The following is a 113,936-nucleotide window of genomic DNA, read 5'->3' as shown; positions in this document are numbered from 1 at the left end:
CGGTGTTCCTCGCGGCGTTGTTCGTCGGCGACGGCCACGAGAGCCCTTGGCGTCTGGTAGCGACTGCCATCTTTGCCGCAGCCGCCATCACCGACCGGATAGACGGCCAGTTGGCGCGCAAGTACGGTCTGGTCACCGATTTCGGGAAGATGGCCGACCCCATCGCAGACAAGGCACTGATCGGCGCGGCGCTCGTCGGATTGTCGATGCTGGGGGACCTGCCGTGGTGGGTGACGGTGATCATCGCAGTTCGGGAAATCGGCATCACGGCGGTGCGGTTCGCAGTCATCCGCCACGGCGTGATCCCGGCCGGCCGCGGCGGGAAGATCAAGACTCTGGTGCAGACGCTCGCGATCGGGGTGTATTTGTGGCCGCTGCCGAGCGCGTTCGATCCGGTCGCGATCACGTTGATGGCTCTGGCGGTGTTGCTGACCGTATACACCGGTCTCGACTACGTGGTGCAGGCCGTTCGCCTGCGCCGAGGCGTGTCCTCCACGTGAGAACTCCGGCGGGATACAGTCTTGTCAGCCGTGTCGTAGCTGCTTCGGCGCGTGTTGGAGTGAACGGGCATATAGGGTCGGGAACCAATCGGACCGACTGGGACGTTGCACATAGTGACGGCTCCGGACGAACGAGATATGAACGTTGTCGTCTCGACGGTTCACCCGTCGGCACGAACACCAACGAAGAGGAGCGAGATGGCGCTGCTATTGCGTGAAGCACTCGGCGACAGTCTGCGGCGTACTCGCGTCGCACAGAGCCGAACCCTGCGTGAAGTCTCGAACACCGCGCGCGTGAGCCTGGGATATCTGTCCGAGGTGGAACGTGGTCGCAAGGAGGCGTCGAGCGAGCTCCTGGCGGCTATCTGCGACGCGCTCGCCGTCCCGCTCGCGGACGTCATGAGTGATGTCAGCGTGACTCTGTCCGACGCATCCATCGCCGCCGCCCGACCGGAGGACTCGGCTGTCACGACTCGTATCGACGGCGATACTCGCGTCGTGATTCCCGCACCTGCTGCCAGAGCCCTCGCTGCCGCCTAAGATCGGAAAAGTACTCAGTTTCGACTCCTGACCCACACCAAGCACTCGACTTTCTCAGCACGGACAGGTTCATTTCGGTCACTGCGAGAGCAGCCGACCCGCACGCGGCCACCGCGGCGCAACAGATGGAGGCAGGACCACCCCATGGCTAATCCTTTCGTCAAGGCCTGGAAATACATGATGGCGCTCTTCAATTCCAAGATCGACGAGAAGGCCGACCCCAAGGTTCAGATTCAACAGGCGATCGAAGATGCCCAGCGGCAGCACCAGGCACTGTCTCAGCAGGCCGCGTCCGTCATCGGCAATCAGCGCCAGCTGGAGATGAAGCTCAGCCGGCAGCTGGACGAGGTCGAGAAGCTCAACGCCAACGCTCGGCAAGCTGTGACGCTGGCCGATCAGGCCGCCACCGCAGGCGATGTCGAGAAAGCCACGCAGTACACCAATGCCGCAGAGGCGTTCGCGGCGCAGTTGGTGACCGCCGAGCAGGGCGTCGAGGACCTCAAAGTCCTGCACGATCAGTCACTGCAGGCTGCCACCCAGGCCAAGAAAGCCGTCGAGCAGAACGCCATGGCTCTGCAGTCCAAGGTCGCCGAACGTACCAAGCTGCTCAGCCAGCTCGAGCAGGCGAAAATGCAGGAGAAGGTCAGCGAGTCTCTGCGTTCGATGGACAGCACCCTGTCCGCGCCGGGTAACACCCCGAGCCTGGACGCTGTCCGCGACAAGATCGAACGACGTTACGCGGACGCTCTGGGATCGGCCGAGCTGGCCCAGAACACGGTGTCGGGCCGGATGATGGAAGTTCAGCAGGCATCGGTCCAGATGGCGGGGCACAGCCGCCTCGAGCAGATTCGTGCATCCATGTCCGGTGATTCGCTGCCGTCGGGCAATGCCGCTGCCAAGCCCTCGATCGCCAAGACCCCAGAAGCAACGCCCGAGCCGCCGGCTCAGGCATAAACGGCCGAGCGCACAGTTCCGTTCACCTGACGTCGGCACCGACATGGGTACCCGAGAACACGAATCCGGCCGGTCGCGCAAGCGACCGGCCGTTTCGCTGGATCGAGAGTCCGTGACCGCAGCAGTCGCGGAATCAGGTTCGGTAGTCCGGTCGCTCGCGGAGTCCGCCCGCGGTGTAGGAATGTCCTTGCTCGACGCGGCCGGCCGTAGAAAAGACCCTCGCGTCAAGCATCTGAAGAAGATCCGTCGGGCCAGACGCCGCGGAGTCAGGTTCGGAGCCGCCTCCACCACGACGGCGGTGGGAACAGCCGGGATGGCCGTGCTGTCTGCCCCTGAGTGGGCACTGTACGTCGGCGGCGGAGGCGCGGCATTCATGGCCGTTCCGGCGGTCTTCGCGCTCAGCCGTTTGCGGCACCTGCGATCCCAGCCGGTACCCGTGGGCCTGCCGACCAAACGCGTGACGCCGCAGCGTGGATCCGCCGCACACGAGTCGATGACACGGTTGGCCGGGGCCGAACAGGGATTCTTCGAGCTGTTGGGGATACTGGCGAGGTCCGAGACGATCGGGTCCGAGGAGGTCGAGGAGATGATCGGCGTGGCCTCCGACGCGGCCCGCGGTCTCGAAGGTGTCGCCGTCGACATCGCCGCGCTCGAACGCGCGGGCGCGGCGAGCGTAGTCACGCGTGACCATGTGCGCAGCGGAATCACGTCGGCTGCAGCGGATTTGGCCGCCGGGGTCGAGCAGTACGAACAGCTCGTCGCCGCTGCTGCTCGGATGACCGGACCGGCTGGATTCGCATCGACGACGGTCGCGGAATCGCATCGCCGTGAGCTGGCGTCGGCCACCGATCGATTGCAGGGGTGGGCCGAGGCGCTGGCCGAAATCGACGAGATCCGGGCTCGACACCGCTGACACAATTCAGGGTTCACCCCGATGTATTCACTCGGCTCCGGTGCCAGGATGGATGCAAGCGCACGACACGGTGCGCTTTCGACATGGCAGGAGCTCGAGATGTTCTGGAAGATACTCGGATTCATCGTTCTGATCTGGATTGCGCTCGCGCTACTGGGCACCATCATCAAGGGTGTGTTCTGGCTGGTGGTGGCCGGGGCCATCGTGTTGGGGCTGGTGTGGCTGTACAAGGCGATCTCGTCCAACGAGGATCACTCTTCGCTGAAGTTCTGACTCGGCGGTCCACTCACCTGTGAGGTGCCGAGTTCGGATCGACGAACACCCGCAGCGCCCGCGGTACGGACTGCGCTTGGACGGGCAATTCGCCCACCCGTTCACCGTCTGCGTACGCGACGATTCCGTCGCAGTGCAGGGTGACCCGCCCCGAGGTGTAGGTATCCACCTGTGGGAGGTCCACGTGCGTCCCCCGATAGATTGTCGGCGACATCCCGAGCAATCGAGTTCGGCCCACCCCGCGTACGACGGTGATGTCGAGCAGGCCGTCGTCGATCCGAGCGCTCGGACATATCGCCATGCCTCCGCCGTAACTGTTGCCGTTCCCGACGGCGACCAACGTGGCGTCGACCCGGAGCTCCGCATCGTCCAATTCGATGACGTACGGCAACTTTTCGAGCTTCGTCAGCTGCAGGATCATGGCCGCGTTGTAGCGAAGGGGGCCGCCGAGCCATCGAAGCCGGCTCGCTCTCTCGGTGACCAGCGAATCGAAACCACTGGACAACACGGTCGCGAACCAGCGTTCGCCGACTCGGCCCAGATCGATCGTGCGCGTGACGTTGTCGGCGACGAGGTCTGCTGCGCGGACAGCATCGCCCCGAGGTATGCCCAATACTCGGGCCAAATCGTTTCCGCTGCCTGCAGGTACGAGACCCATCGGGGTGTCGGTGCCGGCGAGCACTTGAATCACGAGATTGACGAGCCCGTCGCCGCCGACCGCGACCACAGCGTCCGTTCCGCTCCCGACGGCCCTCTCCAGCAGTGTCAACGCGTCCCCGGGGGTGCGGCCTTCGATGGCTGTGACGTGAATTTCCCGCTCACGGAGTCGGGCCACAGCACACCGCCCGGCGTGCGCCGCGCGCCCGCGACCGGCCGTCGGATTGGTCAGCACCGTCACCGAGCGGGTCATGGGCGTCCCGATTTTTCGATCACGTGGACAAGCTTGCCAGGGTTGGCCTCGGCTGTGTTGGTGACAGATTCGATTCCCGTCCGGATCGGTCCGGCGTACATTGTGAACGCGCATTCTCGCAGGCGGCGTGGCCGAATGTCGTTGTGACTGTGAGCTATAGTAACGAAACGAATTTCGTTATCGCAGGCCAGGAGTTCTCTCCGCAAAGTGAAGGGTGGCACGTGACCGAGCAGTCGGTGTCGAATCCTGTCTCGACCGAGGCGGTGCAGTCCGAGGCTCTGCAGTCCGGGGCTCTGCAGTCCGAGGCTTTGCAGTTTATGGTCGATGTGCCCGAGAGATCGGTCGAGGACACCGTCCTCGACGCGGCCCGCTCGTGCATCCTCGAATACGGAGTCAAGCGGACCACGCTCGCCGAGATCGCCCGCCGGGCCAAGGTCAGTAGGCCGACGGTGTATCGGAGATGGGCCGACACGCGAGCAGTGGTGTCGAGCTTGCTCACCCGGGAAATCGGCGCGCTGATCCCGAGCTTCGACGCCACCGCGTCCGGCCGCGATCAGATCGTGGCCGCTGTCGGTGTGGCCGCCGACCGAATCCGAATCCACCCACTGTTCGTGAAGATTCTGCGATCCGATTCCGACGTGCTCGCCACGTATATCCTGCATCGACTCGGCACAAGTCAGTCATTGATCATCGAAGCCTTGACCGGTTTGATCGTGGCAGGGCAACGCGATTCGACTGTTCGTGCTGGAGATCCGGCGGTACTGGCGACACTCGTTCTGCTGATGGTGCAGTCGGCTGTCCAGTCTGCCGAGATGGTGTCCGGGCGCGTCTCCGGGGTCGAGGTGATCCGCGAGATGGCGTGGGCAGTCGACTCCTATCTGCGGCCCCACACTGCCTGATGAGGCTGCGCCGATCGGCAGACTCCAGCGTCGACGCTGGAGTTCGATAACAGAGCCGCCACGGTTCGGGTGCCGTTGTCTCTCGCTGCGCCTCGGCCTCCGCGAGCCGGGTGTGGCACGCTGGTCCCGTGCGAGTCGCGGTGGTAGCTGGGCCGGACCCAGGGCATGCGTTTCCGGCCATTGCTCTGTCTCTGTTGTTTCGCTCGGCCGGCGACGACCCTGTTCTGTTCACCGGAAGCCGATGGGTGCCCGACGCCTGTGCCGCCGGGATACAGGCGTTTCCGCTGGGCGGTCTGGCACCACGACCCGAGGACGATGACCTCGATGCCGGGCAGCGCCTTCACTCACGAGCTGCCTTCATCTCGACCGAACTGTTGCCCGACCTCGAACGGCAGAATGTCGACCTGGTCGTGTCCGACATCCTGACCGCAGGGGGCGGGATGGCCGCCGAGCGTCTGGGCATCCCCTGGGTCGAGCTCTCGCCCCATCCGCTGTATGCACCATCGAAAGGGCTGCCTCCCCTCGGAAGTGGTCTGGCTCCGGGTATCGGGTTCAGAGGCAGGCTGCGCGATACCGTGATGCGCGCGCTGACGGCACGTTCGATTGCACAGGGACGATCTCAACGGAGCCTCGCCAGGACGAGTATCGGGCTTCCGGCTCGTGATCCGGGACCGGCTGCCCGGCTGATCGCTACCATTCCGGCGCTCGAAGTGGAACGTCCTGACTGGCCGGAGGACGCACACGTGGTCGGTCCGCTGCTGTGGGAGCCGACCGAGGCGCTGCTGGACGCTCCCGACGGGGAATCGCCGTTGGTGATGGTGGCCCCGTCGACGGCATTCACCGGTGCCGAGGGAATGCTCGAGATGGCGCTGAAAGGGTTGGCAGGCAACGGGGTTCGGGTAGTGGCGTCGGTTCTGGACGGAGGTCCCGAAGTGCTGCCGGATTGGGCGAACGCGGGACTCGGTCGGCAGGACGAACTCCTTCGCCACGCCGATGTGGTGGTGTGCGGGGGCGGGCACGGAATGTTGGCCAAGGCCCTCATTCACGGGGTGCCGGTGGTGACCGTGCCCGGTGGCGGTGATCAGTGGGAACTGGCGAATCGGGCAGCTCGGCAGGGGAGTGCCGTGATCGTCCGGCCCCCGACGCCGGTCTCGATTGCCGACGCGGTGGCCGACGTGCTCTCCGATCCGCGATTCGCCCGGGCGGCTGCCACGGCGGCGGCCGGCGCGCGGCGCGTCGAGGATCCGGTGTCGGTGTGTCACGAGGTGCTCGCTCGCAGCACGCCGAGGGCCGGACGTTAGTGTGGTGCTTGTGCGTCTGACCGAATTTCGTGAACTGCTGACCGAGGAGTTCGGCTCCATTCGAGGTAATTCTCTGCTTGCCGATCATGTGTTGTCCGGTATCGGCCGAACCGGGGCACAAGCCATCGAGGAGGGCGTCGACCCGCGAGAAGTGTGGCGCTCGATCTGCTACGAGTTCGATGTTCCGAAAGAACGCTGGTAACTCCGCACGGTCGATGTGATGCTCTCGGCGTGTCGAACGGCATGGTAGTTGACTCGAACACGTGTTCCCCTATGCTGATGTCAACGGTTGCTGAGCGGTCTCGAGAAACTTCTTGTCGGTACCCCGTTCTAGCGTTACCGACGACAAGCTGATCGATACGACACAGCTGAACGACACGACACAGGGAGCTCACGATGGCTGCATACGATCGCGACAAAGCACTCGATCTCGCACTTGCGCAGATCGACAAGAACTTCGGTAAGGGTTCGGTGATGCGCCTCGGTGACGAGGTTCGCCAGCCCATTGCTGTCATTCCCACGGGATCGATCGCGCTGGACGTGGCACTCGGCATCGGAGGGTTGCCGCGTGGACGTGTCATCGAGGTCTACGGTCCGGAATCCTCGGGTAAGACCACAGTCGCCCTGCACGCGGTGGCCAGTGCTCAGCGCGCCGGCGGAATCGCCGCGTTCATCGATGCCGAACACGCACTCGATCCGGACTACGCGAAGAAGCTCGGTGTCGATACCGACGCACTGCTGGTCTCGCAGCCCGATACCGGCGAGCAGGCTCTCGAGATTGCCGACATGCTGATTCGTTCGGGTGCGCTCGACATCCTCGTCATCGACTCGGTGGCGGCACTCGTACCGCGCGCCGAGATCGAAGGCGAGATGGGCGACAGTCACGTAGGCCTGCAGGCTCGCCTGATGAGCCAGGCGCTGCGCAAGATCACCGGTGCCATGAGCAACTCGGGTACCACCGTGATCTTCATCAACCAGTTGCGCGAGAAGATCGGCGTCATGTTCGGCTCTCCCGAAACCACCACCGGTGGTAAGGCATTGAAGTTCTACGCCTCGGTTCGCCTCGACATCCGCCGCATCGAAACCCTGAAGGACGGAACCGACGCCATCGGTAACCGCACCCGGGTGAAGGTCGTCAAGAACAAGGTCGCGCCGCCGTTCAAGCAGGCAGAGTTCGACATCATCTACGGCAAGGGCATCAGCCGTGAGGGCTCCTTGATCGATATGGGCGTCGAACACGGCTTCATTCGTAAGTCGGGTTCGTGGTTCACGTACGAGGGTGATCAGCTCGGCCAGGGCAAGGAGAACGCCCGCAAGTTCATGCTCGAGAATCCCGACGTGCGGGACGAGATCGAGAAGAAGATCATGGAAAAGCTGCAGATCGGCGCGGACGTCACCGCGGAGGAGCCCGCAGCTGCTCCGGTCGACTTCTAACCTGGTGTCGCTGTGCAGCAGCGAGAAGACGGTGGCGGCACCGAGGCGCAGGCGAAAGATGTCTGCCTTCGGTTGCTGACCGACCGAGCACGCAGCAGGTACGAACTCGAGACGAATCTTGCCAAGAAGGGCTTCAGCGCCGAGGTTGTGGACGCAGTTCTCGACCGGCTCGAAAAAGCCAAGCTCGTAGACGACGAATCGTTCGCGCAGCAATGGGTTCAGTCACGACACACGTACTCCGGCAAGGGCAAACGCGCCCTGAGTATGGAGCTCCGAAACAAGGGCGTCAGTAACGAGCTCGCTGTGCACGCGCTGGATCTGATCGATGCCGACGACGAGCGTCAGCGTGCAGGCGAGTTGGTACGCAAGCGATTCCGCTCACTGCAGCTGCCGGACCCGAGCGGACCGGATGCCCGCGCCGAACGTGACAAGGTGGTCCGGAAGCTCGTCGGCATGCTCGCGCGCCGCGGATACCAGCAGGGAATGGCATTCGCTGTGGTCAAGCAAGAACTCGACCGCGCCGGTGCCGACACCGAAGACTTCGACAGCACCGACACGATGTGATCGTCCACCTCGAGCCGGGGCTGTCGAGAAACAGTAAGGCCCGCAACACCATCGGTGTTGCGGGCCTTACTGATTTCAGTCCGATGGCGAGCTATCAGGCTGCCTGGCCGGCATTCTCAGCCGGTACGGGGGTGCCGGATTTACTCTTGCCGGTCCTCAGTCGCTTCTCGACCACAGTAGCGAGTTTGGTGAGCGAGGAGTTGATGATGATCATGATGACGGCCACGATCACCAGTGACGGCAGGTAGTTGCTGTAGAAGGCACCCACCTGCTGCCCGGATCGAACGACTTCGACATAGCCGATGATGTAGCCGAGCGCGGAGTCCTTCAACGCCACGACCATCTGCGAAATGATTGCCGGCAACATAGCAGTGACTGCTTGCGGAAGCAGAACCAGCAGCATGACCTGGCTCTTGCGCATACCGAGTGCCGACGCCGCCTCACGTTGTCCCTTGGGCAGGGAATTGACGCCGGCTCGCACGATCTCGGCGATGACCGAGCCGTTGTACAGCGTCAAGCCGGTGACCACCGCTGCCAACGCCAGGTACTTGACCTTGAAGACCTCGTAATCCGCGTAGACCGCGTACAGGAAGATCATCAGGATCAGCACCGGAACTGCGCGGAAAACCTCGACGAACACCCCACTGATCACCCGAACCGCCCGGTGATCCGACAGCCGTCCGATGCCGAGTGCAGCACCGAGAATCAGAGCGAACACGATCGACAACGCAGCTGCGATCAGTGTTCCCTGAATGCCGGGAAGCAGGTAGGTGGTCCAGGTGGTGGATTGGAGGAACGGATCCCACTTGTCCGCAGTCAGCTGACCTTTGGAATCGAGAGCCTGGTATATCAGGAAGGCGATACCCAGTGAAATTACCGCGACCACTGCGGTGAGGATTCGGTACCGCAGTACCGCTTTGGGGCCCGGGACGTCGTACAAAACTGCCACTGCATCACTCATCAGGACACCGCCAATCGCTTGCTGATGTAGCCGAAGAGCAATCCGGTCGGGAGCGTCAGAACCATGAATCCGAGTGCGAAGATACCGCCGACCACAAAGATCGCGGCCTCGTTCTCGATCATGTTCTTCATCAGGAACGACGCTTCCGCGACTCCGATGACCGAGGCGATCGTCGTGTTCTTGGTCAACGCGATCACCACGCTGCCGAGTGGTCCGACCACGGCACGGAACGCCTGGGGAAGAACCACGATGGAGATGTTCTGGGTGAACGTCATGCCCAACGAGCGGCCGGCCTCCGCTTGGCCCACCGGGACGGTGTTGATACCGGATCGGAGCGATTCGGCGACGAACGACGCGGTGTAGATACTCAGGCCGAGAATGGCCAACCGAAAGTTGTTGTCGTCGAGGAAGGTCGGCGAGGTCTCGGAAGCCAGCGAGACACCCATTGTCCCGTACAGCCCGAAGGAGGTGAACAGGATGATCAGGGTGAGCGGGGTATTGCGGAAAATGGTGACGTAGGTTGCGGCTATCCCACGCGCGATCGGAACGGGGGAGACCCGCATCGCGGCGATGATCGTTCCGATGACCAATGCGCCGACCAAGGAGGCCAGGGTGAGGTAGATGGTCGTCAGGAACGCGTCTATCAGTTGATCGCCGTACTTGCTCAGTAGGTTCAAGGTGCTTCAGGTCCTCACGGCTCGGCGAGTTCGACACTGTCGTTCCGCTGCACTCGGTGCAGCGGAACGACCTGTGTCATCGATCAGTAGCGGTCGACGGTGGGCTCGGCCGGCAGCGGGTAGCCGGACGCGCCGACGGTGTCGTTGAAGGCCTGCTCCCAGGCACCGCTCGAGACCATCTCTTCGATGGCGTCGTTGATCTGGTTGCGGCCCTCGGTGTCGTCCTTGTTCAGGCCGATGCCGTAGTTCTCCGTGGTGAACGGTTCACCGACCACCTTGAACTGTCCAGGTGACTGAGCGGCGTAGCCGGCGAGAATGATGTCGTCGGTAGTAACGGCGTCGACGGTGCCGTTGCGCAGCGCTTCGACGCAGGCGGAGTACGTGTCGTACGGCTGGAGCGAGACACCGGGGTACTCGTCGGCGATGTTCTGTGCCGGGGTGGAGCCGGTGACCGAGCACAGACGCTTGCCCTCGAGCGAATCGGCACCGGTGATGTCGGTGTTGTCCTGGCTCACCAGCAGCGACTGACCTGCGACGAAGTACGGTCCGGCGAAGCCGACCTTCTCCTTGCGGGTATCGGTGATCGAGTAGGTGGCGACGACGTAGTCGACCTCACCGTTCTCGATCAATGTTTCGCGCTGGGCCGAGGGAGCTTCTTTGAACTCGATGTTCGCCTCGTCGACACCGAGCTGCCCGGCGACGTACTTGGCGACCTCGACATCGAAGCCGGTGAACGTACCGTCGGGGTTGCGTAGTCCGAGACCGGGCTGATCGAACTTGATACCGACGATGAGGTTCCCGGACTCGGCACTGCTGGAGATGGTGCGAGCTTCTTCTCCGCCTCCGCAGGCGGTGGCAACGATGGACAGAGCGGCGATGGCGACACCGAGGCGAAGCGGTCGGGTAATTCTCACTGTGAATGTCCTTACGGATTGGTTGGTACTTGTGTCGGGTGAACGGTGAAGCGGGTCAGTGACCGAGAATCTTGCCGAGGAAGTCCTTGGCTCGTTCGGATTTCGGTGACTTGAAGAATGTCTCGGGATCGGTGTCCTCGACGACGGCACCGTCGGCCATGAAGATGACTCGGTCGCCGGCTTTGCGGGCGAAGCCCATCTCGTGGGTGACGACGAGCATCGTCATGCCTTCCTTGGCGAGGGAGGTCATGACATCGAGCACCTCGTTGACCATCTCGGGGTCGAGGGCCGAGGTGGGCTCGTCGAACAGCATGACCTTGGGGTTCATGGCGAGCGATCGAGCGATGGCCACGCGCTGCTGCTGACCACCGGACAGCTGAGCGGGATACTTGTCGGCCTGGTTGGCGATGCCGACTCGCTCGAGCAGTGCCAGCGCGCTCTTCTCTGCCTCGTCCTTCTTCAGCTTGCGCACCTTCATCGGTGCGAGCATGACGTTCTGCAGGATCGTCTTGTGCGCGAACAGGTTGAACGATTGGAACACCATGCCCACGTCTGCACGGAGCGCCGCGAGGGCCTTGCCCTCGGCGGGGAGAAGGTCTCCGTCGACCTCGATAGCGCCGGAGTCGATCGGCTCCAACCGGTTGATCGTTCGGCACAGGGTCGACTTGCCCGATCCGGACGGACCGACGACGATCACGACCTGGCCGGCCGGTACTTCCAGGTTGATGTCCTTGAGGACGTGCAGATCACCGAAGTGTTTGTCGACGGATTTGAGCGAGATCATCGAAGATGCGCCCGGCGGGGGTGTCGATGCCGGCGCGTCGGTGGCGTGCGTCATAAGTCGAAACCCTATGCGTAGTTTCCTCGGCGACCGGTGTTTTCGCCCGCAGTCTTCGATTATGTAATGGAAACTTTACTGTCGGTCCGCATCGGCCCTGGACAGTCCCAGGTGGGGCGCGCTACCCCGGCGTATCGGTCGGTGCGTTGGACGTACCCTGGAGGGGTGCAGACTAGTGTTTTTCCGACCGTGGACGCGACCGATCACGGGAAGTCCGATCCCGTGCCGCTCACCGACCCGTCGGCGATGAGCCCCCGCAGTTACGAAGTGCGCACGCACGGTTGCCAGATGAACGTCCACGACTCGGAGCGCCTGTCCGGTTTGCTCGAAGAAGCCGGCTACATCCCAGCGGACTCGGGCACCGACGCCGATCTGGTCGTCTTCAACACCTGCGCGGTGCGCGAGAATGCCGACAACAAGCTGTACGGCAATCTCGGCATGCTGCGACCCGCGAAGACGCGCAATCCCAACATGCAGATCGCGGTCGGTGGCTGCCTGGCGCAGAAAGATCGCAACACGGTCGTAGAGAAGGCTCCGTGGGTCGACGTCGTGTTCGGTACCCACAACATCGGGTCGCTACCGGTACTGCTCGAGCGCGCTCGACACAACGAACAGGCACAGGTCGAGATACTCGAGTCGCTCGATGCGTTCCCGTCCACACTGCCGGCCAAGCGTGAATCGGCATACGCGGGCTGGGTGTCGATCTCGGTGGGCTGCAACAACACCTGCACGTTCTGCATCGTCCCGGCCCTGCGCGGCAAGGAAATCGACCGCCGACCGGGCGACATCCTCGCCGAGGTACAGGCTTTGGTGGACCAGGGCGTACTCGAGGTGACGCTGCTCGGTCAGAACGTCAATGCGTACGGTGCCTCGTTCGCCGATCCGAACATGCCGCGCGATCGTGGCGCGTTCGCATCGCTGTTGACCGCATGCGGCTCGATCGAGGGGCTCGAACGAGTGCGCTTCACCTCGCCGCACCCGGCCGAGTTCACCGACGATGTCATCGAGGCGATGGCAGCGACCCCGAATATCTGCCCCACCCTGCACATGCCGCTGCAGTCCGGCTCCGATCGAATTCTCAAGGCGATGCGCAGGTCCTATCGGCAGTCGAAGTTCATGGGCATCATCGACAAGGTGCGGGCAGCGATGCCGCATGCGGCCATCACCACCGACATCATCGTCGGCTTTCCGGGCGAGACCGAAGAGGATTTTCAGCAGACCCTCGAGGTGGTGCGACGGGCGAAGTTTGCCAATGCGTACACCTTTCAGTACTCCAAGCGTCCGGGAACACCTGCCGCCGATATGCCGGACCAGGTTCCCAAAGAGGTTGTGCAAGAACGGTATCTACGGCTGATCGCGTTGCAGGAAGAGATCGTTCTCGCTGCCAACCAAGCTCTGATCGGCACCGAGGTCGAACTTCTCGTCGCCACCGGTGAAGGACGCAAGAACGCCGCGACGCATCGAATGAGTGGGCGCGCCCGGGACGGTCGACTCGTGCACTTCGCCGTCGACGCCGACAGGGCGAGCGAGATTCGCCCGGGCGATGTGGTGACGACCACGCTGACCGCCGCCGCCCCGTACCACCTCATCGCCGACGCGGGCGTATCGACGCACCGCCGCACCGCCGCCGGCGATTCCCACGAACGCGGCGTCATGCCGAAGACCCCGCCCATCGGCGTCGGCCTCGGACTTCCCTCCATCGGCGCACCGGCGCCGCTCCCGGTTCAGACAGGATGCACCGCATGACAGAGACCGATGGCCCCGACCGCGCCACCGCCGACCGAGCCACTCCCGCTGACTCCGACCGCGCCATCCCCGCTGACTCCGACCGAGCCACCCCCGCTGACTCAGACCGCGCGACCCCCGCTGACTCCGACCGCGCCACCCCCGCCGGCTCCGCCGAGGAACTCGAACGAGCCGAGCGAGCGGTGATGACCGAATTGGACCCAGGTGCACGCGCGATGGTCGTAGCCGGATTGGTGCTCATCCTGCTCGTGACGTTCGCGCTGCCGCACGCAGGTGCTGCCAGCGGATTCGACGTGCTCTCGGGCAGCGACGCGGCAGTCGCGGAATCCATAGCGCTACCGTCGCGAATCTTCGTGGTCTTGGTGCTGACGTTCGGGGTGGTGATGTCGGTGCTCGCTCTGGTCACCCGCATGTGGGTGCTGGCGTGGGCGGCACTCGCCGGGTGCGCTGTGTCCTCGGTATTCGGAATGCTCTCCATCTGGTCGAGGCAGACCATCCCAGTCAACCTTCAGGGCGCGGGACCTGGAATCGGCCTGATCATCGCGTGGATCGCGGTGATGGCGCTGACCTTCCACTGGCTCAAGGCCGTGTGGAACAAGACCAACTCGCAGCTCGCCGCTCAGGAACAGCGTCGCGTCGCCGCCGCGTCGGGCGAGCAGAAACTGCGACTGTGGGACGGCCACTCGGCCCCGTAGGCCCGCTCGGCCGCCCCCCGGTCGCTGCGACTACAACTCGTCGACTGCGCTCTCTGCCGCGTCGGCCCACTCACGCCACTGCTGCGCCTGAGCCTGGGCACGTTCTGCGTCCTTGGTCTTGCCTGCTGCCGTCGCTTTCGCGGCCTGATCCTCGAACTGGGCAACCCGCTCACGGAACTGAGCAGCGCGCGCCACGGCCTCGGGATCGGAACGACGCCACTGCGACTCCACTGCGTCGTGTACGGACTTCTCGATTGCCCGAAGCTTGCCTTCGAGCTCCTGCATCTTCTCGCGCGGCACCTTCCCGAGCGCATCCCACTTGTCCTGCAGATCACGCAGTGCCGACCGCGCCGCATCCAGATCTTTGCTCGGGTCGATATGGGTCTTCGCCAACAGGGCTTCCTTGGCCTCGGCGTTGCCTTCGAACTCGGCGTCCCGCTCGGACGCAGCTGCGTTGCGGGCCGAGAAGAAGACGTCCTGCGCGGCCTTGAAGTTCTTCCAGAGGGCATCGTCGGCGTCGCGAGGGGCACGCCCCGAGGCTTTCCACTCCACGAGAAGTTCGCGGAATGCGGCGGCGGTGGGGCCCCAGTCCGTCGACGAAGACAGTGCCTTCGCCCGTTCTACCAGCTCTTCCTTGCGTGTCTTCGCCGCTCCACGTTCTCGATCGAGATCGGCGAAGTGCGCGCCGCGCCGCCGATTGAAGTTCTCCCGAGCTTTGGAGTACCGCTTCCACAGCGCGTCGTCGACCTTACGATCGACTCCGCGGATGGTCTTCCACTCATCGAGGATTTCGCGGAGCCGATCTCCCGCGTGCTTCCACTGCGTCGACTCGCTGCCGATCTGCTCGGCCTCCACCGCGAGAGCTTCCTTGCGTGCAGTGTGCTCGGCTCGCTCGAGTTCCTTCTCGTGCTTGGCCACTGCGGCCGCAGCATCGGAATGCTCGACAACCGCATCGAGTCGCCGGGCGAGAAGGTCGAGATCGCCGATCACTGCCGCAGTGGGCAGGCTCTCCAGTAGTGCGGACGCGGCGGTCTTGGTCTTCTTGGCATCGCCCGTGCCCGAGGTCAGGCGAGCTTCGAGCAGACCGACCTCGGTGGCGAGATCGTCGTAGCGCCGTCCGAAATGCGCGAGTCCCTCCGCCGCGTCGCCGGCCTGCCACGATCCGATCTGGCGCTCGCCGTCAGCGGTCTTCACCCACGCGGTGCCGTCGTCGTCGACTCTGCCGAATGCGCTGGGATCACTCGCCGGGGCGACCGTCGGCATCGCGGTGGGAACGTGCGACGGCGTCGGATGCGGCTTGGCCCCGGTCGAACCAGCCGGACGAGGCGCACCGGCTCCCGATGCGCCAGGCCTGGGCCCACCGCCGGGCTTGGGTCCACCGCCGGGCTTGGGTCCACCGCCGGGCTTGGGTCCACCGCCGGGCTTGGGTCCACCGCCGGGTTCGGCGGTATCGGGCTCGGCCGTGCCAGCGGTCTGGGTGGGCACATCCGAGAGTGTGGAGTCGGTCGGTGCGGGGGTGCCGGCATTCGGGTCGGTCATTGTTCCTCATCTCTGCCGCGCGTCACGGCTGCCTTCAATCGCGATCTGGACACCATTGAACTAGGTGACGACCGATCGGACCATTGAAACAGCTCAGACGGCTCGAGGTGGACTCGTCCGGCCAAGTCGCGCCACCGACTAGCGTGGTGTTCGTGTTTCGTGCTGCGGCCCTGGTGCCCACTCCACCGTTACTCGTTCCCGAATTGACGGGTTCCCGTGCCGCGGAGACGGTCGATCTTCGCAACGCTGCCGTCGGTGCGGTGACTGCGCTGACGGCGCTGGCCGATCGCTGGCTGGCCGTCGGCGTCGATCTCGGCGAGGTGAGGTACGACGAGACCACGGTCGGAACTCTCCGCGGCTTCGGCGTGGACGTGGTGGTGACGCTGTCCGGTCGAGCAGCAGCCACCGTGCCGGACCCCGAACTGCCGCTGGCCGTGCTGATCGCCGGGTGGCTGCGCGGAGTCGCTGCTCCTGATACCGCCGTCGAGGTCCGGACGATCCCAGCAGACGCCGACTCTCGGTGGTGCGCGCGGATCGGGGCGGAGCTGCGCCGCGAACTGGACGCAGCGGCCGAGACCTGGGGGGTTCTGGTGCTGGCAGACGGGGCGAACACGTTGACTGCGAAGGCTCCGGGATCATTCGACGAGCGCGCCGAAGAGCTCCAGCGCGGGATCGACGACGCCCTCGCCGCAGCAGACGTCGGCTCCCTGGCGGCGCTCGATTCGGAGCTGTGCGCGGCTGTCGGTGCCGGCGGCAGGGCGGCATGGCAGGTACTTGCAGGTCTTGTCGGAACCGACGCGATGTCGGCAACGGAGCTCTATCGCGGTGCCCCGTTCGGCGTCGGGTACTTCGTCGGAACCTGGTCTCGTGGCTGAAAAACCTGAGGATGTGTTGGATCCGGCGACGACTCCCGTTGCGGTGATCGGGCCCACGGCCACGGGCAAGTCCGATCTGGCGCTCGATCTGGCGGAGGAGTTCGGCGGCGAGATCGTCAACATCGACGCGATGCAGCAGTACCGGGGGATGGACATCGGTACCGCGAAACTGCCCGACGCGGACCGACGTGGCATCCCGCACCATCAACTCGATGTGCTCGAGGTCACCGATATCGCGACCGTTGCGCGCTATCAGGCGGCCGCCGTGGCCGATGTCGAGGACATTCGGTCGAGGGGGCGGCGGCCGATCATCGTCGGCGGATCGATGATGTACGTGCAGTCGCTACTCGACGAGTGGGCGTTCCCGGCAACGGATCCGGTCGTCCGCGCGAAGTGGGAAGCGGTACTGGCGCGTGACGGGGTGGAGGAGATCCATCGAGTGTTGGGGCTGGCCGATCCAGAGGCGGCCGCGTCGATTCTGCCCACCGACGGCCGACGCATCGTCCGCGCACTCGAGGTGGTGGAGCTGACCGGAAAGCCGTTCGCGGCCTCGGCCCCGAAGATCGGTGAACCCCGTTGGGGCACGGTCGTAGTGGGAGTGGACCGCGATACTGCCGAACTGGACGAGCGAATCGACACGCGTACCCGGTCGATGTTCGATACCGGACTGCTCGACGAGGTGGAAGGGCTGCTCGGCCTGGGCCTCCGGGAAGGAGTCACGGCGTCACGAGCGATCGGGTACGCCCAGGCGCTGGGGGTGTTGGCGGGGGAGTACGACATCGAGCATGCCCGCGAGCGGACGTTCATCGGCACCAGGCGCTACGTCCGACGCCAACGTTCGTGGTTCCGGCGGGACGACCGCGTGCGCTGGCTCGACGGAGCCTCGCCCACGTTGGCCTCGGATGCGCTGTCGGCGATCGAGCTCGGTTAGGACGACCCCCTAGACTCGCGACCATGGACTTCGCCAAGGGGCACGGAACCCAGAACGACTTCATCGTGTTGCCGGATCCGGACGCCGCGGTCGAGCTCACCAGGTCGGCGGTCGCCGCGTTGTGCGATCGACGCCAGGGCATCGGTGCCGACGGCATCCTGCGCGTCGCGCGGGCGGGCGTGCTCAGAGACGCGGGCGTACTCGATCGAATTCCGTCGGGCGTGGAGCCCGAGGACTGGTTCATGGACTACCGCAACGGTGACGGCACCATCGCCGAGATGTGCGGCAACGGAGTCCTCGTGTTCGCCCACTACCTGCGGGTACACGACCTCGAACACCGAGATCAATTCGTCGTGGGTTCGCGGGCCGGTGCTCGCCCGGTGACGGTGCACTCGTTCGACGAGACCGATGCCGATGTGACCGTCGCGATGGGCGACGTGACGCTGATGGGCTCGAGCTCGGCGACCTTCGCGGGTGGTTCCTACGACGGCATCGGAATCGATGTGGGCAATCCTCACCTGGCCTGCGTCGACGGCGCGCTGACCCGCGCCGCACTCGGCGCTCTCGACTTCTCTGCACCGCCGACACTGGACGCCGACTTCTTTCCCCACGGCGCGAACGTCGAGATCCTGACCAGGCTCGACGACGGCGGCGTCGAGATGCGGGTGTTCGAGCGTGGCGTCGGTGAGACGCGATCGTGTGGCACCGGCACCGTGGCGGCGGCCGCAGCTGCGCTGTCCTACGAGGGTCTCGAGACCGGCGAGGTGAGCGTCGGTGTGCTCGGCGGCCGGGTGCCGGTGGCCATCGACCACGTCGGGCCACCTTGCGTGGGCCGTCGGTTCTGCTCGCCCGCGGCGAGATCGACGACCGGTGGTTCGAGGCCCAGTCCTGACGCTCGAACGCCGTCGCGCTTCGCTCGAACCGAAACCCGCGTGCATACGCTGGGGTTTTCGTGGATCATGGGGAATGTATGACGAACTCACATGAAACATCCCCTGCGGGCGAACCGATCGACGACAGTCGCGACGAGAACGTCGACGGTTCCTCCGACACCGCATCTGCGTGGACCCGCGAGGAGTCCGACGCATGGTCGAGGCGGTTGGCCCGGTCTCCCCTCAACGACGATGACTCGCCGTCCTCGGGTGATATGCAACTCGAAGAGCGCACAGCGCTGCGCCGAGTGGCGGGACTGTCCACCGAGCTGACCGACGTCACCGAGGTCGAGTACCGGCAGTTGCGCCTCGAACGGGTCGTACTGGTCGGAGTGTGGACCACCGGTACGGCGGCGCAGGCAGAATCGAGCATGACCGAACTGGCGGCGTTGGCTGAGACGGCAGGCTCGGACGTGCTCGAAGCCATGATGCAACGGCGCGACAAGCCCGATGCTGCGACGTACATCGGTTCCGGCAAGGCAAAAGAGGTCCGCGACATCGTGCTCGCGACCGGAGCCGACACGGTGATCTGCGACGGCGAACTGACTCCTGCCCAGCTCAACGCACTGGAGAAGGTCGTCAAGGTCAAGGTCATCGACCGCACTGCACTGATCCTCGACATCTTCGCTCAGCACGCGACGTCGCGAGAAGGCAAGGCGCAGGTCGCCTTCGCGCAGATGGAATACATGCTGCCCAGGCTCCGCGGCTGGGGCGAATCCATGTCCCGTCAGGCCGGTGGACGCGCGGGCAGTAACGGCGGCGTCGGCCTGCGTGGACCGGGTGAGACGAAGATCGAAACCGACCGTCGTCGGATCCGTGAGCGGATGGCCAAGCTACGCCGCGAGATCAAGGGCATGAAGCAGGCCCGCGACACCAAACGGGAACAGCGCCTGAGCGGTACGGTGCCGTCCATCGCGATCGTCGGGTACACGAACGCCGGCAAGTCGAGCCTGCTCAATGCGTTGACCGGATCCGGTGTGCTGGTCCAGAACGCACTGTTCGCCACCCTCGATCCCACGACGCGCAAGTCCACGCTCGAGGACGGGCGTGCGATCGTGCTGACCGACACCGTCGGCTTCGTCCGACATCTCCCGACCCAGCTGGTGGAAGCGTTCCGCTCGACACTCGAAGAAGTCACCGACGCCGACCTGCTGTTGCATGTGGTCGACGGATCCGATCCGCTGCCGATCGATCAGATCAAGGCCGTGCGTGAGGTGATCACCGACGTGGTGCGCGAGCAGGACGCGAAGATGCCGCCGGAGCTGTTGGTGGTCAACAAGATCGACGCGGCCGACCCGGTGCAGCTGACTCAGTTGCGCGGATTGCTCGACGGAGCTCGGTTCGTCTCGGCCAAGACCGGTGAGGGCATCGACGAGTTGCGCGATCACCTCGGCGAAATTCTGTCCGAGCCCGACGTCTTGGTCGACGTACTGGTGCCGTACACGCGCGGCGATTTGGTGGCACGGATCCACACCGACGGCCGCATCGTGGCGTCCACCCACGAGGAGGACGGCACCCGTGTCGAAGCTCGCGTGCCGCAGTCTCTTGCGGCAGCGCTCGTCGAGTTCACGGCCACCGTACCCAGCGTCTGATCTCGATGGTGCCGCGGCCGGTGGTGCGTGGTGCTGCCGCGTCCGCATTCGCCACTGCCCTCGCATTCACGGGAACTGCCCTCGCCGCACCTGTCGACACCCAAACATATTGTCGGCCCACTGATCCGGGCCTGTCCGAGCTGTCCGGTTTGACGTCGATCGACGGGGTTCTCTATGCGATCGGAGACAGTGGTGCCGATGATCGGGTCGCTCAGCTCGGTGCCGACTGCAGTGTCGAGCGGTGGGTCGACGTTCCCGTCGACCCGTACGACGTCGAGGATCTGACCTCGTACGAGGGCTCGCTCTGGTTGGCCGACTTCGGCGACAACCGGATGCAGCGCGAAACAGTGGCGTTGACGCGAATGGACCCGGCGACGGGTGTGGGTGAACTGCACCGGTTGACCTACCCCGACGGCGCACACGACGCCGAAACGGTGCTGATCGAGCCGGGCGGTCGACCGGTCATCGTCACCAAGGAGTTCTCGGGCATCAGCGGGGTGTACGTGCCCGCGGGCGATGAATCCGTGACCGACCTGAGCAGCCCGGGACCGACGCCGCTGCGCAAGGTCGGCGACCTGGCGTTCACCCCTACCGACACGGTCGGTGGACCGCCGTTCGTGGTCGGATCGATTCTGGCGACCGGGGGTGCGGTGAGCGCGGAAACCGCTGTCGCGGCGGTGCGCACCTACACCGACGTGTACCTGTTCCATCCGGCCGACGGGGACATCGCGTCCACGTTGGTCGACCCGACCGCCCCTCGGTCAGTGGTGGCGCTGCCCGATCAGCCACAGGGCGAGGCACTGACATTCGTCGGCAACGGCGATCTGCTCATCGCCTCGGAGGCTGGTTTCGGTCCTGTGAACGGAACACTTCCACCCATACTGACGATCTCGGACACAGAGTCCCTGACGACCTCTGCACCCGAACCCACTGCAGCAGAGCGGGTATCGCCGACCACTGCAGTGGAACAGCCCGTGAAGACGCCGACAGCGACGGACTCGGAATGGGAATTCCGAGCGGCCGTCGCTGCTGGGGTGGTGCTGATCGCCGGAGCGGTGGGATTCACCGTCCGGCGATCGATGCGTTCTCGCTAAGCGTCCAAATCCGACTCGACGAGTGCGGCAACTTTGTCCAGTGTTGCCTGGTCGTCGCTGGTGACGGTGACTTCGGTGCCCTTGGTGGCTCCGAGGGTCATGATCATCAGGGCCGAACCTGCGTCGACCGGCTCCGAGTCGGCGACTGCGAGGGTGACGTCCACGCCTGCTTCGGCGACGGCGTCGGCGATCAGTGCTGCGGGACGAGCGTGCAGACCGATCGAGGATCCGACGGCGACTGTGGTGCTGGGCATGTGCTGCTCCTTGATAGTGGGTTGGTTGCGATCGTAGCGAGTGTCAGACGGTGACGAGTGTGCGATCGAGTTCCGCGTCCGACAGGGCGTTCTTGCCCTTGACGAACTGCTTGGCCGAGACGACCAGGAACGCGGAGACGATGGTGCCTACGGCCAGCGACACGATGAACCACAGGATGTTTCCGATGGCGAAGAACACGAAGATCCCGCCGTGGGGCGCGCTGAGGGTGACGTTGAAGGCCATGATCATGGCACCGGTGACTGCGCCGCCGGCCATCATCGACGGGATGACGCGGAACGGATCGGCCGCAGCGAATGGAATTGCGCCCTCGGAGATGAAGGCTGCTCCCAGGAACCATGCAGCTTTACCGTTCTCACGCTCGGCTTCGGTGAACAGACGGGCGCGAACGGTCGAGGCCAATGCCATGGCCAGCGGCGGCACCATTCCGGCGGCCATGACCGCTGCCATGATGCGCAGTGATGCAATGTCGGTGACCGACAGTCCTGCGGTCGCAAATGAGTAGGCCGCCTTGTTGACCGGTCCGCCGAGGTCGAAGCACATCATCAAGCCGAGAATGATTCCGAGGATGATGACCGAGGAACCGCTCAGGCCGTTGAGCCAGTTCGTCAGTCCGCTGGTGATCGCGGCGAGCGGCTTGCCGAGCAGCAGGAACATGATCGCGCCGACGATGAGTGTGGCGAACAGGGGGATGATGACGACGGGCATCAGACCGCGCAGGACTGCGGGGATCTTCCACTTGCTGATCCATAGTGCGACGAAGCCGGCGATGAGACCACCGACGAGGCCGCCGATGAAGCCTGCGCCCACGAGAACGGCCACTGCACCTGCGGTGAAGCCCGGAGCCAGGCCTGGTCTGTCGGCAATGGCGTAGGAGATGTAGCCGGCCAGTGCGGGGACCAGGAAGCTGAACGACAGTGCGCCGATCTGGAAGAGCACAGCCCCTAGGTATGCGGCCAAGCCGCCTTCGGGCAGCGCGGTGATCGAGTTGTTGACGACGATGTCTTCGGCGACTCCGGAGATCTCGTAGCCACCGAGCAGGAACCCGAGCGCGATCAGCAATCCACCGGCGGCGACGAACGGAATCATGTAGCTGACGCCGGTCAGTAGGATCTGCCGGATGCGGGTGCCCCAACCGATGTCACCGGCCGACTCGTTCGAGCCGGCTGCGACGGCAGTGCCGCCGACGCGGGCTGCGTCCGGATTCAGGCCGGCGCGAAGCGCTTCGGTGACCATGACGTCGGGCTCGTTGATGGCGCGCTTGACGCCCGAGGAGATGACGGGCTTGCCGGCGAAACGCTCTCGGCCCTTGACACCCACGTCGGTGGCGAAGATGACTGCTTCGGCACCGGCGATGAGCGCGGGATCCAACGGCGTGCTGCCGCTCGAGCCCTGGGTCTCGACGTGGACGGTGACTCCGGCACGCTCACCTGCGGCCACGAGCGAGTCGGCTGCCATGTAGGTGTGCGCAATTCCGGTGGGGCAGGCGGTGACAGCCACGATGTGCTTCGGAGCCGACGACGCCTCCGCAGAGGTGTCGGCCACGCTGTGCTTGGCGGTGGAAACCGGACCTGCTGCGGCCGTAGCTGCCACTGCCGGCTTGGCGGCGGGGTTGATGACACCGTCGACGAGCGTGACGATCTCGGCAGCCGAGGACGCATTGCGCAGTGAGGTGACGAATTCCGGCTTGACCAGGGCGCGCGCCAAACTGGAGAGCAACTTCATATGAGCCGAACCGGCACCTGCAGGCGCGGCGATCAAGAACACGAGGTCTGCGGGGCCGTCGGGCGCACCGAAATCGACCTTCGGGTTCAACCGGGCGAATCCCAGCGATGCGGAGGTGACTGCCTCGGAGCGGCAGTGCGGGATGGCAATTCCGCCGGGCAGGCCGGTCGCCGACTGCGATTCGCGGGCCAGTGCGGCGTCGCGCAGTGCGTCGGTCTCGGTGGCGCGACCCGCGGAAGCCAGAACGCCTGCGAGGCGTTCGATGACGGCAGCTTTGGATTCGCCGAGATCGGCGTCGAGAAGGATCAGATCCTCGGCGATGATCGGCTGATCTTCGGTGGGGGTGGACATTTCAGACTCCTATGACAGGTTCGAAGCAGGGGAGAGCGTGGACGGGGTGACGGACGTGGGAATGTCGAGCGCACGAACCGTCACCGAATTCGGGTGGGTCTGCTCGGGCAGGGGAAGCGTGGTGCCTGGTAGTGCGGTAGCTGCCGTTCCGTAGGCGACGGCGCGGCGAAGTTTGTCTGCGTTGGAACAGTTCTCGGCATCGGCGAGGATGTAGCCGGCGAGTGAGGAGTCGCCTGCGCCGACCGTGCTGACTGCGGTGATCGGGGGCGGGCTGGCGTACCAACAACCGTCCTCGGTGACCAGCACGGCTCCGGCGCTGCCGAGAGTGGCCAGCACCGCGCCGACACCTCGGCCGAGAAGAATGGTGCTGGCAGCGATGGCAGCGGTGGGATCACCCTGTGCTGCAGCACTTTCCAGTTCCTCCGAATCGTACCCTGTCAGTTGGGCGAGTTCCTCGGAATTGGGCTTCATCAGGTCCGGTGCCGACTCGGGGAATGCTGCCGCGAGAGCGAGCAACGGCTCGTCGGAGGTGTCGACGGCAACCTTCACCGAGGTGGCGCGCAATGCGATGACGAGCTCGGCGTACCAATCGACGGGCAGGCCGGGCGGAAGCGAACCCGACAGCACCACCCATTCGGCATCGACTGCGAGAGAGAGGATTCGCTCCCGTAGCTCGGCGCGGGTCTGCGCCGACACAGTTGCGCCCGGCTCGTTGATCTTGGTGGTGGTGCCACCGATCTCGCTCACCGTGATGTTGGTGCGGGCCAGTCCCGACGTCGGAACCGCGGAGTACCGCACACCCTTGGCGGACATCGCGTCGAGCAGAGGGTCTCCGGCGTTGGCCGGGAGTACCGCAAGGGCCTCGACCCCGGACCCGCCGATCACGCGCGCGACGTTGACGCCTTTGCCGCCGGGGTCGTCCACCGACGTCGATGCTCGGTGGACGCCGCCGCGTACCAGTGGGGAGTCGAGCGTGACCGTGCGGTCCATGCTCGGGTTGGCCGTGAGTGTGACCATCATGCGATCACCACCTCGATTCCTTTGTCGCTGAGATTGTTTCGGTCGTCGGTCGAGATCTCGCTGTCGGTGATGATGACGTCGATGGCTTGTACTCGGGCGAAGCTCACCAGATGCTCGCGGCCGACCTTCGACGAATCTGCGAGCACCACAACATGGTTGGCTGCATCGACCATTGCGCGTTTGACCGCTGCCTCGTCGCTGTCCGGGGTGGACAGGCCGTGTCCGACGCTGATGGCGTTGGTGCCGATGAACGCGACGTCCACGCGTAGCCATTCGAGGGCGCGTAGCGCTTCGTCGCCGACGGCCGCCTGGGTCGTTCCGCGCACACGGCCACCGAGCAATCGAAGACTGACGCCGGCCATGGTCGCGGCTCGAGCCGCGATCGGCACCGAGTTGGTGACCAGGGTCAGCTCGCGATCATGGGGAAGAAGGCCTGCGAGCCGGCCGGTGGTAGTGCCGGCGTCGAAGACAGCGCTACCGCCCACCGGTGGCAGGAAGCGCAACGCCGCGGCTGCGATTGCGTCCTTCTGATCTGCGCGGGTGAATTCTCGCTCGGAGACGCCCGGCTCGAGTGTGGTCAATGCCGATGCGGGTACTGCCCCACCGTGTACGCGCCGAACGACTCCCAGGCGGTCCAGGTTGGCGAGATCGCGTCGGACGGTTTCGGTGGTGACGCCGTATGCGGCCGACAGATCGTTGACGGAGACGCGGCCGTGCGTGCTGATCAGTTCAGCGATGGAGTGCTGTCGTTCTTCGGCGTACACCTGCGTCTCCTTCCGGGTTGATGTTGCTTTATGTTGTTTTACGCCCGTCTGTGTTGACATGTCAAGGCTTTGGAGTAATCTCGGTCACAACACAGGTAAGCAATTGGCTTCACCACAGCTTGCCGAACAGCACGAAGACCTTTGTTCACTCAGGATCCGAGGAGGACCACATGACGGGATCGGTTAGCACCGCTTCGACCGGAGTTACCGCCACGACAGTCGATGCAGCCGGGGACGCGGCAGTGCCGACCGCACTGCGCGGCACTCCCGTCGTGCCCGGTGTCGGGTACGGCCCTGTCATCCGCCCCGGTGCTCGCCCCGCCATTCCGGCCGACAAAGGTGAGGTGGCCGAGGCTGATCGCGGTGCTGAAAAGGACATCTTCGACGCCGCAGCGAACGCCGTCGCCGCACGATTGCGCGGCCGCGCCGAGCTGGCAACCGGAGCAGCTTCGGAGGTCCTGTCGGCCAATGCAGCAATGGCGGCAGACCGTGGCTGGCTCGGCGCCGCTCGGTCCTCGATCGCCAAAGGCAGCTCCGCCGTGACCGCAACCGCAGCGGCTACCGAGAAGTTCGCCGCGATGTTCACCCAGCTCGGTGGTCTCATGGCCGAGCGTGTCACCGACCTGCGCGACATCCGTGATCGCGTCATCGCAGAGATTCTGGGCGTACCGGAGCCCGGTGTTCCCGTCCCGCACGAAGCGTCGGTCCTCTTTGCCGACGACCTTGCCCCTGCCGACACCGCGGGCCTCGACCCCACCCTCATCGTGGGGCTCGCCACCTCATTGGGCGGCCCGACCAGCCACACTGCGATCATCGCCCGCCAGCTGGGCATTCCGTGCATCGTCGCGGTGGCCGGACTCGACGACATCGTCGCCGGGACGCGCGCCTCGGTCGACGGAACCAGTGGCCGCATCGAACTCGAACCCGACGCCGAATCGGCTCGTGCCGCAGTGGTGTCGTCCCGTGACGAACTCGACCGCGTGTCCCAGTGGGTCGGCCCCGGGGCGACTGCCGACGGACACGAGGTCGCCATTCTTGCCAATGTCCAGGACGGGGCCGGCGCCCGCGCAGCGCGGTCCAGTGCAGCGGACGGCGTCGGACTGTTCCGTACCGAACTCTGCTTTTTGGACCGCGACTCCGAGCCCACCGTCGACGAGCAGGCCGAGATCTACGCTCAGGTGCTCGACGCATTCGCCGGCAAGAAGGTCGTCGTGCGCACCCTCGATGCCGGTTCGGACAAACCCCTTCGGTTCGCCACCCATCCCGACGAGGCCAATCCGGCACTGGGCATTCGCGGCATCCGCATCGCCGAAGCAGACCGAGGAATTCTGTACCGGCAGCTCGACGGCATCGCCGCAGCCGCGAAAGCAACCGACTCCTCACCGTGGGTGATGGCTCCGATGATCGCGACCGCGCAGGAAGCGAAGGACTTCGCCGCCGACGTACGCGAGCGCGGGCTCACGCCCGGCGTGATGATCGAGGTGCCTGCGGCTGCATTGCTCGCCGAACACATCCTGGAGCACGTGGACTTCCTGTCCATCGGCACCAACGACCTGGCGCAGTACACGATGGCGGCCGATCGGATGTCGGCTCAACTCGCCGGTCTGACCGATCCGTGGCAGCCGGCCGTGCTGGCTCTCGTGGCGCATACTGCGGCCGCAGGGGCCAAGGCGGGCAAGCCCGTCGGAGTCTGTGGCGAGGCCGCCGCCGATCCGTTGCTGGCGTGCGTATTGGTCGGCCTCGGCATCACCTCACTGTCGGCTGCGTCGGCTGCCGTCGCGCATGTCGGTTCCAAGTTGGCGACCGTCACGCTCGATCAGTGCAAGCAGGCGGCCGCCGCTGCCCTGAAGACCGACAGCACCGCGGCAGCTCGTGAGGCAGTGAGCGCGATCCTCGGCTGAACGCTTAGTCTGCTCGAATCATGAAAAATCTGGGTTGGACGCTGCACGGCAACGGAAAAACCGTCGAGGCCGGGGCGGTGGTGTCGCCGGACGAGCGATTGACCTGGCCGCGCACCATCGGGATCGGTATGCAGCATGTCGTCGCGATGTTCGGTGCCACGCTGCTGGTGCCGACCATCACGGGCTTTCCGGTATCGACGACACTGCTGTTCTCGGGCATCGGTACTGCACTGTTCCTGATCATCACCAGGGGTCGGGTGCCCAGTTACCTCGGGTCGTCCTTTGCGTTCCTGGCTCCGCTCGGTGCCACCCAGGCCAACGGTCCCGCCGCGCAGCTCGGGGCTGTCCTGTGCGTCGGCGTCGTGCTGGCTGTGATCGGCTTCGTCGTCAAGTTCGCCGGCAAGCGCGTGCTCGACGCGGCGATGCCGCCCGTGGTGACCGGCGCAGTGGTGGTGTTGATCGGGTTGAACCTGGCACCGGCCGCGACGACGTCGTTCGAGGCGCAGCCGCTGATCGCTGCGGTGACGTTGGTCGCGATCTTGCTGGCCACGGCCGTCGGACCGGGACTGCTCGGCCGTCTCGGGATCTTGCTCGGTGTGGTGGTCGGCTGGGTGTTCGCCGCCGTCACCGGCGGGATCGCGCAACCGCGTCTGGATGCACTGAGCGCTGCGAGCTGGATCGGTCTGCCCGAGTTTCGTGGGCCGACCTTCGAGCTGTCGGTGATCCTGGTGGCATTGCCGGTGGTCATCGTCCTCGTGGCCGAGAATGTCGGACATGTCAAAGCAGTGGCCGCGATGACCGGCAAGAACTTGGACGACGTCGCAGGTGACGCCCTGATCGCCGACGGACTGGCGACCACCTTGGCCGGAGCAGGTGGTGGTTCCGGAACCACCACGTACGCGGAGAACATCGGCGTCATGGCTGCGACCCGGGTGTATTCGACAGCGGCGTACTGGGTCGCGGCTCTGACGGCGATCGTGTTGGCGTTCTCGCCCAAGTTCGGTGCCCTGATCTTCACGGTTCCCGACGGCGTCATCGGGGGAGCGACGCTGGTTCTCTACGGACTGATCGGACTCCTGGGCGTTCGCATCTGGACCGACGCCAAGGTGGATTTCGCCGATCCGGTGAACCTCATCGTCGTCGCCGCAGCCCTCGTCGCGGGTATCGGCGACCTGACGCTGTCGGTCGGATCGGTCGAACTCGGCGGAATCGCCTGGGGTTCGCTCGGAATCCTTCTCGGCTATCCGGTCGTGTCCGCGCTCGCGAAGGGCGCAGGCAACCGCAAACGCTAGTGGAGTCGGTCACGGATCGCGCGCGTTTTGGTCATCGACCACCGCGACATCGCGAACGTAGTGTTGGTTCGTGACGTCAGTCGTACCGACGACCGCGATCGGAATGTGTTCACAGATCGACGTCGGTATGCACCGAACAAGGAGATCTGCGTGGAACGCACACTTTTCGAGCCCGAGCACGAGCTGTTTCGGGAGTCGTACCGGAAATTTCTCGAACAGCATGTAGCTCCCAACCACGCGAAGTGGGAAGAGCAGAACATCGTCGACCGCGGCGTGTGGGTCGAGGCCGGCAAGCAGGGCTTCCTCGGTACGGCCGCGCCGGAGGAGTTCGGCGGCGGAGGCGTCAAGGACTTCCGCTACAACGCCATCGTCACCGAGGAAACGACCCGCGGCGGCTACAGCGGCATCGGCTTCACCCTGCACAACGATGTCGTCGCGCCGTACTTCATCGACTTGGCGAACGACGAGCAGAAGCAGCGCTGGCTCCCAGGATTCTGCTCGGGTGAGCTGATCACTGCGATCGCGATGACCGAGCCGGGGACCGGCAGCGACCTGCAGGGCATCAAGACCAAAGCCGTTCGTGACGGCGACGACTGGGTCCTCAACGGTTCGAAGACGTTCATCACCAACGGAATCAACGCCGATCTGGTGATCGTCGTGGCCTGCACCGACCCCGAGAAGGGCGCACAGGGCTTCAGCCTGCTGGTCGTCGAGCGCGACATGCCCGGGTTCGAGCGTGGCCGCAATCTCGACAAGATCGGCATGAAGGCCCAGGACACCGCCGAGCTCAGTTTCACCGACGTGCGCGTACCTGCCGCCAACCTGCTCGGCGAAGAAGGCATGGGCTTCATCTACCTGATGCAGAACCTGCCCCAGGAACGGCTCTCGATCGCCGTCGTCGCAGCGGCGGCCATGGAATCGGCACTGGACATGACGATTCAGTACTGCCGCGACCGCAAGGCCTTCGGAAAATCGATCGGCAAGTTCCAGAACACCCGCTTCGTGTTGGCGGAGCTGGCAACCGAGACCACTGCCACTCGCATCATGGTGGACAAGTTCATCGAACTGCTCAATGCCGAGAAATTGACCGTCCAAGAAGCCGCAATGGCAAAGTGGTGGACCACCGAGAACCAGGTCAAGCTGATCGACCGGTGCTTGCAGCTGCACGGCGGCTACGGCTACATGAAGGAATACCCGATTGCCAAGGCGTACATGGATTCTCGCGTCCAGACCATCTACGGCGGCACCACAGAGATCATGAAGGAAATCATCGGCCGCGGATTGAACCTCTGATCCGTACAACCCGACCGACGTGAAGGGCCGCAGCACATCTGTGCTGCGGCCCTTCACGTGTCACTGCGTGCGCTCGGCTACAGCTTGCGCATCACGGTGACGACCTTGCCGAGGATGGCGGCATTGTTACCGGGAATCGGCTCGAACAGAGGGTTGTGCGGCAGCAGCCACACCTCGCCCTTGGTCCTCTTGAAGGTCTTGACGGTGGCTTCGCCGTCGATCATCGCCGCCACGATATCTCCGTTGTCGGCCACGGACTGTTGCCGAACCACTACCCAGTCGCCGTCGCAGATCGCCGCGTCGATCATCGATTCACCGACCACCCTGAGCAGGAACAGTGACCCCTGACCAACCAACTCACGGGGGAGTGGGAACACATCCTCGACGGCTTCCTCGGCCAAGATCGGACCGCCGGCGGCGATCCGGCCCAGGACTGGCACGAAGGTCGGAGTCGGCAACCGATCCTGCTCTTCGGACGAACCGTCCACCGCGGCGGCGGCCTGATCGGCCTGCACCTCGTCGAGTCCACGGACGTCGACAGCGCGAGGACGATTGGCGTCGCGTCGGAGGAAGCCCTTGCGTTCGAGAGTGCGCAGCTGATGGGCAACGGAGGATGTCGACGTCAGGCCCACCGCGTCACCGATCTCTCGAATGCTCGGCGGATATCCGCGCTCGGTGACCGACGCCCGAATGACCTCGAGCACCTTCCGCTGTCGCTCGGTCAGCCCCGCACTGATGTCGGTGCCGACTTCCATCGCCTTGGGCGTGGGTTCCGCGGCCGGCTTGCCCGCCGGGGGCTTGGAGGCCGTCGTCTTGGAACCCGTGGTCGTGGAACCCGTAGTCGACCTCGTCGAGGTCTGGTCCTTCATGCTGTCGGCCTCCTGCTGGTGTCCTGGATCCGGTCTGCGTGGTTCGGTCAACGCGGACTGGAGTTGATGGTGTCGACTCGTGTGGCGTGTGGTTTCTGACACGAATCTAGCGTGTATCAGCTGTTGAATCAAACATCTGTTCGACTCGTGTCGCGTTTTCTACAGACTTTGTCGGAGGCTCGTGATAGAACTTCGAACAAGCGTCCATCGAACGCCTGATCGAACAATCGATCCGACGAACGATCCAACGAGCGAAGACGAGGTTCCGATGACCATCATCACCGATCGCCCCACCGCCGCAGCTGCACGTACCCGGTCCACTGTGGTCGAGCGTCGTCGCCGGGCCCGGCCTTCGCTTCAGAGCGCCAGCACCGTGCGTCGTCTGCCGACCACTCCGTGCCTGCCGGTTCTCGATCCGTCCTGGACCGACGTCACCGATCGTGAACAGGCGGATCGCGAGTTCGACAGCACGTCCGCGCACTTCGCGAGTCAGCCGGTGCGAATGCGATCGATGGTTCTGTGGGTGCTGGCAGTCGCTGTGGTGGCCGGTGGCCTGATCGGCATCGCGAACCTCCGCGCCGCGTCGACCGATGCCGGCGTGCAGCCGCCAGGTGTGGTCGAGGTCCACAACGGAGCGGTCGTCGAGTACGCACCCGGCAGATGACCACCGGCCCATCGTGCGCGGAAAGACTGAGTATCCTCGACTGACTGCTCCGACACGCATGTTCGACGTCGGAGCATCGGCTACGACGGAGGCTCCCTCATGCATTGCCCGTTCTGCAGGCACCCCGATTCACGCGTGGTCGACTCGCGTGAAATGGACGAGGGGCAAGCAATCCGGCGTCGTCGCTCCTGCCCGGAATGTGGACGACGCTTCACCACGGTCGAGGCCGCAGTGCTTGCCGTCGTGAAGCGCAGCGGAGTGACCGAGCCGTTCAGCCGCGAGAAGGTCGTCAAGGGAGTCCGCAGGGCCTGTCAGGGCAGGGATGTAGACAACGATGCGCTGAACCTACTGGCTCAACAGGTCGAAGATGCCATCCGAGCCGCCGGTTCCGCCGAGATCCCCAGCAACGAGGTGGGGTTGGCCATCCTGGGTCCACTTCGAGATCTGGACGAGGTTGCCTATCTGCGGTTTGCATCGGTGTATCGCTCGTTCAGCTCGGCCGAGGACTTCGAGAAAGAAATACACGAGCTACGCAAGCACCGAGAGTCCGCCGACATCGACTGACGTCAGCGCTCGGTCAGCGGGACTGATCCGAAATCGCTTTTTCGATACGCTTTTCCGACACCGGGTACGCCGTTCGAATTCCTTGTGCGAACAGTCCTACCCGCAACTCCTCGATCATCCAGAACAACTCCTGGACACCCGCACTGTTCCTTCTGCCCTCCGGAAGCGAATCCAGCAGCCGTCCATACGAGGCGTAGACGCGATCGAGAACATCCATCGCAGCGGCGTCTCGGCCTGCACTGCTCGGTAGCGTGGCCAACCTCTTCGTCGCTGCAGCAAGATAGCGCGGCAGGTCTGCTAGTCTGCGAGAACCGAACTCGGTGACGAAACCGCGAAAGATCAAGCCCTGTAGCTGTTCCCGAACATCGTCGGCGGGTTCACCGAACGACGACTGTAACTGCGCAGACACCGTCAGAGCTGCCGTCAGCACAGGGCGCACCAGCGCCAGAATTGTCGAGGTACGCCGAGGGACCTCGGCGTTGACCAGTGTCCGGAGTTTTTCGAAGGCCTCCGGATCGCGAACCGGGCCACCATGGGCGTCCATTGCTTCCTCGACCGCGAGAACTCGACATTCTTCGAGCAGCGCGTCGACGCCACCGTACGGATTCTGTCCGAGCGCAAGACGTTCCGCGGTCGGCAGACCGGCCAGCAGTGCCTTGGTTCCCTTCGGTGCCGTCGAGAGCAACAGAGCTCTCGTTCCCGAGCGCATCGCTGCACGCTGCTGGGCGGGGGTGCTCAGAACACGGACCGCAACTCCAGGTCCTTCCGGTATCAACGCCGGGTAGCCGGTGACCTTCTGTCCGCCCACGTCCCGGGTGACGGTTGCCTCCAATCGTCCCAGAGTGCTCGAGGTCCAGGCCAGCGACGGCGCGCGCTCGGCGTCACCGACCGCGCTCGCGACCTGACGACCGACCTCGCCCGACAGGCTGGAGCGCAGAGCAGTCAGATTCTTGTTGCTGCCCAACACCTTTCCGTTGGGATCGACGGCCGCGAACGTCATCTTCAGATGCTCGGGCAGCGCCGTGACGTCGAAGTCCTTCGCGGTGATGTGGCATTGGGCAGCTCGGGAGAGCTCGCGAGCCAAGGCCGTCACCAGAGTTTCCGCTCGCGGTTTCATGACCGCCAGTGCCGCGGCAGCGAAGTCAGGTGCGGGAACGACGTTGCGACGCAGTGCCTTCGGGAGCGTCTTGATCAGCGCCGTCACCAATTCCGCGCGCATCCCTGGAACCAGCCAGTCGAAGCCCACCGGCTGGACCTGAGCGAGCAGTGCAATCGGAATGCGTGCGGTGACGCCGTCGGCGGCCGTGCCGGGCTCGAACTGATAGGTCAGTGGGAACTGGATCTCGCCCTGTCTCCAGGCGTCGGGATACGCACCGGTGAGCACCGAGGCCGCGTCGGAGTTGACGACGGTGTCGGTGGTGAAGTCGAGAAGGGTCGGATCCTGCCTGCGGGCCTTCTTCCACCACGTGTCGAAGTGTCGCGCCGAGACCGCCTCCGCGGCGATGCGGGCGTCGTAGAAGTCGAACAGAGCGTCGTCGTCGACGACTATGTCGCGTCGCCGAGCGCGATGCTCGAGCTCACCGACGTCGTCGAGCAGTGCTCTGTTCTTGTGGAAGAACGCGTGTTGAGTCTTCCATTCACCGTCCACCAGAGCATGTCTGATGAACAGCTCCCGTGATGCCTCGGGGTCGATTCGGTGGTAACCGACCGGTCGTTGCGTCACCAACGGGATGCCGTAGAGCGTCACTCGTTCGTAGGCCATCGCGGATTCGCGCTTGATGGACCAGTGCGGCTCCGAGTACGTCCGCTTGACCAGGTGTGGTGCGAGTCGTTCGGCCCACTCGGGTTCGATACGGGCGGCCATGCGGCCCCAGAGCCGTCCGGTCTCCACCAGTTCGGCGGCCATGACCCAGCGCGGCGGCTTCTTGAACAGGCCGGAGCCGGGGAAGATCGCGAAATGCGCCCCGCGCGCACCCAGGAATTCTCGCTTGTCACCCTCCTTGAGTCCGACGTGCGAAAGCAATCCGGACAGCAGTGACTGGTGCAGAGCAGTTTCGGTGGAGTCGGCGTCGGGTACCGTCCAGCCGAGCCCACGGGTGATTTGACGGAGTTGGCCGTGTAGGTCCTGCCACTCGCGAATTCGCAGGTAGTGCAGAAACTCGGTGCGGCACATGCGCCGAAACTGGTTCGACGACAGCTCGTTTCGCTGTTCCCGCAAATAGGTCCAGAGCTTGACGTAGGCCAGGAAGTCGGAGTTCTCGACCGCGAAGCGGGCGTGTTTTTCGTCCGCCGCCTGCTGATGCTCGGCGGGCCGTTCCCGGACATCCTGGATCGACAGGGCTGCGATCACCACCAGAGCGTCGCGCAGTGATCCGTTGCCGTTGGCCTCGACCAACATTCGTGCCATCCGGGGATCGACCGGCAACGCCGAGAGTTCCCGGCCGATGGGGGTGAGCTCGGCAGTGCCGTCCTTGGTGGCCGGCTTCAACGCTCCGAGCTCGTCGAGCAGCCCGATTCCGTCTCGGATGCTGCGTGGGTCCGGTGGCTCGACGAAAGGAAACGCGTCGATCTTGCCCAGGCCCAGTGCGGTCATCTGCAGGATGACCGATGCCAGATTCGTCCGCAGAATCTCGGGTTCGGTGAACTGCGGCCGCGACTCGAAGTCCTCTTCCGAGTACAACCGGATGCAGATGCCGTCGGCGACGCGGCCGCAGCGCCCCGCTCGCTGCCGCGCCGACGCCTGGGAGATCGGTTCGATGGGTAGTCGTTGCACCTTGGTACGCAACGAATATCGCGAGATGCGAGCGGTACCGGGGTCGACCACGTAGCGGATACCGGGGACAGTCAACGACGTCTCCGCGACGTTCGTCGAGAGCACCACCCGTCGGCCCGAGTGCGGTGAGAACACACGATGCTGCTCGGCCGCAGACAGTCTCGCGTACAGCGGAACGATTTCGGTACTGCGAAGATTGCGGTCGTTGAGCGCATCGGCGGTGTCGCGAATTTCGCGTTCACCGGAGAGGAACACCAGGATGTCGCCGTCGCCTTCGGCCATGAGTTCGTCGACGGCCTGGCAGGTCGCGTCCACGGGGTCGAGATCGATCGTCGTGTCCCCGGCGTCGACGGTCAGTGGCCGATAGCGCATCTCGACCGGGAACGTTCGTCCCGAGACCTCGATGATCGGGGCGGGCACCCCGTCTCGGGCGAAGTGCTGGGCAAATCGTTCCGGGTCGATCGTCGCCGAGGTGATGACGATCTTCAGATCCGGTCGCCGGGGGAGAAGCTGCGCCAGGTAGCCCAGGATGAAGTCGATGTTGAGACTGCGCTCGTGCGCCTCGTCGATGATCAGGGTGTCGTACTGGCGAAGCAGCCTGTCCCGCTGGATCTCGGCCAGCAGGATGCCGTCGGTCATCAACTTCACCAGCGTCGAGTCCGAGGACTGATCGGTGAATCGCACCTTGTAGCCGATGGATTCACCCAGTGGCTCGCCCACCTCCTCGGCGATGCGCTCGGCCACCGTGCGGGCAGCGAGTCGTCGAGGTTGAGTGTGTCCGATCGACCCCCGAATGCCGCGACCGAGAGCGAGACAGATCTTGGGAATCTGCGTGGTCTTACCCGATCCGGTCTCGCCGGCGACGATCACCACCTGGTGCGCGGCGATGGCGGCCGAGATGTCGTCCTTGCGGAGACTGACCGGAAGCGACTCGGGAAAATCGAGGGTGGGAACGGCGGCTCGACGGTTCGCGACCACGGCCTCCGCGCGCGTGACATCACGTTCGAGGGCCGCGAATGCGTCGTCGGTGCGGGCCTTGTCCAGTCGCCGCCGCAGCCGGTTCTCGTCGCGGATGGTGACGTGAGCCAGACGGGTGGCGAGGGCTTTACGCTGACCGGACGAATTAGAGGTAGACATACTCGCACCAGGATATCCGTTTCGACGCAACCACCGTGAATGCCGGTCTCCACTGTGTCAGGATCGCGGTATGAGCATCTCGCACGATGTGACTGCCGAGCCCCGAACGCCGGTACCGATCAGGACGATGCGGGTGCTGTTCGCTGCGCTCACCGCGGCGGCGCTGGTCTCGATCGTTCTGAACGGTCTTGCTGCGCCGACCTTCTCGTTGGTCAATTACTTCAGCTATTTCACCGTCATCAGCAACGTGCTGACGGTGCTGGTGCTGACCGTGGGAGGCGCGATCGATCCACGGTCGGCAGGGTGGCAGCTTTTCCGTGGAGCCGTGACGCTCTACATGGTCATCACCGGGATCATCTACGCGGTGCTGCTCTCGAACATCGATGTGGGGGTCGCGGATCCGTGGACCAACAACGTGGTGCATCGCATCATGCCGGTGATCATGCTCCTCGACTGGATTCTTGCTCCCTCGCGGCGGCGGATCTCCGAGTCCCGCAGCCTCACCTGGCTGCTGTTCCCGCTGATCTACGGGACTTACACCCTGATTCGCGGGCCGTTCGTCGATTGGTATCCCTATCCGTTCCTCGATCCCCGTAGTCAGGGGTATCCGACGCTGGGTGTGGGACTGCTCGTTCTCCTCGTCGCTTTCGCATTGATGGCCTTGACGGTCGACGCCGTCGGGCGGCTGGCGGGACGGTGGAGGTACGGATCGGACTCCACTGCTGGGTAGGGCTCTTGACGAGAACGAGCCGAACCGCAGTTCCATGGCGTGCGGTTCGCGCGTCGACGGATGGCTCCGCCTCGAGGACATCACCGGGCCTGCCCGGCGGGATCGGGGGCGATGGCTCGGGCGGATCCGCTCGGACGTCGGGAATGCGATAATTCGCGAATGTCATCGGAGCGACAGCGCGGGCCCGGTAGGCCCCGCGATGTGGACCTGGAGGACCGCGTCTACGACGCAGTCCTGCAGGTCTACTGGGAAACCAGCTGGCGTGGATTCACTTTCGACGCCGTGGCGCGTCGCGCAAAGGTGGGTAGGGCGGCGCTCTACCGGCGGTGGGAGAGCAAGGAACACCTGCTGGTCCAGGCCTTGGAGGCGCGATCGCCGTTGTCGACTCCGATCGACACCGGCACGGTTCGTGGTGATCTCCTCGAACTTTCTCGTCAGCTCGGCGATGGATACGCCGAGCTTTCGGGCCTGGTGTCGCTTCGCGTCGCGCTCGACGCAATGGTCAATCCGGACCTTCTCTCTCACCTCACCGACACCCTCAATCGAAGTCGATTGGTCACCACGAGGCAGATCGTCCAACGCGCGACCGGGAGGGGTGAACTGCCGGAGGGCACCTCGATCACACTTCTTCTGGAGCTGGTGACAGGTGCCATTCTCACCCGAGCGCTGTTCTCGCAGGCGCACGCCGATGCTCAACAGTCGGACCCCACGCGCCATTCGGCGCGGATCGTGGACACGGTGCTGCGCTCGCTGGGAGCGACACCGGACTGAGGCGTGTGCTATTGCGGACAATTAATGTCTGTATTACCGTGCGAGGGATGACAGACCCCACGAGAATTCCGGTGATCGTCGGCGTGGCCGATGTTCGCTCGGGACGAGCCGGATCGCCTGCCCCACCTCGCGAGCCGCTGGAGCTCATCGCGGATGCGGTCGCGAACGCTCTCGCCGACTCCGGCGTGGACGGTCTGGGAACGAGCGTCGACTCCATCTACGCAGTGAAAACGGCGAGCTGGTCCTACGACGCACTACCCGAACTGATTGCGGAACGGATCGGTGCTCACGCGCCGACAACGTGGACGAGTCCCATCGGCGGACACTGGCCGGCGGCGCTGCTCGACCGCATCGGATCGACAATCGCCGAGGGATCGTCGTCGGTGGCGCTGCTCGTCGGTGGTGAAGCGCAGGCATCGGTGACCGCGCTGACGAAGCTCGGCGAGGATCCGGCTGCCCAGGGGTGGTTGACCGCCCCGGGCGGGCCACCCACCTTCACCTCAGACGATCTGGGCAGCACGGAGATGCAGCGTGCCGGAATCTTCGCACCGACCCGGGTCTACCCGTTGTTCGAGAACCGATTCAGTCACGACACCGGTCACAATCCTCGACAGTCGCGGGAATACTCGAGCCGCATGTATGCGCAGTTCTCCGAACTGGCTGCTGCGCATCCGTGTTCGTGGATACCGACCGTTCGAACATCGGACGACATCGCGACGGGCGGACCACAGAACCGCCAGGTCAGCGATACCTATACGTTGACCATGAACGCGATGCCGTTCGTCGACCAGGCTGCCGCAGTCGTCGTCTGCTCGTTGGCTGCGGCACGGGATTTCGGTGTCGCCGACGATCGCCTCGTCTTCCTGTGGGGCGGAGCAGGGGCGACCGATCCGGTCGATGTACTTGCGCGGACCGATTTCGGACGTTCGGCAGCACTGACATCCGCCGTCGACCGCACACTCGCCGGAGCGGGGATTACGGCGGACGAACTCGGCATCGTCGACGCCTACAGCTGCTTTCCGGTGGTGCCGAAACTGTTGATCCAAACCCTGGGTCTACCGGAATCCACCGTGCCGAGTGTGCTGGGCGGGCATTCGTTCTTCGGTGGTCCTCTCAACAGCTACTCACTCCACGCGATCGCCGAGGTGACCCGGTTGCTGCGCAGCGGCGACGACAGGCCCGCATTGGTGCACGCGAACGGCGGCTATCTGACCTACCAGCACACCGTCCTTCTTTCCCGCTTGCAACACCGCGACGGGTACATCGGTGCCCCTGACCCGTTCCTGCTGCCCGCCGACGCCCCTGCCGTCGTGCACGACTACCGCGGTGAAGCCCGAATCGAGACCGCAACAGTCGATTTCGACCGAGATGGTAATCCGAAATCAGGGTTGGTCATTGCGTCGACCCCGGACGGATCGCGCATCGCGGGACACACGGATGCCGATGATGCGGCGGCTTTGGTTCGTGGGACCCACGGGGGAGATCGATCTCTGGTCGGCGCTCCGATCACCGTCACCGACAGTGGCGGTCACATTACGATCTCATTGAAGGAAGAGGTAGAGGCATGACCGATGTCGTTCTGACCGAGACGCGAGGGCACACGCTTCTGGTTACGATCAACCGGCCCGAGGCGGCGAACAGTATCAACGCCGAGGTGCATGGCGAACTCGGTCGAGCGTGGGAGCATGCCCAGGCCACCGACGACATTCGGGTAGTGGTGTTGACCGGGGCCGGCCACGCCACATTCTGCGCCGGTGCAGACCTGAAGGCGCTCGGCACCGCCGGACCCGAGGGGGTGACTCCACGGGACACCGCGCACTGGGGTTTCGCCGGGGTGGTCAAGCATCACATCACCAAACCGATCATCTCGGCAGTCAACGGCAGCGCACTCGGCGGCGGCACGGAGCTCGCTCTCGCGGGCGATCTCGTTGTTGCAGCGGATACTTCGACATTCGGTTTGCCGGAGGTCAAGCGCGGCTTGATCGCCGGAGCCGGCGGTGTGTTCCGACTGGTCCAGGCGATCCCGCGCGCAATCGCTCTGGAACTGCTCTTGACCGGGACGGCGTTGAGCGCCCAGGACGCCTTGCGGTGGGGCCTGGTCAACCGTGTCGTTCCGCAAACCGACGTCCTGGAGGCAGCTCTCGAGATGGCCGACACCATCGCTGCCTGCGCCCCGTTGGCGGTGCAAGCCAGCAAGAGCGTCGCGCGCGGCATGGTGGATGGCACCGTTCCCACCGAGGCGCAGGGGTGGGAGCTCACCGAGCAGGCCCTCGCGCGCTTGACCACCTCCCAGGACACGCTGGAAGGAATCATGGCCTTCCTGGAGAAGCGCGAACCGATCTGGAGCGGAAAATAGCTGCTGCACTGATGGATACGTGGGATACCGAAGAGCGTAGAGCTCTGCGCGATCTCACCCGAAACATCACCATCGAGCTCGTCGTCACCCATCTCGCAGGCTGGGAGTGAGACCATCCCACCGAGATGACCTGACGTTCGACCAAGTTTCGCGACGGATCTGTCTCGATCGGATGGGATTCCACTAGTCTGTACCGCATGTCTTCTGACCTCGATCCAGCGGCCGGGCGAACCGCCTCGACTGGAACCACACACACTTCCGCGCTGTGGCACGGCTTCGCCGACATGGGCAATGTCACCGCCAGTGGCCCGTTCGTCGTCTCGCGAGGCGAGGGTGCCTACATTTTCGACAACGAGGGTACGAAGTACCTCGACGCCACGGCAGGACTGTGGTTCACCAACGTCGGCCACGGCCGCCGCGAGATCGCCGATGCGGTTGCCACGCAGTTGAGCTCGATCGCCCACTACTCGAACTTCGGTGACTTCGTTCCCGAGACGACGCTGGCTCTGGCCGATCGCCTCGCTGCCATCGCACCGGTGCCGGGAAGCAAGATCTTCTTCACCTCGGGTGGCTCGGACTCCATCGATACCGCAGCCAAGCTCGCGCGTCGCTACTGGGTAGAAATGGGACAGCCGTCCAAGAAGCTGATCGTCGGTCGGCAGAAGGCCTACCACGGCATGCACGTCGCGGGCACCGCGCTGGCCGGAATTCCGGTGAACAAGGAGCACTACGGCGAGCTCATGTCCGACGCGAGGACGGTGGCGTGGGACGACGCGAAATCACTGCTGGCACTGATCGAAGAGGTCGGTGCCGAGAACGTCGCCGCCTTCTTCTGCGAGCCGGTGATCGGAGCAGGCGGGGTGTACTTGCCGCCCGAAGGCTACCTGCGCGAGGTTCGGCAGATCTGTCGCGACAACGATGTGCTCTTCGTCGCCGACGAGGTCGTCACCGGTTTCGGTCGCATCGGCGGCAATTGGTTCGCCTCGACTCGTTTCGAGCTCGAACCCGACCTGATGACGACCGCCAAGGGTCTGACATCCGGATATGTACCCATGGGTGCGGTGTTCATCGCACCGAAGATCGCCGAACCGTTCTTCGCGGGCGGAGTCTGGTGGCGACACGGGTACACCTACGGCGGGCACGCAGGCGCGGCCGCCGCGGCGATGGCCAACCTCGACATCATCGAGCGCGAGGACCTGCTCACACACTCCAAGCGCATCGAAGCCGCACTGCATACTCACCTCGCACCGCTGGCTGCGCACGATCGAGTGGCGGAGATCCGCAGCGGAATCGGTGCGGTGGCTGCCGTCCAGCTCGCCGACCCGGCGGAGGCGTTGCCCTTCGTCAAAACACTTCGGGCGCATGGGGTTTCCGGCCGCGCCGCCGGTCAGGGTGCGATGCAGATCTCACCGGCATTCGTCATGACGGACGCCGAGATCGAAGAGTTGGCCTCGCGGATCCTCAGCGCGCTCGGCTGAACCGCAGTGCGCTGCGAAGCTGCTGCCCCCGCGAGAGCGGGGGAGCAGGTGCCGTATTCGGCTCACCCGAGATGGCCGCGAATCGCCGGTGCAGCTGATCGCGTACTTCCTCGGGCGCATAGGCACGCCGTTTGCGCTCGGATCGAACCACCAACGCCCCGGTGGCCGCGACACCGACCATCCCAGCGAGACCGAGAGCCTTCCACACGTTCATCCGGCAACCGTACCGTCACGACGTTCGGTCGCGGATGTGCCAAGACCTATGGTTGAGCCATGAATCCGTCGCGAATCGGCCTCGATACCGCCGTCGATGCCACCAGAACGGGTGACATCTGGATCTTTCGCGGACATTCGACGTCCGATCGCGCAATTCAGGCGCTGACCAACAGCCCCGTCAACCATGTCGGAATGGCCGTCGTGATCGACGACCTGCCGCCGCTGATGTGGCACGCCGAACTGGGAAAGTCATTGCAGGACATGTGGACCGGCAACTTTCAGCGTGGGGTGCAGCTACACGATCTGCGGGCGGCGGTGACCCAGTGGGCGACGAAGTACGAGCAGCGTTGCTGGCTGCGGCAATTGAAGAACGCCGTGACGAAGGAGCAGGAGGACGCACTGTTGCGCACGATCGCTCGCATGGACGGCACAGCTTTTCCCACCACCGCCGCACTCACCGGTCGGTGGTTCCGAGGACGTGTGCCGACACTACGTCGCCGCGAGCAGGACGGGGCCACCCTCGAAACCGCCTACTGCGCCGAGGTGGTCGCCATGACCTACGACGCGATGGGATTGCTCACCGGCAACAAGAAGGCCAACTGGTTCGACCCGGGGAAGTTCTGGAGCGGAGACCGACTGCCGCTCGCTGCAGGCGTGGGATTGGGCGAAGAAATAGAGGTGGACGTACCGGTCACCCGGTGACCGACGCGTCGCTCACCGTGCGTCCGCCCAGTTCTATCCATCCGCCGTCGATCGTCGTGGCCAGCCGCGAGCCGGCTCCCTGCGTGATGTGCAGACCGCGGCCGAGTTTGCCAGTGAGCCGGACGGCGGCAGCACCGGTCGCTTCGTCCTCGGCGATTCCCATCATGGGGGCGAACATGCGCGATCTCAGAGCCTCGTGCTCCTCGTCGGTCCAGGCCCAGACGTAGTGGTGCCCACTGTCGTAGGCGCTCGCCTCGGCCGCGGCCACCTCGGCCGTGTCGTGGACCTGATGGAACGTGAACTGCGGAGCCCACTCGGCGCGAGCTCGCACCCAGGTGTCCTCGCCGTCGTAGCGGATGCTCAGGTCTGCGGCCGGAACCGTCAGAGTCCGCACCGGATGGCCCTGTTCGCGCAGCCACCACGACAGCCCGACGGTGGGATGTCCGGCGAAGGGGAGCTCCATCGCGGGGGTGTAGATGGTGGCCGAGGCCGTACCGGGCTCGGTGCGCTCGACGAATACGGTCTCGCTGAAGCCGAGCTCGGCGGCGAACTGCTGCCTGTCCGCCTCGTTGACATCTTCCGCGGCGACGATGCCGAGGGGGTTGCCGAACGCGCCGTCGACATCGGTGAACACTCGGACGACGGACACCTCGACAGCCATGCTCGGACGGTATCAGCCTGCAGTGATCACGATCTCGTCGAACACGATCTCGCCCGCTGCGTCGGATTCCGGCACATCGACGACGGCGTCGAGCGACCAACCGTGGTCCCCGTCCGGATCCTCGAGCACTTGACGCACCGTCGTGGACTCCGCACCGACGTTCAAGGTGAACAGGGCAGGCCCCCTGGCCGAGGGTCCTGTTCCGATCGGGCCGTACTCGGCGAAGAACGGCTCGAGTTCGGCCTCCCAGTCAGGGCCGTCGTCGAGTTCGTCGAGTGCGTTCCATTGGCGACGGGCCGCCAGGTCGACCCGACGGAAGATCGCATTGCGAGCCAGTACCCGGAATGCTCTGGGATTGGCCGAGATCGGACGCGGGGTGTCGGAGCCGTAGGCCTCGATCAGCGCCTCCGGCTCTGCGCCGGGATCGGTCAGATTCTCCCACTCGTCGAGCAAGCTCGAATCGACCTGACGAACGAGCTCGCCCAGCCACTCGGTGATGTCCTGAACCTCTTCGGTACGAGACTCCGGCGGGACCGTCTGACGCAGTGTGCGATACGCGTCGGCGAGGTACCGCAACACCAGGCCCTCCGACCGCATCAAACCGTAATGGCTGATCAGTTCGGCGAAAGTCATCGCCCGCTCGACCATGTCGCGCACCACGGACTTGGGCGACAAGCCGACCTCGGAGAGCCACGGGTGCGTGCCGCGGTAGATCTCGAACGCCGGAACCAACAGTTCGGCAAGAGGTTTCGGCCAGGTGACCTCCTCGAGCAGCTCCATTCTCTCGTCGTACTCGATCCCGTCGGCCTTCATCTGCGACACCGCTTCGCCGCGCGCGGCATGCTGCTGTGCCATCAGGATCTGGCGAGGATCGTCGAGCGTTGATTCGATGATCGACACCACGTCGAGCGCATGTGTCGGTGATTCTGCGTCGAGCAGATCGAAGGACGCGACCGCGAAGGTCGACAGCGGCTGGTTGAGTGCGAAATCCGGTTGCAGGTCCACGGTCAATCGAGCGTGCCGGCCATCGGCATCCGGCTCGTCCAACTGCTCGACGATGCCCGCATCGACCAAGCCGCGGTACAGCGACAGTGCACGCAGGATGTGTTTGCGTTGAGCGGGCCGGGTTTCGTGATTGTCTTCGAGTAGGTGACGCATGGCATGGAAGCAATTGCCAGGCCGGGCAATGACATTGAGCAACATGGCGTTGCTCACCGAAAACCGGGAGGTGAGGGGCTCGGGACTCGCGGTGATGATCCTCTCGAACGTCGGCTCACCCCAGGAGACGAAGCCATCGGGCGCCTTCTTGCGCTGTACGCGCTTGAGCTTCTTCGGATCGTCACCGGCCTTGGCCACCAGGCGAGCGTTCTCGATGTCGTGCTCGGGGGCCTCGACCACGACCGTGCCGAGGGTGTCGTACCCCGCACGCCCCGCCCGGCCGGCGATCTGATGGAACTCACGGGCCCGCAGCTTACGGGTGCGAATGCCGTCGTACTTGGTGAGTCCGGTGAACAGCACCGTCCGAATGGGGACATTGATACCCACCCCCAAGGTGTCCGTTCCACAGATCACCTTGAGCAGACCGTCCTGCGCGAGCTTCTCGACCAGCCGTCGATACTTGGGCAGCATGCCTGCGTGGTGCACGCCGATGCCGTGCCGAACCAACCTCGACAGTGTTTTTCCGAAGCCGGTGGTGAAGCGGAAATTGCCGATGGCCTCGGCGATCTGGGCCTTCTCCTGCTTGGACGCGACGTTGACACTGGTCAGGGCCTGGGCCCGTTCGAGGGCCGCGGCCTGGGTGAAATGGACGACGTACACCGGCGCGAGGTGCGTCTGCACCAGTTCTTCGATGGTTTCGCTGATCGGGGTGGTGACGTAGGAGAACATGAGCGGTACGGGACGCTCGGTTCCGGAGACGACGGTGGTCGTGCGCCCGGTGCGTCTGGTCAGATCGTCCCGGAAGAACGACACATCGCCGAGGGTCGCCGACATCAACAGGAACTGAGCGTGCGGCAGCTCGATCAACGGAACCTGCCAGGCCCACCCTCGATCGGGCTCGGAGTAGTAGTGGAACTCGTCCATGATCACTTGGCCGATATCCGAGTCGGCACCCTGGCGCAGGGCAAGGTTCGCGACGATCTCGGCGGTGGCACAGATGATCGGCGCTCGCGAATTGACCGACGCGTCGCCGGTCATCATGCCGACGTTCTGGGCACCGAAGATCTCGCACAAGGCAAAGAATTTTTCGCTGACGAGTGCCTTGATCGGAGCGGTGTAGAAGCTACGTATACCTGCTGCCATCGCCGCGTAATGGGCACCGATGGCGACCATCGACTTACCGGAGCCGGTCGGCGTCGCGAGGATGACGTTGGAGCCAGCCACCAGCTCGATGAGAGCTTCCTCTTGCGCGGGGTACAGCGTCAGGCCTCGGTCGGCCGTCCAGCTGGTGAAGGTGTCGAACAGGACATCCGGATCGACGCCGCCGGGTTGCGCAGCGGTGACATCGGGAATCAGTTCGGTGAGAAGCACCTCTACAGGCTATGTGGGATCAGCGGCCGGTCCCGCATCGACACCTTGCCCGTGGGTTCGAGTCGATGCCTCAGGTCGCACTGCGTTCGTCCGAACCCATGGCTCCGAGCACGGCGAGGCGGGTGCTTGCGGTCCCGGTGATCATGTCTTCGCCTACACCGGTGATGAGCAGGTTGCGCCACCGCACCTCGTCGAAAGCCAGTGACGGTGTCGAGTCGATGAAGTCCTCCACGACCTGCAAGAAGCGCATGGGGTCGTCTCGGAACGGAAAATGCCCGGAGTTCTCGAACACCTCCAGTGTCGAGCCGGGCATGGCCGAGTGCGCGAGGCGAGCATGGCTGACCGGAATGACCGAATCCTGATCACCCCACACGAGCAGCACCGGCAGATTTTCGGTGAGGTAGCACCGGTCCAGCATGGTGACCACCTGACCGCGCCAGTCGACCACGGCGCGCAGGGTTCGCAGGTAAGCCTCGTACGTAGTTGGGGCCGGGAGTTCGCTCAAGACCCGAATCAGATCGGGGGTGTCGTGCAGCAGCGAACCGGGTCGGAGCGGTGAGCTGTGCAGCTTGCTGAGCACACCGCCGGCCAGCTTGACCGCAGGGATCGCACCAGGGAGTCGGAGCAGCTTGACCGCTTCACTCAAGAACGGCATCGACGCGAGCCGCAGAATGGGGTGCACATCCTTGGTGACGCCACCGGACGATACCAGCGCCAACCTGTCGACCATGTTGGGAAACTGGTAGGCGAACTGCATCGCAACGCCGCCGCCGAGTGAATGGCCCACCACCGTGACGTGCTCGATTCCGAGCACCGAAAGCAGATCGCGCATGCCGTTCGCGTAGGCGGCGACGGAATAATCTGCCCGCGGCTTGTCCGAACGACCGTGTCCGAGAAGATCGGGCGCGATCACCGTGTAATTCTTGGCGAGGTGCGGGATGACCTCGTTCCACGTCTCCGAGTTGTCACCGATCCCGTGGATCAACAGAACCACGGGACCTTCACCGGCCATTCGGAACGCCCGCCGATATCCGTGAATGGTCCGAAAGATCAGCCGTGGTTCTTCGTCGGGAACCGGGCGGAGCTTGCGATTGCGCGGAGTGGTAGACATCTGCGCCTCCTGACATTCCCTGGCGCGCCGTCAGGCGGCACAACACGGAATCGCCGTGTACGAGTGTGTATACATACGCACCGGAGTACGTGTTGCTACGACTCTCGCACGAGATGGCGCTGCGGGCAGAACATCGAGCGTATTTACGGTTACAGGTATGTTTCGATCCGCTTCCGCTGTCCGATATGACCGCGTTCCCGCCGGCGCTCTGTGACCCGTCACACTGTCGAGTCGGTGTCGGTGCCTACTTCGAGTCGGTGCCTACTTCGAGTCGGTGTCGTCGCCTTCGTCGAGGCCGGCCTGCTCGGCGAGGAAGCGTTCGAACTCGGCACCCAGCTCGTCGCCGCTCGGCAGCGGCTCGTCGCCTGCCAACAACGTCGACTGTTGCTCCTGCGCCGCGACGTACGTGTCGTACTGACGCTCGAGCGCCTGCACGACCGATTGCACTTCCTCGTTTCCGGTGATGTGCTCGTTGACCTGTTCGCGTACCCGCGCAGCGGCCTCACCCAATGCCGCCAGCGGCAGATCCAGCTCCGCGGCTTCGCTGACGTTCTCGAGCAGCGTTTCGGCTGCGCCGGGGTAGTCCGTCTGAGCAAGGTAGTGCGGGACGTGAACCGAGAAGCCCATCGATTCGTGGCCGTGCTGTGCCATGCGAAGCTCGAGCAGAGACGATGCGCTACCGGGAACCTGCAGGTCACCTGCCCAGCTGCTGCCTTCTTTGACCAGTGCTTTGTCGCTGGCGTGGGCCGTCACCCCGAGTGGGCGGGTGTGCGGAATGGCCATCGGGATCGAGCCGAGCCCGATGGTGCGCCGAACTCCGAGTTGCTCGGCGAGCAGGCGAACTGCGGTCGTGAACTTCTCCCACCGCAGGTCGGGTTCCATGCCCGCCAGTAGCAGGAACGGTGTACCTGCGTTGTCCTTCACCGCATACAGATTGAGCTCGGGCGCGTCGTAGTCGGAAAAGTGATCCGACTTGAACGTCATCGTCGGACGACGGGACCGGTAATCGATCAACTCGTCGACGTCGAACGACGCAACCAGCTCGGACTCGAGGCTCTCGCGCAGATGAGTCGTTGCCAGCTTCACCGCGTGGCCCGCGTCGGAGAATCCCTCCAAGCCGTGCACGAGGACGGGTCCGACGCCGTCGTTGGAGAAGATTTGCGGTGCCGGAAACTCCAGCTCGTACATCTTCGACTGTTCGGTCATGGCCGGGCCCCTTTCGGATCGACTCGTCTGTGCCTGGGCACGAGACTCGGGTCAGAATACGCCGACCTTCGCTTCGAACCGTGCACGCGCAGAAGTCGATCGTGGCGAATCACTGTTGAACAGAACAACCGATCGGCAGCCGTTCATTCCCGGTGATGGTTCGCCACGTGCGCGGGGCCCTCGTCAGCGATCGAAGTTGGCCAACGCTCGAATCTTGTTGGTGACGTCGAGTGCGGCAACCTTGTACGCCTCGGACAGCGTCGGGTAGTTGAACACGGCATCGACGAGGTAGTCCACGGTTCCGCCGCATCCCATCACGGCCTGCCCGATGTGTACGAGGTCCGTCGCACCCGATCCGAAGATGTGCACACCGAGAATCGACCGATCCTCGGTGGAGACGAGCAACTTCAACATTCCGTACGAGTCACCGGCAATCTGGCCCCGGGCGAGTTCGCGATACCTCGACACTCCGACCTCGTACGGAATCGACCCTTTCGTCAGATCGACCTCGGTCGCTCCGACGTACGAGACCTCGGGGATGGAGTAGATACCGATGGGCTGAACGTCGGTCAGTTTCGCGCTGGGCTCACCGAACGCGTGGTAGGCCGCGAGCCTGCCCTGATCCATCGACGTCGCGGCCAGCGCCGGGAACCCGATCACATCGCCGACCGCGTAGATGTGATCGACCTTGGTCTGAAAGTGTTCGTCGACGAAGATGCGACCTCGCGCATCCGCCTCCAGGCCCGCGTTCTCCAGTTCGAGCGCCGTGGTCAACCCCTGGCGGCCGGCCGAGTACATCACCGTCTCCGCCGGAATGCGCTTGCCGCTCGCGAGGGTGGTCACCGTGCCGTTCTGGCCGACGTCGACCGCAGTGACCGCTTCCCCGAATCGGAACGTCACCGCCAGGTCTCGGAGATGAAATTGAAGCGACTCGATGATTTCGCGATCGCAGAAGTCGAGCATCGAATCTCGCTTCTCGACGACTGTGACCTTGGTGCCGAGGGCCGCGAACATCGAGGCGTACTCGATTCCGATGACACCTGCCCCGACGACCACCATCGACGCTGGGATGAACTCGAGATTGAGAATGCCGTCGGAGTCGAGCACCCGGTAGTCGTCGAAGGAGACGTCCGCAGGCCGCGCGGGCGCGGTGCCGGTTGCGATCACCACGTTGGCCGCCGTCACGGTGATGCGCTCGCCTCGCGCCTCGTCCTCGATCACGATGGTGTGCGCATCGAGGAACTTGCCGACGCCGGTGATGAGTTCGATGCGATTGCGCAGCAGCTGCGATCGGACCACCTCGATCTCCTTGCCGATGACGTGCTGGGTTCGCGCCAGCAGATCGGCCGGAGTGATGTCGGCTTTGACTCTGTAGCTGGCCCCGTACAGCTCACGTTGATTCATGCCCGTGAGGTACAGAACGGCCTCGCGCAGCGTCTTGGACGGAATGGTCCCGGTGTTGACACACACACCGCCGAGCATGTGCCCCTTCTCCACGATCGCCACTCGCTTGCCGAGCTTCGCCGCTGCGATGGCCGCTTTTTGGCCGCCGGGGCCGGAGCCGATGACCACCAGGTCGTACTCCATGGGTTGAGTCATTTCTCATAGTTACCGCCCGCACGCAAAGTCTGCGTGCCCGGCCGGTCACAACCTTGTGAACTTCAGAGCTCGTCTCATCGAACGTATGCAGATGTCGCCACGTGCTGATGCGTTGTGGAAGGCTGATCCGACTACGAAATACGATTTCCAGTGGAGGAACACATGCCGCAGCAGGTTCGCGCAGTCGTCGCCAAGAGCAAGGGTGCGCCCGTTTCGATCGAGACGATCACCATTCCCGATCCGGGGCCGAACGAGGTCGTCGTGAAGATCCAGTCCTGCGGGGTGTGCCACACCGATCTGCATTACCGAGAGGGCGGCATCAACGACGAGTTTCCCTTCTTGCTCGGGCACGAGGCCGCCGGCATCGTCGAGACCGTCGGCGATCGGGTGGAGCACGTCGCCGTCGGAGACTTCGTCGTACTGAACTGGCGTGCGGTCTGCGGCGAATGCCGGGCCTGCAAGCGCGGCACCCCGTGGTACTGCTTCGACACCCACAACGCAGCACAGAAGATGACCCTCGAGGACGGCACCGAGTTGACTCCGGCCCTGGGCATCGGAGCGTTCGCCGAAAAGACCCTCGTGCACGAGGGCCAGTGCACCAAGGTTGCCGCAGACGCCGATCCGGCCGTCGTCGGGCTGCTCGGCTGCGGAGTGATGGCCGGGCTCGGAGCCGCGATGAACACCGGCAACGTCGAACGCGGCGATTCGGTGGCAGTGATCGGCTGCGGCGGAGTCGGCGACGCCGCGATTGCCGGAGCCCGCCTGGCCGGTGCGTCGACGATCATCGCGGTCGATCGCGACAAGGGCAAGCTCGAATGGGCACTCGAACTCGGAGCCACCCACACCGTCGACTCCTCGGTCGTCGACGCCGTCGAGGCCGTGCAGGAGCTGACCGGTGGGTTCGGTGCCGACGTCGTCATCGACGCCGTCGGCCGTCCGGAGACCTGGAAGCAAGCGTTCTACGCGCGCGACCTCGCCGGAACCGTGGTTCTCGTCGGAGTGCCCACGCCGGAGATGACCCTCGAGATGCCGCTGATCGATTTCTTCAGCCGCGGCGGATCGCTGAAGTCCTCGTGGTACGGCGACTGTCTGCCCGAGCGCGACTTCCCCCAGTTGGTCGACCTCTACCAGCAGGGTCGACTGCCGCTCGACAAGTTCGTCACCGAACGCATCACCATCGAGGACGTCGAAGCCGCGTTCGACAAGATGCACCAGGGAACCGTGCTGCGTTCGGTGGTGGTTCTGTGAGCGGGACGTTTCGCGTCCAGAACGTCGTCACCTCGGGCACGTTCAGCCTGGACGGTGGCACGTGGGATGTCGACAACAACATCTGGTTGATCGGGGACGACGACGAGGTCGTGATCGTCGACGCCGCACACACTGCGAGCCCGATCGTCGACGCGGTGGCCGGCCGTACCGTCAAAGCGGTCATCTGCACACACGGTCACAACGACCACGTGACCGTGGCACCCGAACTCGCCGACACACTCGATGCGCCGATTCTGCTGCACCCCGCCGACAACATGCTGTGGGAACAGACGCATCCGGGCGTCGGGCACTCGAGTCTCGAGGACGGCCAGCGGATCACTGTGGCGGGAACCGACATCCTGGCTCTGCACACCCCCGGACATTCGCCGGGGTCGACCTGCCTGTACCTGCCGGAGGCGGGGGAGTTGTTCAGCGGCGACACCCTGTTCTCCGGTGGTCCGGGAGCCACCGGACGGTCGTACTCGGATTTCCCGACCATCATCGGGTCCATTCGCGACCGACTCTTCGCCCTCCCCGTCGAGACCCGCGTCAACACCGGGCACGGCGACGGAACTCGGATCGGCGACGAGGCACCGCACCTCGAGGAATGGATCGCTGCCGGAAGCTGACTTCCGACACCGCCGTCTCTCGCCTGCCGCATTCGAGGGCGTCGGAGTGAGACAGTGAGGGGGACGCCGAAGCGCTCGCTGAGGCGTCCCCCACGAACCCACAAAGGACGCCCGTGAGCCCCGCCGCACGTAAATCCCGCCTGACCATCGCTGCAACGTCGGCGGCGATCGGGGCGCTCGCGCTGGCGGGATGCAGCTCCACCGTCACCGGAACCCCCGAGCCGAGCGCCGGCAGCGACAACAACACCACAACCACCACATCGCCATCGGGCGCGGATCTGAACGGCCTCTTGATCGACCCGTCGAGCTTCCCGGCACCGTACGACGCCCTGGTGTTACCCCAGCAGGCCATCTCGCAGGCAGCGCCCGATCTGAGCGGAATACCGGCCGGTGCCGAGGTCAGCCCCCCAGGATGCAAGCCCGCCGATCAAGATTTCGGGCCCGCAGGCACGGCCATGATCGTCGGTACGGACAACGACAGCCGGTCCACCATCTCCATCGAATTGACCGCAGTCGACGGGCCGCTCTCCGATCGCGAGGAGCAGCTCGAACAATGCGGCGAGGTGACCGCCACCAAGTCCGGCGCCACCTCGACGGTGACGTCCACGCTGACCCCGGCGCCTCCGATCGGTGCGGACGACACGTTGGCCGTCCGGCAAACTGTGGCATCGGGAGTTGGCGGCGACGCGGTCACGCAGTCGATGTTGACGCTGATGGCACAGATCGACGATGTACGAGTGTCTGCCACCTTCATGTCGTTCGGCTCCGCGTCACCCGATACGACGACGCTCGACCAGCTGTTCACCGCGTCGGTGCAGAAGGTCAAGCACCGATGATGCGGCCCTAGCAGACGGGAACGACACGAACCCGCCGACGACTGTCGCTGCGACGCAGTTCATCCACAGCGGGAACGTTGTCCACAGGGCTGTGCACAAGGCCAGGTCGCGTCCTGATCGGTACTTTGTCTGCCGCCAGGATTCGGAACATGTACATACCGACGAACTCTTACGGCAACTTCGATTCTCGCCATCGCGTACGCCTCGGCGACGCGAGTGAGCTCATGGCTGCGGTGCCGGCCCTGCTCGGTTTTCATCCACATCGTTCGATGGTGCTCATCGCAGTCAAGGACGACGGCGCGAGCGTGGGTCCCACGATGCGTCACGATCTGGTGCTCGCCGGGGAGCGCATCGATCGGCGCGCCGGCAGTGGGACCCGGGCGACCCCGGAAATGCTCGACGTCATCGGCTATCTGGCCGGCTATTGCGCGTCGGAGAACATCCCCGTGGTGATGGCAGTGTTCGTCGACGACCGACTCGACCGAGCCGTCAGGAGCCCCCATCTGCTCGACGTCGAGGCATTGGTGCGTGAGCTCGTCACCAGCCTTGCGACGTTCGGGGTGCAGCTCAGCTGTGCGCTCGCAGCATCGGAGATCGCCGACGCCGCCGGTTGGTGGTCGCTGTGTGGACCGCAGCTGCACGGCCTGATGTCCGATCCTGCGTCGTCACCGCTGACGGTCGCGCGCGTGCTCGACGGTTATTCGGTCCGACGATCCAGGACGGAGCTGGCCGAGACCATCGCGCCGGGTCCCGAGAACACGGTGCGGGCCGTGGCCGCTGAGATCGCGCGAGGTGGGCGTGCCGGCAGAAGATCCCGTGCGGACGAGTTGAGGTCCGTGCTGTCCTACGTTGCGCGGGCCCCGTACGACACCGAACTGGAGCCGGTCGACATCGCACGCGTAGCAGTCTCGATCGGCGACGTTCAGGTCCGAGATGCATTGCTCGCTTTGACCCTCGGCGACGACGCGGGCTTCGTCGAGGAATTCTGGGTGATGATCTGCCGCGTCCTGCCCGAGCGCGAAAGAGCGATCGCAGCAACACTTCTGGCCTTCAGTGCGTACGTCCGCGGTGACGGGCCGATGGCCCGTATTGCGATCGACGCGGCCCTCGAAGCCGACGAGACCTACAGTTTGGCGCGATTGTTGGACAGATCCCTCAGCGCGGGTGCCGGTCCAGAACTCGTTCGCGAAGTAGCCGAGAGCGGATTCGCGTGTGCGCGTGAGTGCGGCGTTCGGTTACCCGGTGATCCGTTCGGTCGACGGTGACGGCCGCTGTGGCGCGTCTGATCAGCGTGCCGCGTGGGAACGATCGCCGAGTTGCTGCAGGAAGTCCCAGGCGTCGGCCACGATGCGGTCGAGATCGGTCAGCTCCGGCTTCCACGTCAATTCCTCGACCGCGCGTGCACTGGAAGCGATCAGCACGGCAGGATCCCCGACGCGCCGGGGAGCATGTTCGACAGCGATGGGTAGGCCGGTGACCCGCTCGCAGGAGGAGATGACCTCGTGAACGGAGAAGCCGGTGCCGCTACCGAGGTTGTAGATGCTGTGCTGACCCGGCAGCGCTGCGTCGACTGCAAGCATGTGCGCCTCCGCGAGGTCGGCGACGTGGATGTAATCCCGGACGGCCGTGCCGTCCTGAGTAGGCCAGTCGGTGCCGAACACCGAGATCTTTTCACGCTGGCCGAGTGCGACCTGCAGCACGAGTGGAATGAGGTGGGTCTCGACGACGCGATTCTCCCCGAAGCCGTGGTAGGCACCGGCGACGTTGAAGTAGCGCAGACTGGTGGCGGCCAGACCGTACGCCGCTGCGTAGGACGTGATCGCGTGATCGATGGCGAGTTTGGTGGCACCGTAGGGGTTGGTCGGCCGGGTGGGGGCGTCCTCGGTGATGGGGGTCTTCTCTGGTTCGCCGTAGGTGGCAGCAGTCGAGGAGAACACCAGTTTCGGCGTGCCGGATGCGCGGATGGCGTCGAGCAGGGCCAGCGAGGTGACCACGTTCCCGCTCCAGTACTTGTCGGGCGAGACCACCGATTCACCCACGAGAGACTGAGCGGCGAAATGCAGAACGGCGTCGAAGCCGCCGTCGACCAAGACGTCCGCTGCAACGTCCCTGATGTCACCTTCGACGAACGCCGAGCCAGCGGGCACGGCATCCCGGTTACCGGTGGACAAGTTGTCCACGACTACGACCTCGTGACCTCGCTCGACGGCAACGGCCGCGCACACGCTGCCGACGTATCCCGCGCCACCGGTAACCAGAAGCTTCACTGCTCGTTCTCCCTCACACGCATCGATGCCGTTGTCGGTAAGAAGTCAGACCTTCTTCACCTGAACGGCGTGCGCCATTTCGTCGGATATGTCGACACCGCTGTGGCCTGGCACCGTGATCGTGACCGATCCGGGCTTGTTCTCGACCGTAACCCGAGCATCGGGGACGACGCCTGCTTCGCGAAGCTGAGCGATGACCTCTGGATCGGACTGAACGTGCTCGGCGAGACGACGCACGACGACCGCGGTCGGTTGACCGACCGGTACATCGGTGAGGCGGATGAGGTCCTCCGGAGCGAGTGTCGATCGCCCGAGACCGAGCTCCTCCAGTCCGGGGATCGGGTTCCCGTACGGCGAGGTGGTCGGGTTGTTCAGCACGGCGACCAGACGGCGCTCGACCTCCTCGCTCATCACGTGCTCCCAGCGGCACGCCTCGGCGTGGACGTCTTCCCAGCGGAGACCGATGATGTCCACCAGCAGGCGCTCGGCCAACCGGTGCTTACGCATGACGGCAACTGCCAGGCTGCGGCCCTTCTCGGTCAGCTCGAGGTGCCGGTCGCCGGCGACGGACAACAGACCGTCTCGCTCCATCCGAGCGACAGTCTGGCTGACGGTGGGACCACTTTGCTCGAGCCGCTCGGCGATACGAGCGCGGAGCGGAATCACGCCCTCTTCTTCCAAGTCGTAGATCGTCCGGAGGTACATCTCCGTGGTGTCGACCAGATCCTTCACACTCAACCCCTTCGTCGGGCTCGATCCTACCGTCAGCGCCCCGGAATCGGCGCTGCGCCCAGCAGCATCGGGCGCGGCGCACCACAACGGTGCACGTCGTTTCCCATGGCTTCTCACAAGGGAACAACAGTCACAACAGCGGAACCCGGCCACACCATCCCGCCCGGCAACGTAGTTTTGTCCATATGTCTGATCAGGCGACACGCGCTGCTGCGTACATCCCGACCCGCCCCGAGGACATCGTCGTGTGGAGCGCGGACTATCTCGGCTATCGGTGGAGCGACGACCACCCGATGAACCCCACACGACTCGATCTGACGATGGCACTCGCGACCGAGATCGGGGTCCTCGAGGGCGTCGAACTCGTCGAGCCTGCTGCCGCCCCGGATTCCGAGTTACTTCGATTTCACACCCCCGCCTACATCGAGGCAGTCAAACGGGCGCCGGCGCAGGGCCCGGCGTTGCGCGACCCCGACGACGTAGTCCACGGGCTCGGCTCCGACGACAATCCGGTGTTCCCGCACATGCACGAGGCGAGCGCGATGCTCGCCGGTGGGTCGCTGGCCGCGGCCCGCGAGATCGCATCGGGTCGTGCCCGCCGCGCAGTGAGTATCGGCGGCGGTATGCATCACGCGATGGCCGATTGGGCGTCGGGATTCTGCGTCTACAACGACGCCGCGATCGCCATCTCGTGGTTGCTGGACAACGGCTTCGACAGAATCGCCTACATCGACGTCGACGCACATCACGGGGACGGCGTCCAAGCTGCGTTTCTCGGCGACCCCCGGGTACTCACCGTGTCGCTGCACCAACATCCGGCGACGCTCTGGCCGAACACCGGATGGTCCAGCGAGGTGGGGACCGAAGGTGGTGAAGGTACCTCGATCAACGTTCCGTTGCTGCCCGGCACCGCGGATCGGTTGTGGTTGCGCGCGTTCCATGCGATCGTGCCCGGCGCAATCGAAGCCTTCGCGCCGCAGATCATCGTGAGCCAGTGCGGTGTGGACAGCCACCGCGAGGATCCCCTTGCGGATCTCGCCCTCACCGTCGACGGCCAGAATGCTGCTTTTCTGGCCATGCGCGACCTCGCCGACAAGCATTGTGAGGGCAGATGGCTGGCCGTCGGCGGCGGAGGGTACGGCCTGGTGCGTGTCGTTCCACGGTCCTGGACTTACCTCATCGCTGCCGCGCTCGGCCGATCGATCGACCCGATGTCGGCACTGCCGGAGACGTGGCGTGAGCGAGTGCGGACCATGGCTCCGAGTGTCGACCTGCCACAGACCATGGGTGACGGAGGAGACGTCGACTATCCGGCGTGGGACGGCCCCGGTGGATCTCTCGCCGGCACCGACGGTACGGACCGAGCACTCGAACGCGTCGATTCGGCGATCATCGCTACTCGTCGGGCAGTGTTTCCGCTGCTCGGACTCGATCCGGAGGACCCGCGTGACTGATCCGACCGGCCCCTCGTCACCGCAACCCTCGTCACCGCAATCCCCGTCACCGCAACCCTCGTCGGGGGACTCCTCGGCCCACGAGCCTGCTGCCGCCCCGCCGCAGCCCAGCGCCGGGGACCTCGCCCGCGAGCGCGCAGAAACATCGTTCCCGCGACACTGGGTGGCCGACGTCCTGACGTCGGACGGTGGCGTCGTACACCTTCGTCCTATCGTCCCGTCGGACTCCGAACGCATCGTCGCCTTCCACGGCCGCCTGTCGGAGCGGACGAGGTACCTCCGATATTTCGGTCCGTACCCCACGATGCCCCAGCGTGACGTGCTCAATTTCACCACCGTCGATCACCACGATCGGGTCGCATTCGTCGCTGTTCTGGGCGATGACATCATCGCTGTCGGCCGATACGAACGTCTGCCCGAGGGCGACGGGAATTCCGCCGAGGTGGCCTTCGTCGTTGCCGATGCGCATCAGGGCCGGGGGCTCGGCCCAATTCTGCTCGAACATCTCGCGGGGGCCGCTGCCGAGAACGGCGTCAACATGTTCGTGGCCGAGGTGCTCGCGGAGAATCGGAACATGGTCTCGGTGTTCAGGGAAGCGGGGTACCAGGTCAGTCGGTCGTTCGAGGGTGGCGTCCTACGGTTGGAATTCGCCATCGACCCGAGTGAGGCGTTGCTGTCGGTCCGCAACTCGCGTGAGCGTGCCGCCGAAGCCCGCAGTGTGCGCAATGTGCTCAGTCCACGGTCGGTGGCGGTCATCGGAGCGTCCACCGACAGCTCGAAAGTGGGCAACGCCGTGCTTGCCAATCTGCTGGCCGGCAACTTCACCGGCCCTGTCTATCCGGTCAACGCCGACCACCGGTCGGTGCGCGGTGTCCGCGCCTACGCCACGGTGCACGACATCCCCGACCCGGTCGATCTCGCGATCGCAGCGGTTCCGGCCGACGCCATCGACGCGGTACTCGACGACTGTCTCGACAAGGGCGTCAAAGCGTTGCTGGTGGTGTCCGGTGGATTCGGCGAGACCGGACCGGAGGGGCAGGAGAGCGAGCGCAGGCTCGTTCTCGCTGCTCGGGCGCACGGGATGCGGTTGATCGGGCCCAACGCACTGGGTGTGGCGAACACCGACCCGGAGTTCGGGTTGAACGCCACCCTCGCTCCGCATCTGCCGACGCCCGGCAACGTCGGATTCTTCTGTCAGTCGGGTGCCCTCGGCATCGCGATCCTGGACGAGGCCGCCAACCGCAGGCTGGGTCTGTCGACGTTCGTCTCGGCCGGCAACCGTGCCGATGTGTCCGGCAACGATCTGCTCCAGTACTGGGACTCGGACCCGGCCACCGAGGTGATCCTGTTGTACCTGGAGAGCTTCGGTAACCCCAGGAAGTTCACCAGGATCGCCCGACGAGTGGCGCGCAGCAAGCCCATCATCGCCGTCAAGAGCGGACGCGGTGCAGTGCCGCCCGCCCATGCGATCGGTGCCGATATCGACGACTCGATCGTGCGCGCCTTGTTCGCCCAGGCCGGCGTCATTCAGGTGGACACCATTTCCGAATTGTTCGACTGCGCGGTGCTCTTCGGGAATCAGCCTCTGCCGGTCGGTCCGCGGGTGGCTGTTGTGGGGAACTCGACGGCGTTGGGTGTGTTGGCGGTCGACGCCGCGCGCGCCAAGGGTTTGCATGCGGGCACCCCGATCGACGTCGGTCCGCAGGCGGGTCCGGTGGATTTCGCCGCAGCCGTGTCGTCGGCTCTGGCCGCTGCGGACATCGATGCCGTCATCGTCGTGTTCGTGCCACCGGTGGCGGTCGAGGTCGAACCGTTCGCGGCGGCCTTGGGGAACGCCGTCCGCGGATCCGACAAGCCCGTGCTGTCGACGTTTCTCGCCACCGAAGGCATTCCCGACGTGTTGGCGGTCCGCGGACCGGGTGGTCATCCGGTTCGTGGTTCGGTGCCCTCGTACTCGAGCCCGGAACGCGCGGTTGCGGCGCTGGCCGCGGCGTGGCGCTACTCGGCGTGGCGTTCGCGACCGGTGTCGAATCTGGTTCGGCCCAAGAGCATCGACTCCGAGCGCGCCAAGGAACTCGTCGACCGGTGGCATTCGGCCGGTAGCCAGGGGCGTTGGCTCTCCGACTTCGAAACCGCGGAACTGTTGGCGTGTTACGGCGTCGACGTCGCGGCATTTCGCACAGTGACCGACGAAGACGAGGCCGTCGCCGCGGCAGACGAATTGGGGTACCCGGTCGCGGTCAAAGCGACGGGGGAGCGGTGGCGGCACCGGCCCGATCTCGGGGGAGTGCGGCTGGACATTGCCGACGCCTCCGCAGTGCGGGTCGCCTACCGCAACTTGGCGGCCGACTCGGGCGAGCCGCTCCTGCATGTTCAACGCATGGCGGTCAAGGGAATCGGGTGCGTCGTTCGGGTGCAGGACGACCCGTCGTTCGGTTCACTCATCTCGTTCGGTCTGGCCGGTGTCATCTCCGACCTCTTGGGCGACCGCGCGTACCGGGTGCTTCCGCTGACCGAGGACGAAGCTGCGCAGTTGATCGATGCACCGAAGGCAGCTCCGCTGCTGTCCGGATATCGCAATGCGGTGCCCGTCAACAAGAACGCTCTGATCGATTTGGTTCAGCGCATATCCGCTCTTGCGGAGGATGTCCCGGACATTCGTGAGATTTCTTGCGAACCGGTCCTGGCATCCGCCGAGGGCGCGGAGATCACCGATGCGCGGGTGCGTATCGGGTCCGAACCGACCAAGGCCGATCTCGGACCGCGTCGATTGCGCTGAGCGATCCACCGAGCGAAGCTACGAAAAAATGCGGCAGCCGAGACGACGTCCCGGGGGGAGGACGTCGTCTCGGCTACCGCGTGAGGTGGCGCGAGCGGGGATGGTCACCGGTGCGCCACCGGTCGGTGGCTGTACTCAGCTGGCGTAGGAACGCAGTTTCTCGGCGCGGTCGCCCTGGCGTAGCTTGACCATCACCTCGCGCTCGATCTGACGGACACGCTCGCGGGAGAGGCCGAAGAGCTTGCCGATCTGATCGAGAGTGCGTGGCTGTCCGTCGTCCAGGCCGTAGCGAAGCCGGATGACCTGCTGCTCACGCTCGTCGAGTGTGCCGAGGACGACGCGGACGTCGCTGTGCAACAGTCCGGCGATGACGGCATTCTCGGCAGACGTCGCCTCGGAATCCTCGATGAAGTCACCCAGAGGTGCTTCCTCGTCGCTGCCCACCGGCATGTCCAGGCTGACCGGATCACGACTGTGGTCGAGTAGATCCGCAATCTTCTCCACCGCGATACCCGATTCGCTCGACAACTCGTCGTCCGTTGCCTCGCGACCGAGTTGCTGATGAAGCTCACGCTTGATTCTGGCCAGCTTGTTGACTTGTTCGACCAGGTGGACGGGCAGCCGAATCGTGCGGCTCTGATCTGCCATACCGCGGGTGATGGCTTGCCGGATCCACCACGTCGCGTACGTCGAGAACTTGAAACCCTTGGCGTAATCGAATTTCTCCATCGCGCGAATCAGACCCAGATTGCCCTCCTGGATCAGGTCGAGCAGCGGCATACCGCGACCGGTGTAGCGCTTTGCAAGGGACACGACCAGGCGAAGATTCGCTTCGAGGAGATGGCTGCGTGCAGAGCTGCCATCACGGACGATGATGGCGAGGTTGCGCTTCTTGACTGCGCTCAGGCGCTTGGTGTTCTCGAGAACCTGCTTGGCATAGAGACCAGCCTCGATCCTCTTGGCCAGATCGACTTCTTCGGCAGCCGTCAGCAGTGCCGTACGACCGATTCCGTTGAGGTACACGCGAACGAGATCGGCTGCTGGGCTCTGGGCGTCCAGATCGGCATCGGTGGGCCGTGGACGAATCGTGGTGCTGGGGCTGGTCATGACTTGCCTCCTGGTCGGTGGTGTCTCACAAGGTTCAACGCTCGGGAGACTCCGATAAGTTCCCACGCCGATCCTGGTAGTACCCGTGTGACCAGGGATTACGTCATACCTGTCCTGAGAAGTTGCTGAGAAGTGAAACCGATCGGAACCGAGCCGCGCGCGGGGCGCAGCGGGGCGGGCTCATCGAGCCGGCCGAACCAGTCCGTGCCGGACGAGCCCCTGCATCATCGTCACCGCGTGCGCCGCCAATTCCTCGGCGTCTTCGTCGTGCGCGGCGGCGAGCAACTCGACCAGTTCACCCACCGGCAGACCATCGGGTCGAAGCCCGGCGAGCAGTGCTGCCCCGAGTTCGTCGATGTCGTGCTGCCACTGCGGGCCGTTTCCGCGATGCACCCGCACCGCCACCGGAGCCCAACCGTCGTCGGCGGGAAGATAGACCCGTTCCAGCGCAGTGTTCGGGTCGAGCGTCAGCACAGAATCGAGGATGTCGTGCTCGCGCAGCCAGTCCAGTCGTGCGAAGTACTCCACGGATTCGTTGCCCAGCGGGTCGGAGAAGCCGTGACTGAGCTCCTCGGCCAGGAGATCGGTCGGCGTATCGGTCTTCCGGAGAAAGACGAAGCCGAAGCCGATTCCCTCCACGTCGGCGGCAGCGAAATGGTCGAGCCAGGACTGCGCCACGGACGCGGCGTCGGGATCGCGGGGATCGAGTCCGCCGTCACGCATCCATGTGCCCACGTAGAGAGCCGGATCGGCAACGTCACGCTCGACGACCCAGGCGTCGATACCGTGCTCGGGCAGCCACGACGCAACCCGAGCGCGCCAGTCCTGATCTCGGACGTGAATCCAGGACGCCAGAATGGCCGCGGTTCCGCCCGGTGCCAGGTATTCCGGTGCCTGCCCGACCATCAATGCGCTCGCACCGTCCAGGTCCAGGCCCGAGTCTCGGTACGAATGCTGCACTTCGGCGCGGCCGACGACGAACGGCGGGTTGGCCACGATGCGATCGAACCGGCGTCCGGCGACCGGCTCGAACCACGAACCGTGCAGCAACTCGACGTCGAGGCCGTTGAGCGCCATCGTCGCGGCCGCGAGATCCATCGATCGCGGGCTGATGTCGGTCGCGGTCACCTGTTCGGCGTAGCCGCAGGCGTGGACAGCTTGGACGCCGCAGCCGGTACCGACGTCGAGAACGCTCGGGACCGGGGACGTGGGGGTTCCGCGCAGCAGTGACAGCGAGGCCTGCCCCACACCCAGTACGTGATCGGCCGCGGTATCGGCGACCCGCATGCTGCCGTCGGGATCCGAGACGATCCACCGAGTTCCGTGACCGGCATCGAGCGGCCGAATGTCGAGCAATGTCCGCACCGTCGATCCGGAGCGGGCGAGGATTCCGGCGGCGACGGCAGCGGGGACGGTGAGCGGCGCGATGGCATCGGCGACGTCGATCTCCGGACAATCGTCGACGAGGAGGAACAGGCGCACCAGCACTCCGAGCGCGCCGGAACCCTGGCTGGCGTTTCGTACAGGTACCGGCTCGCTGCGGCCGAGTGCCGCATGCACGTCGTCGCCGAGCAGTGTCAGAACGCCGTCGGCGTCGTAACCGGTCCGCTCGAAGGCCTGCCTGAGTTCGGAGCAGGCGGCGACGAGCGAGGTCGTGGAATTCGGTGCAGTCACGTACGCAAGTGTCGCATCGGCCGTTCGCGACGCGTCAGTCGTCGCCCGGTTCGATCACTCGGTGATTGCCCGATTCCAGCTGCGGCTTGTCCACGGTGCGGTAGTCGTATCGGCTCATCTCGTCCTTGGTTCGCGGTGGCCGATCGTTGGCGATCAGCACTGCCATCCACGGGAGGGGAATCGACACTCCGACAATCGCCATGGAGATCCATGGATTCATCCACATCCCGTACGCGAGCGCGGCCAACACCAGCGCAGGTATGCGGAACGACATGATGAACATGTATTTGCGTACGCGCTTCTTGTGCTGCTCTTCGACCGACTGCTGCGCCTCGGTGATCAGAACGGGCCCATCCGGCGAGTCGCTGTACGCGCTTCCGTCGAACCCTGGGGTTCTCGTCATACCTCCACTGTGGCACTACCGCTCACAGAATGCATACGACGAGCTGTGGAACCGGTTCGCTCACGCTGTGCATCGACGGATTAATCTGTGTCCATGAGCACTCAGACGAAGGACCGTCCCGACATCGCGCCGGACGAAACCACCGAGGACGACCGGCCGAAATTCTTCCATTACGTGAAGAAGAACAAGATCGCCGAGAGCGCGGTGATGGGCACACATGTGGTCGCACTGTGCGGTGAGGTGTTTCCCGTCACCAAGTCGGCCAAGCCCGGGTCGCCGGTCTGCCCGGACTGCAAGAAGGTCTACGAGGGCTTGAAAAAGGGCGAGTGACACCATCGGTCGCCCGCCGCGTTGGTCAGTCGGTGGTCGGCTCGGGGCGATCCGGCCGGACCCGATCTCCGGCCAGTTTGATCGGCCCCGTGGCCAGCCTTCTGGCCACCGATGTCATCGGTCCCGAGGGCTTGTCGTCGGTAGTGGTCTGCGCCGCGATCCACTCGCGCATCTGTTCCATTCGCGTCGCACGGGCCGGCCAGAACTCCTGGATCGTGGCATTGAACTCGGCTCCGAGCACGACGGCGAAGCCGAGGAAGAACGTGAACAGCAGAAAGGCGATCGGCGTCGCCAGTGCGCCGTAGGTGTATCCGGTGCTCGTCACCCAGGTGAGGTATCGGCGCAGCACCGCGCTCGCGATCATGAAGAACACCCCCGCGAGCAGTGCCCCGCCGAGTAGGCGGTGCCACGGTAGTGAGGTGTGCAGAGCCAGCTTGTACAACGTGGTCAGACCGATGATCAGCAGTAGACCGACGGCCGGGTAGTAGAAGAAGTCGACCACCTCGCTTCCCACGGTGATCCACGAATCGGGGAGGATCTGCTGCACGTACACCGGGCCGAGGGCGACGAGCGGAAGCACGAAGACCGCGATGACCAGGAATCCGACGTAGAGCAGCAGCGCGAAGAACCTTTGCCAGATGGGATTTCGAGCGTCCGCCTGCCCGTGAGCTTCGACGATGGAGTCGACGAACGTCGAGATCGCCGACGATCCTGCCCACAGTGACAGCACGAAGCCCAACGACACGATTTCTCCGCTGCCCTGGGCGAGGACGTCCTTGACGGTGGGAGCGATGATCTGGTCGACGACGCTGCTACTGAACAGGGTGTTGCTGAAGGTGATGATCTTGGACTCGATGATCTCGACGGTGTCGGGTCCGAACCATCCGCCGACGAACCCGAGGCTGCCGAGCACACCGAGTAGCAGCGGGGGCAGCGACAGTGTCTGCCAGAACGCTGCGGTGGCGGCCTTGCTGAAGATCGAGTCGTCCCATGCTTTGCTCAGGGTGCGCAGCGTCACTTTCCACACCGCACGTATCGGCTTCCTCACCGACCACCGGTCCGGTGTCGGAGTAACGCCTGCAGACTCGCTCATGGTGCCTCCAGCATTCCTGACGAAAGACGACTTCGCCTAACGACCGACGCGCCGTGTCGCATCCGACTCACCCCAGCGATGCGGGATCGGTCGGTGCGGAGAGTTAGGCTCCTCGGCGGACACTGCAGGGCTACCGAGAGCGCGAGGAACTACATCGATGCCAGGAACCGGCGGCCAGTGAGCGCTGACATGTTCGAGCCCACACCATCATCTACCGAGCGGACCGAGGCTCCCGTGAGCGGGGGAGCGCCGCTGCGCGCGTGGCAGCGACGCGCGCTGACGAAGTACCTCGTCGCCTCGCCGAAGGACTTCTTGGCCGTCGCGACACCGGGTGCAGGCAAGACGACCTTCGCTCTGCGCGTGGCTGCGGAGTTGCTGGCCCATCGGACGGTCGATCAGATCACCGTCGTCGCACCCACCGAGCACCTCAAGCATCAGTGGGCCGAATCGGCGGCCCGGGTCGGTATCGCTCTGGACTCGCGTTTCTCCAATTCGACCGGTCAGACCTCGAGCGACTATCACGGCGTGGTGGTGACGTACGCGCAGATCGCCTCGCACCCGTTCAAGCACCGGGTGCGCACGGAGGCGCGCAAGACTCTGGTGATCCTCGACGAGATTCACCACGGCGGTGATGCGAAGAGCTGGGGCGAGGGAATTCGAGAAGCCTTCGGTGACGCCACCCGACGGCTCGCGTTGACCGGTACCCCGTTCCGCAGTGACGACAGCCCCATCCCCTTCGTCAACTACGAGCCCGATCAGGACGGGGCCATGAGGTCCAAGGCCGATCACTCGTACGGGTATTCGGACGCACTGGCCGACGGCGTCGTCAGGCCGGTCGTCTTCCTCGCGTATTCCGGTGAGGCGCGTTGGCGAGACAGTGCGGGCGAGGAGTACACCGCCCGACTCGGCGAGCCACTCAACGCCGAACAGACCGCACGGGCATGGCGTACCGCCCTCGACCCGCAGGGCGACTGGATGCCTGCGGTACTGCTGGCCGCCAACACGCGGCTGGCACAGCTGCGCGCAGGCGGTGTGCCGGACGCCGGTGGTCTCGTGATCGCGACCGATCAGACGGTGGCACGGGCGTACGCGAAGCTGCTCGAGGTGATCACCGGGGAGTCGCCGGCGATCGTGCTCTCGGACGACCCCACGTCCTCGGCTCGGATCGCTGCCTTCGGAAAGAGCGATCAACGGTGGATGGTTGCTGTCCGAATGGTCTCCGAGGGCGTCGACGTTCCGCGTCTCGCCGTCGGCGTCTACGCGACCAGCGCATCGACTCCGCTCTACTTCGCACAGGCGATCGGTCGATTCGTGCGATCTCGCCGTAAGGGCGAGACGGCGAGTGTGTTCCTGCCCTCGGTTCCGGTGTTGCTGGATCTCGCTTCGCAGCTCGAGGCGCAACGCGATCACATTCTCGGCAAGCCGCACCGCGAGAAGGATGGATTCGACGACGAGCTGCTGGCCGATGCGAACAAGCAGAAGGACGAACTCGGCGAGGAAGAAAAGGCGTACACCTCGCTCGGCGCGGACGCCGAACTCGACCAGGTGATCTACGACGGTTCCTCGTTCGGTACCGCGACGTTCTCGGGTAGCGACGAGGAAGCCGATTATCTCGGTCTGCCCGGGCTGCTCGATGCCACCCAGATGCGGGACCTCCTGAGGCAGCGTCAGCAGGAGCAGATCGACAAACCTGCTGCGACACCTGCCGTTCCGGCACCTGCTGTCGTCAACGACAGGGCCACCAGTGCGGGCCAGTTGGCCGGTCTGCGGCGTGAACTGAACAGTTTGGTTGCGGTGTACCACCACCGCACCGGGAAGCCGCACGGTGTGATTCACGGCGATTTGCGTCGTATCTGCGGTGGGCCGCCGACGGCAATGGCGTCGGCCGACCAGTTGACCGAGCGGATCTCACAGTTGCGAAAGATGTAGAACGCAGCGGCGGAAGATGTCGATCGCCGCTGTGCGGGATCGAGGGTGGCGACAAAAAATGACGGACGGTCCGTGGACCGTCCGTCATTGTGCCGATCAGTTCGTCGCGAATCGTGGCGAACCTGTTTCCCCCGACGTATCGGTGGGCTACACCGTGGAGTCCGATTCGGTCATCACCGTTGCGTTCATTTCACGCAAACGGGCTTCGTGTTCGGTGGCGTGGTGACCGCAGAAGAGAAGTTCTCCGCCGGTCGAGAGCACGACACGCGCGCGAGCCCCTGCACCGCACCGGTCGCACCGGTCCGCTGCTGTCAATTCTGGGCTGGTCAATGTTCCGGGCATGACTCCTCCGTACTGGCTTACGGTTTTCCCGCTCGCCTGGGGCCGGTCCGCCGCGTCGGTATGGCGCGGTTCGTTCACTCTGTCAGACGTATGGCGGTCACGCGTTGTTCCCGAGTGCGTTTCTTTGTGTTGTCACTAACACGAAACATGCCCTACGAGCTGGAACGCTGTGAAAACTGTTCGCTGAGAGCTGATACGGGTTCTCGGCGAGCCGCGCAGTAGGGTCGCCTGTGTGGCTTCGAATTCTTCTTCGCTTTCCGGCGCATCGAAGCTGGGTATCCCCTCGTTGTTCGTGATCGGCGCGGTCTGTATGTACGTCGGTGCGGCGATCGGTGTGTTCTTGTTCGATACCGTCGCTCCGGCCGCAGTGGCGTGGCTGCGCGGTTTCGGCGCGGCTTTGGTGTTGTTGGCCTGGCGGCGACCGTGGCGCGTTCGGGCCGGTGTCGGCGGTACCTGGACGGTACGGCGGGTGCGCACGGCCACCGCGTTCGGCGGCGCGACGATCGGCATGAACGTGATGTTCTACGAGGCCATTGCCCGGCTGCCGCTTGGCGCGGCGGTGGCCATCGAATTTCTGGGGCCGGTCGCGGTCGCTGCGGCAGGGTCGAGGAAGCCTGCGGACGTGTGCGCTTTGCTTCTGGTCGTCGCGGGTGTCGGTGCCATTGCCTCCGCACAGTTCGAGGGCGGCGAAGTGGGGTTGGTCGGAATTGCGTTCGCACTCGGCTCTGCGGCACTGTGGGCTGCCTACATCGTGTTGGGAAAGTCGGTTGCCGATGCAGGCCAGGGGCTCGACGATATGGCGGCCGGGTTCGCAATCGGCTCGGTGATTCTGGCGGTTCCGTTGTTCGGACCGTTCGCGGTAGCGCACGTCGAGGCATTGGGGGACTGGCGGATCTGGGTTCTGGGGCTGGGCGTGGGGCTGCTGGCGAGTGTGGTTCCGTACGTTCTCGATCAGTACGTCCTGGTACGAGTGGGCCGGGCCCGATTCGCACTGCTGCTGGCGTTGCTTCCGGCGACGGCCACGGTCGTCGGTGCTGTGGTGCTGACCCAGATTCCGACGACCCTCGAGGCTCTCGGAATCGTGGCTGTCATCGCGGCCGTGGTGCTCGGTGGGCTGCCGGTTCGACGATATCGCGGTGCCGTCGACATTCCGCCGCCCTGACTCACGCTCCACCCTGCAGAATGTGTCTGTGACCTCTACGTCGGACGACCTCGTTCACATCTGCACCGCAGGGGAGTGGCTGTCCATGCGTGGGCAGGCCCGATACACCCCCGACTCGTACGGCGAGGTGGGATTCGTTCACCTGTCCACACCACAGCAGGTGCACTTGCCGGCGAACCGGCTCTTCCCGGGCCGCGAGGATCTCGTCCTTCTCCGCCTCGACACCACCCGTCTGGATGCTCCCGTTCGATGGGAGCCCGGGGTGCCGTCCGATCCACAGTCCATGGTGTTTCCGCATCTGTACGGGCCGCTGCCGATCGCGGCTGTCACAGCCGTGCTCGACTACCGACCAGGACCGGACGGGACGTTCGGCGTTCCACGAATGTGACTGCATTCGGGCTGCCCACGACAACGCCCGCCGATCGCAGTGATCGACGGGCGTTGTTCGGTGAAGCGAAGAAATTCAGTCCAGGTAGTCGCGCAGCACCTGCGAGCGCGACGGGTGACGCAGCTTGGACATGGTCTTGGATTCGATCTGACGGATCCGCTCACGGGTGACGCCGTAGACCTGACCGATTTCGTCGAGGGTGCGGGGCTGGCCGTCGGTGAGGCCGAAGCGCAGACGAACCACGCCCGCTTCGCGCTCGGACAGCGTCTCGAGAACCGACTGCAGCTGATCCTGCAGCAGGGTGAACGACACGGCATCGACGGCCACGACTGCTTCGGAGTCCTCGATGAAGTCACCGAGCTGGCTGTCGCCCTCGTCACCGATGGTCTGGTCGAGCGAGATCGGTTCACGCGCGTACTGCTGGATCTCCAGCACCTTCTCGGGCGTGATGTCCATTTCCTTCGCCAGCTCTTCGGGAGTGGGCTCGCGGCCCAGGTCCTGAAGCAGCTCGCGCTGAATGCGGCCGAGCTTGTTGATGACCTCGACCATGTGCACTGGGATGCGGATCGTGCGGGCCTGGTCTGCCATGGCGCGAGTGATGGCCTGCCGGATCCACCAGGTCGCATACGTCGAGAACTTGTAGCCCTTGGTGTAGTCGAACTTCTCGACCGCGCGAATCAGACCGAGGTTGCCTTCCTGGATGAGGTCGAGGAAGGCCATGCCGCGACCGGTGTATCGCTTGGCCAGCGAGACGACGAGTCGTAGGTTTGCTTCGAGCAGGTGATTCTTGGCTCGATTGCCGTCTCGGCAGATCCACGTCATGTCGCGGCGCTGCGCAACGGGGAGCTTCTCGCCCTTGTCCGCCGACTCGCGCATCTTCTCGACTGCGAAGAGGCCAGCTTCGATGCGCTTGGCCAGCTCGACTTCCTCTTCTGCGTTGAGGAGGGCGACCTTGCCGATCTGCTTGAGGTACGCACGAACGGAGTCGGCGGACGCGGTGAGCTCGGCGTCCTTTCGCGCCTGGCGCAGCGCCTCCGATTCCTCTTCGTCCCAGACGAAGTCACCTGACGCCTTGTCCTCGGCGGTCGGCTCGCTGGTGGCGTCCTCTTCGGTGTCGTCACCAGCGGTGACGACCTCGACGACATCGTTGGCGGCAGCAGCGAGGTCGCCCTCGGAGATGTCGATGTCTTCGATTCCGGGTGCGTTCTCGTCGGCGTCCTCGCCGGACGCCGCATCGGTTGCTGTCTTCTTTGCTGCGGCCTTCTTCGCCGGTGCCTTCTTGGCCGCGGCGCGCTTGGCCGGTGCTTTCTTGGCCGGTGCCTTCGCAGCGGGTGCCTTGACAGCAGGTGCAGGTGTCGCAGACTCGGTCTCGGAATCTGCGGTCTGACGGATATCGGTGGCTGCCACGTACGCCCTTTCGTGACGAAGTCGTGCGGCGTCACGCCAGAGTTGTTTCCGGCGGAGAGGTCTTCGGATTCGGCCGGCTGCGTAGCCGGCACACACCATTGTAACGACCTCTCAGGAGTTTGTTACCCGCCCTCGTCCTACGCGGTGGCGAAGCCGCGTGTCAGGCCACCGATCCTGCCGACGTATCGGTCTCGGCGGACGCAACCGCGTTGTCCGCGGCCAGCGCGGCACCGACGATTCCGGCAGTGTTCAGAAGGGTTGCCGGTACTACGGGAGTGCGGTTCGTCAGGTGCGGAATCCACTTCTCGCTCTTGCGGCTGATGCCGCCGCCCGCGATGAAAATATCCGGCCACAGCAGCGCCTCGAACGTCTCGAGTACCTTCGAGACTTCCTTGGCCCACTCTTTGTAGGACAACCCCTCGTTCTCTTTGACCGACGACGCCGCACGGTGTTCGGCCTCCTTGCCGCCGATCTCCATGTGGCCGAATTCGGTGTTGGGTAGCAGCACGCCGTTGTGCAGCACCGCCGAGCCGATTCCGGTGCCGAACGTCAGCAAGACGACCACGCCGTCCTTGCCCTTGCCTCCGCCGTACTTGTCCTCCGCTACGCCTGCAGCATCCGCATCGTTGAGGACGGTGATGTTCTCGTTCCCGATGGCCTTCGCGAACAGGGCACGTGCATCGGTGTCGATCCAGGACTTGTCGATGTTGGCGGCCGAGCGAGCCACACCGTTGGTCACCACGGCGGGAAGGGTGACACCGATTGGACCGGTCCAGTCGAAGTGCGCGACGATCTCTGCCACGGTGCGCGCGACGGCGTCCGGAGTCGCCGGCTGGGGTGTCTCGATCTTGTAGCGGTCGCCGACGAGGTCCCCGGTGCTCAGGTCGACGATGCCACCTTTGATGCCGCTGCCGCCGACGTCTACGCCGAATCCGTGCCGCGCTGCTGCGGCGTTGGTGTTGTCCGAATCTGCCTGTGTCATGTGGATGCCGCTCCTGGCCCGATCGAATCCCTGTGATGCCGTCGCTTCCGAACAATAGTGTGGTCTCGACGTTCGCGGGACGTCGAGACCGCACGGACAGGCTCTGCGGGTCGTGCGGTGGTGCTCGGCCCTCGGAGTGTGTTGCGATGTACGCGTGCCGAAATCAGACGGATCGCAGAACGACACCGCCAGTACGCAATTGCCGGGAGCTCACGCAGCGGAGGGGGCGCTGAGCACGGAATCGAGCACGCGAGACGTGGACGTGCTGCGCGAGGTCGCGATTCGAGTCGCACAGGGCGCTGCCGAGCATGTGCGACTGCGGCGACCGCAGGTCTTCGGTGGTGACTCGCACGTCGGCGACGGCTCGGTGCAGTCCAAGAGCACGCCGACCGACCCGGTGACCGTCGTGGACACCGAGACCGAGCGCGTTCTGCGCGAGATGTTGTCGACGTTGCGGCCCGCGGATGCCGTCCTGGGGGAGGAAGAAGGCAGCGAGGACGACTCACTCGACGGCGTGCGATGGGTACTGGACCCGATCGACGGGACCGTGAACTTCATGTACGGAATCCCCGCGTACGCGGTCTCTGTCGCCGTTCAGATCGACGGTGTCAGCGTGGCGGGTGCCGTGGTCGACGTGGCCCGCGAGCTCGTGTATTCCGCAGCGAAGGGCCGCGGTGCCGTGGTGCTCAGAGCCGACGGCACCGAGGAGCGACTGCGGTGCTCGGGCGTGACGGAACTGTCGATGACGTTGTTGGCCACGGGATTCGGCTACGGGTCGGGGCGACGTGCCGTGCAGGGAGCCATCGTCTCCGAGCTGCTGCCGCAAGTACGCGACATTCGCCGGATCGGGTCGGCAGCACTGGACTTGTGCATGGTCGCCTCCGGAGCGGCCGACGCTCACTTCGAGCACGGGCTCAGCCCATGGGACTGGGCCGCAGGTGCGCTGATCGCGGCCGAGGCAGGAGCAGTGGTTCGGCTACCGGCAGCGAACTCCACGAGTGCGCACGGCTCGGTGACTGTGGCTGCGGCCCCGGGAATCTCGGATGCCTTCCTGGCCGCTCTGCGCAGCGCCGGCGCTCTCGATCCGATCCCGGGCTGACGCGCTGGGTCGGTCTCAGCAGCGCGATTGACGCGCTGCCGAGAGCAGATCGGCATCGAGCGGCTGCGGCTCGGCATCAGGTGCTGTACTGGCGAGCGTGCGGAGCACTTCCTCGGCGTCGTCGCCCGGCTGGATCGCGCTGAAGTACGTTCCGAGAGCGAGGTCCACCGAGTCGTCGGTGCGAGAATCTTCGATGAGCTCGGCGCAGGGCGCTACCAGCCACACTGCACTCGCCGCCGCGAAACCGGCAGCACCGAAGCGAATCTGGCCCTGGCACTGCATGTTCTGATCGACGTAGACCGGATCGTTGCCGACCTGGACGTCCGGTGCGCTCGCGAAACCGTAATCGATGAGCTGGGCCGCAACAAGAGCAGCCTGACCGCGTTCACCGTTGGCATTGAAGACTCGTACCTTCGTCGCCGACAGAGGCGCGGGCTGGACGTCGAGCAGCGTGGTCGGGTCGACTTCGTCGCCCAGCGGAACGGGCTCCGTGCCGTCGGTGGCCGCTGTGGTGGTCGGCGCATTGCATTCGGCGGTAGCAGTGGTGGCATCCGAGGTGGTGAACACCTTGACCCACACGAGCACTCCCAGCAGAGCCAGCACCGTGAACACCGCGATGATGGGAAACGCGCGGCGGCGACGGAACGGACGACCTCGATCGTCGGCCGAATGGCCTTCGGTGATCAGAGAAACCACAGTTGATCTTCGCCTTTCCGTCGGCACGCGCCGAGACCGGTCACAGAGTCGATTCACACCGACGCGGTGCCTACTGTAGATGCCTGCGCTGCCGGGTGGCGGCACACTCGGCCGTACCTCGACTCGGATGTACTGCGCGACGCCCGATTCGGAGCGTGAAACCGGCACCGGGAAGTCTTCCGGGGATCGCGGAATGAAGCGGACCGTCGTGGTGTTGAAGCGGCGTGCATGCAGGCGATGGACTCATCGGCGGTTCGGTTTCGACTTTGCCACCGGCTTCGGCTATTGTCTGGCGGCCGCGGTGCTTCGGAAATCGGATGCCGATGCACTATCGATCTGGTGAGCGAGGTCTCGAGCGGGTTTCAACCGTCGAGTTCTGGGAACTACCCGGTGTAGTTTCGGGCACCGCGCGACGACGAACGATTTGACAGACACCAACACCGGTGGAAGCGAGCAACCGCCCTCTTCACAGCCGACGGCCACAAGCCGACCCATCGGCAGCTTTCACCACACACGCGCACGAAGATGAGGGGTACGAGAACAATGGCAACCGACTACGACGCACCGAGAAGAACAGAATCCGACGATGTGTCGGAGGACTCTCTCGAAGAATTGAAGGCTCGACGCAACGAGGCCCAGTCCGCAGTGGTGGACGTGGACGAATCCGACACTGCGGAGTCGTTCGAGCTTCCGGGTGCAGATCTGTCCGGCGAGGAGCTTTCGGTTCGGGTAGTTCCCAAGCAGGCGGACGAGTTCACCTGCTCGAGCTGCTTCCTGGTTCATCATCGCAGCCGTCTGGCCAGCGATGCCGGCGGCGCACTGATGTGTCGCGACTGCGCGGCATGATTGCGGGGGCACAGACCTGACCGGCTGGTTCGGGTCTGTGCCGTGACGTCGAGTACGTCGTTGGGGCGATAGGTCAGCGCCCTTCTACGCCGTGCGCGGTCAGCACCGCCAGCAACGCTTCCGGGCGTTTGGTGCTGACCAACCAATACGGTGTCGGGTCGTCCGGATCGTCGAGGACCACGATCACCATCTGTTTCACCCAGGTGCGGTGCTGTACGAAGGCAAGCGGATCCAGCTGCCTTCCGAGCGCCGCACTTTTTGCAGTTGCGGGCACTACTGCCGCCTTGGACGCGACGTCGAGTGGCAGATGGGCTTTGCCGACGTGCAACTCGACGCCGGAGGAGTCGGTGCCGTCGTCCGCACGGGTGACCACTGCTACGCGCAGCCTGCTGAAGGCGTACAACGCCCAGGCGAAGAGCGGTATCAGCACGAGGTAGGGGAGCCAGGCCCGAATTCCGGGTGCGCCCATGTGAATCTCCGCCGCCAACAGGACCGCCAGGGCACCGCCCACTGCCCACCACCAGAGCGGCACCCACAGCCGCTCGGAGTAGAGCACCGAGCCTGCCGGCGTCGTCGAGCCGGACGGTGGCGTGGAGTTGCCGGGCTCCGAGTTCGCGTGTTCGGTATGTCGATCTGCAGTCACGAGTCCCAGGGTAGTCGCCACGTCGAGACACGAGCGGGCCAGCGTAGTCTCGTTCGACGTGAGCGACGAAGTCACCGAGACCGGCAAAGAACCATCCGTGGATCGATCTCCGGTCTCGACGATGTCTGCATCTGCGTTGTCCGAGGTCCGTGTGCGCCGACTCGATCGTGAGTTGCCGGTGCCGGCTCGCGCGCACGAAGGCGACGCGGGCGTGGATCTGCGGATCACGGCCCCGGTCACGATTGCGCCGGGCGAACGCGTCCTGGTGGGGACCGGTATTGCGGTCGCACTTCCGTTGGGAACCGTGGGGCTGATACATCCGCGCTCTGGCCTGGCGGCGAAATCGGGGCTGTCGGTCATCAATACCCCGGGCACCGTCGATGCCGGCTACCGCGGCGAGATCAAGGTCTGTTTGATCAACCATGATCTGCACACTCCGATCGCGCTCGAGCGCGGCGACCGCGTCGCGCAGCTACTCGTTCAGCGCGTCGAGCTGGTGACGTTCGTCGAGGTCGACGAGCTGGACGACACCGTTCGAGGGGCCGGTGGTCACGGTTCGACCGGCGGGCATGCGAGTCTGAAGCAGTGAGTTCCGCCACGACGTTCGCCGGTGTCAGGCACCGTGGAAGCAACCGAGAAGAAGAGAGCTGAACATGTTCGGACGGCGTAAGAAGAACGACGCCGGCAGTGCCTCCGCGCCCGGTGCGGAGCCATTCGTCGACGGAGTCGAAAACGACGAGGTGGCCGAGGACACGATCGCCGACGGACCCCACGATCTCGGGGACCTCGACGACGATCGCGAGACTGTCGCGAGGACGCGACTCGACCTGGGGTCGGTGTTGGTCCCTCTTCCGGAGGGTGGGCAACTTCAGGTCGAGATGTCGCAGGCAGGCAGTCCGCAGGCGGTGCACATCGTCACCCAGTTCGGACGCATCACCATCGCTGCCTATGCAGCTCCGAAGTCACCCGGTCAATGGCGAGAGGTGGCAGCAGACCTGGCGGCGTCGCTTCGTAACGACAAGGCCGAGACAACGGTCGAGACGGGTCCGTGGGGACGCGAGCTCCTCGGCGTGACGGTCAACGCAGATCTGCGTTTCATCGGAGTCGACGGCTATCGATGGATGGTCCGCTGCGTGCTGGCCGGTCCGTCCGGTGCAGTGGGCGAGGGCCAGCCACTCGTGCAACTTGCCCACACGATTCTTCGGCAGACAGTGGTCGACCGGGGTACCGACCCGCATCCGGTTCGGACCCCGCTACCGGTGGTGTTGCCTCAGGTGCTGGCCGAGCAGCTCGCTGCTGCTGCAGAACAGCAGTCGGCAGCGCAGCAGGCGGCTCCTCAGCAGACGGCTCCTCAGCAGACGGCTGAGCCGCAGCAGGCGGACACCGCTGATGAACCTGCTGCACCGCACAACGATTCGACCCCAGAACCGGCGGCGGCCGAACGCGATCGAGCTCCTCGACGGGGGGCCTCGGGATCGGCGATCCAGCAACTCGGCGGCTGATTCGACAACTGAGCGGCTGATTCAACGACCGAGCAACTGATTCACCGACCGAGCAACCGGGGCCAGTGTCGATCGAGACCGTCGACAGCCGCTCGGCCGAGGCATCCCGGATCGCTCCCGATACCGTCCAACGTCACGGTGCGCAGCGCGCAGTCGGGCAGTGTCCCTGCCCACTGACGTGCCACGTCGATCGGATGCACGGCGTCGTCCACGGCACCCACCACGACGGCAGGCATTTGTATTCGTGCGAGTTCGGCGAGGTCCGGGCTGCGATGTCGCGCTGCCTCGTCCAAGGCGTCCGGAAGAGCAGGCCACTGCGCAGCCCAGGATCGGCGCAACGTGCGAGCGAGCCATTCCGGGCTCGACGATGCCATGGTTGCAGTGACGGCATCGAGCCCCTCCTCGCGCAGCAACCGGGCGGTGAACTGCGCGCTCAGGGCCGCGGGGGAGCCCGCAGGGTCTCCCGTCCACGCCGGTAGGGCGAGCGCCAGCGCGATGGTGCTCGACGCATTGTCGGCAGCCCATCGTGCTGCGACCGCGGCACCGAGCGAGATTCCTGCGACGACGATTCGGCCGTGACGGTGTGCCGCGCCGTCCAGAGCGGCGAGATAACTGTCCACGACACCGGCCGGATCGGGTTCGACCGCAAGGGTGGTCAATCCCACATCGCCGAACGCTGCCGAGAATGCGTCGTCGGCGAAGCGGGCGTCCGATCCCGTGCCAGGTAGAACGACCGCGGTGTGGGTATCGAGTCGGCTGTGCACGACACGATTGTGCACGCCTTCGCGCCGAGACGCGGCAGTGGTTGGTCAGCGTGACACATCGGGTCTACAGTGGCGAAGTACCCGCCCTGACGAGGCAAACCCCCACGTCGCCGCAGTACTCCCAGGAGTGGAGCCTGCGGAACGACCGACACCGCTGGAGCGCACCATGGCACCCGCTGCCGCAGGATACTTTCGCCGGTTGACGCGAAAGTTGACCGAGGACATCGAACAACTCGACGCCGAGGAAATGGCCGAATCCTCCGAAGCGTCCGGTGCCCGACGCGCGTGCGATTGCTCGCGTGGCGAGGAAGTCACGATGCTGGGACGGCTGCGCAGTGTCGAGGCGTGCTCGAAGGCCGCCAATGCGAACATCGAGGCCGAGTTCTTCGACGGCACCGACACGGTGACGCTGGTCTGGATCGGTCGCCGCAAGATTGCCGGAATCGAGCCGGGCAAGACTGTGCTCGTTCGCGGACGCGTCGGTGAGCGCGAAGGACGAAAAATCGTGTACAACCCCTATTACGAACTGCGCGACGACAGCTGACAACTGCCGGTATGGCACTCTCGTGGTCGTGACCAACAGCGACGATGCCGTGCCGCACCCGATGACGCCGAGCACGCCGGAATCCACGGCCGAGGTGTCGACGCCGGAGGGCGTCGAGAAGGTGGCCCCCACCGTTCTCGAGCAACTCGGCGGACTCAGTGGGCTCGTGTATTCCACCTTGCCGGTCGTCGTCTTCGTTCCGGCGAACAGCTATTTCAACCTCGGTGTCGCGCTGTGGGCCGCCCTGGGTGTCGCCGCCGCAGTTCTCGTGTGGCGTCTGATTCAGCGCAGTCCCATTCAGCCTGCGATCTCGGGGTTCTTCGGTGTGGGCATCTGCGCATTCATCGCGTACCGCACAGGAGATGCCAAGGGCTACTTTCTGTTCGGCATCTATACCTCACTGGTCTACGGCGGAGCGTTCGTGCTGTCGGTGCTCGCTCGTTGGCCGTTGGTGGGAGTCATCTGGGGCTACCTCAACGGCAAGGGAACGGCCTGGCGGCGGGACCGATCCGCGGTTCGCTACTACGACGTGGCCACGATCGCGTGGGCAGCGGTGTTCGGTGCGAGGTATGTCGTCCAATCGCAGCTCTACGACTCGGATCAGACCGGCTGGCTCGCCGTCGCGCGAATCGGGATGGGGTGGCCGTTGACGGGAGTGGCACTGCTGGTCACACTCTGGGCCGTACGTCGGGCCGATCGCACACTCGAGGTCGAATCGAATGCGGACCGGACCGACGGACCACGGCCGTCAGATCAGACCGACCGCAGCACGTAGTTCGTTCTCTACCTCTTTCGCGGCGACGAACAGCAATTCGTCGCCGCCCTCGAGTGGATCGTCGTGTTGCGGGACGATCACCCGTCCACCGCGCAGAATCGTCACCAACGCTGCATCCCTGGGCAATTGGAGCTTTCGGACCGGCTTGCCCGCCAACGGAGTGTTCTCCGGCAGCGTGATCTCGACCAAGTTCGCCTGCCCCTTGCGGAACGTCATCAGGTGTACGAGGTCGCCGACCGTCACGGCCTCTTCGACCAGCGACGCGAGCATGCGTGGCGTCGACACTGCGACGTCGACGCCCCACGAGGCGTCGAACAGCCATTCGTTTCGAGGATCGTTGACTCGCGCGACGACTCGGTCTACTCCGAACTCGGTCTTGGCCAGCAGGCTGAGCACCAGGTTGGCCTTGTCGTCGCCGGTAGCGGCAATCACCACGTCGTAATTCTCGAGTTGGGCGGCTTCGAGCAGGCTCAGCTCGCACGCGTCGGCCAGTACCCATTCCGCTTCCGGGATGGCGGCCTGATCGACGTGATCGAGTTTGCGTTCGAGGAGCATCACGGCGTGGCCGCCGCGGATCAACTCGCGTGCGATGGACCTGCCGACTGCGCCGGCACCGGCGATGGCGACTTTCATGGCATCCCGTTCGGATCGGTGAAGTGTGGGTGAAATGCTGCTGGGCTCATCAGTTGTCCGAAGGCGGCGGATTGCCGGCCAGCGCCAATGCTTCGGCCACCGTCCCCGATACGGCCGCGACGTAGATTTCGTCTCCAGCCTGGATCACGGTTCGTTTGTCCGGCAGAAGACCGGAACCGAATCTGATGACGAACGCGGCTCTCGACCGGGTGGCATCTTCGAGGACCGACAGTTTCTTGCCGATCCACCCCTCGTGACAGTCCAGCAGGACCACCGCCACGCTGCCCGACGGATCGCGCCATTTCGTCGTCGGATCGTCGCGCAGAAGATTGTGCAGAAATCTGTCGGTTGCCCAGGGAACCGTTGCGACCGTGGGGATACCGAGACGTTCGTACACTGCGGCGCGCTTGGCGTCGTAGATTCTTGCGACGACGTTCTCGACTCCGAACGTCTCGCGTGCCACGCGGGCGGAAATGATGTTGGAATTGTCCCCGGAGGACACGGCCGCGAAGGCTTCGGCCTTCTCGATACCCGCGTGGACGAGAACATCGCGGTCGAATCCCATGCCGACGACGCGCGGCCCGGTGAAATCCGCGTCGAGTCGCAGGAACGCCGTCTTGTCTCGGTCGATGATCGCCACCTCGTGGCCGATGCGTTGGAGCGCTCCTGCCAGCGATGCGCCCACGCGGCCACATCCCATCACAACTACGTACAACGCCCCAGCTCCGTCCCGAACTCGATCTCGATACCGATGGCCGTCACTGCCACCGTGTAAGCGTGCACCAACGTATCCGGCATTCGTCGGTGAATCGAGCCAGGGTGTCTTCTGGCCGTATTTGGGACGCTCGCCCGAGACCTCCGGCAGGCGACGGCCTACGCTTCTCCCGTGTCCAAGCTTTCGACTGCCGCCAAGCGGCTATTGCTGGGTAGGCCGTTCCGCAGCGATAAGCTCGGCCATACGCTGCTGCCCAAGCGCATCGCTCTGCCGGTGTTCGCCTCCGACGCCATGTCGTCGGTTGCCTACGCACCCGAAGAGATCTTTCTGGTGCTGTCGGTCGCGGGCATCTCTGGAATCGCATTCACGCCCTGGATCGGACTCGCGGTCGCGGTGGTCATGGCAGTGGTCGTCGCTAGCTACCGGCAGAACGTGCACGCCTACCCGTCGGGTGGTGGCGACTACGAGGTCGCGACCGTCAATCTCGGTCCGACGGCGGGTTTGACCGTCGGTAGCGCCTTGTTGGTCGATTACGTACTGACTGTTGCCGTGTCGATTTCGGCGGCCGCGTCGAACATCGGATCTGCGGTGCCTCTGGTTGCCGAACACAAAGTTCTGTTCGCTGTGGTGGCGATCGTGCTGATCACCTCGATCAATCTGCGCGGCATCCGGGAGTCGGGCGCGGCTTTTGCCATTCCCACGTACGCCTTCATGTTCGGCATGGTGCTGATGATCGGTTGGGGTCTGTTCCGCGTCTACGGACTCGGTGAGAACGTGCAGGCGCAGTCGGCTGCGTTCGAGCTGAAGGCGGAGGATTCGCACCTGTACGGCATCGCATTCGCGTTTCTGATCGCCCGCGCGTTCTCCTCGGGGTGCGCCGCGCTGACGGGAGTCGAGGCGATCAGCAACGGCGTCCCGGCCTTCGAGAAGCCCAAGTCTCGCAATGCTGCGACAACACTGCTGCTGCTGGGAGTGATCGGGATAACCCTGTTGATGGGCATCATCGTGCTGGCTCAGACCGTGGGCATCAAGTACGCCATGGATCCCGAGGCGCAACTGGTCGGTGCACCTGACGGGTACGTCCAGAAGACGTTGATCGCCCAGTTGGCAGAGACGGTGTTCGACGGATTTCCGGCCGGATTCTTCTTCATCACCATCGTCACCGCGTTGATCCTCGTGCTCGCGGCGAACACGGCGTTCAACGGATTCCCGGTGTTGGGTTCGGTTCTCGCACAAGACCGTTACCTGCCCCGCCAACTGCACACCCGCGGCGATCGACTGGCGTTCAGTAATGGCATTCTCTTCCTGTCCGGCGCTGCTATCGCGTTCGTGGTGGTGTTCGGTGCCGAAGTAACCAAGCTCATCCAGCTGTACATCGTGGGAGTCTTCGTGTCGTTCACGCTGAGCCAGACCGGGATGATCAGGCACTGGACGCGGCTGCTCGCTACCGAGACCGACGCCGAATCGCGTCGCCGAATGCTGAGATCGCGCGTGGTCAACAGTGTGGGGCTCCTGATGACGGGAACGGTGTTGGTGATCGTTCTGATCACCAAGTTCGCAGCCGGCGCATGGATAGCGATCGTCGCGATGGTCCTGATCTTCGGCTTGATGCGCTTGATCCGAAAGCATTACGACACCGTGGCGAGCGAGCTCGAGGACGAGGAGTGGGACGGCGTATTGCCCAGCCGCACCCACTCGATCGTGTTGGTGTCGAAATTGCACATGCCGACTCTGCGCGCCCTGGCGTACGCCCGAGCGACGAGGCCGGACACTCTGGAAGCGGTGACGGTCAACGTCGACGAGGCCGATACTCGTGCCCTCGTGCGGGAATGGGAGGCCAGCGATGTCACTGTGCCGCTCAAGGTCGTCGAGTCTCCGTACCGCGAGATCACCAAGCCGGTGCTGGACTACGTCAAGCGGGTTCGACGCGACTCCCCGCGCGACGTCGTCACCGTGTTCATCCCGGAATACGTGGTGGGGCATTGGTGGGAGCAGGTCCTGCACAACCAGAGCGCACTGCGGCTGAAGTCTCGGCTGTTGTTCCAGCCGGGTGTGATGGTCACCAGCGTGCCGTGGCAGCTGCATTCGGCGGAGAAGGCGCGCAGAGAAGTGCTCGGCAATGCGCCGGGAGCTTCTCGTAGAGGCTACGAACCTCCGGTGGGCAAGTGAGCGAGAGTTGGTCCGGACTCGAAGTCGAAGTCGAACTCGGAGCTCCTGGACACGGTGGGTTCTGTGTGGCCCGGCACGAGGGTCGGGTGATGTTCGTGCGGCACGGTCTGCCGGGGGAGCGGGTGCTGGCCAAGGTCACCGAGGATCGGGGTGGTTCGTTCTGCCGGGCGGATGCAGTCGAGATCCTGGTGCCGTCGGTCGATCGGGTCGACGCGGTGTGCCCGATCTCCGGGCCGGGAGGATCCGGTTGCTGCGATTACTCTCATGCGAGCTTGGAAGCCGGTCGGACGATGAAGGCATCGGTGGTTGCCGAGCAACTGCGCCGAGTCGCCGGAATCGAGCGCGAGGTACTGGTCGAGGAACTTCCCGGTACCGGCGACGGACGTGGTTGGCGAACTCGGGTGCGGCTCGCTGTCGACGCCGGCGGGCAACCTGGCTTTCACCGTTATCGAAGCAGTTCGATCCTCACCGAACTCAGGTGCCCCCAGATGGATTCGGTTGCCTACGAAGGATTGTCGAACAGGCAGTGGCGGCCGGGATCGGAGTTGCAGGTCGTGGTGGACGGATCAGGCGAGCGGCATGTCGTCGAGATCGCCCCGGCGCAGGTGTCCCGTACCGGCCGGAGGGCACCCGGTCGGCGAGGAGCAGCCGCTCGGCGCGCTGCGTCGTCGCGGGCGCGGCCGGAAAAGGCCGTGATCGGATCGGGTCGGGTGACGGAATTCGTATCCGACAGGGCCTGGACCCTCGACGCCACCGGTTTCTGGCAAGCCCATCGCGGTGCGGCCCAGACCTACACCGACGTGGTGACGGAATGGGCGGACGCCTCCCCGGGGGATGGTGCGTGGGATCTTTACGGTGGTGTCGGGGTGTTCGCGGCGGCCCTCGCCCCCGGAGTCGGATCCACCGGGCACGTGTCGAGCGTCGAATTCTCCCGGCGCGCAGCCGAGGACGGCCGTTCGGCTCTGGCAGATCTCGCGCAAGTCTCCTTCGTGCCCGGCCGCGTCGAGCGCTCGATGGATGCGTTGACGCAGCCGGTGTCGGTTGCGGTACTCGATCCGCCTCGCGCGGGAGCCGGCCGAGACGTGATCGACGCCCTCGCCGCCAGACGACCCCGTTCGGTCGTGCATGTCGGGTGCGATCCGGCGTCGTTCGCGCGAGACGTGAGCCTGTACCGCGCGGCGGGGTACGAGCTCACCGACGTCCGCGCCTTCGACGCGTTTCCTCTGACGAGTCACGTCGAATGCATCGGACGCTTCGTTCGTGGATAGGTTGCTCACCCGTCTCGGATGCGCTGTCCGGCTGTGCCCGAGGTGACGAACACCGCGGCGGTGACCGTTCACCCGCGGTGGGTGACTTCGGCGACCGAGGCGAAGGCATCGGTGGGTACGGACACGATGCGCTGAGCACCGCATCGGCAGCCCTGGTATCCGACGAGGCCTTCGCTCGTGGCGTGGGTGGAGTGTGTGGTCCAGGTGTGTGTCGTGTGTTCGGTGTGCATGCATCCACTGTGATGTAATGGTCTTATGCACATCAACCCTTACGGGGAATATGCGGTGAAACTCGGTATCGACCTGCTCAACTGTCCGCCCGTCTCGGCGGCCGAACTGGGGACCCGCTGCGTAGACGCGGGCCTTGTTCCGGATTGGACGGCAACCGATGCCGATCTGGTCGACACCCACGACTTCCTGCGTGACTGGGCATGCGTGGTGGACGCCGAGACCGAAGACGAGCGGGCCGACGCGCTCAATGCTCTTCTGGCACAGGCCGCGGCGTATCCGAGGTTGACCAACCATGCCGGTGACGGGTGGCACATGCACTACCGCGATCCCAACATTGCACTGGGCGGCGTGATACGGGCGCTGGTGAGCGTCGGGACAGCCTTGCATCTGACCGGGCGCGGGATGTCCCGTCTCGATCGCTGCGCTGCCGCCGACTGCTCGCTCGCCTTCGCGGACACTTCACGCACCGGGAGGCAGCGGTACTGCGGAACAGTATGTTCCAACCGCGACGCGGTGCGCCGACATCGAGCGCGAGCAGCAGCGTCCTGACCGGTCCCGGTTTCGACCTGTCGCAGTGGCACTTTCGGTTGTGCAGCCGCACCGTCAGCGGTCCGTCCACCACTATCGAATCAGCCGAGTTCCACTTCGGTGCAAACGAATTCTCGTCTCGAACCATCCGTCGGTCGGATTGTTCCGAATATGTACTGCGGCGGGAAAACGCGGAGGTTTCGATATGAGAGCACTATGACCACTAGTGTCGTGTTCGATGAACTCGATCATGAACCCGTCTGTTGGGACGACCTTGCGATGAGCGCGCCGTTTTCCGACGTGCCCGGATCATCGGACGCCGGCCGTGGCCGCGCGCCCGACGCCGCAGAGAACTCTGTGGCAGCGGACGCGGTGTGCGCCGTCCCCAGCCCGCAGCTCAAGAACCTGCGGGCCGACGAAGCCGACCGGCTGCGTCGGTTGATGGCCTCGGTTGCACGAGGTGATCGGTCGGCATTCGCCGAGCTGTACGACGCCACCTCTGCTCGTGTTTACGGGATGGTGCTTCGGGTGCTTCGTGACCCGGGATACAGCGAGGAGACCGCCCAGGAGGTGTTCCTTCAGATCTGGCGTTCGGCACCCAATTACGACCCGAGTCAGGGCAGTCCACTCGCGTGGATCATGACGTTGGCGCATCGCCGCGCCGTCGATCGCGTCAGAAGCGAGCAGTCCGGCACCGACCGTGAGGCGGCGTACGGCGCAGTGAGTCACACGCCCGAGCACGACGAGGTGCTCGAAACGGTGACCCAGAGACTCGAATCGGAGGCAGTGGTGGCCTGTCTCGAAACATTGACCGATACGCAGAGCGAGTCGGTACGAATGGCTTATTACAGCGGTTACACCTACCGCGAGGTTGCGGAGCGGCTCGGGGTCGCGGTGCCCACAATCAAATCGCGCATACGAGACGGACTGATCAAATTGAAGACATGTCTGGGGGTGATCCCGCAATGAGTGAATCGTCCCGACAACGACTTTTCGACGATGCGGAGGTCTACGCCCTTCACGCTATGACCGACTCCGAACGACGCGGCATCGAGGCCGACCGGCTTCGGGTCGACGACACGGCGCGCGCGCAGTTCGACGTTCTCGTGAGTGAGATCCACGAGACGTTGGCGTTGGCTGCCGCGATCGATGCGGCACCTGCCCCCGACCGACTGCGCCAGGTGGTACTCGATCGAGTTGCCACCAGCGAGCAGGAGCCCACGGTTCGGGAGCTACCGCCGAACGTCACTCCGCTGCACCGCCATCGGCGCGAGCGCTCGAAGAGCTGGCGCTACTCGATGATGTCCGCAGCTGCCGCGGTGATCGTGGCCGTCGGCGGCGTGGTGGTCGTCACACAAACGATGGGTAACGACGCGCAGCCGTCTCAGGCGGAGCAGATCGTCGCCGCGGCCGATGCGCGCCAGGCGACGGCCGACTTCCCCGGAGGAGGCACGGCCACCGTGTCGTACTCGCTGTCCCGCGACGCGGTAGTGGTGTCCCTCGACGGTGTCGCTCAACCGCCGGCAGGGCGCGCTTATCAGATGTGGTTCGTCGACGGTTCGCCGCGATCGGCAGGTGTGATGACCGAGGACCAGATCACCTCCGAATCCGGCACGGTGGTCGATGGTCTCGGTTCGGCGACGAACTTCGCGTTCTCGCTCGAGCCTGCGGGTGGCTCACCGCAGCCCACCGAGGTGCTCACGATGCTGACGCTGGGAGCCTGACCAGTTCACAATCGCCGCGGGCGGTTCGATATTCGGTGTCAGATACCTATGTCGAACCGCCCGAGCGTTTTGATCACCGCGGCCATCTGCCCGTACGCACCGGTGGCGAGATTCTCCAACAGTCCGAGCTTGACCGCTGGGGCATCACTGGTCAGGGCTTCGAAGTGCTGTACCGACACCACCACGAGGTCGACCGGTGTGTCTGCCACCATGTCGAGCAGAAAGGGAACCGCCATCAGCAGCGGCATCTCCCCGAAGCTCATCCCGGGCGACAGCGTGGTGATGGTGTGCGTACCGCCGTCGGCCGCGACGGCCCGCGATGTCACCTCTCCGCGCAACATCAGGAACAGGCCTGCGGCCGCGTCGCCCTTGCGCACGATGACGTCGCCGCGCGCGTAGTGCCGCTTCTCCAGATAGGGGGTGACGGCCTCGAATTGAGAGGCGGACAGCCCCGCGAGCAATGGATGTTCGGCCAGGGTGATGTCGGTAGGCTGTCGCAGACCTGCGCAATGCCGATCGAGCAGGAGGTTCTCGGCCCACTGGATGGCCGACCCCAGGCTCGAATAGACGCGACCCGCCGGATCTGATGGGTCGAGACTCGACGTGGTGTGGCCCATGATCGCTCGCGGGTCCACCAGTGACACCACGCAGCCGTGTTCGGCGAGGTCCCGACGCAGGTCTTCGAACATGGTGCGCGCAATGGCACTGACCTCGTCGACGCCGCGCACGTCGATGACGAGGGCGTCCAGTTCTCGGTCCAGGTTTCCGATCTCACGGACGGCCGTCTCGGCACCGGAGAACAACAGGTCGCCGTGCAGCTCGTATACGCGGGCGCGGTCTCCCACGACGGCCAGGGTGGCCTGCTCGACGTCGGAACGCCGTTTGCGGGACGGTGCTTCGGTGAGTACGTAACGACGACGGATCGAAGACTTCGCGGCGCGAGTGACATGCAGGAAATGAAGTTCGAGGCGGGTCGAGAGTTCTCGGCATGCAGCGACCCCGCGCACGCTGTTTCCATGGGAATCGAGCCGTGGTGAGTAGACGGCGATACCCATCTGGCCCGGCAGTACCGCAAGGATTCCGCCCCCGACTCCGCTCTTGGCCGGCATACCCACCCGGGCGACCCAGTCTCCTGCGCCGTCGTACATCCCGCACGTCGTCATCACCGCCAGCACTCGTTCGACCAGCGCAGGTGCCAGAGCGCGTTCGCGGGTGTGTGGATTGACGCCGTTGTTGGACATGGTGGCTGCCATCATGGCGAGATCGACCGTGGTCACGTCGATCGAACACTGGCGAAAGTACAGATCGACGGCGGCATCGGGATCGTGGTCGATGATGTCGAACGAGCGAAGCATGTACCCGATGGCGCGGTTGCGATTTCCGGTGCGCGCCTCCGAGCGATACACGGCATCGTTGAAGCTCAGAGACCTCCCTGCATAGCGCGAGTACGAGGCCCGAATACGCTCGAAACGATCCTGGGGAGTGCGTCCCGCGACGAGTGACGCCGCCGTGATGGCACCCGCGTTGATCATCGGGTTGCGGGGTCGCTCGGTGACGGGGTCGAGGCTGATCTCGTTGAACGGCTCACCGGACGGCTCGATGTCGATCTTTCCTGCAACCGCGGCGAGTCCTCGATCGGCCAGGGCCAGTGCATAGGTGAACGGCTTGGAGATGGATTGGATCGTGAAAGGGACCTGGGTGTCCCCGACCTCGTAGACATAGCCGTCGGTGGTCGTCAGCGCGATACCGAAGCCGTCGGGCGTGACGGCAGCGAGCTCGGGGATGTAGTCGGCCACCTGTCCGGTCGTGTCGTCTCGGCACAGTTCGTGGACTCGTTCGAGGATGGCATCGACGACGTTGCTCATGGGCAACACTGTAGGTGTGATGTCCGATTCGACACCGGTGAGGTTAGGGGCGGCTGATCCAGGACATCCGGTCGTTCGACGGTAGTGTCACCGAGACCACGCTGGGCGGAGCGGCGGGGGTCCATCGACTCCGTAGACTGAAAGTCCAAATGTGTGAACCGGCCGGAGGGAGCGATCTCGTTGGGTGTCCTAGCGCGAATTCAGACGCCCGAGGACTTGCGCGGCCTCGGTAGTGCCGAACTGGCCGAGTTGGCTCGCGAGATCCGCGCGTTTCTCGTGGAGAAGGTGTCTGCCACGGGCGGCCACCTCGGGCCCAATCTGGGCGTGGTGGAACTGACACTGGCGATTCATCGCATCTTCGACTCTCCTCGTGATCCCGTCATCTTCGATACCGGTCACCAGGCTTACGTCCACAAGATGCTGACCGGGCGTACCGGTCTGTTCGACACGCTGCGTAAGCAGGGCGGCCTCTCGGGCTATCCTTCGCGAACCGAGAGCGAACACGACTGGGTCGAGTCCTCGCACGCGTCGGCGTCGCTGTCCTACGCCGACGGCCTCGCCAAAGCGTTCGCACTCAAAGGTGAGAGCGATCGGCATGTCGTCGCCGTCGTCGGCGACGGTGCGCTCACCGGCGGAATGTGCTGGGAAGCGCTCAACAACATTGCGGCCGGCCGCGATCGATCTCTGGTCATCGTCGTCAACGACAACGGCCGCTCGTATGCCCCGACGATCGGCGGGTTGGCCGATCACCTTGCTGCCCTTCGGCTCCAGCCCCAGTACGAGAAGATCTTGGACAACGGGCGCCGCATCGTGCGCAAGATTCCCGTCGTCGGGCCGACTGCGTACACGATGCTGCACGGCATGAAGGCCGGGGTGAAGGACGCCATCAGCCCGCAGGTGATGTTCACCGATCTGGGCATCAAATATCTGGGTCCGGTCGACGGCCACGATCAACACGCGATGGAATCGGCGCTGCGCCGGGCAAAGGCGTACGGCGGACCGGTCATCGTTCACGCGGTGACCCGCAAGGGCATGGGCTACGTTCATGCCGAGAACGACGTCGCCGACCAGATGCATGCCACCGGTGTCATCGATCCGGCGACCGGATTGGCGCGATCGAAGTCGGCACCGGATTGGACGTCGGTGTTCTCGGCCGCACTCATCGAGCAGGGCGAGCAGAACGAGGACGTCGTTGCGATCACCGCGGCGATGGCTGCGCCCACCGGACTTGCCGCGTTCGGGGTTCGGTTCCCCGAGCGAATGTTCGATGTCGGTATTGCCGAGCAACACGCCATGACATCGGCTGCAGGGCTCGCGCTCGGCGGCATGCACCCCGTGGTCGCCATCTACTCGACGTTCCTCAATCGAGCGTTCGACCAACTGCTCATGGACGTAGCGCTACTCGGGCTGCCGGTTACCGTGGTTCTGGACCGCGCAGGCGTCACCGGTGCCGACGGTGCCAGCCACAACGGCATGTGGGACATGTCTTTGCTCGGCATCGTTCCCGGTATGAAAGTGGCGGCACCCCGAGACGCAGAGACACTGCGTGAGGAGTTGGCCGAGGCGATCGCGACGTCCGACGGGCCCACTGCGCTGCGCTTCCCGAAGGGTGCGGTCACCGAGACCGTGTCGGCAGTGCGCAGGCTGGACGGGGTCGTCGATGTGTTGACCGAGCCATCCGATGCGAGGGGTGACGTACTGATAGTCGCGGTCGGTGTGTTCGGTGCACTTGCCCTCGAAGCAGCGAAGAAGCTTCGACACGACGGGGTCTCGGCGGCCGTCGTGGATCCGCGATGGGTCCTTCCCATCCCGCAGTCGTTGCTGAAGTTGGCCGAGGACTACCGGATGGTCGTGACGATCGAGGACAGCGGTCTGCACGGCGGCATCGGCTCGGCGCTGTCGGCGGCTCTCCGAGGAGCCGGCGTCGACACTCCGTGTCGCGATCTGGGTGTGCCACAACGATTCTTGGACCACGCATCGCGGGAGCAGCTCCACCACGAACTCGGCCTCACCTGCGACGACGTAGTACAGCGGGTCTCGCACTGGGTCAAGAGTCTCTGACCGATCGCCGGATCGGTTGCGGCACGAAGAGTGTCGTCGAGAAGGCGCAGGTCAGGTCTCGGGCGGTCTAGCTGCCCGCCACCCGCTCTTCGACCCGAACGTGGTCGATCAGGTGGGCCAGTGCGAACGGATCGTGCGCAAGAAGGCGTTCCACGGTCTCCTTGTCGGCTCCCTCGACGATCATGGTCGATCCGCTGTGGTCGGGGAGCGGGCTCGACGACCGGAGGATCTTGCGGCGCTCGAGTTCGCGCAGCCAGGCGCGATGGTCGGTTCGGTGATCGTCACGGCCGGATGACGTCTCGGGTGAGTACGCGTACTCGACGACGAAAATCGGCATGTCAGATCACCATGTCCTCGAGCTCCATGCCCTTGGTTTCCTTGATCTTGTACTTGACGAAGAAGAACGACAGGATCGCAAAGAACGCAAAGAACGAATAGATGAACCCGAGTCCGATGGTGTCGGACAGCGGCGGAAACGCCAGGGTGATGGCGAAGTTGGCAATCCAGTTCGCAGCAGTGCTGATGCCGAGGGCGACCGCGCGCATTCGGTTGGGGAACATTTCTCCGAGCATCACCCACATGATCGGCCCCCAGGTCGCGGCGAAGAAGACGACGAAGAGATTGGCACCGACGAGCGCGACGGGGCCCCACGGCGCCGGCAACTCCAATTGATCGCCGCTACCCACCGACTGGGTGAACGCGATGGCCGCGAGCACCAGGCCGACGAACATTCCGATCGAACCGATCATGAGCAGGTTTCGTCGTCCGAATCGATCGACGAACAAGATCGCGACGAAGGTCATCGATACGTTGATGACGGAGGTGATGACCGACGTCACGAACGATTGGTTCTCGCTGAATCCGACGGACTTCCACAGAGTCGTCGAATAGTAGAAGATCGCGTTGATACCGACGAACTGCTGCAGGATTGCCATGGTGATGCCGACCCAGACGATGGGTTGCAGACCGAACTTGGGCCCGCGAATGTCGCCGAACGAGGACTTGGACTCTCGGCGCAACGTCAGGCGAATTTCTTTGACGCGCTCGTTCGGGTTCACTTCACCGCTGATGTCACCGAGGATGCGCGCTGCTTCCTCGTCGAGGTGCTTGCCGACGAGATACCTGGGGGATTCCGGAATCAGGGTGGCGAGAAATCCGTAGACCAGAGCGGGTGCGACGCCGACGAGGAACATCCACCGCCAGGCTTCGAGTCCGAACCACAGATCGTTCGACGGTCCGCCTGCCGCATTCTGCAGTACCGCATCAGAGAGCAGAGCAGCGAAGATACCGACGGTGATCGCCAGCTGTTGCAACGAGGCCAATCCGCCGCGGTAGCGGGCCGGTGCGATCTCCGAGATGTACGCGGGCGCGATCACCGATGCGATGCCGATACCGAGTCCGCCGAGCACACGCCACAGCATCAGATCGGGGACGCTGAAGGCGAAGCCGGAGCCCACCGACGAAATGGTGAACAGTGCAGAACCGAGCAGCATCACCTTCTTTCGGCCCCAGCTGTCGGCGAGGCGGCCGGCGAACCACGCACCGACGGCGCAGCCGAGTAGCGCGATGGCTACGGCGAAGCCGGTGACGAACGACGACAGAGCGAAGTTCTCCTGGATGGAGTCGACCGCGCCGTTGACGACCGAAGAATCGAACCCGAACAGGAAGCCGCCGACGGCAGCGGCAATGGTGACTCCGATAACTTTGGCTGTGTACCGATCGGTTGATTGCGTCATCGCCTGACCCAGCTTTCGAGGTGAACCAGCATCCATGGTGGTCGATCGCCATCATCGTCCTCGTGACTGGGAAATGGGAGCAAATCGACCCGTCTAGCCGGTATGGGCGAATTGTCCGGTAGAGCTGCCGGCGAGCTCGACGTTGTGGACCGACTTTCGACGGATGTCGTCCCCGACGTCGAGTTCGACGACGCTTGGTCAGTGCGCCCCGGCGGCCAACCACTGATCGAACGTCTGTCGACCATGATCCGAATCGGTTGTGGTGACCAGCGTTCCGTCGCGCATCGCTCGTCCGTAGGTGCCGGGGATCGGTAGCTCGAGTACCAGACCAGGGGCGTCGATCGCGCGCGAATACTGCCGGACCATCTCGGCCATACGCTCTTCACGTGGGCCGCCGAGATCCGTCACTCGGCCGGCGGGGGACTTCTCCGCTAGGTCCACCAACCGTTCGGCGACCTCGCGGGCGGCGATGGGCTGCGAGACCATCCTCGGGATGATGCTCACCGGACCGAACGAGGTCCGTTCGCGGATCTGGGCGGCGAATTCATGGAACTGGGTGGCCCGAAGAATCGTCCACGGTACCGTTCCTGTGCGAATGATGCTCTCCTGCTTCACCTTTCCGGCGTAGTAGGCGTGCGGGGCCTTGTCGATACCCACGATCGACAAGGCCACGTGATGCCGCACGCCTGCCTCGTTCTCGGCCGCAAGCAGGTTGCGGGTGACAGCGGAAAAGAACGCCGTCGATTCCTTGGCGGACATCGTCCGTGTCGAGGCGACGTCGATCACCGCGTCGACGCCTGCCATCGCGTCGGCCAGTCCGGTGCCGCTGACGAGATCGACGCCCGCGGATCGCGACAACACCACCACGTCGTGTCGGCCTTCGCGAGCTACCTCGACGACATGCACTCCGACGGTTCCCGTTCCACCGGCTACGGCTAGCTTCATCGTTTGCCCACCTTCTCGTAGATGATCGGGCCCGGAGAACAGCGGGCCTCACCTGTACGACGACGCAGCCGAGCACAATGTATGGCGGGTGTCAGGCCCAGTGTCGGAGTTTGTCCGGATTGAGCACGATCCAGACGTCGGTCACCGCACCTTCAGTGGTGGCGAACCCGATGACTGCGAACACGAGGCCTTCGCGTCGGATCACTATGCCGGACAGACCGTTCACGGACTCGATCGACCAGTCCAGGTCGGTCGACTTGGCGGTGATGCCGCGGATGAAACGGGCGACCCGGTCGGAGCCCACCACAGCATTGCGGGCTGCAGAGATACGCCCGCCTCCGTCACTGACCAGACTGACGTCCGGAGCGAGCAGTGAGACGAGCGATGCCAGGTCCCCGCCTCCCGAGGCGAGGACAAAAGCGCGCACGACGCGATCGTGGTCGATGGGGTCGGTATGGGACAGGTGACGTGCGTGGATCTGCTTTCGGGCGGCTGACGCGAGTTGGCGGCAGGCAGCGGGGGAGCGATCAAGGACGGTCGCGATCTCGTCGAACGGAACGGCGAATGCGTCGTGCAGCACGAACGCGACTCGCTGCGCTGGACCGAGCGAGTCGAGGACGACGAGCAGCGCCAGACTCACCGAATCCTGCTGCACGACTCGGTCGGCGGGGTCGGCGGCAATGAAATTCCCGGCGTCGAGGCCGCGGACGGGTTCGGGCAACCACTGACCGACGTAGGTCTCGCGGCGAACGCGGGCGGAGCCGAGAATGTCGAGACAGATGCGGCCCACTACACGGGTGAGCCACGCGGCAGGTACCTCGATGGCGTCGCGTTCGGCGTCGGTGAGCCGGTACCAGCGGACGAGTGCCTCGGATGCGGCATCCTCGGCGTCGCTGTAGGAACCCAACATTCGATAGCCGATGCCGATCAGCCGACCACGTTCGCTGTTCATCGGGTCAGACGGTAGCCGAGTTCGAGGTCATGGACGAAAATCCGGAGAAATTCGTCCATAACCTCGAACTCCGCGGGCAGTGCTAGACGCTGGCTACACCCGGGGCGAGGAAGCGCTGGCCGGTCGCGGCCTCGGAAGCGCCGCTGCGGTCCAGGTACGGGGTGATGCCGCCGTTCCAGAATCCGAAGCCGCCGCCGAGGAGCAGGCAGAGGTCGATGTCCTCGGCCGCCGCGACGACACCCTCGTCGAGCATGATCCTGATTTCGTCGGCGAGCGCGTTGCGGGTGCGCTCGAGCACCTGCTCGGCGGTGGACGGCGAATCTCCCTGTGGCCACAGTGCAGCGACCTCGGGATCGACGACCTGGCCCTCCGGGCCATACGTCCACACGCCCGGCTTCTTCGCCTCGACGAGCGCACGGAATCCGGGGGAGTCCTTGAACCGCTCCGGGTATGCCTCGCCGAGGGTTTCCGCAGTGTGCAGAGCCACGGCCGGTCCGACGAGCGCCAGCAACGTCAACGGGCTCATCGGCATGCCGAGTTCGCCCACAGCGCCATCGGCGACATCGAACGGAGTGCCTTCGTCGATCGCGCTGATGATCTCGTTCGACGCGCGAGTGACCAGACGGTTGAAGACGAAGCCCGGAAGATCTGCCGACAGAACGGCCGATTTCTTCAGGGTCTTGGCCGTAGCGAATGCCGTTGCCAGAGTGGCATCGTCGGTCTTCTCACCCTTGACGACCTCGAGCAGCGGAAGAACGGCGACGGGGTTGAAGAAGTGGAAGCCCACGACGCGCTCGGGGTGCTTCAGATCCGCAGCCATCTTGGTGATCGACAGCGAGGAGGTGTTGGTCGCGAGAATCGTTTCGGCAGAAACGAATTCCTCGACCTCCGCGAACACCTTCTTCTTGACGTCGAGGTTCTCGAAGACTGCTTCGATGACGAAGTCGGTCGCGGCGAAGGCGGACTTGTCGATCGAGCCGGAGACCAACGCCTTCAACCGATTTGCGGCGTCGGGGGACAGACGCTTCTTGCCGAGCAGTTTGTCGATCTCGCTGTGAACGTAGCCGACACCCTTGTCGATGCGTTCCTGGTCGATGTCGGTCAGAATCACCGGCACCTCGAGCTGGCGCACGAACAGCAAGGCGAGCTGGCTGGCCATCAGCCCGGCACCGACGATGCCGACACCGGAAATCTTGCGGGCGAGCGACTTGTCGGGTGCGCCGGCCGGACGCTTCGCGCGCTTCTGTACCAAGTCGAATGCGTACAGTCCGGCACGCAGTTCGTCCTTGACCAGCAGGGTCGACAGGGCGTCGTCCTCGGCGGCGAACGCGGTGTCGAGAGACGCCGAATCGGTGATGTCGGTGTTCTTGGCGAGCTCGAGCAGCTCGACAGCAGCGACGGGGCCGGGAGCGAAGTTGTTGGTCTTGCCGGCCACGATGCCCTTGGCGCGGGCGATTGCGTCGTCCCAGGCCTGTCCGCGGTCGATCTCGGGACGCGCAGGGGTGACCTCGCCCTTGATCACCTGGGCGGCCCACGCGAGGGACTGCTCGAGGAAGTCGGCACCACCGAAGATGGCGTCGGCGATGCCGAGGTCGAGTGCCTGCTGCGGCTTGAGGACGCGGTTCTGGTTCAGTGCGTTCTCGATGACGACGGTGACGGCGTTCGAAGCTCCGATGATGTTGGGCAGCAACTGAGTTCCGCCCCATCCGGGTACCAGGCCGAGGAAGGCCTCGGGCAGGCCGAGCGCGGCAGCGTTCTCTGCGACGGTGCGGTAGTGCGAGTGCAGCCCCACTTCGAGGCCGCCGCCGAGCGCGGCACCGTTGATGAACGCGAACGTCGGGATCGCGGACTCACGCAAGCGACGGAAGACCTTGTGGCCGAGTTGGCCGATCTGCAGCGCCTCGTCCTTGGTCTTGATGTTCGGCACACCGTTGAGGTCGGCTCCGACGGCGAAGATGAACGGCTTGCCGGTGACGGCGATGGCCACCGGGTTCGCGGCGAACGCCTCGTCGAGTGCGGCATCGAACTTGGCCAATCCGCCGGGACCGAAGGTGGACGGCTTGGTGTGATCGAAGCCGTTGTCCAAGGTGACCAGGGCGATCGAACCTTCGAGCCCCGGGACGGAGATGATCTTGGTGTACGCGTTCGTGACTACTTCGTCCTCGAACGCTGTGGTGATGTCACTCATTTGGCTGCTCCCGAGTAGTCAGCGTGGTTGGGGTTCTCCCAGATGACGGTGCCGCCCATGCCGAGACCGATGCACATGGTCGTCAGGCCGTAGCGGACGTCGGGCTGTTGGGCGAACTGGCGACTCAGCTGAGTCATCAGGCGAACGCCCGAGGACGCGAGGGGGTGGCCACACGCGATGGCACCGCCCCACTGGTTGACGCGGGGGTCGTCGTCGGCGATGCCGTAGTGCTCCAGAAATGCGAGAACCTGGATCGCGAAGGCCTCGTTGATCTCGAACAGGCCGATGTCTTCGATGCTCAATCCGGTTCGGCCGAGCAGCTTTTCGGTCGCGGGCACCGGGCCGATGCCCATCACGGCGGGATCGACGCCGGCGAAGCTGAAGCCGACCATCCGCATGCCGATGTTCAGGCCGAGCTCGTGCGCGGTGTCTTCGCCGGCGAGGATCGCGGCGGTGGCACCGTCGTTGAGTCCCGCGGCGTTGCCGGCGGTGACGCGACCTGCAGGCCGGAACGGTGTCTTGAGCTTGCCGAGGTCCGAGATGGTGGTGCCGGGGCGAGGCGGCTCGTCCTCGGTGGCCAGGCCCCATCCTGCGGCCGACTTGGTGGCGACGGTGACGAGTGTGTCGGCGATGTAGCCGGCCTTCTTGGCCGCGTCGTACTTGTTCTGACTGGCGACGGCATAGGCGTCGGTGCGGTCCTTGGTGATGCTCGGGAACCGGTCGTGCAAGTTCTCGGCGGTGTTGCCCATCACCAGTGCGCTGGGGTCGACGAGCTTGTCGGCGAGGAAGCGCGGGTTGGGGTCGACGCCCTCACCCATCGGGTGGCGTCCCATGTGCTCGACACCGCCGGCGATGACGACGTCGTACTGGCCGAAACCGATGCCCGATCCGGTGGTGGTCACCGAGGTCATTGCACCTGCGCACATGCGGTCGATGGAGAATCCGGGGACGCTGCGGGGCAGTCCCGCGAGCAGGGCGGACGTACGGCCGATGGTCAGTCCCTGGTCACCGGTCTGCGTGGTCGCAGCAATGGCGACCTCGTCGATGCGCTCGGGAGGGAGATTGGGGTTCTTACGAAGGAGTTCGCGGATTGCCTTGACGACGAGGTCGTCTGCGCGAGTGTCGGCGTACATGCCCTTGGGGCCTGCTTTGCCGAACGGGGTACGGATGCCGTCGACGAAGACAACATTCCTCTGTGAGCTGGTGGACGCGGGTACAGACACGCTTTTCGATCCTCCCGACAGATGCGGACGACTCGCCCGGGTGCCCGGACGCGTCACCTACTGTAGCGGGTATTACCCGTCGGTAACTTGAGAAGGGTCGAGAGCCTTCGTCAGGACCGGCACCACCAGCGTGCGCTGCCACGGTCGGGCTGAGCCCTCGGCCAGTCGGGCATCGATCAGCTCCGCCGGGTCGGCATCGGCATCGGGATCGACCGGTGTCCGCCAGTCCCACACCAAGCGGCGCAGCAGGTCCGGCATCAGCAGATTCTCGACCGGAACCGACACCGATTCGCTGAGCTCGGTCATTGCAGCGCGTACGTCGGCGAGTCGGGCGGCCGCGTCGGGATCACGGCGGGCCCACCTGTTCACCGGCGGTGGTCCGTCGAAAGACGCAGCCATCGAGGGCAATTCGGCGGTGGGCAGTGCTCGGGCGCGGGTCAGTGCCGAGGCCCACAACCGAGACGATCTGCGCTGACGGGGGCCACCGAAGACCGGTAGTTGCTCGAGCTCGCGGGAAGACTTCGGATCGGCCGTCGCTGCAGCCACGATGGCCGAATCCGGGAGTACCCGGCTCGGTGCCACGTCTCGTTTGGCGGCCAACTCGTCTCGCGTGGTCCACATCTCGCGCACGGCGGCAAGCGTGCGCGGCGATTTGATCGCATGGATCCCCGATGTCCGACGCCACCTGTCGGTCTTGGGTTTGGGCGGTCCGAGGGCGAGGATGTGGGCGAATTCCTGTGCCGCCCATTCCGTCTTGCCCTGTCGTTCGAGTTCGTCGGCCATCGCGTCGCGCAGTTCGAGGAGAACTTCGACATCGAGCGCGGCGTAGTTGAGCCAGGAGTCGGGCAATGGTCGGGTGGACCAGTCGGCTGCGCCGTGACCCTTCTGCAGGGCGAGTCCGAGGGTGCGTTCGACGATGGCTCCCAGACCGACGCGGTCGAATCCTGCCAGGCGTCCGGCGAGTTCGGTGTCGTAGAGCGTGGCGGGTATCAGTCCGAGTTCGGCCAGGCCCGGTAGGTCCTGATCGGCGGAGTGCAGCACCCATTCGAGTGGGTTGATCACCTCGGCGAGGGGAGCGAGATCGCCGGTGACCGGGATCGGATCGAGCAGCACGGTGCCGGCTCCGCGGCGACGGAACTGCAGCAGATAGGCGCGTTGGGAGTAGCGAAAGCCCGAGGCGCGTTCGGCGTCGACGGCCAGTGGACCGTGGCCGGCGGCGAGCAGCGCTGCGGCACTACGAACGGCATCCGCGGTATCGACGACGTCGGGTACTCCGTCAGCCGGGGCCAACAACGGAACGGCGACCGGCTCGTTCGCTTGTTCGTCCGACGTGGTGTCGTCCGACGTGGCGTCGGGGGAACTCTCGGCTGACATGAAGTGTGACTCTAAGCCCTACGGTCGGTTCGATTCGCGACTATGTCCTGCTGGAGCTGCGCTGACCGAGGGTGGTGATCCCTGCGGGCGGCAGTCCGGCCGCGTAGGCGAGAACCTCGCAGAAGGCCTCGACGTGCGTCGAGAGGTCCTCGGACGTCGCCGTCCACGACGCGCGAAGCTCGAGTTGGTGGGCCTTGGGAGGGCCCGCGATGTCGCCGTAGCGCACCGAGCTGGTGGAGGTGACGGTGCCGCCGAGTGCAGTGAGCGGTTCGGATCGTGACTCCAGTGCGTCGACCAGCCAACTCCACCCCACCTCGGGGAGCAAGGGATCATCGGCCAGGGACTCGTCGACGTCCGCCTGGATGTAGGCGACCAGTCGGAGGGTTCCGTTCCAGGCCTCTGCGCCGTCGGGGTCGTAGAGCAGGATGAGGCGGCCGAATGCGTCGCCATCGCTCTGCTCGTCGACCTGCTCCGAATCCGCATGCTTGACCTCTGCCCCGATGGCGTAGCTGTAGGGCGCGAGGCGTTGGGGTGGCCGGATCGGACCGATTTCGATAGCCGGGTGTACCTGAGCCCGATGCATCGCGTCGATGGCGGCGCGGAAAGGCGCAGGTTCGGCGGTGGATTGGGGTTCGGTCACGTCACCGGACGTTAGACGCGTCACGTTGCGCTCAGGCGGAGGCGCGCCGAGTCGTGATGGAACTGCGGCGGGATGGAACTGCGGCGGGATCGAACTGCGGCGGGATCGAACTGCGGCGGGAGTGTCGCCCTTGGTGGCAGAAGCAATCCTGAGCCGTGGCAGCATGGAAGCCGATGAACGCCGAACCGCACGCCACCGCCCCCGCCCGCCGCGAACTCCCGGACGCGCCGTTCCTGGCCGCCATCGCCGGTCGAGCGCCCTCCCGCAGGCCGGTGTGGTTCATGCGTCAGGCAGGCAGGTCGCTCCCCGAATACCGCAAGATCCGCGCCGGGATCGGCATGCTGGACTCGTGTTTCCGGCCCGATCTCGTGGCCGAGATCACGCTGCAACCCGTGCGGCGGCACGACGTGGACGCGGCAATCCTGTTTTCGGACATCGTCGTCCCGCTCAAGGCGGCCGGTATCGATCTCGACATCGTCGCCGGCACCGGACCAGTCGTCGCGCAGCCGGTGCGCTCGGCTGCCGATGTCGCGGCCTTGCCGACGTTGACTGCCGACCAGGTGGAGCCGGTGGCCGACGCGGTGCGGATCCTGACCCACGAATTGGCAGGCACGCCGCTGATCGGATTTGCCGGCGCACCGTTCACCCTCGCGTCCTACCTGGTCGAGGGCGGCCCGAGTCGTAACCATGAGAAGACCAAGGCGCTGATGCGCTCCGATCCGGCGACGTGGCACGCACTGCTGGACGCATTGGCAACTACGACTATCACGTTCCTGCAGGCTCAGTTGGCCGCCGGAGTCGACGCGGTACAGGTGTTCGACTCCTGGGCTGGTGCGCTCTCTCTCGCCGACTATCGCGAGTACGTGCTGCCGCATTCGACCCGGGTGTTCGACGCCGTGTCCTCGGCCGGAGTTCCGAAGATCCACTTCGGCGTGGGAACCGGCGAGTTGCTCGGGGCGATGGGTGAGGCGGGTGCCGACGTGGTCGGGGTCGACTGGCGGATTCCGCTCGACGACGCTGTGCACCGAGTGGGCGACGGCAAGGTGTTGCAGGGCAATCTCGATCCCGCGGTGTTGTTCGCGGGTTGGGATGCCGTCGAGATCGAGGTTCGACGCATCGCCGCGGAGGCCGACCGCGCGGTGGCGGCCGGTGCGCGCGGACATGTGTTCAACCTCGGACACGGAGTGTTGCCCGACACCGATCCCGAGATTTTGACCCGCGTGGTCTCACTGGTGCATTCGTTGTGACGGTGCGGCGCTACGCCGTTGTCGGCGGCGGGATCTCCGGCCTCGTCGCGGCGTACCGCCTTCGGCAGTCCTGCGGACCCGACGCGGAGATCACTCTCGTCGAGGCCTCGAACCGTATCGGCGGCACGCTGCGCACCGGAGAGGTCGGCACGGAGTCACTGGACGTGGGTGCCGAGGCGTTCATCGGTCGTCGCCCGGAAGTACCGGCACTGCTCGCCGAGCTCGGCCTCTCCGATCAGTTGGTGCACCCGTCGCCGCTGCGCCCGCTGGTCTATTCCGGTGGCCGAACGCACTCGCTCCCGGTCGGCACTCTGATGGGGATACCGTCCTCGGCCGAATCGGTCCGGGATCTGGTGGACCGGGACGAGCTTCACGTCATCGAGACCGAGACTGCCCGCCCGTTCGCGTGGACCGCCGGATCGGACGTCAGCGTGGCGGATCTGGTGGGCACCCGTTTCGGCTCCCAGGTGGTGCGGCGTTCGGTCGATCCACTGCTCGGCGGTGTGTATTCCGGTTCGGCGAGCTCGATCGGTGTCCGGGCCGCGCTGCCGACACTGGCAGCCGCATTGGACCGCGGGGCGGCGAGCCTGACCGAGGCCGTGTCGGCAGCACTCCCCACGCCATCGCCGGGACCGGTATTCGGCGGGCTGCGCGACGGGTACGCGGTGCTGCTCGATGCCCTCGTCGCAGCGACCGATGCCACGGTGCTCATCGGGACACACGTCGGGGAGATCCGGCAGGAGTCCGGCGGCTGGTTCGTCGACGGTGTCGGCCTGGTCGACGGGGTGGTGCTCGCGGTGCCCGCGCCGATTCTCGGCCGGTTGATCGCAACCGTGGCACCCGAGGCCTCGCAGGCTGCTCGGAGTATCGAGCTGGCGTCCTCGGTCGTCGTTGCCTTCGCGTTTCCCGAATCGACCGAGCTACCGCAGAATTCGGGCATCCTGGTGGCCACGGACGCGGGCTTGGACACCAAGGCGTTCACGTTGTCGAGTCGGAAATGGCCGCATTTGGGAGAACGTGACGCGGTACTGCTGCGGGCCTCGCTCGGTCGCTTCGGAGACACCGCTGCCTCGGACCGATCCGACGAGGAGTCGATCGAGACGGCGCTGCGGGATCTGCGGACGGTAGCGAACATCGATACACAACCCCTGGCCGCGACGGTGCAGCGATGGCCGGGCGGTTTGCCGCAGTACGCACCGGGCCACCTTGATCGGGTCGCCGCGGTCGAGTCCGGCGTCGCCGATCTACCCGGTCTCGCGGTCACCGGGGCCTGGCAGCGCGGCGTCGGCGTACCCGCCTGTATTGCGTCCGCCACCACCGCTGCCGCCCGGGTGATCGAGGTGGCACGATAGGGGCCATGGCACGCCTCGATTACTCAGCGCTCAACTCGACTCTTCGCTATCTGATGTTCTCGGTCTACAAGGTCACGCCCGGGGTTCTGGGCGACGATCGGGCCGCGGCAGCCAAGGAGGCGAAGGTCTTCTTCGAAAGCCGTGAAGACAACGGCGTCGCGGTGCGGGGTGTCTACGACATCGCCGGGATGCGCGCCGACGCCGATTTCATGGTGTGGACGCACGCCGAACGCATCGAGGATCTGCAGGCCACGTATTCCGATTTCCGGCGCACCACCGCGCTGGGCAAGGCGAGCACCCCGGTCTGGAGCAACACTGCGCTGCACCGCCCGGCCGAGTTCAACAAGAGCCACGTCCCGGCCTTCATTGCCGGCGAGGACCCGGGTGCATACATCTGCGTCTACCCGTTCGTTCGCTCCATCGATTGGTACCTGCTGCCCGACGACGAGCGTCGGACGATGCTCGCCGATCACGGCAAGGCTGCACGCGACTACAAGGACGTCCGCGCGAACACCGTGCCTGCGTTCGCGCTCGGTGACTACGAGTGGATTCTGGCGTTCGAGGCTCCCGAACTGGACCGCATCGTGGATCTGATGCGCGATTTGCGTGCCACCGAGGCGCGGCGGCACGTTCGTGAGGAGACCCCGTTCTTCACCGGCCCGCGGGTCGAGGTGGACGCTCTCGTCGAGTCACTGCCGTGACCCAGGCAAGCACACCGGCCATCGAGGCGGTTCTGTTCGATTTCTCCGGCACATTGTTTCGGCTCGAGGAGCACCCGTCCTGGTTCGACGGAATCCACGATGCCGACGGCACCCCCGTCGACGGTGCCGGAGCTGCGGAACTGATGCGCCGAATGACCGCGCCGGTGGGGGAGAGCGTCGAGTTCGACGATGTGACGCGTCATGCCTGGCGGAACCGCGACCTCGATCCGGCTCTGCACCGACGGGCCTACCTACACGTGCTCGAGCAGTCCGGTGTCACCGATCCTGCGCATGCCGAATCGGTGTACGGGCGGGTGATCGATGCAGATTCCTGGACGCCGTACCCGGACACCGAAGCAGTGCTGAAGCTGCTTTCGGCCGAGTCGATTCGAGTCGGAATTCTGAGCAACATCGCCTTCGACATCCGGCCGGCCTTCGCCGATCGCGGCCTCGACCGTTACGTCGACGAATTCGTGCTCTCGTTCGAGGTCGGCCACGTCAAACCGCAGCCCGAGGTCTTCCGGCACGCTGTGGCGGCCCTGGGTGTAGATCCTTCGGTGACGTTGATGGTGGGCGACAGCGCCGAGGCCGATGGCGCGGCCCAAGAGATCGGCTGTAGTTTCGCGCTCGTCGATCCGGTGCCGACGTCGCAGCGCCCCGACGCTCTCCTGAAAGCGCTGCGCGAGTTCGGAATTTCATGACCGGGGTCCAGCACATGGGCCATTGGGGCATGTTTCGCGCCGAGTCGGACGGACGCGATGTCACCGCTGTCCATCCCGAAGTGACGGACAGAAATCCCTCCCCGGTGCTGGGCAACCTCGTCGGTTCGGTGACCCATCGGTCGCGCATCACCTCACCGGCAGTCCGCCGGGGCTGGCTCGAGCGCGGACCGGGGCCCACCGACGAGCGCGGCAGCGACGAGTTCGTCGATGTCTCGTGGGACGAGCTGACCGACGTGCTGTCCGGTGAATTAAGCCGAGTGGTCGGCGAATACGGCAACAGCGCCGTCTACGGTGGGTCCTACGGCTGGGCGAGTGCCGGACGCTTTCACCACGCTCAGAGTCAAGTGCATCGATTCCTCAACTGCCTCGGCGGCTACACCCGCTCGGTGCACAGCTATTCCCTCGGTGCCACCGGCGTCATCATGCCGCACGTGTTGGGCGCACACTGGAAGATGTTCTCTCGCTCCACGTCTTGGAACGTGATTGCCGCGCACACCGAACTGCTCGTGGCGTTCGGCGGGGTTCCGGTGAAGAACACCGGCATCAATCACGGCGGCACGTCCGATCATCCGACGGCCGGCTCGCTCGATGCGATGCGCACCCGCGGCGGGCAGATCGTCACCGTCAGTCCACTGCGCAACGATATGGCCGGCGATGCTCGCTGGATCGCTCCGCGCCCCGGTACCGACGTGGCGATGATGTTGGCCCTCGCCTACGTGCTCGCCGACGAAAAACTGCACGACACAGCGTTTCTCGACACATACTGCCAGGGATACCCGGAATTCGAGCGCTACTTGCTCGGCATTTCGGACGGTACGCCCAAGACCCCGCAGTGGGCGTCGTCGATCTGCGGCATCGAGCCTACGGTCATCGCGGACCTGGCTCGGGAGATGGCGTCGAAACGCACGATGGTGACGGTCACCTGGTCGCTGCAGCGAACGCGACACGGCGAGCAGGCTCCGTGGATGGGCGTCACACTGGCGGCGATGCTGGGTGGGATCGGTATTCCGGGTGCGGGATTCGGGCACGGGTACGGCTCGATGAACGAGCCGGGCCTCGCCCCCGTGCCGTATCCGTTGCCGACTCTGCCGCAGGGGATCAATCCTGTGCCGGATCTGGTGCCTGTGGCTGCGGTGTCGGACATGCTGCTCGATCCCGGCGGCGAGTTCGACTACGACGGAAAACGTTTGACCTATCCGAACATCAAGATCGTGTACTGGGCCGGCGGAAATCCGTTTCACCATCATCAGGATCTGGGGCGGTTGCGCCGCGCGCTGGGTAGGCCGGACACCGTTGTGGTGCACGATCCGTACTGGACGCCGATGGCCAAGCATGCCGATATCGTCGTCCCGTCGACGACGTCGCTGGAGCGATCCGATCTGAGTTGCACCCGCAACGATCCACTGCTCGTTGCCATGGAACCGGCGGCCGCGCGATACGCGAATTCTCGCGACGACTACGACACGTTCGCGGAGTTGGCCACGAAACTCGGTGTGGGGGAGCAGTTCACCGAGGGCCGTAGCTCGCAGCAGTGGCTCGAGCACCTCTACGAGCAGTGGCGCGGATATCTGCGCGTCGGCGGCGTCGTGACTCCGGAGTTCGAGGATTTCCGGCGCGTCGGCTCGTTCCGGATGCAGACCGAGGACGATCTGACGTTCTTCGAAGACTTCCGACGCGACCCGGCAGGCAGCGCGCTGCGGACTCCGAGCGGGAAGATCGAGATCTTCTCGGACACTGTGGCGGGATTCGACTACGAGGATTGCCGCGGGCATCCGATGTGGTTCGAGCCGCAGGAATGGCTCGGCGGCCCGCGAGCCGAGCGTTTCCCGTTGCACCTGATCGCCAATCAACCGCGCACCAGATTGCATAGTCAGCTCGATCACGGCGCGGTGAGCCGTGAGTCGAAGATCGAAGGCCGGGAGCCGATTCGCATGCACTCGTCCGCCGCGGAGGCCAGGGGAGTGTCGGCGGGCGATGTGGTGCGGGTGTTCAACGATCGCGGCTCGTGCCTGGCCGGTGTGGTCGTCGACGATGCGATGCTCGAATCGGTGGTGCAGCTGTCCACCGGAGCCTGGTACGACCCTCTCGATCCGGCCGATCCGGGTTCGATGTGTGTGCACGGCAGCGTGAACGTCCTCACCGCCGATGTCGGATCGTCTTCGCTGTCGCGGGGGTGTACCGGCCAGCATGTGTTGGTGGAGATCGAACGCTACGACGAACCACTTCCGCCGATCACAGCGTTCGATCCACCGGTGCGAGTAGAGCTCAGAACACGACCCGGGAGATGATCTCGGCGACGAGCGCAGGCTTGTCCTCGCCCTCGATCTCGAGCGTTCCGGTCGTCACGATCTGCAGCGCGCCGCCCGAGGCATCCTCGACGGATGTCAGGGTGCTCTGCAGCCGAACGTGGGCCCCGACCTTCACCGGGTTGATGAAGCGAACCTTGTTGGAGCCGTAGTTGATTCCGAGTTTGGTGTTCTCGATGGTGTAGATCTGCCAGTTGAGCATGGACACGAGGGACAAACTCAGGAACCCGTGTGCGATAGGCGCTCCGAACGGGCTTTCCTTCTTCGCCCGTTCGACGTCGACGTGAATCCACTGATGATCACCGGTGGCGTCGGCGAAGGTGTTGACCCGCTCCTGGGTGATCTGAAGCCAGTCGCTGGTACCGAGATCTTCGCCGACGGCCGCCTTGATCTGCTCTGCTGAGGTGAAAGTGCGCATACTCACAGTATGGAGTACACGCAGCCGATCAGGATGCAGGCTTGAGCGTCAACGAGATCGAGTTGATGCAGTACCGCTGGTCGGTCGGTGTCGGGTAGCCCTCACCCTCGAAGACGTGGCCGAGGTGACTGTGGCAGTTGCGGCAGATGACCTCGACGCGCCGCATTCCGAGCGTGCTGTCTTCCTTCAGGATGACGGCGTCACTATCGGCCGGGTCGAAGAAGGACGGCCAACCGCAGTGGGACTCGAACTTCTCGGTGCTGCGGAACAGTTCGGTACCGCACGCGCGGCATTCGTAGATGCCTTCGGTGGTGGTGTCGGTGTATTCGCCGACGCCCGGGCGCTCGGTGCCCGCCTGGCGGAGCACGGCGTATTCCTCGGGGGTCAGCTTCTCACGCCACTGGGCGTCGGTGAGCTGGACGGCCGGGGCGGAATTGCTATCGGTTGCTGAACTCATGCTCACACGCTAATACGATTTGCCGGGTTATGCCGTTTTCGCTGGTGGCGCGCTCGGAAGTAGGTAGCTCGGTTCGATTCCCTCGTTCAGTCGTCCCTCGCTTCGGGCAGCGAAATAGCGTCCGACGAGAACTCCGAAGATGACGACGATCAGCAGGGCCCAGCCGAAAGTGGTGCGCAGGTAGTCCAGGGCACGGCCGGTTTCGATCCACCGCACCGACAGCCATCGGTCGTAGTTCATGAACCCGTAGATCGCGAGCCAGGCGGGCCAGTTTCGGAGCAGCGAGTTCTTCAGCACCACGGTCATGAGCAGTGGGAACAGCATCATGGAGTAGTACATCTGGCCGAGGGAGCCCAGCAACCAGTGCGCGGTCAGGATCAGTCCGGAGGTGCTCGCAAAGAAGAACAGTCGATCCTCGCGGCAGTACCGGTACAGAAGCCACAGCGACACCAGGACCATGACCCCGAGTACCGCGCGGATACCGAGGGTGAGGAGTTCGGGAACACCGTAGTAGCGGCCGTTACCGACGACGGCGCTGTTGAAGTAGTCACGAGTCTGCAGCAGGTACGGCAGGGTCCGGTCGATGAAGTTCATCGGATCGACCGACAGCGGCCAGGCGATGGCCATCATCACCACGGGGATCGCGATCGAGGTGATGAAGACCTTCCACTGACGCGTCATCAAGGGTAGGAGCAGCAGCGGTGCCAGCATCGGTTTCACCGCGAGCGTCAGTCCCATGGCCACGCCCGCCGACAGGTCCTTGCGCTGAAGCAGGAATCCGATGAACGCGACTTCGCCGAGCAGGACGAAACCGTTGAAGTTGGTGAACACCAACGTGTTGGTCACGGTCTCGCTGACGAACGCGGCAAGCAACAGTGCGGGAGCGGCGACCGAGTCGAGCCGGAACCCGAAGATGCGCAGCAGGATGTACAGCGCGAGGAGAATCGCGACGGTGCTGGCGAGGATGAACAGCCAGCGTGAGCGCTCGGGGTCGATGATGGCGATCGGCGAGAGCAACATCGTCGCGCTCGGCTGGTAGAGGTAGTGCGGATCGACGGAATCGAAGTTCGCCGTGTAGACCGGCTGGCGATTGAGGAATGCCAGAGCTGCGCTGTAGACGGGATTGAAATCGTTGGTGATATCGCCGTTCACTGCCTTGATCACCACGCGCTGGATGATGGTCATGATGGCGATGGGCCACAGGGCGTACTTGACTACCTCGGCGGTCGTCCGCCCTGAACGCGGCTCCAGAAAGCTAAGTGACACCCGCGAACGGTACCCGAGACAGTGACCGTGCCAGAGAAGGACACCCCTCGAAGTCCCGTCGCAGCGCTGCCGAAAGTACCGGCAGGTAGACAGTCGTCGAGCCGCTGCGCGGCCCGAACCGGACGGCTCAGGCAGGACAGAGTGTGCCGTCGGTCGGCAGCGCAGAATCGCGCGCGTAATTCACCGCGAGGCTCTGCAGGCACTGTGAACCGCCGAGGCTGGGATGCCCGCTGCCCTGCCACGCTGCCGAGGCCACCGCTGCGCCCGCCGCCCCGACGAGTCCGGTGACCGAGGACAGCCCACCGTTGCCGACGATGGGGTCGCCGGCGTTGGACAGAACCAGCACGGGAACGTCGAGCGAGTTGGGCAGTGGGGTGGAAGGAGCTGTCGGCCAGGACGAGCACAACAGCGCGGTCAGCGCCGCGTCGGTGCCGTATATCGGGTATCGGTCGGTCCACTGCGCGGACAGGTCGCGGACGCCCTGCGGCGACGGCCACTGTTGGCCGTCCGTACAGCGCGAAACGAACTGACCGTCGGTGCGGTAGGCGTTCCGGCCGCGCTGCGCCAGGGTAGACAGTGCGGAGGTGTCGGACCCTGCCGCCTGAGACAGCACCTCGGACAGGCCGGTTGCCCGAGACGACGCGTCGCCTGCGGTCGATGCCAGTGCAAAGGTGATGCCGTCGAGAACCTCGTGGGTGGACAGCGGTGCGAACTCGCCACCTGCGGCGCGTCGAATCAGCTGCGCCACGGCACCGGTCGGATCGCTGCCGAGGGAACAGTTCAGGGCGACGCAGCGCTGCGCGAAGGCTGCGAAGGCCGCTTCTTTGCCCTGAGTGCGCTGCTCGGCGAGCGTGATTTGATCGGTGCCGACTCCGGTCGGCGAATCGAGAACCAATCGCGAGACGTTGTCAGGAAACTTCGCCGCGTAGGCCAACGCGGTGAGCGCGCCGTTGCCCGATCCGATGAGTCCGATCCGGTCCACACCCCAGAGCTGTCGCAGGCGATCGAGATCGTCCGCGGCGTAGGTGGTTCCGAAGGCGAGTTCCTGGGGCTGCAACGTATCTGTGCATTCGATGGTGGCATCCCGACCTGCGTCGACAGCGCGGTCGACGGCGTCGGCATCGGATCTGGTGAACTGTCCCAGCGCGTCGACGGCCGACCCGGTTGGGGGTTTGATGCAGTCCACCGCGGTGGACCGGCCGATACCGCGTCTATCCACTGCGACGATGGGGTGAGCTTCCAACAACGTGGAGAGCGGACCGGCGGCCATCGTGGCCAACGTGGCGATCGAGGATCGATCCGAGCCCGAGGTGAACACCAGCGGACCCGCATCGGCAGGTGTTCGGTCCAGTCGGGCACGCAGGGCACCGACAGAAAAGGTGCCGAACATCTGCCCGCTGGCGTCCACGTCCGCCTCGTATTCTGCGCACTCGAGCGTCAAACCGGGCGTGTTGGACGTGAGCCCGAACACTCCGAGCGTGGCGGCGGTGCAGTCGCCCCAGACGAGATCGGTCGTCGGCACGGCGAGCGCCGCCGGTGCGGGCGGCGAGTCCGCGGACGACTCGGCCGGTCGGCCGGGGGATTGCTGCTCCACCGCGACGTCGGGACGGCTCGACGGCCCGGCACCACAGGCCGCGCACATCGTGGCGAGGACGAGGACGGCGGCGAGCAACGTACGTTTCTGCGTCACGGTGCGAGGCTATCGACTTTTCGACCGGGGCCGCAGCGCGCGCTGCTCACGATGGGCGGATCCAGCGCGTGAGCAGTGTGCCGTCCTCGTCACCGAGGACATGAGCGCGCTGCATCGGTGTGTCGGATGCGTCGTCGGAATGGGCGATTCGACCCGCGTCCCCGGCGACCAGCTTCGGCGAGATCGTAAGACAGAGGTCGTCCACCGCGCCGTCGAACACCAGCTGCCCCAGCAACCCCGGTCCGCCCTCGCACAGGATCCGCTGGAACCCGAGGTCGGTCAGAGTTGCGAGGATATCGCTCGTGGCCACAGATTCTCCGGACACCTCGATCACCGTTGCTCCCGCCGCCCGCAGCGCGGCATTCTTCGAGCCATCCGCGGACGCCGACGTGACTATGACGGGCTTGACCTCGGCATCGGTGAGCAATCGAGAGTCTGCATCGATCGAACCGGAGGCAGTGACCACCACGATCGTCGGAATCGGTGCCAGTCCACCTGCCACCCGTCGTTCCATCTCCTCGGCGGACGGCGATGCACCGCCGTAGTTCTCGGCGCGCGCGGTCCCTGCACCGACGAGAACGGCGTCGCACAGTTCGCGCAGAATTGCGAACAGTCGGCCGTCTGCGGGGGTGCCCAGACCGGCGGACGCTCCGTTCGCGGTGACCGATCCATCGATGCTGGCGACGAAATTCGACCGAATCCACGGTCGATCGAGATCGGTGGGGTAGGCGTACAGGGCGCGAACTGCGTCGTCTTCGAGTTCGGAGCCGACTGCCAGGGCGGTCGCGCCTGCCTGCTCGGATGTGAAGTAGGTCCCAATATGGAGTAGCTGCATAAGAGAGATCAGACCACGTCGTTACGCTCGACAAATGCCCGCACGCCTTGTCGACCGAAATCCCGTGGTCCCCTCGGATCAGCTGATCGCACAGATGGTCCCGCCGGCGATGTTCGACGAGGTCAGTTTCTCCTCGTACATCCCCGACCCCAACGAGCCGACGCAGGCCGCCGCGGTCGAGAAGGCCGAGGAGTTCGCGAACAAGGCGCAGAAGATCCGCAGCAAGGGAAAGCGGGGCCTGTTCGGCAAGAAGACCCCCGCCATCGGTGCCGGCCTGTATCTCGACGGCGGCTTCGGTGTGGGTAAGACTCACCTGCTTGCCTCGATCTACCACAGCGTTCCCGACCCCAAGGCCTTCGGCACGTTCGTCGAACTCACTCACGTGGTCGGAGCCCTCGGCTTCAACAAGGCTCTCGAAGAACTCTCGAACCACAGCGTGCTGTGTATCGACGAGTTCGAGCTCGACGACCCCGGCGACACCATGCTGGTTTCACGGTTGCTCTCCGAGCTCTCGCAGCGCGGAGTGTCCATCGTCGCGACGTCCAACACTCTGCCCGGGCAGCTCGGTGAGGGACGCTTCGCTGCGGAGGATTTCCTGCGCGAGATCAAGAAGCTCGGTTCGATCTTCGAGTCCGTCCGCGTCGACGGCCCCGACTACCGCCACCGCGATCTGCCTCCGGCTCCCGAGCCCACATCCGAGTCCGAGCTGACCGAGCGAGCGGAAACCGTCGAGGGCGCAACCCTGGATGATTTCGACGAACTCTTGGCGCATCTGAGCACGCTGCACCCTTCGCGTTACGGCAAATTGCTCGATGGCGTCCCGGCCGTGTTCCTGAAGAACGTGCATCCGGCTTCGGATCAAGCCATCGCGCTGAGACTGGTAGTCCTGGCCGACCGTCTCTACGACGCCGGTATTCCGGTAACGGCATCGGGCGGCAAGCTCGACGAGATCTTCACCGAAGAGATGTTGGCCGGCGGCTACCGCAAGAAGTACCTGCGCGCAACATCGCGCCTGCTGGCGCTGTCTCGATTCGCCGCGGTCAGCTGAATCATCGTCACAGTCGCGCTTGCATGACGTAGTCGTCGTGGGTCTGCACACCTACGACGAACGTCTTGGTACCCACGACCTCGAATCCATGTTTGGCGTAGAACTTCTGCGCCCGCACGTTCTGTTGGTTGACGCCCAACCATGCTCCAGTGCAACCGGCTTCGCGCGCGTGGCTCAGTGCGGACGAGATCAGCCTTGCCGCAGCCCCACTGCCGTGCTCGGTCGGCCGTACGTAGAGCTTGCTTATTTCCAGGGTCGGGTGTTGCGACAGGGCCGCGCGAATGTCCGGGTCCGCCGGAGTCCCCGACACGAGCATCGCGTACCCGATCAGACCTGAATCGGCTGTTTCGTCGACCAGAACAGCCCTTGCCGAGTCGGCTACGTACGCCTCGAAATTTCGGGCCGACAACACGTTCGAGATGAAGTGCTCGATGTCCTCCGAGCGAGTCCCGGGTGGGCAGGCGAGCGGAAAGGTCTGCGCGGCCAGTTGGGCGACCTCGTGTGCATCGGCGACGGTCGCCACGCGCACGCTCACAGCAGGTCCACTGCGTTCTTCGCATCTCGCAGCGGCAGGCCGGTGCGGTCCCGCAGCAACTTGATCGCTGCTATCGCCTTGCCCTCGGATTTCAGTGTGGTCAACCGGGGGAGCAGATCGTCCCACGGGACCGGCCCCGACTGTGCGGCGTCGAGGATGGTCGACGGGGGCGGGAACGGTGCCCCGCGTTGCATCGATTCGATGGCGTTCTTCGCATCGCGCAATCCGGCACCAGTTCGATCACGAAAAACCTTGATGGCCTGGATCTTCTTGTTCGCGGCCAGCAATTGGTGGATGTCTGCACGGGCGGCTTCGTCCAGACCGAGAACCACAATGCTGCGGGAGATCCTCGACGATCTCTCGGGCTTCCTGCGCGCCAACAGCCAGGCTGCCAACACTGCGGCATCGATGAGGACCAGCGCAACGATGAACCATCCCCAGGTCGGCATGCTTTAAGTAGACCACTTCAGCGGGACGGGTCGAAGAGCGGGACGACAACGGTGCCATCGGACTGCACAGAACCGAACAGGGAGACGGCGGCGGCAAGCGTCTTGGCGGCCGTGTCGTATTTGATTGCAGCGAGGTCGTGGCCGGCACCGTCGAGGTCCACGAGCAACGTCGGGGCCGGGACGAGCGCGAGGGCTGCGCTCAGCTCGTCCGTGGTGCCGAACGGGTCCTTCGTGCCGTGCACCACCACCGTCGGTGTCCGCAGTTCGGGAAGATGTTGTGTACGAGCCTTTTCGGGCTTGCCCGGTGGATGTAGGGGATAGGACGTCAGTACGAGACCGTCGACGACTCCGGGGCGTTCGGCTGCCATCATCGAGCCCTGCCTACCGCCATAGGAATGGCCACCGAATGCGATGAAACCCGACGTCTCGGCGCGTAGAAGCTCGATGGCCGATGCTATTCCCAACCGGTCCTCGGCCGAGCGGGACGGATGCGGCGGTCCCTTGGGCTTACGCACCCGAAACGGAAGATCGAACCTCAGGACGGTGAAGCCGGCCGCAGTCCACACCGACGCGATGCGCTGCAGGAGAACCGACTCGCAGTTGCCGCCGGCACCGTGGGTGAGTGCGAGCCCGCCCCGTGACGGTATCGAGGGCGTGTGCAGAAAGGCGACGCCCCCGCCCAGTTCGATCTGGGCGGGGGCGTCGGGACCTTCGAGTTCAGGCATCGTTCGAGGACGTTACCTTTTCGTCGGTCTCGGCGTGATCGGTGTCCGTGCCGTTGGTCTCGGCGCCTTTCGAATCTGCGCTTTCGGCATCGGTGGTGTTCGGCCCGGTGGTGTTCTGATCGTCGGCGTCCTTCAGCTCACTGTCGTCGTCGACCATGTCCGCGAACGCGGTCCCGGCGACGGTTCCTCCCGTGCCCGGTAGCGCGACGGTAGGCCGAGATCCTGGGCGATAGCGATCGTCGAGTCCCTCGACGGATTTCTTCGCGTCCTCCAGGGTGGCGTCGTCGACTGTGGTTTCGCTCTGGGCATCGTCCGACACGTGAGTGTCCTTCCATCGAAGTGTGTGCGTCGTCTCCACTGTGCACTTCTATGGCGTGAATCACCACAATTGATTCGTGAAGCACAAAAAAGACCCCCTCGAAAGGGGGCCTGATCTGTCTTGCTGTGGTGCGCGATACTGGGATTGAACCAGTGACCTCTTCCGTGTCAGGGAAGCGCTCTCCCGCTGAGCTAATCGCGCGTGTCCTCGCATCGATCTTGCAAACGATGCACTAGCGAGGTGGAGACGGGAATCGAACCCGTGTGCACGGCTTTGCAGGCCGTTGCCTCACCACTCGGCCACTCCACCATGGGTCGAGACCCTCGAGCGGATGACGGGATTCGAACCCGCGACCCTCACCTTGGCAAGGTGATGCGCTACCACTGCGCCACATCCGCATACCCCGGAGGCGTTCACTGCTGGGCAGTTGTTGTCTCCGTGGTGCGGGGAAAACATTAACCCAACGGGAGTGAAACTCACAAATCTCGTGGTCAGCTGCGGAATTCGCCGAATCTCTACGTGTGAACGATGTGAAAGCAGTGACGCGAAGACATTGTGGGGAACAGTGATCGCAGGAAATGGAGGAGTGCGGCAGGAGCTGTTCTCCTCGGAGCAGGCGATTCGATCCGCCGCGACACCTCGTGTTAATGTTTTGCCTCGTTCGGTCCCGTGGCTCAGTGGGAGAGCGTCCGCTTCACACGCGGAAGGTCGCTGGTTCGATCCCAGCCGGGACCACAGAATGCGAAAGCCCGCACCGATGTCGGTGCGGGCTTTCGTGTATCCGGGGCCGGTAACCTGAGCCGGTGAGCAGCGAACAATCGAATCCCGATGCCGTCGTCGACCGGAATCCGGTGGACAAAGCGAAGGCGAAGCACCGGCGGTTTCGGAAGCGCATCGCCGAGAACAAGTCCCTCGACCTCGCGTACCGGATCACCGTCGGTGTCGTCGGAACTCTCGTGTTGGCACTGGGCGTGCTCGCCATTCCGTATCCCGGGCCGGGTTGGCTGATCGTCTTCGCGGGCCTGGGCATCCTGGCCTCGGAATTCGAGTGGGCAAAGAGTGCCCTGCGATTCGTTCGCAAGCGGTACGACGCCTTCATGGCCTGGTTCTCGACGCAGTCGATCTTCGTCAAAGGATTGGGCGTGCTGTTCACCACCGTCGTGGTGCTCGTGACATTGTGGCTGCTCGGCACTTTTGCGCTGGTCGGCGGCTGGTTGGGGCTCGACTGGAGCTGGCTGAACAGTCCTATCTGAAGGACGCGCCGCGCTGGGGGCTGACGAGGGGCTCGTTGCCGATAGGCTGTCGGAGGCCTTCCTGGCCAGAAGAACCGATCGAGGAGTACATCGCTGTGAGCATGCCCGTTGTCGCCACCGTTCCACCCGCCCGCATCATGGTGCCGGCAGGAACAACGGCAGGTACGGCGCTCCGCGACACCGGCCTGCCGAACAAGGGGCCGGACGCCATCGTGGTCGTGCGCGATCCCGACGGCAAGCTCCGCGATCTCTCGTGGGCTCCGGAGGGTGACGTCGAGGTCGAGCCGGTTCCGGCGAACACCGAAGACGGACGAAGTGTCATCAGGCATTCGGCTGCACACGTGTTGGCGCAGGCCGTTCAGGAGCTGTTTCCCTCCGCCAAGCTGGGCATCGGGCCGTTCATCAAGGACGGCTTCTACTACGACTTCGACGTCGAACAGCCGTTCACCCCCGAGGATCTGACCGCTCTCGAGAAGAAGATGAAGCAGATCGTCAAAGCCGGGCAACGCTTCTCGCGTCGGGTATACGAATCGGTCGAGCAGGCTCGCGAGGAACTGGCGAACGAGCCGTACAAGCTCGAGCTGATCGACGACAAGTCCGGCATCGACGATCCTGAGGTCATGGAGGTCGGCGGGGGAGAGTTGACCGCATACGACAACCTCAATCCCCGCACCGGAGAGCGCATCTGGGGCGATCTGTGCCGCGGCCCCCACATCCCCACCACCAAGTACGTTCCGGCCTTCAAGCTGACCCGCAGCTCGGCTGCGTATTGGCGCGGCAATCAGGACAACGCCGGGCTGCAGCGCATTTACGGAACCGCGTGGGAGTCCAGCGAGGCACTCGATGCGCATCTCGAACTGTTGGCCGAGGCCGAGCGTCGCGATCACCGCAAGCTCGGGTCCGAGCTGGACCTGTTCAGCTTTCCCGACGAACTGGGCTCCGGTCTTCCGGTGTTCCATCCCAAGGGCGGCGTGATTCGCAACGAGCTCGAGAACTACTCGCGGCAGCGGCACATCGAAGAGGGTTACGAGTTCGTCTACACCCCGCACATCACCAAAGGCCACCTCTACGAGGTCTCCGGTCACCTCGACTGGTACCGCGACGGCATGTTCCCGGCGATGCACCTCGACGCCGAACTCGACGAGAACGGCGATGTCCGCAAGCCCGGCCAGGACTACTACCTCAAGCCGATGAACTGCCCGATGCACAATCTGATCTTCCGTTCCCGCGGCCGCTCGTACCGTGAGCTGCCGTTGCGCCTGTTCGAGTTCGGATCGGTCTACCGCTACGAGAAGTCCGGTGTCATTCACGGTCTGACCCGGGTTCGGGGCATGACCCAGGACGATGCGCACATCTTCTGCACCCGCGAGCAGATGCGCGGCGAGCTCACCAGCACACTGGAATTCGTCCTCGGGCTACTCAAGGACTACGGCCTCGACGACTTCTACCTCGAACTGTCGACTCGAAATCCGGAGAAGTCCGTCGGTAGCGACGAGGTCTGGGAAGAGGCGACCAACACCTTGGCCGAGGTGGCGGCGGCCTCGGGCCTCGACCTGGTCCCCGATCCGGGCGGTGCCGCGTTCTACGGACCGAAGATCTCGGTACAGGCCAAGGATGCACTCGGGCGCACCTGGCAGATGTCGACCATCCAGCTCGACTTCAA

108 protein-coding genes, 4 tRNA genes and 1 pseudogene (1 of these 113 running past the window's edge) are annotated in these 113,936 nt (G+C 64.8%); 59 read left to right on the top strand and 54 right to left on the bottom strand.

Annotated features, from left to right (window positions below; all coding sequences use genetic code 11):
* From pgsA to RHODMAR_RS28705, 5 genes are all read left to right on the top strand, one after another.
* Nucleotides 1–500, top strand: partial view of a CDP-diacylglycerol--glycerol-3-phosphate 3-phosphatidyltransferase gene (gene pgsA, locus RHODMAR_RS17420; RefSeq protein ID WP_081606029.1) — the 3' portion only. It extends 220 nt beyond the left edge of the window; 500 of the gene's 720 nt are visible here — the last part of the coding sequence; the start codon falls outside the window, past its left edge; the stop codon is at nt 498–500.
* Nucleotides 501–698: 198 nt separating this feature from the next.
* Nucleotides 699–1,040, top strand: coding sequence for a helix-turn-helix domain-containing protein (locus RHODMAR_RS17415; protein ID WP_008716932.1), 342 nt, complete (start codon nt 699–701; stop codon nt 1,038–1,040).
* Nucleotides 1,041–1,184: 144 nt separating this feature from the next.
* The gene (locus RHODMAR_RS17410; RefSeq protein ID WP_008716931.1) at nt 1,185–1,994 is read left to right on the top strand and encodes a PspA/IM30 family protein; all 810 of its coding nucleotides are present in this window, start codon (nt 1,185–1,187) and stop codon (nt 1,992–1,994) included.
* A gap of 112 nt (nt 1,995–2,106) precedes the next feature.
* Nucleotides 2,107–2,907, top strand: coding sequence for a phage shock envelope stress response protein PspM (pspM, locus tag RHODMAR_RS17405; RefSeq protein ID WP_042939728.1), 801 nt, complete (start codon nt 2,107–2,109; stop codon nt 2,905–2,907).
* Between the two features lie 99 nt (nt 2,908–3,006).
* Nucleotides 3,007–3,180, top strand: a complete 174-nt coding sequence (locus RHODMAR_RS28705; protein ID WP_042939727.1) for a hypothetical protein — start codon at nt 3,007–3,009, stop codon at nt 3,178–3,180.
* 13 nt (nt 3,181–3,193) lie between these two features.
* On the opposite strand, the gene RHODMAR_RS17395 is transcribed toward RHODMAR_RS28705, so the two are convergent.
* The gene (locus RHODMAR_RS17395; protein ID WP_042939676.1) at nt 3,194–4,090 is read right to left on the bottom strand and encodes a diacylglycerol kinase; all 897 of its coding nucleotides are present in this window, start codon (nt 4,088–4,090) and stop codon (nt 3,194–3,196) included.
* A 317-nt stretch (nt 4,091–4,407) separates the two neighbouring features.
* Between RHODMAR_RS17395 and RHODMAR_RS17390 the strand changes: the two genes are divergently transcribed.
* The 5 genes from RHODMAR_RS17390 (at nt 4,408) to RHODMAR_RS17370 (ending at nt 8,288) form a co-directional block, all read left to right on the top strand.
* Entirely contained in the window at nt 4,408–4,989 is a 582-nt protein-coding gene (locus RHODMAR_RS17390; RefSeq protein WP_042939726.1) for a TetR/AcrR family transcriptional regulator, read from the top strand.
* Between the two features lie 128 nt (nt 4,990–5,117).
* Nucleotides 5,118–6,290, top strand: coding sequence for a glycosyltransferase (locus RHODMAR_RS17385; protein ID WP_008716924.1), 1,173 nt, complete (start codon nt 5,118–5,120; stop codon nt 6,288–6,290).
* Nucleotides 6,291–6,300: 10 nt separating this feature from the next.
* The gene (locus tag RHODMAR_RS17380; protein ID WP_042939725.1) at nt 6,301–6,492 is read left to right on the top strand and encodes a DUF3046 domain-containing protein; all 192 of its coding nucleotides are present in this window, start codon (nt 6,301–6,303) and stop codon (nt 6,490–6,492) included.
* Nucleotides 6,493–6,686: 194 nt separating this feature from the next.
* On the top strand, nt 6,687–7,724 hold the full coding sequence (gene recA, locus RHODMAR_RS17375) for a recombinase RecA (RefSeq protein ID WP_008716921.1): 1,038 nt from the start codon (nt 6,687–6,689) through the stop codon (nt 7,722–7,724).
* 12 nt (nt 7,725–7,736) lie between these two features.
* Complete coding sequence (locus RHODMAR_RS17370) at nt 7,737–8,288, top strand: regulatory protein RecX (RefSeq protein ID WP_008716919.1); 552 nt, start codon at nt 7,737–7,739, stop codon at nt 8,286–8,288.
* Between the two features lie 94 nt (nt 8,289–8,382).
* Here RHODMAR_RS17370 and RHODMAR_RS17365 read toward each other — a convergent pair whose 3' ends face one another.
* The 4 genes from RHODMAR_RS17365 to RHODMAR_RS17350 all read right to left on the bottom strand — a co-directional run bounded on the left by RHODMAR_RS17365 (nt 8,383) and on the right by RHODMAR_RS17350 (nt 11,624).
* Nucleotides 8,383–9,249, bottom strand: coding sequence for an amino acid ABC transporter permease (locus RHODMAR_RS17365; RefSeq protein ID WP_008716917.1), 867 nt, complete (start codon nt 9,247–9,249; stop codon nt 8,383–8,385).
* Nucleotides 9,249–9,926 carry an amino acid ABC transporter permease gene (locus tag RHODMAR_RS17360; protein WP_008716915.1) on the bottom strand — a complete coding sequence of 226 codons (678 nt, stop codon included), beginning with the start codon at nt 9,924–9,926 and terminating at the stop codon, nt 9,249–9,251. The genes RHODMAR_RS17365 and RHODMAR_RS17360 overlap by 1 nt, the downstream gene beginning before the upstream one ends.
* An 83-nt stretch (nt 9,927–10,009) precedes the next feature.
* A complete protein-coding gene (locus RHODMAR_RS17355) occupies nt 10,010–10,840 on the bottom strand; it encodes a glutamate ABC transporter substrate-binding protein (protein ID WP_008716912.1) in 831 nt (276 codons plus the stop codon).
* Nucleotides 10,841–10,895: 55 nt separating this feature from the next.
* The gene (locus RHODMAR_RS17350) at nt 10,896–11,624 is read right to left on the bottom strand and encodes an amino acid ABC transporter ATP-binding protein (RefSeq protein WP_174557262.1); all 729 of its coding nucleotides are present in this window, start codon (nt 11,622–11,624) and stop codon (nt 10,896–10,898) included.
* Between the two features lie 300 nt (nt 11,625–11,924).
* Here RHODMAR_RS17350 and miaB point away from each other — a divergent pair, with 300 nt between their 5' ends.
* The gene (gene miaB / locus RHODMAR_RS17345) at nt 11,925–13,424 is read left to right on the top strand and encodes a tRNA (N6-isopentenyl adenosine(37)-C2)-methylthiotransferase MiaB (RefSeq protein WP_081606032.1); all 1,500 of its coding nucleotides are present in this window, start codon (nt 11,925–11,927) and stop codon (nt 13,422–13,424) included.
* A complete protein-coding gene (locus RHODMAR_RS17340; RefSeq protein ID WP_008716906.1) occupies nt 13,421–14,119 on the top strand; it encodes an Rv2732c family membrane protein in 699 nt (232 codons plus the stop codon). Before miaB ends, RHODMAR_RS17340 begins: the two co-directional genes overlap by 4 nt.
* A gap of 30 nt (nt 14,120–14,149) precedes the next feature.
* Here RHODMAR_RS17340 and RHODMAR_RS17335 read toward each other — a convergent pair whose 3' ends face one another.
* Entirely contained in the window at nt 14,150–15,658 is a 1,509-nt protein-coding gene (locus RHODMAR_RS17335; RefSeq protein ID WP_008716903.1) for a DUF349 domain-containing protein, read from the bottom strand.
* Nucleotides 15,659–15,810: 152 nt separating this feature from the next.
* On the opposite strand from RHODMAR_RS17335, the gene RHODMAR_RS17330 reads away from it, so the two are divergent.
* The 5 genes and pseudogenes from RHODMAR_RS17330 to RHODMAR_RS17310 all read left to right on the top strand — a co-directional run bounded on the left by RHODMAR_RS17330 (nt 15,811) and on the right by RHODMAR_RS17310 (nt 21,082).
* Nucleotides 15,811–16,533: a hypothetical protein gene (locus RHODMAR_RS17330; RefSeq protein WP_042939714.1), complete on the top strand. Its 723-nt coding sequence runs from the start codon at nt 15,811–15,813 to the stop codon at nt 16,531–16,533.
* 16 nt (nt 16,534–16,549) lie between these two features.
* Nucleotides 16,550–17,464, top strand: a complete 915-nt coding sequence (gene miaA / locus RHODMAR_RS17325) for a tRNA (adenosine(37)-N6)-dimethylallyltransferase MiaA (protein ID WP_008716898.1) — start codon at nt 16,550–16,552, stop codon at nt 17,462–17,464.
* Between the two features lie 23 nt (nt 17,465–17,487).
* A pseudogene (gene dapF, locus RHODMAR_RS17320) lies at nt 17,488–18,356 on the top strand (diaminopimelate epimerase).
* 78 nt (nt 18,357–18,434) lie between these two features.
* Nucleotides 18,435–19,988 (top strand): GTPase HflX, encoded by a 1,554-nt coding sequence (hflX, locus tag RHODMAR_RS17315; RefSeq protein ID WP_008716894.1) that lies wholly within the window; start codon nt 18,435–18,437, stop codon nt 19,986–19,988.
* A 20-nt stretch (nt 19,989–20,008) separates the two neighbouring features.
* Nucleotides 20,009–21,082, top strand: a complete 1,074-nt coding sequence (locus tag RHODMAR_RS17310; RefSeq protein WP_232433692.1) for a hypothetical protein — start codon at nt 20,009–20,011, stop codon at nt 21,080–21,082.
* Here the strand turns inward: RHODMAR_RS17310 and RHODMAR_RS17305 are convergent.
* Genes RHODMAR_RS17305 through RHODMAR_RS17290 form a run of 4 tightly spaced genes read right to left on the bottom strand, consistent with a single transcriptional unit; the run spans nt 21,079 to nt 25,215 of the window.
* On the bottom strand, nt 21,079–21,336 hold the full coding sequence (locus RHODMAR_RS17305; RefSeq protein WP_008716890.1) for an HPr family phosphocarrier protein: 258 nt from the start codon (nt 21,334–21,336) through the stop codon (nt 21,079–21,081). The two genes, RHODMAR_RS17310 and RHODMAR_RS17305, sit on opposite strands and share 4 nt — an antisense overlap.
* A gap of 43 nt (nt 21,337–21,379) precedes the next feature.
* On the bottom strand, nt 21,380–23,431 hold the full coding sequence (locus RHODMAR_RS17300) for a PTS fructose transporter subunit IIABC (RefSeq protein ID WP_008716888.1): 2,052 nt from the start codon (nt 23,429–23,431) through the stop codon (nt 21,380–21,382).
* 9 nt (nt 23,432–23,440) lie between these two features.
* Entirely contained in the window at nt 23,441–24,451 is a 1,011-nt protein-coding gene (locus tag RHODMAR_RS17295; RefSeq protein ID WP_008716886.1) for a 1-phosphofructokinase family hexose kinase, read from the bottom strand.
* Nucleotides 24,448–25,215 carry a DeoR/GlpR family DNA-binding transcription regulator gene (locus tag RHODMAR_RS17290; protein WP_008716885.1) on the bottom strand — a complete coding sequence of 256 codons (768 nt, stop codon included), beginning with the start codon at nt 25,213–25,215 and terminating at the stop codon, nt 24,448–24,450. The genes RHODMAR_RS17295 and RHODMAR_RS17290 overlap by 4 nt, the downstream gene beginning before the upstream one ends.
* A gap of 170 nt (nt 25,216–25,385) precedes the next feature.
* On the opposite strand from RHODMAR_RS17290, the gene ptsP reads away from it, so the two are divergent.
* The 3 genes from ptsP to RHODMAR_RS17275 all read left to right on the top strand — a co-directional run bounded on the left by ptsP (nt 25,386) and on the right by RHODMAR_RS17275 (nt 29,701).
* Nucleotides 25,386–27,116, top strand: coding sequence for a phosphoenolpyruvate--protein phosphotransferase (gene ptsP, locus RHODMAR_RS17285; RefSeq protein WP_008716883.1), 1,731 nt, complete (start codon nt 25,386–25,388; stop codon nt 27,114–27,116).
* A 20-nt stretch (nt 27,117–27,136) separates the two neighbouring features.
* Nucleotides 27,137–28,408, top strand: coding sequence for a uracil-xanthine permease family protein (locus tag RHODMAR_RS17280; protein WP_008716882.1), 1,272 nt, complete (start codon nt 27,137–27,139; stop codon nt 28,406–28,408).
* A 150-nt stretch (nt 28,409–28,558) separates the two neighbouring features.
* Nucleotides 28,559–29,701 (top strand): acyl-CoA dehydrogenase family protein, encoded by a 1,143-nt coding sequence (locus RHODMAR_RS17275; RefSeq protein ID WP_042939708.1) that lies wholly within the window; start codon nt 28,559–28,561, stop codon nt 29,699–29,701.
* Nucleotides 29,702–29,778: 77 nt separating this feature from the next.
* Here RHODMAR_RS17275 and lexA read toward each other — a convergent pair whose 3' ends face one another.
* The gene (gene lexA, locus RHODMAR_RS17270) at nt 29,779–30,456 is read right to left on the bottom strand and encodes a transcriptional repressor LexA (protein ID WP_042939705.1); all 678 of its coding nucleotides are present in this window, start codon (nt 30,454–30,456) and stop codon (nt 29,779–29,781) included.
* Nucleotides 30,457–30,838: 382 nt separating this feature from the next.
* Here lexA and RHODMAR_RS17265 point away from each other — a divergent pair, with 382 nt between their 5' ends.
* Together RHODMAR_RS17265 and nrdR are read left to right on the top strand one after the other, a co-directional pair.
* On the top strand, nt 30,839–31,234 hold the full coding sequence (locus RHODMAR_RS17265; protein WP_008716875.1) for a hypothetical protein: 396 nt from the start codon (nt 30,839–30,841) through the stop codon (nt 31,232–31,234).
* A gap of 99 nt (nt 31,235–31,333) precedes the next feature.
* Entirely contained in the window at nt 31,334–31,798 is a 465-nt protein-coding gene (gene nrdR, locus RHODMAR_RS17260) for a transcriptional regulator NrdR (protein WP_008716872.1), read from the top strand.
* 13 nt (nt 31,799–31,811) lie between these two features.
* On the opposite strand, the gene hrpA is transcribed toward nrdR, so the two are convergent.
* Nucleotides 31,812–35,708: an ATP-dependent RNA helicase HrpA gene (gene hrpA / locus RHODMAR_RS17255; protein ID WP_008716870.1), complete on the bottom strand. Its 3,897-nt coding sequence runs from the start codon at nt 35,706–35,708 to the stop codon at nt 31,812–31,814.
* A 70-nt stretch (nt 35,709–35,778) separates the two neighbouring features.
* Between hrpA and RHODMAR_RS17250 the strand changes: the two genes are divergently transcribed.
* From RHODMAR_RS17250 to RHODMAR_RS17230, 5 genes are all read left to right on the top strand, one after another.
* On the top strand, nt 35,779–36,438 hold the full coding sequence (locus RHODMAR_RS17250; RefSeq protein WP_051048098.1) for a Pr6Pr family membrane protein: 660 nt from the start codon (nt 35,779–35,781) through the stop codon (nt 36,436–36,438).
* Nucleotides 36,439–36,597: 159 nt separating this feature from the next.
* The gene (locus RHODMAR_RS17245; RefSeq protein WP_042939671.1) at nt 36,598–37,209 is read left to right on the top strand and encodes a TetR/AcrR family transcriptional regulator; all 612 of its coding nucleotides are present in this window, start codon (nt 36,598–36,600) and stop codon (nt 37,207–37,209) included.
* A 47-nt stretch (nt 37,210–37,256) separates the two neighbouring features.
* Nucleotides 37,257–38,777 carry an acetyl-CoA acetyltransferase gene (locus tag RHODMAR_RS17240; protein WP_042939669.1) on the top strand — a complete coding sequence of 507 codons (1,521 nt, stop codon included), beginning with the start codon at nt 37,257–37,259 and terminating at the stop codon, nt 38,775–38,777.
* Entirely contained in the window at nt 38,774–39,565 is a 792-nt protein-coding gene (locus RHODMAR_RS17235) for an enoyl-CoA hydratase-related protein (protein ID WP_008716862.1), read from the top strand. The genes RHODMAR_RS17240 and RHODMAR_RS17235 overlap by 4 nt, the downstream gene beginning before the upstream one ends.
* Nucleotides 39,566–39,762: 197 nt before the next feature.
* A complete protein-coding gene (locus RHODMAR_RS17230) occupies nt 39,763–41,043 on the top strand; it encodes an aminotransferase family protein (RefSeq protein ID WP_008716861.1) in 1,281 nt (426 codons plus the stop codon).
* On the opposite strand, the gene RHODMAR_RS17225 is transcribed toward RHODMAR_RS17230, so the two are convergent.
* Complete coding sequence (locus RHODMAR_RS17225; protein WP_042939667.1) at nt 41,027–41,257, bottom strand: hypothetical protein; 231 nt, start codon at nt 41,255–41,257, stop codon at nt 41,027–41,029. The genes RHODMAR_RS17230 and RHODMAR_RS17225 overlap by 17 nt on opposite strands.
* A gap of 59 nt (nt 41,258–41,316) precedes the next feature.
* Here RHODMAR_RS17225 and RHODMAR_RS17220 point away from each other — a divergent pair, with 59 nt between their 5' ends.
* A complete protein-coding gene (locus tag RHODMAR_RS17220; RefSeq protein ID WP_008716859.1) occupies nt 41,317–41,961 on the top strand; it encodes a hypothetical protein in 645 nt (214 codons plus the stop codon).
* Here RHODMAR_RS17220 and RHODMAR_RS17215 read toward each other — a convergent pair.
* From RHODMAR_RS17215 to sthA, 5 genes are all read right to left on the bottom strand, one after another.
* Entirely contained in the window at nt 41,951–42,622 is a 672-nt protein-coding gene (locus RHODMAR_RS17215) for a PhzF family phenazine biosynthesis protein (protein ID WP_008716856.1), read from the bottom strand. The two genes, RHODMAR_RS17220 and RHODMAR_RS17215, sit on opposite strands and share 11 nt — an antisense overlap.
* A 12-nt stretch (nt 42,623–42,634) precedes the next feature.
* The gene (locus RHODMAR_RS17210) at nt 42,635–45,151 is read right to left on the bottom strand and encodes a DEAD/DEAH box helicase (protein ID WP_008716855.1); all 2,517 of its coding nucleotides are present in this window, start codon (nt 45,149–45,151) and stop codon (nt 42,635–42,637) included.
* 70 nt (nt 45,152–45,221) lie between these two features.
* A complete protein-coding gene (locus RHODMAR_RS17205) occupies nt 45,222–46,262 on the bottom strand; it encodes an alpha/beta fold hydrolase (protein ID WP_008716853.1) in 1,041 nt (346 codons plus the stop codon).
* Between the two features lie 261 nt (nt 46,263–46,523).
* A complete protein-coding gene (locus tag RHODMAR_RS17200; RefSeq protein ID WP_008716851.1) occupies nt 46,524–47,468 on the bottom strand; it encodes a proteasome assembly chaperone family protein in 945 nt (314 codons plus the stop codon).
* A 183-nt stretch (nt 47,469–47,651) separates the two neighbouring features.
* Nucleotides 47,652–49,067, bottom strand: a complete 1,416-nt coding sequence (gene sthA / locus RHODMAR_RS17195; protein ID WP_008716848.1) for a Si-specific NAD(P)(+) transhydrogenase — start codon at nt 49,065–49,067, stop codon at nt 47,652–47,654.
* Between the two features lie 162 nt (nt 49,068–49,229).
* On the opposite strand from sthA, the gene RHODMAR_RS17190 reads away from it, so the two are divergent.
* From RHODMAR_RS17190 to RHODMAR_RS17175, 4 genes are all read left to right on the top strand, one after another.
* Nucleotides 49,230–50,315: an S-(hydroxymethyl)mycothiol dehydrogenase gene (locus RHODMAR_RS17190; protein WP_008716846.1), complete on the top strand. Its 1,086-nt coding sequence runs from the start codon at nt 49,230–49,232 to the stop codon at nt 50,313–50,315.
* On the top strand, nt 50,312–50,944 hold the full coding sequence (locus RHODMAR_RS17185) for an MBL fold metallo-hydrolase (RefSeq protein WP_008716843.1): 633 nt from the start codon (nt 50,312–50,314) through the stop codon (nt 50,942–50,944). The genes RHODMAR_RS17190 and RHODMAR_RS17185 overlap by 4 nt, the downstream gene beginning before the upstream one ends.
* Before the next feature lie 113 nt (nt 50,945–51,057).
* On the top strand, nt 51,058–51,780 hold the full coding sequence (locus tag RHODMAR_RS17180) for a DUF5642 family protein (RefSeq protein ID WP_008716840.1): 723 nt from the start codon (nt 51,058–51,060) through the stop codon (nt 51,778–51,780).
* Between the two features lie 149 nt (nt 51,781–51,929).
* Nucleotides 51,930–53,045 carry a DUF4192 domain-containing protein gene (locus RHODMAR_RS17175; RefSeq protein WP_008716837.1) on the top strand — a complete coding sequence of 372 codons (1,116 nt, stop codon included), beginning with the start codon at nt 51,930–51,932 and terminating at the stop codon, nt 53,043–53,045.
* 21 nt (nt 53,046–53,066) lie between these two features.
* Here the strand turns inward: RHODMAR_RS17175 and galE are convergent, their stop codons facing one another.
* Both galE and RHODMAR_RS17165 read right to left on the bottom strand, forming a co-directional pair.
* Nucleotides 53,067–54,047 (bottom strand): UDP-glucose 4-epimerase GalE, encoded by a 981-nt coding sequence (gene galE / locus RHODMAR_RS17170; RefSeq protein WP_008716835.1) that lies wholly within the window; start codon nt 54,045–54,047, stop codon nt 53,067–53,069.
* A 45-nt stretch (nt 54,048–54,092) separates the two neighbouring features.
* The gene (locus tag RHODMAR_RS17165; RefSeq protein ID WP_008716833.1) at nt 54,093–54,779 is read right to left on the bottom strand and encodes a metal-dependent transcriptional regulator; all 687 of its coding nucleotides are present in this window, start codon (nt 54,777–54,779) and stop codon (nt 54,093–54,095) included.
* Nucleotides 54,780–54,964: 185 nt separating this feature from the next.
* Here RHODMAR_RS17165 and RHODMAR_RS17160 point away from each other — a divergent pair, with 185 nt between their 5' ends.
* A complete protein-coding gene (locus tag RHODMAR_RS17160; protein WP_008716832.1) occupies nt 54,965–56,233 on the top strand; it encodes an acetoin utilization protein AcuC in 1,269 nt (422 codons plus the stop codon).
* 163 nt (nt 56,234–56,396) lie between these two features.
* A complete protein-coding gene (locus RHODMAR_RS17155; protein WP_008716830.1) occupies nt 56,397–59,012 on the top strand; it encodes a bifunctional acetate--CoA ligase family protein/GNAT family N-acetyltransferase in 2,616 nt (871 codons plus the stop codon).
* Nucleotides 59,013–59,147: 135 nt separating this feature from the next.
* On the opposite strand, the gene RHODMAR_RS17150 is transcribed toward RHODMAR_RS17155, so the two are convergent.
* The 3 genes from RHODMAR_RS17150 to RHODMAR_RS17140 form a co-directional block, all read right to left on the bottom strand.
* Nucleotides 59,148–60,119: a sigma-70 family RNA polymerase sigma factor gene (locus RHODMAR_RS17150; RefSeq protein ID WP_008716828.1), complete on the bottom strand. Its 972-nt coding sequence runs from the start codon at nt 60,117–60,119 to the stop codon at nt 59,148–59,150.
* 180 nt (nt 60,120–60,299) lie between these two features.
* A complete protein-coding gene (locus RHODMAR_RS17145) occupies nt 60,300–61,793 on the bottom strand; it encodes a DUF7782 domain-containing protein (RefSeq protein WP_008716826.1) in 1,494 nt (497 codons plus the stop codon).
* A 34-nt stretch (nt 61,794–61,827) separates the two neighbouring features.
* Nucleotides 61,828–62,196 carry a DUF3099 domain-containing protein gene (locus RHODMAR_RS17140; protein WP_008716824.1) on the bottom strand — a complete coding sequence of 123 codons (369 nt, stop codon included), beginning with the start codon at nt 62,194–62,196 and terminating at the stop codon, nt 61,828–61,830.
* A gap of 93 nt (nt 62,197–62,289) precedes the next feature.
* Between RHODMAR_RS17140 and RHODMAR_RS17135 the strand changes: the two genes are divergently transcribed.
* On the top strand, nt 62,290–62,526 hold the full coding sequence (locus RHODMAR_RS17135; RefSeq protein WP_042939664.1) for a DUF3039 domain-containing protein: 237 nt from the start codon (nt 62,290–62,292) through the stop codon (nt 62,524–62,526).
* 25 nt (nt 62,527–62,551) lie between these two features.
* On the opposite strand, the gene RHODMAR_RS17130 is transcribed toward RHODMAR_RS17135, so the two are convergent.
* Nucleotides 62,552–63,619 carry a YihY/virulence factor BrkB family protein gene (locus RHODMAR_RS17130; RefSeq protein ID WP_051048095.1) on the bottom strand — a complete coding sequence of 356 codons (1,068 nt, stop codon included), beginning with the start codon at nt 63,617–63,619 and terminating at the stop codon, nt 62,552–62,554.
* A 189-nt stretch (nt 63,620–63,808) separates the two neighbouring features.
* On the opposite strand from RHODMAR_RS17130, the gene RHODMAR_RS17125 reads away from it, so the two are divergent.
* Entirely contained in the window at nt 63,809–65,548 is a 1,740-nt protein-coding gene (locus RHODMAR_RS17125; RefSeq protein WP_042939662.1) for a DEAD/DEAH box helicase, read from the top strand.
* A 147-nt stretch (nt 65,549–65,695) separates the two neighbouring features.
* On the opposite strand, the gene RHODMAR_RS27610 is transcribed toward RHODMAR_RS17125, so the two are convergent.
* Nucleotides 65,696–65,890: a DUF7455 domain-containing protein gene (locus RHODMAR_RS27610; RefSeq protein ID WP_008716816.1), complete on the bottom strand. Its 195-nt coding sequence runs from the start codon at nt 65,888–65,890 to the stop codon at nt 65,696–65,698.
* A 232-nt stretch (nt 65,891–66,122) separates the two neighbouring features.
* On the opposite strand from RHODMAR_RS27610, the gene RHODMAR_RS17115 reads away from it, so the two are divergent.
* A complete protein-coding gene (locus tag RHODMAR_RS17115) occupies nt 66,123–67,052 on the top strand; it encodes an EamA family transporter (protein WP_008716814.1) in 930 nt (309 codons plus the stop codon).
* Between the two features lie 28 nt (nt 67,053–67,080).
* Complete coding sequence (locus RHODMAR_RS17110) at nt 67,081–67,440, top strand: DUF952 domain-containing protein (protein WP_008716812.1); 360 nt, start codon at nt 67,081–67,083, stop codon at nt 67,438–67,440.
* A 75-nt stretch (nt 67,441–67,515) separates the two neighbouring features.
* Here RHODMAR_RS17110 and RHODMAR_RS17105 read toward each other — a convergent pair whose 3' ends face one another.
* Nucleotides 67,516–68,847, bottom strand: coding sequence for an RNA polymerase sigma factor (locus RHODMAR_RS17105; protein ID WP_042939661.1), 1,332 nt, complete (start codon nt 68,845–68,847; stop codon nt 67,516–67,518).
* Between the two features lie 160 nt (nt 68,848–69,007).
* Nucleotides 69,008–69,829, bottom strand: coding sequence for a polyphosphate--glucose phosphotransferase (ppgK, locus tag RHODMAR_RS17100; RefSeq protein WP_008716808.1), 822 nt, complete (start codon nt 69,827–69,829; stop codon nt 69,008–69,010).
* Nucleotides 69,830–70,085: 256 nt separating this feature from the next.
* On the opposite strand from ppgK, the gene RHODMAR_RS17095 reads away from it, so the two are divergent.
* Nucleotides 70,086–70,928: an inositol monophosphatase family protein gene (locus RHODMAR_RS17095; protein ID WP_008716806.1), complete on the top strand. Its 843-nt coding sequence runs from the start codon at nt 70,086–70,088 to the stop codon at nt 70,926–70,928.
* A gap of 15 nt (nt 70,929–70,943) precedes the next feature.
* Here the strand turns inward: RHODMAR_RS17095 and cei are convergent, their stop codons facing one another.
* Nucleotides 70,944–71,624 carry an envelope integrity protein Cei gene (gene cei / locus RHODMAR_RS17090; RefSeq protein ID WP_008716804.1) on the bottom strand — a complete coding sequence of 227 codons (681 nt, stop codon included), beginning with the start codon at nt 71,622–71,624 and terminating at the stop codon, nt 70,944–70,946.
* A 543-nt stretch (nt 71,625–72,167) separates the two neighbouring features.
* Here cei and RHODMAR_RS17080 point away from each other — a divergent pair.
* A complete protein-coding gene (locus tag RHODMAR_RS17080) occupies nt 72,168–72,470 on the top strand; it encodes a DUF4193 domain-containing protein (protein ID WP_008716803.1) in 303 nt (100 codons plus the stop codon).
* A 73-nt stretch (nt 72,471–72,543) separates the two neighbouring features.
* On the opposite strand, the gene RHODMAR_RS17075 is transcribed toward RHODMAR_RS17080, so the two are convergent.
* A complete protein-coding gene (locus RHODMAR_RS17075) occupies nt 72,544–73,026 on the bottom strand; it encodes a DUF3093 domain-containing protein (protein WP_008716800.1) in 483 nt (160 codons plus the stop codon).
* Nucleotides 73,027–73,234: 208 nt separating this feature from the next.
* Here RHODMAR_RS17075 and dut point away from each other — a divergent pair, with 208 nt between their 5' ends.
* Both dut and RHODMAR_RS17065 read left to right on the top strand, forming a co-directional pair.
* On the top strand, nt 73,235–73,702 hold the full coding sequence (gene dut, locus RHODMAR_RS17070; RefSeq protein WP_042939693.1) for a dUTP diphosphatase: 468 nt from the start codon (nt 73,235–73,237) through the stop codon (nt 73,700–73,702).
* A gap of 64 nt (nt 73,703–73,766) precedes the next feature.
* The gene (locus RHODMAR_RS17065; RefSeq protein WP_008716795.1) at nt 73,767–74,615 is read left to right on the top strand and encodes a DUF3710 domain-containing protein; all 849 of its coding nucleotides are present in this window, start codon (nt 73,767–73,769) and stop codon (nt 74,613–74,615) included.
* Nucleotides 74,616–74,656: 41 nt separating this feature from the next.
* Here the strand turns inward: RHODMAR_RS17065 and RHODMAR_RS17060 are convergent, their stop codons facing one another.
* Complete coding sequence (locus tag RHODMAR_RS17060; RefSeq protein WP_042939692.1) at nt 74,657–75,379, bottom strand: alpha/beta fold hydrolase; 723 nt, start codon at nt 75,377–75,379, stop codon at nt 74,657–74,659.
* Between the two features lie 166 nt (nt 75,380–75,545).
* Between RHODMAR_RS17060 and RHODMAR_RS17055 the strand changes: the two genes are divergently transcribed.
* Together RHODMAR_RS17055 and RHODMAR_RS17050 are read left to right on the top strand one after the other, a co-directional pair.
* The gene (locus RHODMAR_RS17055) at nt 75,546–75,923 is read left to right on the top strand and encodes an OB-fold nucleic acid binding domain-containing protein (protein ID WP_008716791.1); all 378 of its coding nucleotides are present in this window, start codon (nt 75,546–75,548) and stop codon (nt 75,921–75,923) included.
* Between the two features lie 22 nt (nt 75,924–75,945).
* A complete protein-coding gene (locus RHODMAR_RS17050; protein WP_008716788.1) occupies nt 75,946–76,698 on the top strand; it encodes a DUF3159 domain-containing protein in 753 nt (250 codons plus the stop codon).
* Here RHODMAR_RS17050 and RHODMAR_RS17045 read toward each other — a convergent pair.
* A complete protein-coding gene (locus RHODMAR_RS17045) occupies nt 76,672–77,331 on the bottom strand; it encodes a potassium channel family protein (protein WP_008716786.1) in 660 nt (219 codons plus the stop codon). The two genes, RHODMAR_RS17050 and RHODMAR_RS17045, sit on opposite strands and share 27 nt — an antisense overlap.
* Nucleotides 77,332–77,380: 49 nt before the next feature.
* A complete protein-coding gene (locus tag RHODMAR_RS17040; RefSeq protein WP_042939656.1) occupies nt 77,381–78,046 on the bottom strand; it encodes a potassium channel family protein in 666 nt (221 codons plus the stop codon).
* Nucleotides 78,047–78,217: 171 nt separating this feature from the next.
* On the opposite strand from RHODMAR_RS17040, the gene RHODMAR_RS17035 reads away from it, so the two are divergent.
* Nucleotides 78,218–80,215 (top strand): APC family permease, encoded by a 1,998-nt coding sequence (locus RHODMAR_RS17035; RefSeq protein WP_008716781.1) that lies wholly within the window; start codon nt 78,218–78,220, stop codon nt 80,213–80,215.
* The gene (locus tag RHODMAR_RS17030) at nt 80,212–81,483 is read left to right on the top strand and encodes a class I SAM-dependent RNA methyltransferase (RefSeq protein WP_042939654.1); all 1,272 of its coding nucleotides are present in this window, start codon (nt 80,212–80,214) and stop codon (nt 81,481–81,483) included. Before RHODMAR_RS17035 ends, RHODMAR_RS17030 begins: the two co-directional genes overlap by 4 nt.
* A 68-nt stretch (nt 81,484–81,551) precedes the next feature.
* Here RHODMAR_RS17030 and RHODMAR_RS28700 read toward each other — a convergent pair whose 3' ends face one another.
* Nucleotides 81,552–81,713, bottom strand: a complete 162-nt coding sequence (locus RHODMAR_RS28700) for a hypothetical protein (protein WP_198289468.1) — start codon at nt 81,711–81,713, stop codon at nt 81,552–81,554.
* 25 nt (nt 81,714–81,738) lie between these two features.
* On the opposite strand from RHODMAR_RS28700, the gene RHODMAR_RS17025 reads away from it, so the two are divergent.
* The 3 genes from RHODMAR_RS17025 to RHODMAR_RS17015 all read left to right on the top strand — a co-directional run bounded on the left by RHODMAR_RS17025 (nt 81,739) and on the right by RHODMAR_RS17015 (nt 83,966).
* A complete protein-coding gene (locus RHODMAR_RS17025; RefSeq protein ID WP_008716776.1) occupies nt 81,739–82,263 on the top strand; it encodes a CGNR zinc finger domain-containing protein in 525 nt (174 codons plus the stop codon).
* 195 nt (nt 82,264–82,458) lie between these two features.
* Nucleotides 82,459–83,211 carry a sigma-70 family RNA polymerase sigma factor gene (locus tag RHODMAR_RS17020; protein WP_008716774.1) on the top strand — a complete coding sequence of 251 codons (753 nt, stop codon included), beginning with the start codon at nt 82,459–82,461 and terminating at the stop codon, nt 83,209–83,211.
* Nucleotides 83,208–83,966, top strand: coding sequence for an anti-sigma factor (locus RHODMAR_RS17015; RefSeq protein WP_042939651.1), 759 nt, complete (start codon nt 83,208–83,210; stop codon nt 83,964–83,966). The genes RHODMAR_RS17020 and RHODMAR_RS17015 overlap by 4 nt, the downstream gene beginning before the upstream one ends.
* Before the next feature lie 38 nt (nt 83,967–84,004).
* Here the strand turns inward: RHODMAR_RS17015 and glsA are convergent, their stop codons facing one another.
* A complete protein-coding gene (gene glsA / locus RHODMAR_RS17010) occupies nt 84,005–85,831 on the bottom strand; it encodes a glutaminase A (RefSeq protein ID WP_042939649.1) in 1,827 nt (608 codons plus the stop codon).
* Nucleotides 85,832–86,011: 180 nt separating this feature from the next.
* On the opposite strand from glsA, the gene dxs reads away from it, so the two are divergent.
* A complete protein-coding gene (gene dxs / locus RHODMAR_RS17005; protein ID WP_042939687.1) occupies nt 86,012–87,892 on the top strand; it encodes a 1-deoxy-D-xylulose-5-phosphate synthase in 1,881 nt (626 codons plus the stop codon).
* A 67-nt stretch (nt 87,893–87,959) separates the two neighbouring features.
* Here the strand turns inward: dxs and RHODMAR_RS17000 are convergent, their stop codons facing one another.
* The 8 genes from RHODMAR_RS17000 to RHODMAR_RS16965 all read right to left on the bottom strand — a co-directional run bounded on the left by RHODMAR_RS17000 (nt 87,960) and on the right by RHODMAR_RS16965 (nt 96,950).
* A complete protein-coding gene (locus RHODMAR_RS17000; RefSeq protein WP_008716768.1) occupies nt 87,960–88,229 on the bottom strand; it encodes a YciI family protein in 270 nt (89 codons plus the stop codon).
* Between the two features lies 1 nt (nt 88,230).
* Nucleotides 88,231–89,628 carry a sugar porter family MFS transporter gene (locus RHODMAR_RS16995; protein WP_042939646.1) on the bottom strand — a complete coding sequence of 466 codons (1,398 nt, stop codon included), beginning with the start codon at nt 89,626–89,628 and terminating at the stop codon, nt 88,231–88,233.
* Between the two features lie 198 nt (nt 89,629–89,826).
* On the bottom strand, nt 89,827–90,573 hold the full coding sequence (locus tag RHODMAR_RS16990; RefSeq protein WP_008716764.1) for an SDR family oxidoreductase: 747 nt from the start codon (nt 90,571–90,573) through the stop codon (nt 89,827–89,829).
* A 91-nt stretch (nt 90,574–90,664) separates the two neighbouring features.
* A complete protein-coding gene (sigJ, locus tag RHODMAR_RS16985) occupies nt 90,665–91,525 on the bottom strand; it encodes an RNA polymerase sigma factor SigJ (RefSeq protein ID WP_008716761.1) in 861 nt (286 codons plus the stop codon).
* Nucleotides 91,526–91,607: 82 nt separating this feature from the next.
* Nucleotides 91,608–93,713, bottom strand: coding sequence for a 3-hydroxyacyl-CoA dehydrogenase NAD-binding domain-containing protein (locus tag RHODMAR_RS16980; RefSeq protein WP_008716758.1), 2,106 nt, complete (start codon nt 93,711–93,713; stop codon nt 91,608–91,610).
* Entirely contained in the window at nt 93,710–94,936 is a 1,227-nt protein-coding gene (locus tag RHODMAR_RS16975; protein WP_008716756.1) for a thiolase family protein, read from the bottom strand. The genes RHODMAR_RS16980 and RHODMAR_RS16975 overlap by 4 nt, the downstream gene beginning before the upstream one ends.
* Nucleotides 94,937–95,008: 72 nt before the next feature.
* Nucleotides 95,009–96,310: an HRDC domain-containing protein gene (locus tag RHODMAR_RS16970; RefSeq protein WP_008716754.1), complete on the bottom strand. Its 1,302-nt coding sequence runs from the start codon at nt 96,308–96,310 to the stop codon at nt 95,009–95,011.
* Nucleotides 96,311–96,350: 40 nt separating this feature from the next.
* Nucleotides 96,351–96,950: a DUF3000 domain-containing protein gene (locus RHODMAR_RS16965; protein WP_042939644.1), complete on the bottom strand. Its 600-nt coding sequence runs from the start codon at nt 96,948–96,950 to the stop codon at nt 96,351–96,353.
* A gap of 173 nt (nt 96,951–97,123) precedes the next feature.
* On the opposite strand from RHODMAR_RS16965, the gene hemE reads away from it, so the two are divergent.
* Genes hemE through RHODMAR_RS16940 form a run of 5 tightly spaced genes read left to right on the top strand, consistent with a single transcriptional unit; the run spans nt 97,124 to nt 103,260 of the window.
* Nucleotides 97,124–98,197, top strand: coding sequence for a uroporphyrinogen decarboxylase (gene hemE / locus RHODMAR_RS16960; protein WP_042939685.1), 1,074 nt, complete (start codon nt 97,124–97,126; stop codon nt 98,195–98,197).
* A complete protein-coding gene (locus tag RHODMAR_RS16955; RefSeq protein WP_008716748.1) occupies nt 98,194–99,549 on the top strand; it encodes a protoporphyrinogen oxidase in 1,356 nt (451 codons plus the stop codon). The genes hemE and RHODMAR_RS16955 overlap by 4 nt, the downstream gene beginning before the upstream one ends.
* Nucleotides 99,550–99,554: 5 nt before the next feature.
* The gene (hemQ, locus tag RHODMAR_RS16950; protein WP_008716747.1) at nt 99,555–100,250 is read left to right on the top strand and encodes a hydrogen peroxide-dependent heme synthase; all 696 of its coding nucleotides are present in this window, start codon (nt 99,555–99,557) and stop codon (nt 100,248–100,250) included.
* Nucleotides 100,247–100,951 (top strand): HAD family hydrolase, encoded by a 705-nt coding sequence (locus RHODMAR_RS16945; RefSeq protein WP_008716745.1) that lies wholly within the window; start codon nt 100,247–100,249, stop codon nt 100,949–100,951. The genes hemQ and RHODMAR_RS16945 overlap by 4 nt, the downstream gene beginning before the upstream one ends.
* A complete protein-coding gene (locus RHODMAR_RS16940; RefSeq protein ID WP_008716744.1) occupies nt 100,948–103,260 on the top strand; it encodes a molybdopterin-dependent oxidoreductase in 2,313 nt (770 codons plus the stop codon). Before RHODMAR_RS16945 ends, RHODMAR_RS16940 begins: the two co-directional genes overlap by 4 nt.
* Here the strand turns inward: RHODMAR_RS16940 and RHODMAR_RS16935 are convergent.
* The 5 genes from RHODMAR_RS16935 to RHODMAR_RS16915 all read right to left on the bottom strand — a co-directional run bounded on the left by RHODMAR_RS16935 (nt 103,238) and on the right by RHODMAR_RS16915 (nt 107,944).
* The gene (locus RHODMAR_RS16935) at nt 103,238–103,696 is read right to left on the bottom strand and encodes a MaoC family dehydratase (protein WP_051048093.1); all 459 of its coding nucleotides are present in this window, start codon (nt 103,694–103,696) and stop codon (nt 103,238–103,240) included. The genes RHODMAR_RS16940 and RHODMAR_RS16935 overlap by 23 nt on opposite strands.
* A 28-nt stretch (nt 103,697–103,724) precedes the next feature.
* Nucleotides 103,725–104,153, bottom strand: a complete 429-nt coding sequence (msrB, locus tag RHODMAR_RS16930; protein WP_008716740.1) for a peptide-methionine (R)-S-oxide reductase MsrB — start codon at nt 104,151–104,153, stop codon at nt 103,725–103,727.
* A gap of 27 nt (nt 104,154–104,180) precedes the next feature.
* Nucleotides 104,181–105,419 carry a glycosyltransferase family 87 protein gene (locus tag RHODMAR_RS16925; protein ID WP_008716738.1) on the bottom strand — a complete coding sequence of 413 codons (1,239 nt, stop codon included), beginning with the start codon at nt 105,417–105,419 and terminating at the stop codon, nt 104,181–104,183.
* Nucleotides 105,420–105,546: 127 nt separating this feature from the next.
* On the bottom strand, nt 105,547–107,109 hold the full coding sequence (locus RHODMAR_RS16920) for an alpha/beta fold hydrolase (protein WP_008716736.1): 1,563 nt from the start codon (nt 107,107–107,109) through the stop codon (nt 105,547–105,549).
* Between the two features lie 46 nt (nt 107,110–107,155).
* A complete protein-coding gene (locus RHODMAR_RS16915; RefSeq protein ID WP_008716734.1) occupies nt 107,156–107,944 on the bottom strand; it encodes a pyrimidine reductase family protein in 789 nt (262 codons plus the stop codon).
* Between the two features lie 34 nt (nt 107,945–107,978).
* Here RHODMAR_RS16915 and zapE point away from each other — a divergent pair, with 34 nt between their 5' ends.
* Nucleotides 107,979–108,992: a cell division protein ZapE gene (gene zapE, locus RHODMAR_RS16910; protein WP_042939641.1), complete on the top strand. Its 1,014-nt coding sequence runs from the start codon at nt 107,979–107,981 to the stop codon at nt 108,990–108,992.
* A gap of 7 nt (nt 108,993–108,999) precedes the next feature.
* Here zapE and RHODMAR_RS16905 read toward each other — a convergent pair whose 3' ends face one another.
* The 7 genes from RHODMAR_RS16905 to RHODMAR_RS16875 form a co-directional block, all read right to left on the bottom strand.
* Nucleotides 109,000–109,527 (bottom strand): GNAT family N-acetyltransferase, encoded by a 528-nt coding sequence (locus RHODMAR_RS16905; protein ID WP_008716730.1) that lies wholly within the window; start codon nt 109,525–109,527, stop codon nt 109,000–109,002.
* On the bottom strand, nt 109,524–109,976 hold the full coding sequence (locus RHODMAR_RS28695) for a hypothetical protein (protein ID WP_008716728.1): 453 nt from the start codon (nt 109,974–109,976) through the stop codon (nt 109,524–109,526). The genes RHODMAR_RS16905 and RHODMAR_RS28695 overlap by 4 nt, the downstream gene beginning before the upstream one ends.
* A gap of 17 nt (nt 109,977–109,993) precedes the next feature.
* Nucleotides 109,994–110,701: an alpha/beta hydrolase family protein gene (locus RHODMAR_RS16895; RefSeq protein WP_008716726.1), complete on the bottom strand. Its 708-nt coding sequence runs from the start codon at nt 110,699–110,701 to the stop codon at nt 109,994–109,996.
* Nucleotides 110,694–111,020: a hypothetical protein gene (locus tag RHODMAR_RS29140; protein WP_232433691.1), complete on the bottom strand. Its 327-nt coding sequence runs from the start codon at nt 111,018–111,020 to the stop codon at nt 110,694–110,696. The genes RHODMAR_RS16895 and RHODMAR_RS29140 overlap by 8 nt, the downstream gene beginning before the upstream one ends.
* Before the next feature lie 126 nt (nt 111,021–111,146).
* Nucleotides 111,147–111,221, bottom strand: a tRNA-Val gene (locus tag RHODMAR_RS16885).
* 37 nt (nt 111,222–111,258) lie between these two features.
* A tRNA-Cys gene (locus tag RHODMAR_RS16880) sits at nt 111,259–111,329 on the bottom strand.
* A gap of 17 nt (nt 111,330–111,346) precedes the next feature.
* Nucleotides 111,347–111,418: transfer RNA gene (locus tag RHODMAR_RS16875), tRNA-Gly, on the bottom strand.
* 265 nt (nt 111,419–111,683) lie between these two features.
* Between RHODMAR_RS16875 and RHODMAR_RS16870 the strand changes: the two genes are divergently transcribed.
* The 3 genes from RHODMAR_RS16870 to thrS all read left to right on the top strand — a co-directional run.
* Nucleotides 111,684–111,755, top strand: a tRNA-Val gene (locus RHODMAR_RS16870).
* A gap of 68 nt (nt 111,756–111,823) precedes the next feature.
* On the top strand, nt 111,824–112,273 hold the full coding sequence (locus tag RHODMAR_RS16865; RefSeq protein WP_008716722.1) for a TIGR02611 family protein: 450 nt from the start codon (nt 111,824–111,826) through the stop codon (nt 112,271–112,273).
* A 101-nt stretch (nt 112,274–112,374) separates the two neighbouring features.
* The coding region (gene thrS, locus RHODMAR_RS16860; RefSeq protein WP_008716719.1) for a threonine--tRNA ligase at nt 112,375–113,936 on the top strand (1,562 nt) is incomplete at its 3' end.

The organism is Rhodococcus sp. AW25M09 (assembly GCF_000333955.1).
Lineage (GTDB): Bacteria > Actinomycetota > Actinomycetes > Mycobacteriales > Mycobacteriaceae > Rhodococcoides.
Note: the sequence above shows the minus strand (reverse complement) of the source record. Positions and strands in the feature narration are given on the sequence as shown.

Excerpts from the sequence above, each read along its gene's own strand:
- RHODMAR_RS17415 (WP_008716932.1), top strand. The coding sequence starts at position 699 with ATGGCGCTGCTATTGCGTGAAGCACTCGGCGACAGTCTGCGGCGTACT.
- RHODMAR_RS17410 (WP_008716931.1), top strand. The coding sequence starts at position 1,185 with ATGGCTAATCCTTTCGTCAAGGCCTGGAAATACATGATGGCGCTCTTC.
- RHODMAR_RS28705 (WP_042939727.1), top strand. The coding sequence starts at position 3,007 with ATGTTCTGGAAGATACTCGGATTCATCGTTCTGATCTGGATTGCGCTC.
- RHODMAR_RS17395 (WP_042939676.1), bottom strand. The coding sequence starts at position 4,090 with ATGACCCGCTCGGTGACGGTGCTGACCAATCCGACGGCCGGTCGCGGG.
- RHODMAR_RS17390 (WP_042939726.1), top strand. The coding sequence starts at position 4,408 with ATGGTCGATGTGCCCGAGAGATCGGTCGAGGACACCGTCCTCGACGCG.
- recA (WP_008716921.1), top strand. The coding sequence starts at position 6,687 with ATGGCTGCATACGATCGCGACAAAGCACTCGATCTCGCACTTGCGCAG.
- RHODMAR_RS17365 (WP_008716917.1), bottom strand. The coding sequence starts at position 9,249 with ATGAGTGATGCAGTGGCAGTTTTGTACGACGTCCCGGGCCCCAAAGCG.
- RHODMAR_RS17350 (WP_174557262.1), bottom strand. The coding sequence starts at position 11,624 with ATGATCTCGCTCAAATCCGTCGACAAACACTTCGGTGATCTGCACGTC.
- miaB (WP_081606032.1), top strand. The coding sequence starts at position 11,925 with ATGAGCCCCCGCAGTTACGAAGTGCGCACGCACGGTTGCCAGATGAAC.
- RHODMAR_RS17340 (WP_008716906.1), top strand. The coding sequence starts at position 13,421 with ATGACAGAGACCGATGGCCCCGACCGCGCCACCGCCGACCGAGCCACT.
- RHODMAR_RS17335 (WP_008716903.1), bottom strand. The coding sequence starts at position 15,658 with ATGACCGACCCGAATGCCGGCACCCCCGCACCGACCGACTCCACACTC.
- hflX (WP_008716894.1), top strand. The coding sequence starts at position 18,435 with ATGACGAACTCACATGAAACATCCCCTGCGGGCGAACCGATCGACGAC.
- RHODMAR_RS17305 (WP_008716890.1), bottom strand. The coding sequence starts at position 21,336 with ATGCCCAGCACCACAGTCGCCGTCGGATCCTCGATCGGTCTGCACGCT.
- RHODMAR_RS17300 (WP_008716888.1), bottom strand. The coding sequence starts at position 23,431 with ATGTCCACCCCCACCGAAGATCAGCCGATCATCGCCGAGGATCTGATC.
- RHODMAR_RS17295 (WP_008716886.1), bottom strand. The coding sequence starts at position 24,451 with ATGATGGTCACACTCACGGCCAACCCGAGCATGGACCGCACGGTCACG.
- ptsP (WP_008716883.1), top strand. The coding sequence starts at position 25,386 with ATGACGGGATCGGTTAGCACCGCTTCGACCGGAGTTACCGCCACGACA.
- RHODMAR_RS17280 (WP_008716882.1), top strand. The coding sequence starts at position 27,137 with ATGAAAAATCTGGGTTGGACGCTGCACGGCAACGGAAAAACCGTCGAG.
- lexA (WP_042939705.1), bottom strand. The coding sequence starts at position 30,456 with ATGGAAGTCGGCACCGACATCAGTGCGGGGCTGACCGAGCGACAGCGG.
- RHODMAR_RS17265 (WP_008716875.1), top strand. The coding sequence starts at position 30,839 with ATGACCATCATCACCGATCGCCCCACCGCCGCAGCTGCACGTACCCGG.
- nrdR (WP_008716872.1), top strand. The coding sequence starts at position 31,334 with ATGCATTGCCCGTTCTGCAGGCACCCCGATTCACGCGTGGTCGACTCG.
- hrpA (WP_008716870.1), bottom strand. The coding sequence starts at position 35,708 with ATGTCTACCTCTAATTCGTCCGGTCAGCGTAAAGCCCTCGCCACCCGT.
- RHODMAR_RS17250 (WP_051048098.1), top strand. The coding sequence starts at position 35,779 with ATGAGCATCTCGCACGATGTGACTGCCGAGCCCCGAACGCCGGTACCG.
- RHODMAR_RS17245 (WP_042939671.1), top strand. The coding sequence starts at position 36,598 with ATGTCATCGGAGCGACAGCGCGGGCCCGGTAGGCCCCGCGATGTGGAC.
- RHODMAR_RS17240 (WP_042939669.1), top strand. The coding sequence starts at position 37,257 with ATGACAGACCCCACGAGAATTCCGGTGATCGTCGGCGTGGCCGATGTT.
- RHODMAR_RS17235 (WP_008716862.1), top strand. The coding sequence starts at position 38,774 with ATGACCGATGTCGTTCTGACCGAGACGCGAGGGCACACGCTTCTGGTT.
- RHODMAR_RS17230 (WP_008716861.1), top strand. The coding sequence starts at position 39,763 with ATGTCTTCTGACCTCGATCCAGCGGCCGGGCGAACCGCCTCGACTGGA.
- RHODMAR_RS17225 (WP_042939667.1), bottom strand. The coding sequence starts at position 41,257 with ATGAACGTGTGGAAGGCTCTCGGTCTCGCTGGGATGGTCGGTGTCGCG.
- RHODMAR_RS17220 (WP_008716859.1), top strand. The coding sequence starts at position 41,317 with ATGAATCCGTCGCGAATCGGCCTCGATACCGCCGTCGATGCCACCAGA.
- RHODMAR_RS17215 (WP_008716856.1), bottom strand. The coding sequence starts at position 42,622 with ATGGCTGTCGAGGTGTCCGTCGTCCGAGTGTTCACCGATGTCGACGGC.
- RHODMAR_RS17205 (WP_008716853.1), bottom strand. The coding sequence starts at position 46,262 with ATGTCTACCACTCCGCGCAATCGCAAGCTCCGCCCGGTTCCCGACGAA.
- RHODMAR_RS17200 (WP_008716851.1), bottom strand. The coding sequence starts at position 47,468 with ATGACCGAACAGTCGAAGATGTACGAGCTGGAGTTTCCGGCACCGCAA.
- sthA (WP_008716848.1), bottom strand. The coding sequence starts at position 49,067 with ATGACTCAACCCATGGAGTACGACCTGGTGGTCATCGGCTCCGGCCCC.
- RHODMAR_RS17190 (WP_008716846.1), top strand. The coding sequence starts at position 49,230 with ATGCCGCAGCAGGTTCGCGCAGTCGTCGCCAAGAGCAAGGGTGCGCCC.
- RHODMAR_RS17175 (WP_008716837.1), top strand. The coding sequence starts at position 51,930 with ATGTACATACCGACGAACTCTTACGGCAACTTCGATTCTCGCCATCGC.
- RHODMAR_RS17160 (WP_008716832.1), top strand. The coding sequence starts at position 54,965 with ATGTCTGATCAGGCGACACGCGCTGCTGCGTACATCCCGACCCGCCCC.
- RHODMAR_RS17150 (WP_008716828.1), bottom strand. The coding sequence starts at position 60,119 with ATGACCAGCCCCAGCACCACGATTCGTCCACGGCCCACCGATGCCGAT.
- RHODMAR_RS17140 (WP_008716824.1), bottom strand. The coding sequence starts at position 62,196 with ATGACGAGAACCCCAGGGTTCGACGGAAGCGCGTACAGCGACTCGCCG.
- RHODMAR_RS17135 (WP_042939664.1), top strand. The coding sequence starts at position 62,290 with ATGAGCACTCAGACGAAGGACCGTCCCGACATCGCGCCGGACGAAACC.
- RHODMAR_RS17130 (WP_051048095.1), bottom strand. The coding sequence starts at position 63,619 with ATGAGCGAGTCTGCAGGCGTTACTCCGACACCGGACCGGTGGTCGGTG.
- RHODMAR_RS17125 (WP_042939662.1), top strand. The coding sequence starts at position 63,809 with ATGTTCGAGCCCACACCATCATCTACCGAGCGGACCGAGGCTCCCGTG.
- RHODMAR_RS27610 (WP_008716816.1), bottom strand. The coding sequence starts at position 65,890 with ATGCCCGGAACATTGACCAGCCCAGAATTGACAGCAGCGGACCGGTGC.
- ppgK (WP_008716808.1), bottom strand. The coding sequence starts at position 69,829 with ATGACACAGGCAGATTCGGACAACACCAACGCCGCAGCAGCGCGGCAC.
- RHODMAR_RS17080 (WP_008716803.1), top strand. The coding sequence starts at position 72,168 with ATGGCAACCGACTACGACGCACCGAGAAGAACAGAATCCGACGATGTG.
- dut (WP_042939693.1), top strand. The coding sequence starts at position 73,235 with ATGTCTGCATCTGCGTTGTCCGAGGTCCGTGTGCGCCGACTCGATCGT.
- RHODMAR_RS17065 (WP_008716795.1), top strand. The coding sequence starts at position 73,767 with ATGTTCGGACGGCGTAAGAAGAACGACGCCGGCAGTGCCTCCGCGCCC.
- RHODMAR_RS17055 (WP_008716791.1), top strand. The coding sequence starts at position 75,546 with ATGGCACCCGCTGCCGCAGGATACTTTCGCCGGTTGACGCGAAAGTTG.
- RHODMAR_RS17045 (WP_008716786.1), bottom strand. The coding sequence starts at position 77,331 with ATGAAAGTCGCCATCGCCGGTGCCGGCGCAGTCGGCAGGTCCATCGCA.
- RHODMAR_RS28700 (WP_198289468.1), bottom strand. The coding sequence starts at position 81,713 with ATGCACACCGAACACACGACACACACCTGGACCACACACTCCACCCAC.
- RHODMAR_RS17025 (WP_008716776.1), top strand. The coding sequence starts at position 81,739 with ATGCACATCAACCCTTACGGGGAATATGCGGTGAAACTCGGTATCGAC.
- RHODMAR_RS17020 (WP_008716774.1), top strand. The coding sequence starts at position 82,459 with ATGACCACTAGTGTCGTGTTCGATGAACTCGATCATGAACCCGTCTGT.
- RHODMAR_RS17015 (WP_042939651.1), top strand. The coding sequence starts at position 83,208 with ATGAGTGAATCGTCCCGACAACGACTTTTCGACGATGCGGAGGTCTAC.
- glsA (WP_042939649.1), bottom strand. The coding sequence starts at position 85,831 with ATGAGCAACGTCGTCGATGCCATCCTCGAACGAGTCCACGAACTGTGC.
- RHODMAR_RS17000 (WP_008716768.1), bottom strand. The coding sequence starts at position 88,229 with ATGCCGATTTTCGTCGTCGAGTACGCGTACTCACCCGAGACGTCATCC.
- RHODMAR_RS16995 (WP_042939646.1), bottom strand. The coding sequence starts at position 89,628 with ATGACGCAATCAACCGATCGGTACACAGCCAAAGTTATCGGAGTCACC.
- RHODMAR_RS16990 (WP_008716764.1), bottom strand. The coding sequence starts at position 90,573 with ATGAAGCTAGCCGTAGCCGGTGGAACGGGAACCGTCGGAGTGCATGTC.
- sigJ (WP_008716761.1), bottom strand. The coding sequence starts at position 91,525 with ATGAACAGCGAACGTGGTCGGCTGATCGGCATCGGCTATCGAATGTTG.
- RHODMAR_RS16980 (WP_008716758.1), bottom strand. The coding sequence starts at position 93,713 with ATGAGTGACATCACCACAGCGTTCGAGGACGAAGTAGTCACGAACGCG.
- RHODMAR_RS16970 (WP_008716754.1), bottom strand. The coding sequence starts at position 96,310 with ATGTCAGCCGAGAGTTCCCCCGACGCCACGTCGGACGACACCACGTCG.
- hemE (WP_042939685.1), top strand. The coding sequence starts at position 97,124 with ATGAACGCCGAACCGCACGCCACCGCCCCCGCCCGCCGCGAACTCCCG.
- hemQ (WP_008716747.1), top strand. The coding sequence starts at position 99,555 with ATGGCACGCCTCGATTACTCAGCGCTCAACTCGACTCTTCGCTATCTG.
- RHODMAR_RS16940 (WP_008716744.1), top strand. The coding sequence starts at position 100,948 with ATGACCGGGGTCCAGCACATGGGCCATTGGGGCATGTTTCGCGCCGAG.
- RHODMAR_RS16935 (WP_051048093.1), bottom strand. The coding sequence starts at position 103,696 with ATGCGCACTTTCACCTCAGCAGAGCAGATCAAGGCGGCCGTCGGCGAA.
- msrB (WP_008716740.1), bottom strand. The coding sequence starts at position 104,153 with ATGAGTTCAGCAACCGATAGCAATTCCGCCCCGGCCGTCCAGCTCACC.
- RHODMAR_RS16915 (WP_008716734.1), bottom strand. The coding sequence starts at position 107,944 with ATGCAGCTACTCCATATTGGGACCTACTTCACATCCGAGCAGGCAGGC.
- zapE (WP_042939641.1), top strand. The coding sequence starts at position 107,979 with ATGCCCGCACGCCTTGTCGACCGAAATCCCGTGGTCCCCTCGGATCAG.
- RHODMAR_RS28695 (WP_008716728.1), bottom strand. The coding sequence starts at position 109,976 with ATGCCGACCTGGGGATGGTTCATCGTTGCGCTGGTCCTCATCGATGCC.
- RHODMAR_RS16895 (WP_008716726.1), bottom strand. The coding sequence starts at position 110,701 with ATGCCTGAACTCGAAGGTCCCGACGCCCCCGCCCAGATCGAACTGGGC.